Below are 111882 nucleotides of genomic sequence, written 5' to 3' on the forward strand. Positions count from 1 at the left end.
GTGGCTCACCAACAGCTACATCGCCCCCTACGAGCCGGCGAAGACCTGGGGCCACGAGCCGCGCCGCAAGCGCAAGCTGCTGGCCTCGCGGCGGGAAATCTCGCGGCTGTGGAACGGCACCGAGCGCGAGGGGATGACCGTCGTCCCCCTCGTCCTCTACTTCAACCACCGCGGCATCGTGAAGATGAAGGTGGCGCTGGCCAAGGGCAAGAAGACCGTCGACAAGCGCGAGACGCAGGCCAAGCGCGACTGGAACCGCCAGAAACAGCGGCTTCTGAAGGAGCACGGGTAGGCGCTCGCCGCGCCGTGTCCTCCCGTGTGCGGCGGCGGCCCCGGGCCCCGTTGCCAGCGGCGGGACGGCTCTGCTATCCGTCCGCCCCATGTGGGTGCTCCTTCTGTTCGAGGCGCTGGCAGGGTTGCTGGCGGGCCTGTTCATCGCGCTGATCGTGCTGCGCTTTCGCATGCTCCTGACAGCCGGCGCGCTCGGCGGCCTGCTGGCCGGACACATCTGGGAGGCGACGCGCCCCACCGGCCTCATCGACACCGCCGGCGTCAGCCCGACGCTCGACCTGTCGCTGCCCGGCCTGATGCCGCACCTGCTCGCCGGGGCGGCGGGCGGCTTCGCCCTCGCCGGCCTCATCGCCCTCGGCATGGGCCGCCGCCGCCGCCCCTCGCGAGAGAGCTGACGCCGCCCACCGGACGCCGATGTCCGCGCGGACATCGGATCGGACGTCGCGCGACCTCCGTCCAAGTCCGGCCCCTTGCGCCCCCGCCGCCACCTTGCCACCTCACCGGCCTCGGGCTAGGGGATGGGCGGAAGGAGCAGGCCATGGATGATCCGAAGGTTCTGGTCTCGACAGCCTGGCTGGACGAGGCGCTGGGCGACCCCGAGCTGCGGGTGCTCGACGCCTCCTGGTACCTGCCCGACATGGGCCGTGACGCCGCCGCCGAATATGCCGAGGCGCATATCCCCGGCGCCCGCTTCTTCGATATCGACGCCAACTCCGACCCGCGCTCCGACCTGCCGCACATGGCCCCGCCGGAGGAGGTCTTCTCCTCCCGCCTGCGCGCCATGGGGCTCGGCGACGGGCAGCGCATCGTCGTCTACGACGGCGCGGGGATCTTCTCCGCCCCGCGCGTCTGGTGGCTGCTCTCCCACATGGGCAACTTCCGCTCCGTCGCCGTGCTCGACGGCGGCCTGCCCAAGTGGCGCGCCGAGGGGCGGCCGCTGACGGCGGAGCTGCCGCAGCTGCGCGAGCGGCACGTCACCGCCACCCGCCGGGCGGAGATGGTGCGCGACGTCACCGAGGTCGCCCGCGCCGTGAAGCTCGGCGACGCCCAGATCGTCGATGCCCGTCCGCCGGCGCGCTTTCGCGGCGAGGCGGCGGAGCCGCGCCCCGGCCTGCGCGCCGGGCACATCCCCGGCAGCCGCAACCTCTTCTTCAGGGACCTGCTGGCCGAGGACGGCACCCTGAAGCCGGAGCCGGAGCTGCGCGCCCTCTTCGCCGGCGCGGGGGTCGACCTCGATCGCCCCGTCATCACCAGCTGCGGCTCGGGCGTGACGGCGGCGGTGCTCAGCCTCGCCCTCTCCCGGCTCGGCAAGCAAGATCACGCGCTCTACGACGGCTCATGGGCCGAGTGGGGCATGGAAAGCGACCTGGCGGTCGCCACCGGAGAGGCCTGATGCTGGAAACCCTGAGCGAACCCGCGCCCGACAAGATCCTGGCGCTGATGGCGGCCTACCGCGCCGACGAGCGCGCCGAGAAGATCGACCTCGGCGTCGGCGTCTACAAGAACGCCGAGGGCGCGACGCCCGTCATGCGCGCCGTGAAGGAAGCCGAAGCCCGCCTTCAGGAAAGCCAGCAGACGAAGAGCTACACCGGCCTCGCCGGCGATCCGGCCTATGCCGACGCCATGATTGGCCTGATCCTCGGCGAGGGCGCCCCCCGGGGCCGACTCGCCGCCGTCGCCACGCCCGGCGGCACCGGCGCCGTGCGGCAGGCGTTCGAGCTGATCCGCATGGCCTCCCCCAATGCCACCATCTGGTACAGCGAGCCGACGTGGCCCAACCACGTCTCCATCCTGAAGTACCTCCAGATCCCGGCGAAGCCCTACCGTTACTTCGACAGCGAGACGGGCGAGGTGGACGTGCCCGGCATGCTGGCGGCGCTGGAGGGCGTGGCCCCCGGCGATGTCGTCCTGCTGCACGGCTGCTGCCACAACCCGACGGGCGCCAACCTGACCGGGGAGGACTGGGACAAGGTCGTCGCGCTGCTGAACGACAAGGGCGCCCTCCCGATGGTCGACCTCGCCTACCAGGGCTTCGGCGACGGGCTGGAGGCGGACGCCACCGGCGTGCGCCGCATCGTCGCCGGCTGCCCGGAGGCGCTGATCGCTGCCTCCTGCTCGAAGAACTTCGGCATCTATCGCGAGCGGGCCGGCCTGCTCGTCGCGCTGGCGAAGACCGAGAGCGAGGCGAAGCTGGCGCAGGGCAACCTCGCCTTCCTCAACCGTCAGAACTACTCCTTCCCGCCCGATCACGGCGCCCGCGTGGTGACGGAGATCCTGACGGATGCCGAGCTGCGTGCCGACTGGCAGGAGGAGCTGGAGGAGATGCGCGAGGGGATGCTCGCCCTCCGCCAGCAGCTCGCCGACGAGCTGCGGCGGCTGACCAACTCCGACCGGTTCGATTTCGTCGCCCGCCACCGCGGCATGTTCTCCCGCCTTGGCCTGACGCCGGAGGAGGTGGAGCAGCTGCGCGCCGAGCACGCCGTCTACATGGTGGGCGACAGCCGCATCAACATCGCCGGGCTCAATGCGCGCACGGTGCCGGTGCTGGCGCAGGCCATCGCGCAGGTGATCTGAGCGGGGCGGGAGGCCGGCGGAGGGGCAGGTGGCCGGGGGCCGCATTGCCCTCCCCCCGGCCTTCGGCTAGCGCTGGCCCATGCTCGCCGTCTTCCTGCAGACCCTGCCGTTCTTCGCCATCATCGGCCTCGGCTACGGGGCGGGAAAGGTTGGCTTCTTCACGGCGGAGGCGACGGCCTACCTGACGAAGTTCGTCTTCTACTTCGCCCTCTCGGCGATGATCCTGCGCTTCACCGTCACGCTCGGCTTCGGGGAGATCTTCTCCTGGCCCTTCGTGCTCGCCTACCTCTCCGCCACGCTGGCCGGCTACCTGATCGTCACAGCAGTCGCCCTCGCCCGCGGGCGGGGCATGGCGGAGGCGGCGGTGGAGGCGCAGACGGGCGTGATCGGCAATACCGGCTTCCTCGGCCTGCCGATGCTGGGCCTGCTCATCGGTGAGGCGGCAATCGGCCCGGCCCTGCTGGTGCTGTCGGTCGACCTCATCGTCTTCTCCTCGCTCTTCACCGTTCTTATGACGCTCTCGCGTGGCGGGCGGTTTGGGCTGGCGCTGCTCTGGCGGGTGCTGCGCGGGCTGGTGGAGAACCCGATGATCGTCTCGCTCGCCGTCGGCCTCACCGTCGCGGCGCTCGACCTGCCGGTGCCGGAGCCGGTGATGTCCCTCCTCACCCTCCTTGGCGCCGCCGCCACGCCCGGCGCGCTCTTCGCCATCGGCGCCTCTCTGGCGACGAAGAGCGCCGAGCGGCTGGGGGTGGCGGCCTGGCTGACCTCCGTCAAGCTGGTGCTGCACCCGGCGCTGGTGGCGGGGGCGGCGCTCTTCCTCTTCAACGTCGATCCGTTCGCGGCCAGCGTCATGATCGCCGCCGCGGCGCTGCCGGTGGCCGGCAATGTCTACATGCTGGCGCAGGTCTACGGCGTGGCGCCGCAGCGGGTCTCTGCCGCCATCCTCTTGTCAACGACGGCCGCCATCGTCACGTTCCCGCTGGTAATTGCGCAGGTGACAGGAGGATGAGCATGGAGACGGTCAGCGAGAAGCGGTGCTTCGAGGGCACGCAAGGGGTCTACCGGCATGCCAGCCGCGCGACGGGAACGGAGATGACCTTCGGCCTCTACCTGCCCCCCGGCCCCGGCCCGCACCCGGTGCTGTGGTTCCTCGCCGGGCTCACCTGCACGCATGAGAACGCCATGGTGAAGGCCGCCGCGCAGCTCCACGCCGCCGAGGCCGGGCTGGCGCTCGTCTTCCCCGATACCTCGCCGCGGGGCGAGGGCGTGGCGGATGACGAGGCCTTCGACATGGGCCAGGGCGCCGGCTTCTACGTCGACGCGACGGAAGAGCCCTGGGCGCCCCACTTCAAGATGTGGAGCTACATCGCCGACGAGCTGCCGGAGTTGCTCTCCGCCGAATTCCCGCTGGAGATGGGCCGGCAGGGCATCACCGGGCATTCCATGGGCGGCCACGGCGCGCTGACGCTGGGGATGGGGCTGAAGGGGCGCTTCGCCTCCCTCTCCGCCTTCGCGCCGATCTGCCAGCCGACACAGAGCGACTGGGGCCGCAAGCAGTTCACCGGCTACCTCGGGGCAGACGAGAGCAAGTGGCTCGCCCACGACGCGACCCACCTGATGGAGACGGAGGGCTTCGAAGGCGAGGTGCTGGTGGATACCGGCGCGGCGGACGAATGGGGCGAAGGGCTGCTCCGCTCCAGCGCCCTCGGCGGGGCGATGGCGAAGCGCGGCCAGCCCGGCGCCTTCCGGATGCAGGCCGGCTACGACCATTCCTACTTCTTCGTGCAGAGCTTCATCGGCGAGCATATCGCCTTCCACGCCGAGCACCTGTGGTGATCGGGCGATGATCTATGTCGATGCCGATGCCTGCCCGGTGCGGGCGGAGGCGGAGCGGGTGGCGCTGCGCCACGGTCTGAAGATGTTCGTGGTCTCCAACGGCGGCATCCGCCCGTCGCGCGAGCCGCTGGTGGAGAATGTGATCGTCACCGAGGGGCCCGACGTCGCCGACATGTGGATCGCCGAGCGCGCCGGCGCGGGCGACGTGGTCGTGACCTCCGACATCCCTCTGGCGGCGCGGGCGGTGGAGGCGGGCGCGCTGGTGGTGAAGCCCGACGGCGAGCAGCTCACGGCGCGCAATGTCGGCCAGGCCCTCGCCGCGCGCGACCTGATGACGGACCTGCGCGCCGCCGACCCCTTCCGCCAGGGCGGCGGCCGCCCCTTCTCCAAGCGCGACCGCTCGCGCTTCCTCGACGCGCTGGAACGCGCGGTGCGGGCGGCGGCTCAGGGTTAGGCGGGCTTCTCTCCCGCGGCTCCTGCCGAGCCGTTCCCCCGCCCGGAGTCAAGCCGCAGGCGCCGGGCGAGCGCCTGCCCGTCCCGGCGGGCTGGCGCTCTGGGTGGGGCTTGGTGCTCAGCAGTGGGCGGGGAGGGGTGTCCCAGGCATAAATCAAGGAGCGACGCCGTGGCAGCGCCACCCCACGGGCAGGCGCTCGCCCGGCGCTCGAACCGGGATGCGAGGTGGAGAGGGGGCGGTGGGTTGGAAACCCACCCTACGGGGACGGCGCAGCGTGCGGGTCGGGTGACCTGAACCCCAGTCGCCCGCCCCACCTTTCATCTGGCCAGAAATACCTCGGGGGGCTCCGGGGGGCTGGCCCCCCGGCCTTCCCTCTCACTCCGCGCCGTCGGCTTTGGGCATCGTCCCGCCCAGCACCCGCACCTCGCGCTGCGGGAACGGGATGGAGATGCCGTTCTCCTGGAAGGCGTCCCAGAGCGCCAGGTAGACGTTGCCGCGGATGTTCGTCAGCCCGCCGGTCGGGTCGTTGATCCAGAACCTCAGGATGTAGTCGATCGAGGAATCGCCGAAGCCGGTGATGTGGCAGACGGGCGGGCGCTCAGAGAGGACCCGGGAGACGTTCTGCGCCGCGTCGATGGCGATGCGGCGGACCTTGTGGGGGTCGTCGCCGTAGGCGGTGCCGAAGTGGATGTCGAGGCGGACATACTGGTCGGAATGGCTCCAGTTGACGACCTGACCGGTGATCAGGTCCTCGTTGGGGATCAGGTATTCCTTGCCGTCCCGCGTGGTGATCGAGACGTAGCGGGCGCCGAGCATGTTGATCCAGCCGAAGGTCTCGCCGAGGGAGATGACGTCGCCGGGCTTGATCGACCGGTCGAGCAGCAGGATCACGCCGGAGACGAGGTTGGAGACGACCTTCTGCAGGCCGAAGCCGAGCCCCACGCCGATGGCCCCGGAGAGGACGGCGAGGCCGGTGAGATCCACGCCGACCGCGCGCAGGCCGATGAAGAAGGCGGCGGCGAAGAGCAGCACCTGCGCCAGCTTGACCATGAGCACGCGCAGGCTCGGGCTGAGATCCTCGTTGCGCTGGATCCGGTCCGACAGGATGCGGCTGACGAAGCGGGCGGCGGCGAAGAGCGCGCCGATGATGACGGCGGCCTGCAGGATCATCCAGAGCGACAGCCGCGCCTCGCCCAGCTCGAAGGAGAGCGAGGAGAGCAGCAGCCGCACCTCCTCCGTCAGGCCGAGGATGGAGAGCGTCACCCAGGCCCAGGCCCCCGCCCGCACCAGCCCGCGCAGGAAGCCGTTGGGGATCAGGCGGGAGAGGAGGGCGATCAGCAGCCAGGCCGTCGCCAGCTCCGCCATGATGGCGAGGAGGTAGGAGCGCGAGGGCCATGTGACGGCGCGCATCGCCCAGACGGTGAGCCAGATCAGCGGCACGAAGAGGATCAGGCGCAGCCGCTTGTGGAAGGTCAGCAGCCAGCGCATCTGCCACATCCGCAGCCCCTGCCGGCGCTTCAGCCAGTCGCGGTAGCGGGGGCCGAGGAGGCCGGCGAGCAGGTGGGCGGCGATGGCGAGAACCAGCGCGATGGCGATCTGGTAGACGTTCCACTCGCGCAGGAGCGACAGGGCGAACAGCCGGGCGTCGCCCCAGACGCCCTGGATGATGCCAAACATGTCTGCGAACGCGCCGCCTTCCATCCGCCGAGACTGCCGGGGAACGCGGGTGGAGGGAAGAGCCCGCGGGAGCGCCGCTGCCCTGGCCCGCTCCCCGCCCGCCCACCCCGCGTGCCAGGGCAGCGGCGGGCATCGGGGGCGACGGGCGGGAGGGATGGAGGGTGCGGGACCGGGGGGCCAGCCCCCCGGAGCCCCCCGAGGGTATTTCCGGCCAGATGAAACAGGCGGGTCAGTGGCGGGTGGGTGGAGCAAGGGTGGGCAAGGGAGGGGTGGGGCCGTGAGCGGTAACGCTGCAGCGGCTCTCTTGTGAGACTCGCGGGGCAGGTATATGTGCGCGCCATGACAGAGGTTTTCGACATGGACGATCGCGCGCGCCTGCCCTGGCGCTTCTTCGGCGCGACCCGGTCGATTCTTGCGCGCGCCTGAGCGGCCGCTCGCCCCCGTTTCCCGCGCCCCCGCCGGCGCGTCCCCATGACGCCTATCCGCAAGGGAGAGACCGCATGTCCCCCAAGACGCTCTACGACAAGATCTGGGATGCCCACCTCGTTCAGGAAGACGAGGACGGCACCAGCCTGATCTACATCGACCGTCACCTCGTCCACGAGGTCACCAGCCCGCAGGCCTTCGAGGGGCTGCGCCTGACCGGCCGCACCGTCCGCGCGCCCGACAAGACCATCGCCGTGCCGGACCACAACGTGCCCACCACCGAGGACCGGGTGAACGGCATCACCAACCCCGAGAGCCGCATTCAGGTGGAGGCGCTCGACAAGAACGCCAAGGACTTCGGCATCCATTACTACCCGGTCAGCGATGTCCGGCAGGGGATCGTGCACATCATCGGGCCGGAGAACGGCTGGACGCTGCCCGGCATGACCATTGTCTGCGGCGACAGCCACACCGCCACGCACGGCGCCTTCGGCTCGCTGGCGCACGGGATCGGCACGAGCGAGGTCGAGCATGTGCTCGCCACGCAGACGCTGATCCAGAAGAAGTCCAAGAACATGAAGGTGGAGATCACGGGGCAGCTCTCCCCCGGCGTCACCGCCAAGGACATCGTGCTGACGATCATCGGCCGCACCGGCACCGCCGGCGGCACCGGCTACGTGATCGAGTATTGCGGCGAGGCCATCCGCGCCCTGTCGATGGAAGGGCGGATGACGATCTGCAACATGGCCATCGAGGGCGGCGCCCGCGCCGGCCTGATCGCGCCCGACCAGACGACATTCGACTACATCAAGGGCCGCGAGCACGCGCCGAAGGCGGAGGACTGGGATGCCGCCGTCGCGTGGTGGCAGAGCCTGCGCTCCGACGACGACGCCCATTGGGACAAGGTGGTGACGATCAAGGGCGAGGAGATCGCCCCCGTCGTCACCTGGGGCACCAGCCCCGAGGATGTCCTGCCCATCACCGCCGAGGTGCCCTCCCCCGAGGCCTTCAAGGGCGGCAAGGTCGGCGCCGCGAAGCGGAGCCTCGAATACATGGGCCTGCAGCCCGGGCAGAAGCTGACGGATGTCGAGATCGACACGGTCTTCATCGGCTCCTGCACCAACGGGCGGATCGAGGATCTGCGCGCCGCGGCCGCCGTGCTGAAGGGCCACAAGGTCAAGCCCGGACTCCGGGCGATGGTCGTCCCCGGCTCCGGCCTCGTGCGCAAGCAGGCCGAGGAAGAGGGGTTGGCGGAGATCTTCACCGAGGCCGGCTTCGAATGGCGCATGGCCGGCTGCTCGATGTGCCTGGCGATGAACCCCGACCAACTGTCGGTGGGGGAGCGCTGCGCCTCCACCTCCAACCGCAACTTCGAGGGCCGTCAGGGCCGCGGCGGACGCACGCACCTGATGAGCCCGCAGATGGCGGCGGCGGCAGCGATCACCGGCCGGCTGACGGACGTGCGCGAGATGCTCTCGCCCGAGCCGGAGCCGGCGTGATGAAGAGCTGGCTGATCCTCGTCATCATCGGCGTGGTCTTTGCGCTGGGCGGCCTCGTCGCCCTCGCCAACCCCTTCGCCGCCTCGATCGCGGCGACGACCATCGTCGGTTTCGTCTTCCTCTTCGGGGGCGTGGTGGGGCTCTGGATGGCCTTCTCCGACAAGGAGGACAGGCACCGGGTGTGGCACGGGGTGGTCGCCATCGCGGCGATCATCGCCGGCGTCTTCCTCGTGGCGGACCCGCTGAGCGGGATGATCTCCCTCACGCTGATGCTGGGGCTGCTCTTCTTCGTTCTCGGCGTCGCGCGGATCATCGTCGCGCTGTCGATGCGGGGGAGCCCGTATCTCTGGGTGATGATCCTCTCGGGCGCGCTCTCCATCCTCATCGGCGTGCTCGTCTTCATCGATTTCGAGACGGCCGCGGGGACGCTCCTCGGCCTCCTGCTCGGCGTCGAGCTGCTCGTCGAGGCCGCCGCCTTCATCACGATGGGCTTCGCGGCCCGCCGCAACTGACAGTCAGGACCGATCCATGGAAAAGTTCACCCAACTGAGCGGCATCGCCGCGCCGCTGCCTCTGGTCAACGTCGACACCGACATGATCATCCCCAAGCAGTTCCTGAAGACCATCCATCGCACCGGGCTCGGCAAGAACCTGTTCGACGAGATGCGCTATGACGACAAGGGCAACGAGATCCCCGATTTCGTGCTCAACCAGCCGGCCTACCGGGAAGCGCAGATCCTCGTCACCGGGGACAACTTCGGCTGCGGCTCGAGCCGCGAGCATGCGCCCTGGGCGCTGGAGGATTTCGGCATCCGCTGCGTGATCGCCACCAGCTTCGCCGACATCTTCTTCAACAACTGCTTCAAGAACGGCATCCTGCCCATCGCCCTGCCCGAGGCGGAGCGGGACATGGTGATGACCGACGCCGAGAAGGGCGCCAATGCCCGCATCGAGGTGGATCTGGTGTCGCAGACGATCACGCTTTCCGACGGCACCACGATCAATTTCGACGTCGACCCGTTCCGCAAGCACTGCCTGCTCAACGGGCTCGACGATATCGGCCTGACGATGGAGAAGGTCGACGCCATCGCCGCCTTCGAGACGCAGGCGAGCAGCAGCCGCCCCTGGGTCTGACACCCCTCCCGCCGGCTGGCCCCGCGGGCTGGCCGACGGCACGCTGAGAGCGGCTGCTTGGGTGCAGCCGATGCGGCAGAAGAGAGGCAGGCGCAGGGCGCGTGCCACATTCTCGCCGCTATGTTTGGGCCGCCGACCGATTCTGGTTTCCAGACCGTAGATCATGACGCGGGCGGCTGCTTCGGCTAGCCGCCTTGTGGCCACCGGCCACGCCCCCACAATATGTCGATTTTCCTGAGAGTTCCGGCCTCAGAAGACCACCGAAGGTTGCAGGTGGGCACCAGTTTTGCCCCAAAAAAGCCCCGCCTGTCCGCAAGCTTTAACGCGGCATTGTTGCGCAGGCGGAATAACGGCAGAAACATGGCACAATTGAGGCAACCCGGAGTTCTCCGGCCTCCATGGCCGGTCGATGACCGCGGCGTGAATTCGCGGCGCTCCGGATCGAAGGCAGGTCACTCATGCTGACACGACTGGCGGGAGCCATTCTCCGGGCCGTGCTCGTCCTTCTCGTTACGGCGGCGCCGGCAATGTTGCTGCCGGGCGCAAGCGCCGACACTCGGATGACGATGATGCTCGTGGCGCTGTTCGTCGGCGCCTTCATCTTCGTCGAGTACAACATCGCCTACCCCTCTCTCGTCACCTTCCGCGATGCGGCGCCGTTCAACCGGATCCGCTTCGGCGGGCTGGCCATCATCCTCGTGCTGCTGCCGCTGATGCTGACGGGCTCCACCGGGTCGCTGCACGACCTGCTGATGGCGGTCGGGCGGCTCCTCGCCGGTGGGCTGGATTTCCCCTACTCGCCCGTGCGCCTGATGGTGCTGATGATGCCGCAGGATGCGCCGCCGGCGCTGCTGGAATCGGTGCGCGTCACCGCCGCCGTGGCCTACCTGGTCTCGCTGGCGATGCTGGTCGTCTTCGTCATCCATCAGCGGCTCTCGGGCTGGCCGCTCAACCGCGGCGGCTTCAACGTCTGGGTCAACCTGCCGACGTTCGACCCGACGGCGGGGGGCGACGTGGTGGACAGGCTGAGCCGCGACGCGGTGATCCACCTCGTCGCCGGCTTCCTGCTGCCCTTCGTGATCCCGGCGCTTGTCAAACTGGTCTCGACCCTGTTCGATCCCCTGAACCTGGCCGAGCCGCACACGCTGATCTGGATGACGACGCTATGGGCCATCGGACCTGCCTCGCTTCTGATGAAGGGCCTCGCCCTGAACCGGGTGGCGCAGATGATCCGCGTGCAGCGATTACGCGGCGCGGCCCGCGCCGCCGAGGCCGAGGGAGAGCTGGCCGCCGCCTGATCGCGGCGATGCTCGCGTCGCTGCTGGCCGGGCCGTCCCTGGCGGAGACCCTGCGGTTTGCCGTCTACGGGGCGGAGCTGAGCCGCGACGGCCCGGGCCTGCTGCTGATGGACCTGCTGGAGCCCGACGCCCAGGCCGCCGCCACGGCACAGGTGATCGCCGAGGCCGCGCCGGACGTGCTGCTGCTCACCGACATGGATTACGATCATGGCGGCGCGGCGCTCGGCGCCCTGCAGGCGCTGCTGGCCGCCGAGGGGCACGAGATGCGCCACCGCTTCGCCGCCCGCCCGAACAGCGGGATGGCGACGGGCCTCGACATGGATGGCGACGGCCGCACCGGCGCCCCGAGGGACGCGCAGGGCTACGGCACCTTCGCCGGGCAGGGCGGGCTGGCGCTGCTCTCGCGATACCCCCTCTCCCTGCGGCGGGACTTCACCCCCCTCCCCTGGCGAGACCTGCCGGGCGCGACTCCGCCCACGCTCCTCGACGGCGCCCCCTTCCCGAGCGAGGAGGCCGCCGCCGCGCAGCGCCTCTCCTCCAGCGCCCACTGGGTGGTGCAGCTCGACGCGCCGGGCGGGCCGGTGACGCTGATGGCCTGGGCCGCGACACCGCCGGTCTTCGACGGCCCGGAGGATCGCAACGGCCTGCGCGCCCGCGACGAGCTGCTCCTCTGGCGCCGCTACCTGGGCGGTGAGCTGGGGCCTGCGCCGGAGGCGCCGTTCCTGCTGATGGGACTGTCCAACCTCGACCCGGAGGAGGGCGACGGCGACACCACCGCCATGGCCGCCTTCCTCGCCGACCACCGCCTGCAGGACCCGCTCCCCCGCTCGGAAACCGGCGGTCTGGCCACCGCCGCCTGGGAAGAGGAGGAGAACGGCACCGGCCCCCTCCGCGTCACCTACATCCTGCCCTCGGCAGACTGGGACATCGCCGATGCCGGCGTGCTCTGGCCCGCCAACAGCGCGCCGCTGGCCGCCGCCGCCGAAGCGGCCGGTCCGCACCGGCTGGTCTGGGTGGAGGTGGCGCGGTGAGGGGCTGCCGCCGAGCGAAAGAGCGCTCCGCCAGACCCGCGGCCCGTTAGCCAGAGGCGCTGCCCTCTCACGCCGGGCCGTGGGGTGGCGCTCCGACGAAGCCTCCGGTGCGCTTTATGCCCGCCAAATCCCTCCTCGTTCCCCGCGAAGTACCCAGCCCAGCCAGAGCGCCAGCCCGCCGGGACGGGCCGGCGCTCGCGCGGCGCCTGCGGCTTGATTCCGCGCGGGGGAAGCAGCGGCACCGATAAGCAGGGCGCCCTCCCCCTCACCCGTTGGCAGCCACCGTCATCGGGGCACCGCCCGCGCGCTGCCAGCCCTCCGGCAGGCAGCGGCGGAGCACTGCGTCCAGCTCCGTCGCGCGGAACTCCGGCAGGAGCGCGGAGAGGCGGGTGGCGCCGAGGCGGTGGTCCGTCTCGTAGAGGTAGCGCATCTCCGTCATCTCGCGCGCCAGCTCCCAGAGGGGTCCCGTCACACGGAAGAGCCACCACGGGAAGTGGAAGATCTTCAGCGGCCGGCCGGAGAGCCCCTCCAGCCGCGCCGTCAGCTCGCGGACGGAGAAGCTGTGGCCCGGGAAGGGGATGTCGTTGTAGCGCGGCAGCGTCTCCCGGCGGGCCGCCAGAGCCTCCGCCGCGCGCGACCAGTCGGGCAGGTAGGCGTAGGCCTGGTGGACGTCCGTCCCGCCGAGCGCCGTCACCCGGCCGCGGCGCAGGGCGCGCAGGTGGCCGATGCCCATGATGTCATCGTCGCGCTCGGGATCGATGAAGTGGCCGGCGCGGAGCAGGATCACCTGCGCGGAGGAGGCGCGGAAGGCGTCCTCCATCTCCTCGCGGATTCGGCCTTTCCGCGCGACGGGCCGGTGCGGCGTCGTCTCGTCCCAGGTGCCGGGGCGGTCGCCGAGGTTGTAGACGGTGGCGGGGTGGATGATCGTCGCGCCCGAGGCCTCCGCCGCCGCGATCACCTGCGCGGTAATGGCGGGGATGATCCTGTCCCAGTCATGGTAGTTCGGCGGGTTGAGGCCGTTGACGATGACGTCGGCGCCGCGCGCGGCCTCCGTCATGTCCGTCCCGCGCTTGTAATGGCGCACATGCCAGCCGGCGGCCTCGAAGGCGCGGCTGGCGTTGGATCCGATCTTGCCCGAGGGGCCGAGGATGAGGGCGGTGCCGGTCATGGCTGTCTCCTTTGCTGGTGCTTGAGCCGGAAGATGGCGCTCGCGACGCGTTAAAGAAATTGCATATCTTCGTTCACCCGGTATTCATGGATGAATGGATATCGCCGATCTCGACTGGTCGCTCATGCGCGCCTTTCTCGCCGTGGCGGAGGAAGGCTCCCTCTCCGCCGCCGCGCGCCGGCTGGGGCAGAGCCAGCCGACGCTGGGGCGGCAGGTGAAGGCGCTGGAGCGGGCGCTGGGGGCGGAGCTCTTCTCCCGCGTGCCGAAGGGGCTGGAGCCGACGAGCACCGCTGCCGCCCTCCTCCCCCATGCGCAGGCGATGCGGGCGGCGATGGGGCAGGTGGCGCTCGCCGCAGCGGCGGGGGATGCCCGGCCAAGCGGCACCGTTCGCCTCACCGCGTCGGACGCCGTCTGCACCTGGCGCCTTCCGCCGGTGATCGCGGCGCTGCGGGAGGCGGAGCCGGGGATCGAGATCGAGCTCGTGCCCTCCGACAGCTCCTCCAACCTCCTCTACCGCGAGGCAGACATCGCGCTGCGCATGTACCGCCCCCGCCAGATGGACCTGATCGCCCGCCACATCGCCGACGTGCCCCTCGCCCTCTTTGCGGCGCAGAGCTACGTCGACCGAAAGGGCCTGCCCACGACGCTCGAGGAGCTGCGAGGCCATGACCTCGTGGGCTTCGACAGGAACACCGCGCTGCTGGAGGGCTTTCGCGCCCTCGGCCTGCCGGCGGAGGAGGGCTGGTTCCCCGTCCGCTGCGACGACAACATCGTCAACTGGGCGCTGACACGGGCCGGCTGCGGCATCGGGGTCGGCCAGCGCGCCATCGGCCGCGCCGACCCGGCGCTCGTCGAGATGCCGCTGCCGCTGGACCTGCCGCCCCTGCCCGTCTGGCTGACCTCGCACGAGGCGATGCGGCGCACGCCGCGCATCGCCCGCACGTGGGACCTGCTGGTGGAGCTCTTGCGCCCCGTCTTCCGGGACGGGTGAGGCGCCTCAGGCCCCCGCGTCGGCCTTCCCCGTGTCGGCATCCCGCTTGTCGGGCTCGATCTGGCCGTGGCGTCCGAGCCAGCGGGCGATGAGCCAGACCCCCAGCGCCCAAGCGGCGCCGAGCGACCAGCCGGCCAGCACGTCGGAGGGCCAGTGCACGCCGAGGTAGACGCGGCTGACGCCGACGCAGACCGTCAGCACCGCCGCCACGGCGAAGCAGAGCACCCGGATGCGCATCTGCGCCTCCGCCCGCGCCAGCATGACGGCGAGGGTCAGGTAGGTGACGGCGGCCATCATCGAGTGGCCGGAGGGGAAGGAGGCCGTGGCGGCGTCCACCGCATGCGGCACCAGATCGGGCCGGGGGCGGGAGAAGCCGAACTTGGCGAGGTAGGAGATCGCCTGCCCGCCCACGATCGCCGCCGCCAGCAGCAGCGCCGAGGCGCGCTGGCGCCGCAGCACGAGGAAGGCGAGGACGGAGAGGGTGACGATGGTCAGCACCACGATCCCGCCGAGCGCCGTGAGGTCGCGCATCGCCACCTCCAGCTGCGGCCCGCCGATGGGGTTGGCGAGGTCGCCCGGCATCCGCAGCGCCAGCAGCACCGCCTCGTCGAAGGCGTGCAGGTCGCCCTCCATCATCTCGGAGGCGAGCGCGCCGAAGGCCCAGAGCGCCCCGGTGACGAGAAGGATGGCGACGAGGGAGATCGGCTCCATCCGGCGGGTCAGTCTGGTCAGGCGGGGCAGGCTCGGCATGTAGACGTCTCCTTGGGGTTCCCGCCTCAAGTTGGCCCACCTCCGCGCCATGGCAAGGCGAGGGGCAAGGCGAGGGGCAAGGCGAGTGGCCGGCCGGCGCAGGATCACGGGGGCGGGTCAGGGTGTCGCCCCGCCGGGCCGGGAACACAAGCGGCGGAGCCGCCGGTGTTACCGGTTCCCTTTCACGTCAAAAGCCTGTATGGCGCGCCAATCTGAGACGTGACGCCACGGCCCCGGCGCATGGAAGGATGAGAGGGGGCCGGCGGCAATGGGGCCGCCATTTGAACGGGAGACGCGGGACCGCCCGCGAGTGCTCCCTTACAGGATACGCTGATGTTCAACACCGTACGTAAATCGATCCAGTGGGGCGATGAAACGCTCACGCTGGAAACCGGCAAGGTCGCCCGTCAGGCCGACGGCTCGGTCATCGCCACGCTGGGCGAGACCTCCGTCATGGCCAACGTGACCTTCGCCAAGCAGCCGAAGCCGGGCCAGGATTTCTTCCCCCTCACGGTTCATTACCAAGAAAAATACTACGCCGCCGGCAAGATCCCGGGCGGCTTCTTCAAGCGCGAGGCGCGCCCGACCGAGAAAGAGACGCTCACCGCGCGTCTGATCGACCGGCCGATCCGCCCGCTCTTCGTCGAGGGCTTCAAGCATGAAGTGCTCGTGATGTGCACCGTGCTCAGCCACGATCTGGAGAACGACCCCGACGTCGTCGCCATGATCGCCGCCTCCGCCGCGCTGACGATCTCCGGCGTGCCCTTCATGGGCCCGATCGCCGGCTGCCGCGTCGGCTTCGTCGATGGCGAGTATGTCCTCAACCCGACGGTCGACGACATGCAGGGCCTGCGCAACGATCCCGAGCAGCGGCTCGACCTGGTCGTCGCCGGCACCGCCGACGCCGTCATGATGGTGGAATCGGAAGCCTACGAGCTGACCGAAGCCGAAATGCTCGGCGCCGTCACCTTCGCGCATGAGCAGATCCAGCCGGTTATCGGCGCGATCATCGATCTCGCCGAAGATGCCGCCAAGGAGCCCTTCGACTTCCAGGCACCGGATTACTCCGAGCTGCTGGGCGTCGTGAAGGGCCTCGGCGAAGACGCCATGCGCGCCGCCTATGCCATCACCGACAAGCAGGAGCGGGTCGCCGCTGTCTCTGCCGCCAAGGAGAAGATCAAGGAGGGGCTCAGCGAAGAGCAGCTCGAAGATCCGAACCTCGGCACCGCGCTGAAGAAGCTGGAAAGCTCCGTCCTGCGCGGCGATGTCGTGAAGAACGGCCGCCGCATCGACGGCCGCGCGCTCGATCAGGTTCGCCCGATCGTCTGCGAGACGGGCCTGCTGCCCCGCACGCACGGCTCGGCGCTGTTCACCCGCGGCGAGACGCAGGGCCTCGTGGTCACCACGCTCGGCACGGGCGACGATGAGCAGTTCATCGACGCGCTGCACGGCAACTTCAAAAGCAACTTCCTGCTGCACTACAACTTCCCGCCCTACTCGGTCGGCGAAGTTGGCCGTGTCGGCTCCCCGGGCCGCCGCGAGATCGGCCACGGCAAGCTGGCCTGGCGCGCGCTGCAGGCGGTCCTCCCCGCCGCGACGGACTTTCCCTACACGATCCGTCTCGTCTCGGAGATCACCGAGTCCAACGGCTCCTCCTCGATGGCCTCCGTCTGCGGCGGCTCGCTGTCGATGATGGATGCCGGTGTGCCGCTGAAGGCCGCCGTGGCCGGCGTGGCCATGGGCCTGGTGCTGGAAGATGACGGCTCCTACGCCGTGCTGACCGACATCCTCGGCGACGAGGATCACCTCGGCGACATGGACTTCAAGGTTGCCGGCACCGAGAACGGCATCACCTCGCTGCAGATGGACATCAAGGTCGCCGGCATCACGCCCGCGATCATGGAGAAAGCCCTGGCGCAGGCCAAAGAGGGCCGGATGCACATCCTCGGCGAGATGAACAAGGCGCTGTCCGGCGTCGGCGAGTTCTCCGTCCACGCCCCGCGCATCGAGACGATGCAGATCCCGACCGACAAGATCCGTGAAGTGATCGGCTCGGGCGGCAAGGTCATCCGCGAGATCGTGGAGACCTCGGGCGCCAAGGTCGACGTCAACGACGACGGCGTGATCAAGATCGCCAGCTCCGATGGCGAGGCCATCCAGCGCGCCTACGACATGATCTACTCGATCGTGGCGGAGCCGGAAGAGGGCAAGGTCTACAAGGGCAAGGTCGTGAAGATCGTCGATTTCGGCGCCTTCGTGAACTTCTTCGGCAAGCGCGACGGGCTCGTCCACGTCAGCCAGATCGAGAACCGCCGCCTGAACCACCCCTCCGACGTGCTGAAGGAAGGCCAAGAGGTCTGGGTGAAGCTGCTGGGCTTCGACGATCGCGGCAAGGTGCGCCTCTCCATGAAGGTCGTCGACCAGGCGACGGGCGAGGAAGCCACCGCCGAGAAGGCCGAGGAATCGGCCGCGGAGTAACCTCCGCCCCATCGAGATCAGCGCGCCCGCCCCGACAACGGGGCGGGCGCGTCTCGTTTGCGGCCCCCGTTGCGTGAGCGGCTGGGCGGCCCTTTGCCGAAGGGCGGACGGCCTCACTCTTTGCTGACGTGCCGGGCACTTGAAGGGCCACCGCGAAGGGCCATCTGTGCCGCAAAGCAGACCTAAGAGGTTCAGCGATGCAGACCCGATACACCCTCTCCGCCGCCGCCGCGGCCCTCGCCGCCAGCCTTGCCGCCCCCGCCCTCGCGCAGGACGTGGGAGACGTGAACGTCGGCGCCGGCCTCTCCACGCTCGGCGGCGTCGTCGAGGGCAGCTACCAGATCACCCCGGAATTCGCCGTGCGCGGCATCGCCAACGGCACCTTCGGCCTCGGCGTCGAATCCTCGCTCGAGGAGTACGAGTTCGACGGCGAGGCGCAGCTCGGCGGTGTCGGCCTGCTGGCGGACTACTACCCGAACGGTGCCAACTTCCGTTTCTCCGGCGGTCTCTACGTGCCGACCGGCGGGCTGGAGGGCACCTTCACCAGCGACGACCGCACCTTCGAGGGCGAGGCGGGCTTCGCCGAAGAGGTGGCGCCGATGGCCACCGTCGGCTACCGCTACGCCTTCACCAGCGGGCTGACCCTCTCCGCCGAGGCGGGGGCGATCTTCTCCGACTACGAGGTGACGACGGACAGCGCCGACCCTGCTGACCAGGCCGAGGCGCAGCGCCTGTCGGACGACGCCAATGACTGGGCGGCCTACCCCTACGTGGCGCTGACGGCCGGCTTCAGCTTCTGATCGGCCACGATTCGGGCGGGGCCTTGGCGGCCCTGCCCCGTCGCCGATAAAGGCCGCAGTTCACAAACCCGGGAGCGCCCCGTTGCCGGAGGAATGGCCGCGGGCCTATACCGGGCCAAAGGCCAATGATGCCGCTCCCGCGGCCTGACGAAAGGGGTCCTTCAGACATGTTTACCCGTCGCACCTTCCTGGCCGGCAGCGCCGCCTCGATTGCCGCCGGCTCGGCCCTCGCGCAGACGGCGCCCGTGGCCCCTCTCCAGCTCGACGTCTCGCCCGAGGCGACGAACCCCTACGGGATCACCCTGCCCCCCGACATGGAGGGCGATTACGTGATTCCCGAGAAGTATCGCGCGCAGATCGTGCCGATCCAGGCCGGCATCCCGGCCGGGCAGATCCATATCGTGCCGCAGAACTACCACCTCTATTACACGCTGCCGGACAACGTCGCGATTCGCTACGGCGTCGCCGTGGGGCAGGAAGGGCTCGGCTGGTCCGGCTCCGCCAGCATCCAGCGCAAGGTGGAGTGGCCGTCGTGGCGCCCGACCGACGAGATGATCGAGCGCAACCCCGCCGCCTACGAGCAATATGCCGACGGCATGCCCGGCGGCCCGACCAATCCGCTCGGCGCGCGGGCGCTCTACTTCTTCCAGGGTGACCGGGACACGGCGATCCGCATTCACGGCACGACGCAGCCCAGCTCCATTGGCAGCTCGGCCTCGAACGGCTGTTTCCGCATGTACAACAGCCACGTGATCGACCTCTACCAGCGCGTCCCGCTCGGCACCGCCGCCTTCGCCTATTGAGCACAGGCCGCCAGAAAAACACCGGCGCCGCGAGAAACCGGTAGGAATCAGTTAACCTCGTCGTGCTATTCTGAGCTCAAGAAACTTGGGCAAAGAACAGGCACCCATCATGACGTCACGGAGAGGATTCCTCGCCGGGGCAGCGGCCGCCAGTCTTCTGGCGACGCCGGCTCTGGCGCAAACGGTCTGGCGTATGCCGCGCGAGTACCGGCCAACGCTGGTCCGGATCGGCCCCGGGCAGATCCCCGGCTCGATCCAGGTCGATTCCGAGGGGACATGGCTCTACCACATCCTCGATGAGGAGACGGCCCGCCGCTACAAGGTCGCCGTCGGCGAACAGGGTCGCCAGTTCCGCGGCACCGCCTATGTCGGCCGCAAGGCGGAGTGGCCCTCGTGGCGCCCTACCGCCAGCATGATCCAGCTGGAGCCGGAGGTGTATGGCCCCTTCCGCGGCGGCCTGCCCGGCGGGCATGAGATGAACCCTCTCGGCGCCCGGGCGCTCTACCTCTACCAGGACGGGCGCGACACGCTCTTCCGCATCCATGGCACCCCGCAGCCGTGGACGATGGGGCAGAGCTTCTCGTCCGGCTGCGTCCGGCTGATCAACTCCCACGTCGAAGAGCTCTACGATCAGGTGCCCGTGGGCACGCCGGTCATCGCCGCCTGAGGCGGAACGCTCCATGAAAAAAGGCGGCGGGTTTCCCCGCCGCCCCTCTCGTCGATCAGTCACCTGGCGCTCAGGCCGGCAGTTTCGCCGTCCGCAGGTAGGGCAGCACCTGCTTGAACTCGCCGAACTTCTCGCGCGCCGCCTCGTCGGAGACGGAGCCGGGGATGATGATATCCTGGCCCACAGTCCAGTCGGCGGGCATCGACACGCCCTGGCCGGCGGACGTCTGCAGCCCGTCGAGCGCGCGCAGCACTTCGGAGAAGTTGCGCCCCACCGTCATCGGGTAGGTCATCGTCAGCTTCAGCTTCTTGTCCGGCCCGATGATGAACACCGAGCGCACCGTGTGGCTGTCCGCCGGCGACGGGTTCTCGGGCAGGTAGTACTCCGCCTCGAGCATGTCGAAGGCCTTGGCGACCGTCAGGTCCTTGTCGGCGATGATCGGGAAGGTGGCATCGCGGCCGGCGACCTGGGCGATGTCCCCCTTCCACTTCTTGTGATCCTCGGCCGAATCGACGGAAACGCCGATGACCTTGGTGTTCCGCTTGGCCCACTCGTCCGCCAGCTTGGCGACGGCACCGAACTCGGTGGTGCAGACGGGGGTGAAATCCTTCGGGTGCGAGAAGAGGATGGCCCACTCGTCGCCGATCCACTCATGCAGCGACAGGGTGCCCTGATCGGTCTCAACCGTCAGGTCGGGGATGGTGTCGTTCAGTCTCAGTCCCATGTCGGTTCTCCTTGTCAGTCGGCAGGTCTCGCGCCTGCGTGGGGCGGGAGAGCCTCTCCCGCGCGTCCCACGACATATAGGCACCCGATCCGCTCACGCCAGCGGGTGGGGGCGAGAGACATGGCGGGCATGAGAAAAGCGGGGGGCACGGGGGGCCCGGCGGGGGCCAGCGGTTTTCTGCGCCGCCATGCAGCATACATGTGGGAGTGACCCCCATGAGCTGGGGACGACCCGGACGAGAGGATAATCCCATGTTTCCCACGATCCCCGGACTGCACCACATCACTTCCATCGCCTCCGGCGCGCGGGAGAACGATGCCTTCTACACCACCACGCTCGGCCTGCGCCGCGTCAAGAAGACGGTGAACTTCGACGCCCCCGACGTCTATCACCTCTATTTCGGTGACAAGGCCGGCGCCCCCGGCACGATCTGGACGAGCTTCCCCTTCCCCAACGCCCGGCGCGGCACCGCCGGCACCGGCACGACCGTGCGCACCGCCTTCGCGGTGCCGCAGGGCTCGCTCGATTACTGGGAGGCGGCGCTGGGCGGCCGGCGGGACACCACCTTCGGCGCCGAGCAGCTGGTCTTCGAGGGGCCGGATGGCGAGGGGCTGGCGCTCGTCGCCGAGGCGGAGGCCGATGGCTCCGAAATCCAGTCCCTCCATTCCGTGACGCTCAGCCTGCGCGACGGCGGGCCGGAGGCGGAGATCCTGTCGCTGATGGGCTTCGAGGAGGTGATGGAAGAGGGCCGGGAGCGGCTCTTCTCCGCCCCCGGCGACGCCCATGGCAAGAGCGTCATCCTCGCCACCCGGCCCGATGAGCCGGCGGCGAAGGAGGGGGCGGGATCCGTCCACCACGTCGCCTTCCGCGTCGCGGATGAGCCGGCTCAGCTGCGCGCGCGTGAGGCGCTGGAGGAGGCGGGCATCGCGGTGACGGAGGTGCGCGACCGGCAGTACTTCCGCTCGATCTACTTCCGCACCCCGGGCGGCGTGCTCTTCGAGATCGCCACTGACGGCCCCGGCTTCGACGCCGACGAACCGGCGGAGACGATGGGCACGGCGCTCAAGCTGCCCGGCCAGCACGAGCACCTTCGCGCCCGGCTGGAAGAAGAGCTGGTTCCGCTGGACTGAGAAAGCCTCGGCCCGGCGCCCTTCGCGGGCGCCGGCGCCTCAGACGCGCATCGGCATCACGACGTAGATGGCGCTCTCGTCGTTGCCCTCGCGCATCAGCGTCGGGTCTCCGGAGGAGTTGAAGAGGAAGACGGCGTTCTCGCGATCCACCTGGCTGGCGATCTCCAGCAGGTACTTGGCGTTGAAGCCGATCTCCAGCTTCTCGTCGCCGTAGGCCACTGCCAGCTCCTCCTCCGCCGCGCCCGAGTCGGGCGCGTTGACGGAAAGGATCAGGCGGTCCTCGTCGAGGCTCAGCTTCACGGCGCGGCTGCGCTCGGAGCTGACGGTCGCCACCCGGTCCACCGCCTTGGCGAACTCGGCCGCGTCGACCTCCAGCCGGCGGGTGTTGTTCGCCGGGATGACGCGCGAATAATCGGGGAAGGTGCCGTCGATGACCTTGGAGGTCAGCGTGATGTCAGGCGTCGCGAAGCGGACCTTCGTCTCGCTGACCGAGACCGCGATCTCCATGTCATCGTCCTCGAGCAGCTTGCGCAGCTCGCCCACCGTCTTGCGGGGCACGATGACGCCGGGCATCTCCTCCGCGCCCGCGGGCAGGTCGGCATCGATCCGGGCGAGGCGGTGGCCATCGGTGGCCACGCAGCGCAGGCGCCGGCCCTCGGCCGTCTCGGCGACATGCATGTAGACGCCGTTGAGGTAGTAGCGCGTCTCCTCGGTGGAGATGGCGAATTTGGACTTGTCGAAGAGCCGGCGCAGCGTCTTGGCCGGGGCGGCGAAGTTGGCGCTGTAGTCGGCGCTCGCCATCACCGGGAAGTCTTCCTTCGGCAGCGTGGAGAGCTGGAAGTTCGAGCGCCCCGCCTCGATCGTCAGCCGCCCGGCCTGGGCCTGGTCGCTGAGCGTCACCAGCGCGCCGTCGGGCAGCTTGCGGACAATCTCGTTGAGCAGAACCGCCGGCACCGTTGTCGCGCCGGCCCGCTCGACCTGCGCGGGGGCCTGGTCGACCACCTCGACATCGAGGTCGGTGGCGCGGAAGCGCACCCGCTCCCCCTCCGCCTCGATATGCACGTTGGCGAGGATGGGGATGGTGTTGCGCCGCTCGACGACCGATTGCGCCTGCGCGACGGCCTTCAGAAGCGCGCCGCGTTCGATGCTGAGTTTCATGACCCCTCGCTCCATCTCGTGCCCGGGGCGGTTCACGCACCCGGGAGGGGCAGACTAGCGTCTCGCCCCCACCGCACAAGGCTTTTGTGGCAGATTCAGGCAGCCGGCGGCGCCGGTCAAGCCTCCAGCATGCGGCGCAGCAGCTCCAGATCCTCGGCGATCTGCGCGTCCTTGCCTTTCAGCTCCTCGATGCGCTTCACGGCGTGGATGACCGTGGTGTGGTCACGCCCGCCGAAGCGGCGCCCGATCTCGGGCAGGGAGCGGTTCGTCATCGTCTTGGAGAGGTACATCGCCACCTGCCGCGGCCGGGCGTAGTGGCGCAGCCGCTTGGGGCCGATGAGGTCACTCAGGCGGATGTTGTAGTGATCCGACACCTTCCGCTGGATCTCGTCGATGGAGATCTTGCGGTCGGACGCGCGCAGGATGTCGGAGAGGCAGTCCTGCACGAGGTCGAGGGTGATCTCCCGACCGACGAGCGAGGCGAAGGCGAAGAGCCGGGTCAGCGCCCCTTCCAGCACGCGCACGTTGTTGGAGATGCGGTGGGCGAGGAACTCCAGCACGCCCTCGCGGATCTGCAGGCCCGGATACTGCTCGCGGTAATGCTCGACCTTCGACTGCAGGATGCCGACGCGCAGCTCGAAGTCCGTCGGGTGAAGATCCACCACGAGGCCGCACTGCAGGCGGGAGCGGATACGCTCCTCCATGTCCTTCATGTCGCCGGGCAGGCGGTCGCCGGAGATGACGATCTGCTTGCGGGAATCGACCAGCGCGTTGAACGTGTGGAAGAATTCCTCCTGCGTGGAATCCTTGCCGGCGATGAACTGCACATCGTCGACCATCAGCACGTCGACGGCGCGGAACATCTGCTTGAAGTCGAACATGCGCTTCTCGCGCAGGGCCGAAATGAAGCGGTACATGAACTGCTCGGCAGAGAGGTAGAGGACGACCTTCTCGGGGCTCCGCGCGCGCAGCTCATGGGCGATGGCGTGCATCAGGTGCGTCTTGCCGAGGCCGTTGCCGCCATAGAGGAACAGGGGGTTGAACGTGACCTCGCCGCCTTCGGCGACACGGCGCGCGGCGGCATGGGCCAGTTCGTTCGGCTTGCCGACGACGAAGCGCTCGAAGGTGTAGCGCGGGTCGAGCCCGGCGTTGGAGGCAGGGGCGGAAGACGGGGCGCCGGGCGCGGGGGCAGCAGGGGCAGCCTCGGGCGCGGCCGGGGCAGAGGCGGCGACGGGCTGGTTGCGCAAGTTGGCGGCGGCACCGAAGTTGAGCCGCTCGACGCTCTCGCCAGACCGGCGGAGCTGGTAGAGGATGTGCTCGCCGAAGTTCTGCGAGACGTAGTTTCCGAAGAACGTCGTCGGCACGGTGAAGCTCGCCACGCCGCCCTTCACCTCGCCGAACTTCAGCGGCTCGATCCACGTCTTCCAGGCGCCGGCGCCGATGGCCCCCTTGATGTCTTCACGTACGGTCTGCCATTTTTCGTTGGTCATTCTTTCGTCCTGCCCCTCGATCGTTTCGTTGCAGCGCACAGCACGCTGCCCCGCTTGCCGGCCCATGCCGGCGCCTCTGCGCACAAAACGTTCCCGGGGCCGCACGCCGGTGAGAGACGTGCGGGACAACAAGAGGCCCTTGGCGACGCGCCGTGTCAGGGCACCTCGCTGCAGGCAATCAGATCATGGGCGCTCCCCCGGCCCTGCCGCCGGTAGAACGGGATCAAACTCGGCCAATGAAGTGGCCGCCCACTCGAACTTTGTCTCGGCCCGAACCAGCGCCGGGTGAAACACCGTTACACGCCGGGCGGGCCTTGCTGTTCTTAGGATTCGGCCATGTCCCCCCAGGAACGATGTGAATCGCAGGCTCAAGTTATCCTGCCCCTCTCGGCTCCGACAACAGGACAACTCGCTTGACTCGGCTCTTTGCCAAACCCGAATCCGGCGGCTCTCGATATTCGGGATACTTAGCCGGCGCGGTGGCCGGAATGCCGCAGCGCCGCCGAGCCGGCGCGAGGGGCACTCACGGCGTGTCTTGACGGCCTAACCGTCCGAATCGGTTGAAAAAGGTGAAGCGCCGGGCGGAGCGCTGCCGGAGCGCCCAATGAGGCAGCGACGGCGCGAGACGGCACAAAAAAGGGCGCCCGGAGGCGCCCTGTTTCACAGCGGTGGAGGGCCTGACGTCAGGCCAGCGCCTTCACGCGGGAGGCGAGGCGGGAGACCTTCCGCGAGGCGGTGTTCTTGTGCATCACGCCCTTGGTGACGCCGCGCATCAGCTCGGGCTGGGCGCTCTTCAGCGCCGCGGCGGCGGCGTCCTGGTCACCGGAGGCGATGGCCTCCTCGACCTTGCGCAGGTAGGTGCGGATGCGGCTGCGGCGCGCCTTGTTGATGGCGTAGCGCGCCTCGTTCTGCTTGGCGCGTTTCTTGGACTGCGGCGAATTGGCCATGTGCGTTCTTCCTCGGGTCGTGCGTTCAAAACTCTTTGCGCGTCTGACGACCCGGGCCGGGTTCAGGACCGGCTGATTCCGGCCAAAGCGGGCCTCACGCGCATGTATCCGGCGCTCTTAGACGAGCTCGCCGCAAAAGGAAAGGCCCCTCCCCGCCCCCGCCGCATGGACAGCCCCCCTGCCGCCGGCTAGGCCTTTGCCCATGCGCCGCCTCGTCCCATTCCTGCTGCTCGCCGCCTGCGCCGCCCCGCCTCAGCTGCCCGGCCCGGCGCTCGACCCCGGCGCGCTGCCGGCGCCGCAGCTGGTGCCGCTCTCCCCGCTCCTCGCCGCCGCGGATTCGCCGGCCGCGGCCGATCCCACTGCCGGCCTCTCCGCCCGGGCGGCGGCGCTCGCGGCGCGGGCAGAGGCGCTGCGCGGCCCCGTCCTGCCGGCGGCGGACGCGGCGCGACTGCAACCCTTGCGTTGAACCCCCGCGCGTCTCGCGCTACGCCCTCGGCCGTATCTGCCTGGAGGATGTCATGACAGCGCCGCTCCGCATCGCCATCGCCGGTCTCGGGACCGTCGGCATCGGCCTGATCCGCATCCTGCAGACGCATCCGCAGATGATTGCCGCCCGCGCCGGCCGCCCGGTGGAGATCGTCGCCGTCTCCGCCCGCAGCAAGGGCAAGGATCGCGGCCTCGACCTCTCCGCCTATGCCTGGGAGGACGATCCCGTCGCCCTCGCCCGCCGCGACGACATCGATCTCTTCGTCGAGGTCATCGGCGGCCACGAGGGCCCGGCGAAAGAGGCGACCGAGGCGGCCATCGCCGCCGGCCACCATGTCGTCACCGCCAACAAGGCCCTCCTCGCCCACCACGGCAACGAGATCGCCCTCGCGGCGGAGGAGACGGGCGTCGCCCTGCGCTTCGAGGCGGCGGTGGCGGGAGGCATCCCCGTCATCAAGGCGCTGACGGAGGGGCTCGCCGGCAACGAGATCGCCCGCGTCCTCGGCGTGATGAACGGCACCTGCAACTACATCCTCACCCGGATGGAGGATGCCGGCCTCACCTACGAGGAGGCCTTCTCGGAGGCCGACGGCCTCGGCTACCTCGAGGCGGACCCGACGCTCGACGTCGGCGGCATCGACGCCGGCCACAAGCTCGCCCTCCTCGCCGCCATCGCCTACGGCACGCGCGTCGATTTCGACGCGGTGGAGCTGGAGGGGATCGGCTCCGTCACCATCGAGGATATCCGCCAAGCGGCGGACATGGGCTACAAGATCAAGCTGCTCGGCGTCGCCCAGATGACGGGACGGGGGCTGGAGCAGCGCATGTCGCCCTGCCTCGTCCCCGACACCTCGCCCCTCGGGCAGCTGGAGGGCGGCACCAACATGGTGGTGATCGAGGGCGATGCCGTCGGCCAGATCGTCCTGCGCGGCGCCGGAGCCGGCGCGGGGCCCACGGCCTCCGCCGTCATCGGCGACATCATCGACATCGCCCGCGGCCTGCGCCTGCCCGCCTTCGGCCAGCCCGCCGCCTCGCTCCGCAGGGCCCGCGCCGCCCGCGCCGCGGTGCCGGCGCCCTATTACCTGCGCATGGCGCTGGCAGACAAACCGGGCGCCCTGGCGAAGATCGCCGCCTGCCTCGGCGAGGCCGGCATCTCCATCGACCGGATGCGCCAGTACGGCCATGTCGACCAGTCGGCCCCGGTGCTGATCGTCACCCACAAGACGACCCGCTCGGCGCTCGACGAGGCCATCGACGCCTTCTCCGGCACCGGCGTCCTCGTCGGCACGCCCGTCGCCATCCGTATCGAGAACGTCTGACAGAGCGGCCTCTCGCTTTTCGCAAAACATCCGCGGGGGGAGCCGCAGGCGGGGGGCAGCGCCCCCTCCTCCCTCTCCACCCGCGCCCCCGCCTCCCCCGCAGCGCCGGGCGCGCCGGGGTGGGTGGGCGGGAGGCGTGCCCGGCGCTGCGGCATCGGCGGGCGGAAAATCTTCCTGTGCCGGGGGTTAACGCTACCAGCCTTGGCGCTGTGACGTTAACCGGCTACCCCCTTGGGCAACCCGAAGTTCCAAGGACGCCGCCCATGCCCGATACCGCACAGTTCCACGACCGTATGCTCTCGCTCGGCCTCGCCCGCGTGTCCGAGGCGGCGGCGATCGCCTGCGCCGATCACATCGGCCGCGGCGACGAGAAGGCCGCCGACCAGGCCGCCGTCAACGCCATGCGCAACCAGCTCAACATGCTGGACATCAAGGGCACGGTCGTCATCGGCGAGGGCGAGCGCGACGAGGCGCCGATGCTCTACATCGGCGAGGAGGTCGGCGCCGGACAGGGCCCCGAGGTGGACATCGCCCTCGACCCGCTGGAAGGGACGACCCTCACCGCGCTCGACATGCCGAACGCGCTGACGGTCATCGCCATGGGCCCGCGCGGCTCGATGCTGCACGCCCCCGACGTCTACATGGAGAAGCTCGCCATCGGCCCCGGCTACCGCCGTGGCGTCGTCACGCTCGACATGACGCCCTCCGAGCGCGTCTCCGCCCTCGCCACCGCGCGCGGCTGCTCGACGAAGGACATCACCGTCTGCGTGCTCGACCGGCCGCGCCACGAACAGATGATCGAGGAGATCCGCTCCACCGGCGCCGCGATCCGCCTGATCACCGATGGCGACGTCGCAGGCATCATGCATTGCGCCGACGCGCAGAAGACCGGCGTCGACATGTACATGGGCTCCGGCGGCGCGCCCGAGGGCGTTCTGGCCGCTGCGGCGCTGAAGTGCATGGGCGGGCAGATCTTCGCCAAGCTGCTCTTCCGCAACGACGACGAGAAGGGCCGCGCCAAGAAGGCCGGCATCACCAACTTCGACCGCGTCTACACCCGCGACGATCTCGTGACGAAGGACGTGATTTTCGCCGCCACCGGCGTCACCGACGGCTCGCTCCTGCCCGGCATCAAGCGCGAACCCGGCTACGTCACGGCGGAGACGGTGCTGATGCGCTCCAAGACCGGCTCGGTGCGCCACATGTCCTACCGCAACCCGACCTCGGCGATCTGAGGCCGGGGCCAGGGGCGCCCCAACGCAAAAGCGCCGCCCCGGGGGGCGGCGCTTTCCGTTTGCCTTCGAGGCGGCGTCAGATGCCGGTGCTGCCGAGCACAGACTTGGCCGTCTTGAGGATGATGCCGAGGTCGCCGAAGAAGCTCATCTTGCGGACATAGGCCCGGTCCATCGCGACACGCTCGGAATAGGTCGTGTCGTTGCGGCCGGAGACCTGCCAGAGACCGGTGATTCCCGGGCGCACGCTCTCGTAATAGGAGCGGGAGACGCCGTAGAGCTCGATCTCGCCGTCGATGACGGGCCGCGGGCCGACGAAGCTCATCTCGCCCTTCAGCACGTTCCACAGCTGCGGAAGCTCGTCGAGCGAGGTCTTGCGGAGGAAGCGGCCGATCTTGGTGATGCGCGGGTCATTGCGCAGCTTGAAGTCCGCCGCCCACTCGGCCGCAGCCTCCGGGTTCTCGGCGAGGTACTCCTTCAGCTTCTCCTGCGCGTTCGGCACCATGGTGCGGACCTTCCAGCACCGGAAGGTCTGGCCGTCCTTGCCGATCCGCTGGTGGCCGAAAAAGCTCGGGCCCCCGTCGCGGCGGGTCATCAGCGCCAGCACCAGGATGACCGGGCCGACGATGGGAAGGATCAGAAGGGCGAGGACAAGGTCCGTCAGCCGTTTCACATAGCGGGGATAGACACGTCCCTGCACGATGCTCCGGGTCGGCCGCTCTTGCGGATGTCCCAGCGTGTCCGTGATCGTATTATCTGTCAAAACAACCCCCAAGTCCGTTCGTCCCTCAATGCGGGACATAATGCTTTTTTCAATCATTCGGCCGCGACGTGGGCAGCTTCCGTTTGTCGGTACCCCAGCAATGCTGCGGTTTCACGACGGGCGTTAGATGTTTCTTCACCTACTTTCCCACGTCACGCGTTGCTGCATAACGAATAAGCAGGCTTAATCAAGTGTGTCGCGCCGGTAAGCGAAACCTCTATCGCCATCGACGCTGCAGTGCCGCATCAGAGCCTCCCAAAGAGTGGTGCGCCCACGGGAGCCGGCAAGCACTCAGGACTAAAATTTTCTACAAAGTAGTCAGATCAACTCCCCCGGCCCTGTTGCAGCGGCCTTTCGCGCTCATCACACAAGCCCGTGAGGTCGGCCGACGTTTACTTCTTGGTAGGATCATGCCCTCTAAAAATTTAGCAAACGTTAACAAAAAAGCGCCCCGACGTGGTTAACAAACGGCGGTGACTCGGGGCTGGAGGCCCGGCGCGCCCACCTTGGCCCCGGCACTTGGCGCGGCCCAAGCTTCGGCGGCGATGTCTCGCTGCACATGCAGTCGCGGCAATGCAGCAATTCCGGCGGGCCCACCGCCGCGAACTTCACCCGCTACCAGCCTTGCAATCGAGCAACGGCAGGGCCCGCCTTTCCCGGCGCAAGGGCCAATAGGCGCAATGCCGCAAAACCGGGCGGAACTATGGGAGGCGCTGGTGCCCGCGGCCGGACTCGAACCGGCACGGCCGAAGCCAAGGGATTTTAAGTCCCCGATGTCTACCAATTCCACCACGCGGGCGCCGGCCCTCGTGGTAGGCGAGCCGCAAGCCCGAGGCAAGAAAGCAGCCGCGCCGCCGGCTCAGATATCCTTGCCCGGCAGCTCCCGCAGCAGCCGCCGCTCCGCCAGCCACGGGTTCAGCGCCAGAGCCTGGCGCAGCACGATCTGCGCCTCCACCTGCCGGCCGAGCCCCATCAGAGTCAGCGCCTTGCCGCTGAGCGCGCCGATGTGCCTCGGCGCCAGCTCCAGCGCCCGGTCGAGATCCTGCAGGGCGGCGGCGAAATCCGCGCCGAGGTAGGCGGCGAAGGCGCGCTGGTTATAGCCCTCGGCATAGGCCGGGCAGTAGGCGACGAGCCGGTCGAAGATCTCACGCGCGGAGGGCACGTCAAAGGCGGCGCGCGCCTCCATCCCCTCGTCGAGCAGGGCCTGGGCGCGGGCATCCGGAGCCTCCATCCGCAGTGCCCAGAGCTCGGCGGCAATCGCCTGAGCCTCCGCCCCGCTGCGGGAGGCGGAGAGCGACTCCAGCAGACGGGCGATCTCCTCCCCATGGTCGGGCGCCGCGGGGCAACCCTGCGCGAGCAAAGGGCCGGCGAGGAGCGACAGGGCGAGGGGCATGGCAAGGCGGCGCATGGGCGAAAGGCTGCGCCCGCCCCTCCCCTTGCGTCAAGTCACCTCGGCGCGAGTCGCCCCGGCGCCAGCGCCGCTTGACCGCCCGTCGCGGGCGCGGGAATGCTGGGCGCCATGTTTCCCATCCGCGACCACAACCCCTCCGAGCGCACGCCCTACGTCACCTGGGTGCTGATGGCCGCCAATATCGGCGTCTGGCTGCTGCAGATGGCCATGGTGCAGAGCGACGAGGCGCTGGCGTTCCTCTACTACAACTACGCGATGATCCCGGCTCGCATCACGAATGGCGAGGCGTATCACACCCTCCTCACCTCGATCTTCCTGCACGCGGGGTTCATGCACCTCGCCGGCAACATGCTGTTCCTGTGGATCTTCGGCGACAACCTGGAAGACCAGATGGGTCACGGCCCCTTCCTGCTCTTCTACCTCGCCGCCGGGGTGGGCGCCGGGCTGGCGCAGTTCCTCGCTGCGCCGTGGAGCCCGATTCCCACCGTCGGCGCCTCCGGCGCCATCGCCGGGGTGATGGGCGGCTACCTCCTGCTCTTCCCGCGGGCGCGCGTGGACATGCTGCTGTTCCTCGTCTTCATCATCCGCATCTTCCGCTGGCCGGCCTGGGTGATGCTGATCGTCTGGTTCGGCATCCAGCTCGTCTCCGGCGTCGGCGCGCCGGCCGATCAGGGCGGCGTCGCCTACTGGGCGCATGCCGGCGGCTTCGCCCTCGGGCTGGTGCTGACGCTGCCGGTCTTCCTGCGCCGCGGCGGGCCGGCCTTCTGGAGCCGCACCCATGGCGAGCCGCCGCACCCCGAGGCGCGCTACAAGCTGGAGCGTACAAGCGTGCCGCGGGTCACGCGGCGCCGCTAGGCGTTGCGGACAAGCTTGGAGAAGCGTTCGAAGGTGCCGGCATTGGCGGCGATCAGGGCGCCGGTCTCCAGCACCTCCGTCCCCTCGCGGATCGGCTCGACGAAGCCGCCCGCCTCCGTCACCAGAAGCATGCCGGCGGCGATGTCCCACGCCTTCAGCTCCCGCTCCCAGTAGCCGTCGTAGCGGCCGGCGGCGACATAGGCGAGGTCCAGCGCGGCGGAGCCGAAGCGCCGCACGCCCGCCGTCTCGGGCAGGATGCGGGCGAGATCCTGCAGCGAGGCCGGAAGCGTCCGCTTGGCGGCGAAGGGCAGGCCCGTCGCGTAGATGCACTCGATCAGCCGCGTGCGGCCGGAGACGCGCAGGCGCGACTCGTTCATCCACGCCCCCTCGCCCCGCTCGGCCCAGAAGAGCTCGTCCTTGGCCGGGTCGTAGACCACGCCCGAGACGATGCGCCCCTTGTGCTCCAGCGCGATGGAGACGGCCCAGTGCGGCAGGCCGTGCAGGTAGTTCGTGGTGCCGTCGAGCGGGTCGACGATCCAGCGGCGCGTCGGGTCCTCGCCGTCCTCCTCCCCGCCTTCCTCGCCGAGGAAGCCGTAGGAGGGGCGCGCCTCGCGCAGCATCTTGCGGATCGTCTCCTCCGCCGCCCGGTCGGCGCGGGTGACGAAGTCCCCCGGCCCCTTGGCGGAGACCTGCAGCTGCTCGACCTCGCGGAAATCCTTGACCAGCTGGCGCCCCGCCGTGCGGGCGGCACGCTGCATCACGTTCATGTTGGCACTGGCCGCCATGGCGAGGCTCCGTCTTGCTGGGTGGATCGATCAGCCCCGGCCTATAGGGGCAGGGGCGCGCGTGGGCAAGCAGGCAGGGCTGGGTGCGCGGCGGGCCTGCGCCGGGGGCGATACGTCATGGAACATGGCACAAACCCGGCAAATTGTAGGTATACCCTTGGCTGATCGCGACTTCCCCGCAACAGATGCCGGACCGCGCGGGGGTGCGTCCGTCGGCGGGGCGTTTGTTGTTGCGAGGTGGGCGCGCCGGCGCGAAGACGTAGATGTAAATTGAAATGGTGGCGGTCAGACGCTGCCGCCTTCCGCGGCCGACCGGTAAATGCTTCGCAGACTGTACGAGAATCTTCGGCACGAAACGCGCTTTGTCATTCACATCGCGGCGAGGGATGTCCTGAAGCGCCTCGCCTCCATGGCGCTGATCCTCGCCGTCTGCATCTTCGGCGGTGTCCACTGGATCGCCGTGGCCATCATCGCCTCGATCACCATCGGGGGAGAGATCATCGCCCTGATCCTGCACAAGCGGCGGCCCGAGCGCGAGCAGGACATGTCCTTCGGCTTCGTCATCTCGATGTGGTGGACGAACATCGCCACCACCATCGCCTTCCTCTGGCCGGCGGTGCTGCTCGCGAGTGAGCCCTCCATCGCGCTGCTGCTCGGCGGCTTCATGTGGATGTTCGGCGTCTACGTGCACATCTCCAACAGCTACGTCGCGCTGCCGCTCTACAACTGGTCGATGATGATCCCCTCCTTCGGCGCCGCGGCGGCGGTGCTCGCGGCGGCGATCGAGACGACCTACCAGCCCGGCGGCAGCGCCGAATGGTGGGTCGCCGGGGCGCTGATGATCGTCTACGCGGCGAACACCTTCGAGACGATGACGATGCAGAAGGACACCCAGCGCGCCCTCGCGGCGGCGCGGGCGGAGGCCAATGCACGGCTGCGGGCGCTGGAGCACATGACGCGGCACGACGGCCTCACCGGCTTGCTCACCCGCCGCGCCTTTGACGAGGCGCTGGCCCGCCGGCTCAGCCCGGCGCGCGGCAAGCCGCAGGGCGCCGTCTACCTGATCGATCTCGACGGGTTCAAACCGATCAATGACAGCTTCTCCCACGAGGCCGGCGACCGGGTGCTCATCGCCATCTCCGCCCGGATGCGCGAGCTGGCGGGGCCCGACGGGCTGTCGGCCCGCTTCGGCGGCGACGAGTTCGCGCTCGCCCTGCCCGGCATCACCGATGCCGAGGAGGCGGAGGCCTTCGCCCTCTCCCTCGCCCGCCGGCTGGAGGCGCCGATCGAGTTCCGCGGCAAGTTCCTGCGGGTGACGGCCTCCATCGGCATCGCCATAGCCGGCGAGGGGCTCTCCACCGTCTCCGCCGTCTGCGCCGCCGCCGATCAGGCGATGTACCGCGCCAAGTCGGATACCGAGGCGCGCTCGGTGCTCTACGACCCCTCGCATTTTCGCCCCCGCCCCTCCCTACAGGAGCGTCAGGCCGTCATCGAGGCGCTGCAGGCCGGCGACATCCGCCCGTGGTACCAGCCGAAGGTGCGGCTCGACAGCGGCGAGATCGTCGGCTTCGAGGCGCTGGCCCGCTGGGAGGATGGCGAGCGCGGCGTCCTCCTGCCCGGGCGCTTCCTGCCCCTGATCAACGAGTTCGGCCTGCAGGGCGACTTCCTGCACTGCATCGCCAGCCACGTGCTGGCCGATGTCGCCTCGCTGTTGAAAGAGGGGCTGGACCCAGGGCGCGTCTCGCTCAACGTGCCGGAGGTAGCGCTGGCCACCCTCTCCGGCCGGCAGGAGCTGCAGCGCCTGCTCGATGACGCACCGGAGGCGGCGCGCCATATCACCTTCGAGATCACCGAGGACGTGTTCATCGCCCGCGCCGGATCGATGATCCAGAAGAGCGTGGCGGAGTTCCGGCGGGCCGGCGTGCGCATCAGCCTCGACGATTTCGGCACCGGCTTCGCCAGCTTCCAGCACCTGCGGCAGCTGGAGTTCGATGAGCTGAAGATCGACATGAGCTTCGTGCAGGGGCTGGGGGTGGACCCGTCGGTGGAGGTTCTCCTCGCCGGCTTCCTGCAGATCGCCGGCGGCCTCGGCGTCTCCGTCATCGCCGAAGGGGTGGAGACGGACGACCAGCGCGCCCAGCTCCTGCGCCTCGGCTGCGTCTTCGGCCAGGGATGGCGCTTCGGCCGCGCCGCGCCGCTGGAAGAGGCCCGCATCCGCCTCTTCGCCGAAATGAGCCGCCCCTACGGCACCACCGCCTGAGGGCCGGGGCCATTCGCGCCCTCGCCCCGTAGGGTGGGTTTCCAACCCACCTCCCCGCCCATCACCCCGCCCTCAACTCTCGGGCGCAGGGCGAGCGCCTGCCCGTGGGGTGGCGCCCCGACATTGCCGCTGTGCGCTTTATGCCTGCCAAACCCCTCCCCGATCCGGGCGGGGCACCAAGCCCCACCAGAGCGCCAGCCCGCCGGGACGGGCAGGCGCTCGCCCTGCGCCTTTGGCGCGTACCGGGCGGGGGAAAAGCTCGAGCGTTGTGAGGCGCGCGCAAGATGGGGTCTCTCCCACCACCAGCGACACGCCCCAAGGCAGGCCCTGGCGCGCGGGGTGGGTGGGCGGGACCGCGGCAGGGCCTGCCGACGTCGCCCACCGGGCCGAAACGCAAGACGGGAGGGAGGATGGTAGCGGTGCAGGGACTCGAACCCCGGACACACGGATTATGATTCCGTTGCTCTAACCAACTGAGCTACACCGCCGAACCGCGCGCGTCTTACGGCAGCGGCCGGCGCCGCGCAACCCTCTTTCGCCGCCGCCCGCTTCGGGCCATGACGGTCCGCGGGAGGGACAAGACATGACATATCTCGACGCGGCGGCCGCGATCGTCGGCCCCACGCAGATCCTCACCGGCGAGGCCCTCGCGCCCTGGCGGCGGGACTGGACGGGGCAGTATCTCTCCGACCCCGCCGGCCTCGTCCGTCCCGGCTCGACGGCGGAGGTCTCCGCCCTCCTCGCCCTCGCCAGCCGCCACGGTCAGGCCATCGTCCCCGTCTCCGGCGCCACGGGCCTCACCGGCGGCGCCGTGGCGGGGCCGGAGGCGGTGCTGCTCTCCACCGAACGGCTCTCCACCATCCGCTCCATCTCCGCCGCCGAGCGGACGGCGGAGGTCGAGGCGGGCGTCGTCCTCTCCACCCTCCACGCCGCGGCGGAGGAGGAGGGTCTCCTCTACCCCGTCACCTTCGGCGCGCGGGGGTCGGCACGGATCGGCGGCCTCCTCGCCACCAATGCCGGCGGCTCCAACGTGCTCGCCTATGGCAACACGCGCGACACCTGCCTCGGGATCGAGGCGGTGCTGCCGGACGGGCGGGTGCTGAGCCTGATGTCGGCGCTCCACAAGGACAACTCGGGCCTCAACCTCCGCCACCTGATGATCGGCTCCGAGGGGCAGCTCGGCATCATCACCGCCGCCGTGCTCAAGCTCGTCCCCGCCCCGCGCATCCGTGCCACGGCGATGCTCGCCCCGCGGGATCTCGCTGCCGCGCTGACGCTCCTCAACCGCCTGCAGGACGAGACCGGGGGCAAGGTCGTCGCATGCGAATACATGCCGGACATCTATATCGCCGGCCACCTGCGCTACGTCGCCGGCGCACGTGAGCCCTTCGGGCAGCGCCACGCCCACAACGTCATGATCGAGCTCGCCTCCCCCTCCGCCGCCGATGCCGCGCCGGGGGAGGACGGCCAGCCCCGCCTCTCCGCCCAGCTGGAGGCGCTGCTCGCCGGCGCGCTGGAGGAGGGGCTGATCCTCGATGCCACCATCGCCCAGTCGGAGGCGCAACGGGCCGAGATGTGGGCGCGGCGCGAGTCGGCGGCGGAGTTGACCTTCGCCCGCCGCCCCTTTGTCGATTGCGACATCGCCGTGCCACTGGCGCAGGTCGCGGCCTTCCTGCAGCTGATCCGCCAGCGGGTCAGGGCGCTGGTGCCGGGGGCGGAGGACATGGTCGTCGCCCATCTCGGCGACGGCAACATCCACTACACCATCTACCCCGGCGAGGCCGGCCTGGCGCAGGCGGCGGAGCTGCGGGCGCTGGTGGATGGCACGGCCGTGGAGCTTGGCGGCTCCTTCTCCGCCGAGCACGGAATCGGCCTCTCCAAGCTGCCGGCGATGCGGGCGGTGAAGGACCCGGTGGCGGTGGAGACGATGCGCGCCATCAAGGCCGCGCTCGACCCGGCGGGCTTACTGAACGCCGGCAAGACAATTCCCTGACGCAGGGGCAACTAAATGCTAGGCGGAGGGCCATTGCTCCGCTAGCGTGGTGGGAGTTGATCCAAAGTGTATTGATTACCAGTTCCCATGACCCCGGAGATCCTTCGCGTCTTTCGCCCGCGTCTCCCACCGGCCACCGAGGTCGCCGCCTATCTCGCGCGCGCTGACGAAGACAGGCACTACACCAACCGCGGTACCCTCGTGCTGGAGCTGGAGGCCCGGCTCGCCCGGCTCTTCGGCGTCAATCGCCACGGCGTGCGCACCGCCTCTTCCGGCACCGCGGCGCTTGAGGTCGCCATCCTCGCCCATGCCGGCCGGGCGGAGGAGCGCCGGCTGGCGCTGATGCCCTCCTTCACCTTCGCCGCCACCGCCATCGCGGCGGAGCGCTGCGGCTACATCCCCCATTTCGTCGACATCTCGCCCGAGACATGGGCGCTGGACCCCGACGCGCTCCTCCACCACCCGCGCATCGAGGAGGCGGGGCTCATCCTCTCCGTCGCGCCCTTCGGGCGCCTGCCCGACGTCGCGGCGCTGGAGCGTCTGCAGGCGGCGGCGCGTGTGCCCGTGGTGCTGGATGCCGCCGCGGGGTTCGGGGCGCTGGCCGACGGGCGGGCGCAGGTGAGCGGGGCGGTGCCGATCTGCCTGAGCTGCCACGCCACCAAGGGTTTCTCCACCGGCGAGGGCGGCGCCGTGCTCTGGGACAACGCCCCCGGGCAGGCGCGGGTGGAGCAGGCAGCCAATTTCGGCTTCCTCGGCTCCCGGCAGGCGCAGATGGCCGGCACCAATGCCAAGCTCAGCAAGTATCATGCCGCCGTGGGCCTCGCGATGCTCGATGGGCGGACGGAGCGGCAGCGCGCCAATGCCGCCGTCACCGCCGCCTACCGCGAGGCGGCGGGGGCGGCGGAGCTGCCCGGCTGCCTGCACCTCGCCCCCGACATCTCGCCCGCCTATGCCCTCTTCGAGGCGCCCAGCCCCGCCGTCGCCGCGCGCCTTCAGGCCCGGCTGACCGGCGCGCTGGTGGAAACCCGCGCCTGGTACGAGGCCGGGCTCGCCGTGCAGCCGTGGTTCCAGCGCTACGGGGCGGACAGGCTGCCGGTGACAGACTCGCTCGCCCCCCGGCTCTTCGGCCTGCCCATCGCGCATGACCTGCCGGAGGAGAAGATCGGCCTCGTGCTCGATCTCATCGCCGAACGCGGCGCGGAAAGGGGCTACGCGTGAGCGACATCGTCATGTTCGGCGCCGGCGCGATGGCTGAGGTGCTGGAGGTCTACCTGCAACGCCACTCCGACCACCGCATCGTCGGCTACACGCTCGACGCCGCCTACCGGACAACTACCTCTCCTCGATGACCGTCGCCGCCTTCGAGGACATGGGCTACGACACCATCTGGGATGCGTCGGATCCGCTCGCCCCCATCCCGCAGCTGGACGACCTGCTCGTCGCCTGATCCGGGCTTGCCTGTCGCAACGCCGCTCCCCCGGGGGGCGGCGTTCATCTTTTCTTCACCGCGGCACGGTGGGGTCAGAGCCGGGTCACCCCCGCCGCCTATGCCTCGGTCCGACCTCCCATCGGACCGAAGGTGAAGCCCCATGACCCAGACGTCGCCCCGGCTCTCGCTGCCCTACCTGCAGGCGGCTCAGGCGCAAAAGCATGTCACCCACAACGAGGCGCTGCAGATCCTCGACGCGCTCGTCGGCCTCGGCGTGGCGAGCTTCGACGCCGCCTCGCCCCCCGCCAGCCCCGAGGAGGGCGAGGTCCACGCCCTCGGGTCCGCCCCCACCGGCGCCTGGGAGGGCCGCGCCGGGCAGCTCGCGCTCTTTGCCAATGGCGGCTGGCTCTTCGTCGCGCCGCAGGAGGGCTGGCTGGCCTGGGATATTTCCGCCGCCGCTTTCCGCCTCTTCTCCGCCGGTGCCTGGGCGCCCTGGGTCGCCGAAAGCCAGAACCTCGCCGGCCTCGGCATCGGCACCACGTGGAACGCGGGCAACCGCCTCTCCGTCGCCTCCGACGCGGCGCTCTTCAGCCATGCCGGCGGCGGGCACCAGCGGAAGGTCAACAAGGCGGCCGCCGGCGAGACGGCGAGCCTGCTCTTCCAGTCCGACTGGATGGGGCGGGCGGAGATGGGGCTCGCCGGCTCCAACGCCTTTTCCATCAAGGTCAGCCCCGATGGCAGCGCCTGGCACACGGGGCTCACCTTCACCGGCACCGGCATCGCCGCCCTGCTGGCCGGCACCACGATCGACGGCGCCGAGGCCTATCACCGCGCCAATATCCTCGCCCCCGTCGGCCTCGCCGCCGGATCCCCGACCGGCGGCGTCATCGAGCGCGGCTCCGGTGCCGGCGGCGAGTGGGCCCGCTTCGCCGACGGCACCCAGCTCTGCTGGACGACCGACCTCTCCGCGCCCGACATCGCCACCACCGACGGCGCCCTCCACCGCTCCGCCGATATCTCATGGACCTTCCCCTCCGCCTTCTCCGCCCCTCCCGCCGTCACCGCCGGCCAGACCTCCCACCCCGGCGCCTGGTCCACGACCAGCGCCGTCACCGCCACCGGCGCCACCGCCCGCCTCCACGCCGCCACCAGCACCGCCGGCCCCGTCACCTTCGCCCTCACGGCCCTCGGCCGCTGGGACTGATCCGCCCCTTTCATCTGGCCTCAAATACCTCGGGGGGTCCGGGGGGCCGCGCCCCCCGGCTGCCCTCTTCCCCGCTGCCCACCGCCACCCATCCGGGCGCAAAGGCAGGCCCCGGCACGCGGGGTGGACGGGCGGGAGCGCGCCGGGGCCTGCCGGCCCGCCAAGCATCTGGACGCCTCCGCTCCCCTGCCCTACCCCTGTTCCCGGACCATCAGGCGGAGTGGACAATGGCACCAAAGTTCGGAACGAGCGGCCTGCGCGGGCTGGTCACGGAACTCACGGACGATCTCGTCGGCGCACACGTGGCCGCTTTCGTGCGCGCCTGTGAGACGGGCACCGGCCTTTACGTCGGGCGCGACTACCGCTCCTCCTCGCCCGCAATTTCGGATTCCGTCACCCGCGCCGCCCGCGCCATGGGCCTTCGCGTCACCGACTGCGGCGCCGTCCCCACCCCCGCCCTCGCCCTCGCGGCGATGGAGGCGGGGGCCTGCGCGGTGATGGTCACCGGCTCCCACATTCCGGCGGATCGCAACGGGTTGAAGTTCTACACCCCCACCGGCGAGATCACGAAGGAGGACGAGGCCGCCATCCTCTCCGAGCTCTCCGAGGCGCCCTCCGGCGAGGGCCCCGAGCCGATCGCCGCGCCCGGCGCCGGGCGCGCCTATCTCGCCCGCTACACCCGCGCCTATGGCCCGGCGGCGCTGGAGGGTCTGCGCATCGGCCTCTACGCCCATTCCGCCGTCGGGCGGGACCTGCTGCACTCCTGCCTCACCGCCCTCGGCGCCGAGGTGACGGAGCTGGCGCGCGCCGAGCACTTCATCCCCGTCGACACCGAGGCCGTCTCGGCCGAGCTCCGCCACAACCTGCGGGACTGGGCCTCCGCCGGCAGTCTCGACGCCATCGTCTCCACCGACGGCGACGGCGACCGCCCGCTGCTGGCCGACGCCACCGGCCGCGTCATCCCCGGCGACATCCTCGGCCAGATCACGGCGCAGAGCCTCGGGGCGGAGATCGTCGTCACCCCCGTCTCCTCCAACACCGGCGCCGAGGCCTCCGGCGCCTTCACCGAGGTCATCCGCACCCGTATCGGCTCGCCTTACGTGATTGCCGGCATGGCGCGGGCGGGCGGCCGGGTCGTCGGCTACGAGGCCAACGGCGGTTTTCTCCTCGGATTCGACGCCGAGGGCCCCGCCGGCGCCCTCCCCCGCCTGATGACGCGCGACGCCCTCCTGCCCCTGATCGCCCCGCTCGCGGCGGCGAAGGCTGCCGGCCAGTCGGTCGCAGAGCGCGCCGCGGCCGAGCCGGCCCGCTTCACCGCCGCCGACCGCCTGCAGGAGATGCCCTCGGGCCGCTCGCAAGCCTTCCTGCGCCAGCTGCGCACCGATCCCGCAGCCCGCAGCGACCTCTTGGCGGACCTCAACGAGACCGAGAAGGCCCTCGACGAAACCGACGGCCTCCGCCTCACCCTCGCCTCCGGCCGCATCCTCCACCTGCGCCCCTCCGGCAACGCCCCGGAGTTCCGCGTCTACGCAGAAGCGGACACGCCGGAGGCGGCGGAGCAGCTCATGCACCGGGCCTTCGATCTGCTGAAACAGCGCGTCTAGGGGGCCAGCCCCCTCGGCCTTCGGCCTCACCCCCGGAGTACTTGAAAAAGGGCGAGCACAAGACGCGTCCCTGCTCTCGCCCTTTTCGAAATACTCCGGGGGTTTGGGGGCAGCGCCCCCAACACCCTCAATGGAATGCGCCGCAGGCGCTCCGCTTACCCGCCGTAGAAGCCGCGCACCGCCGCGATCACCGCCTCCGTCTGCGCCTCGCTCTGGTGCGGCCCGATGGGCAGCGACAGGATCTCGCCGCAGAGCCGGTCGGCGGGGGAGCCGGCGGCGGGGCCGGCCCCGGCGAAGGGGGGGAAGCGGTAGACGGGCCGCGGGTAGTGGATCTGCGTCTGCACCCCCTCCCCCTCGAGATGCGCGGCCAGCCGGTCCCGCTCCGCCGCGCGGACGACGTAGAGATGCCAGACCGGCGCCCCCGCCCCCTCCGGCAGCGCCAGCCCGTCGATCCCCGCCAGCCCCTCGCGGTAGCGGGCCGCGATGGCGCGGCGGGCGCTGTTGGCGGCGTCCAGGCGGGCGAGGCGCATGGAGAGGATCATCGCCTGCAGCGGATCGAGGCGGGAGTTCCGTCCCGCCTCGTCATGCTCGTACTTCCGCTCCGAGCCGTAGTTGCGCAGCCGCCGCGCCTGTGCCGCGAGGCCCGCATCGGAGGTCACCAGCGCCCCGCCATCGCCCAGCGCGCCGAGGTTCTTGGCCGGGTAGAAGGAGAAGGCGGCGGCGCGCCCGAAGCTGCCGGCCCGGCCGCCGTCCCGCTCCGCCCCGTGGGCCTGCGCGGCATCCTCGATCACCGTCAGCCCGTGCGCCTCCGCCAGCTGCAGGATCCCCGCCATGGGCGCCACCTCTCCGTAAAGGTGCACCGGCACGATCGCCCGCGTCCGCTCCGTCAGCGCCGCGGCGAAGTCCTCCGCGCCGGCGTTGTAGCCGCCCGCCTCCGGCTCGGCGGGCACCGGGGTCGCCCCCACCATGCGCACCGCCAGCCATGTGGCGATGAAGGTATGTGCCGGCACCAGCACCTCGTCCCCCGGCCCCACACCCGCCGCCTCCAGCGCGATGGCCAGCGCGTCGAGCCCGTTGCCGGTGCCGACGCCCTCGGCTGCGCCGCAGTAGCGGGCGAAGGCGGCCTCGAAGGCCTCCACCTCGGGGCCGAGGATGTAGCGGCCGCTCTCGAGGAACCGCGCCCAGATCGCATCGAGCTCGGCGCGCTCCTCGGCCGCGGCGGCGGCGAGGTCGAGGAATGGGATGGTCATGCGAGCTCCTCCAGAGCGGCGGCGAGACGATCCGGCGCGAAGTGGAGCGGCCGGTTGTAGGGCAGGCCCGGCGCGGCCGGATCAGGCGTGCCGGGGAGCACCAGCACCCGCTGGCCCAGCGCCTCCTGCACGGCGGTCAGAGCCGGGGTCTCCTCCAGCTCGGGGTTGTGGAGGATCAGGCTCCGCTGCCCCGCCCGCCCGAAGAGCTGCGCCTGCAACAGCTGCGAGCCCGCGGCCCCGGCGACGACCTCCGCCGCCCGCAGCCGCTGCCCCAGCACCTCCCAGAAGCCCGCCCAGTCGGTCGAGGGGCCGATCGCCAGCCCCTCCTGCCGTCCCGCCTTGCGCAGGTCCTTCGCTCTCGCGCGGGCGGGAGGCGGCCCGTCAGGGCCGACGACGGCCAGCGCGTCGCGGCGGATCAGCCGGGCGCCAAGCCGGTGCAGCGCCCAGAGGTCCTCCTCCGCCGGCGCGCGGTGATAGATGGCGGGCACGCATTTGTAGACGAGACGGGAGAGCCCCGCCTCCCGCCCCGCCAGCGCCACCGCCTCCAGCGCCGCCAGCACATCCGTCAGCCCCGCCTCGGGCGCCGTCACGAGGCCGCCATAGGTCAGCCCGCCATGGCTGACGAGCGCCTCGCCGTCGCGGTTGGCGGGCAAGAGCGCCAGCGTCCGCCCGTCCTTCTCGATGACGAGGGAGGCGTCGGTGAAGCGATCCGCATGGTAATCCATGTAGCCGCGGTCGAAGAGGAAGGTGCCGTTGCGGCTGGCGGCGACGAAGGCGTTCCACCCCGCCGTATCCTCCGGACGGTAGGGGCGGGCCGTCACGCTCATGGGCGCAGGATCAGAAGGTCCTCGCGCCGGTTCGAGACCGGCAATGCCGCCGGCTGCGGCATCAGGTAGGCGTCGAAGCCGGCCCCGCGCGCCCGCGCCATCATCCCCATCAGCACCCCGTCATCCAGCCGCGTCGGATCGCCCGCGAAGGGCGGCACCACCGGCGCGTCGTCGGTGCGCATGTAGGCGCGGTGGAAGGCGGCGCCGGCCTCGGAGGCGAGGAAGCGGCGCAGCTTGGAATGGTTCGCCACGTCGCCGATCAGCAGCGCCCCGCCGGGGGCGAGCAGCGACATCGCGTCATCCATGAAGCGGAATGGGTTCGCCTCGAAATAGACCGATTGCAGCACCCCGTAGGTGACGATGCCGTCCGCCCCGCCCGGCAGCGCCTCGCGCAGCGCCGCGAGGCTTTCGTCGGGGAAGCGCCCGGCGATGCGGGTGACGTGCTCCGCCTCGGGCAACAGCGCCAGCATCTCGGGGCTGTCGACGCTGATCAGCCGCTGCCCCCGCTCGCCCGTGCGCCTGATCATCTGCCGCGCCAGCTCTCCGCAGCCAGCGCCGATATCGACGATCGTCGTGCCCTCCCGCGTCAGCGCCGGGATCTTCGCCTCGAAATCGGCGAGGATCGCCGGCTCGAACCCGTCGCGGAAGCTGTCGGGGGAGCCGAGCTTCTCCGTCTCGCTGAGGCTGTCGTCCTGCGCCCGGGCGCGGAAGTTGGCGTAGGTCAGCTCGGCGAAGCGCGCCGCTGCATCCTTGCTGTCGTCCCGGCCGGGATCATGCGCCATCTGTCAGTCCCTGTCCCAGACGGGGCGCTGGTAGCCCAGGTGGCCGGCCGTCTCGTCGTCCCACCGGTTCTTGCGGAACATCATCTCGAAGCTGGAGCCACCGCTCGCCTTCGATGTCCGCAGCTCGCCCGTCGCCGCCTGCACCTTGTGGATCGCCGAGGCGGCGGGGACGTACCAGATCTTCTTGCCCAGCACCCGGCGGACAAGGTCGCAATAGAGCCAGTCGGAGCGGTAGTGACGCCCCAGCTCGGCATCGAGCGGCCCCGCCTCGTGCCAGACATCGCGGCGGACATAGACAGCGAAGAACGGCGCATAGACCAGCTCCACCGGCCCGCCATCATGGAGGAGCGGCACGTCGCCGAGGTTGTCGTGGTGGTGAGAGATGGTGACGTCGCAGCCGATGGTGCGGTCGCTCTCGGGCATGTGGGCCCGCATCGTCTCCTGCCCCGGGGGCAGCACCTGCCGGGGCACGGTGATGGCGGCCTTCGGCAGCTCGTCCGCCCCCCGCTGCAGCTCGTGCAGGGCGTTGCGGGCGAGGATGGCATCGTTGTTGAGGATCATCAGGTCGCGGTCCGCCTTCGCGATCTCCGCCCCCTGGTTGACGGCGTAGGAAAAGCCGAAGTTCGCCTCGTTCTCCACCAGCCTGATGCGCCGCTCGCTGGCCCTCTGGCGCAGGAACTCGACGCTCTCGCCGCCAGACTCGTTGTCGACGATGACGATCTCGAGGTCGCCGCGCACCCGCAGCTCCTCCATCGCCGCGAGGCATTCCTTGAGGTCCGGCAGCGCCCGCCAGTTGGGGATGACGGCGCTGACGGGCCTGTCGAGCGCGAAGGGCGCCTTCACCAGCGCGTCGGCCTTCCGGCTCATCAGCCGGTGGTTCACCTTGCGGGCATGGGGAGAGAGGGTGTGGTTGTCGGAGACGGCGTTCTCCGTCCGCCCGACGGAGTAGTGGCAGAGCGCCAGCGGGGCGGAGATCATCCGCCCCTCCTCCGACGCGCGCAGGACGAGATCATGATCGACGAAGCGGCGCAGCCCGGTATCGAAGCCGCCGACCTGTTGCAGCAGGTCGCGGCGCAGCATGAAGCAGTTGAGATCGGCGAAGTTGCGGTTCTCCAGCGCGCCGCGGTGGAAGTGGCCGTAGCGCAGGGCGGAGGGGGCGTTGTCGTCGCCCCGCCAGATCCAGAAGCCGGAATAGACGGCATCGGCATTGCCGGCGCGCATCGCGCCGAGCATCGCGGCGAGGTAGCGGCTGTCCCAGCTGTTGTCGCTGTCGAGATAAGCGACGACATCGCCGGTGGCGGCGCGGCCGCCGGCATTGCGGGCGGCGCTGTGCCCCTGGTTCTGCCCCAGCTCGATCAGGCGCAGCCGCGGGTCATCGAAGGCCCGCACGGCATCGGCGGAGCCGTCGTGGCTGCCATCGTCGACGACGATCAGCTCCAGCTCCGGCCACGTCTGCCCGAGGACGGAGCGGATGGCCTCGCCCACGATCTTCTCGCGGTTGTAGACGGGCATGACGACGGAGACGCGGGGCCGCTCCGCCGCGCCCAAAGCCTCGGCCGCGAAGCGGTCGGCCAGCCTGTCCATCTGCGCGAAGACGCGCTTCTGCGGCTCCTCGAACGGGGCGTGGATCATCGACTGCGTCATCGATGTGCGCAGGAAGTCGTCGAAGGAGCGGTAGCGGTTGCTCTGCACGTCCCAGGCGAACTCGCGCCGGGCGACGCGCACGCCGGTCTCGTCGTCGTAGAGCTCGACGACATGGGTCTTGCCGCGCAGGTGCCCGGTGGCGACGGTATGGCGGAAGGCGTGGTTGCCCTCGCCGATGCCGGCGCGCTGCAGGTCGAGGCGGAACATCGAGGCGAGGTAGCGCCAGCTCACCCCGTCGATCACCAGCCGCACCATGCGCGGTGCGGGGTCGCCCTTCATCGCCACCCAGCCGTTGACGATGGGCGTGCGCTTGTTGAGATCGAGCGCGCCGACCAGCCGCGGGGTGGTCTTGGGCGCGGCGGCGCTCTTCGGGCGGTTCTCCTCGGGCGGGAGCGGCTTGCGCCCCTCGGCCTTGCCGTGGCGGATGTAGTGGAGCAGCGCATTGGCGCGCGCGCGGCGCACGTCGGGATACTTGCGCAGGTACCATTCGCCCGAGAAGGCGGGCCCCGGATCCCGGCCGACCCGGCCGCCGATCAGCAGGTAGTGCCGCGCCGGCGAGATGTTCATGCGGTCCACGTCGGGGTAGCGGGCCCGGTACCACTCGGCATCGAAGAGGCCGGAGCGCTCCAGCTCCTCCTCGTCGCTCAGGGGCAGTGCCTCCGGCACCACCTCCGACAGCTCGATCTCGCCCTCGGCCATCAGGCGTTGTCCGCCACGGCCGGGTTCGGCGCCCGCCCCTCGGCGAGCCCGTAGTGGATGAAGTGCTCCAGCGGCGCGATGTCGGCTTTCGCGACGTCGGGATTGGTGGCGAGGTAATAGGCCTCGTCGAAGATCCCGGTCTGACGGACGGCATCGAGCAGGGCGTTCATCCGCCCGCCGCGCGAAACGCGCCGCCGCGTGCCGCCCGTGACGAGCGCCCCGACCAGCCTCAGCAGGGTCTGCCGCTCTGTCGCGGCTGACCGCTGCAGCCGCGCAAGTTGCTCCCGGACGTCGGCAAGCTCGGCGTCCGTCCGCGCAGATTGCTCCTCCCGGGCCCGCATCGCCTCGGAGGTCTCGGCCAGCCGCCGTTCCGCATCTTCGGCCTGCGCGGAGGCTTCGTCGGCCCGGCGGACGGCGTTGCCGCGGCTCTCTTCCATCTCCAGCAGCACGGCGGAGAAGTTGACAATCTCGTCGTAGCGACCCTTCAGATCCGCCTTCAGCTGGGCCTCGCGCTCCAGCCCTTCCTCCAGCCGCGGGCGCAGGTCCAGCAGCTCCTGCGCGGCGCGGGCGGCCTCGGGGGCGATGGCATCCATCTCCGCCTGCAGGGCCTTGTGCGCCTCGATCTGCTCGGCCAGCTCCTTGCGGGTGGTGTGGGTCTCCCACTCCGCTGCGCGCACCCGGTCGCCGTAGAGCAGCGCCTCGCGGGCCCGCAGCGTCATCGGGCCGAGGAAGGGTTCGGCAGCGCGCATTCCGGCGCGCGCCTCGTCCAGCACGCGGGTCCCCTCCTCGTCCAGCTCGCCGCTCTGCGCCCAGCGCTTGACGACGTCCCAGACGGGACCGAGCCATTCCGGCAGGTCGGGCCGGCCGGTGAGCGTGGCGTCCTCGGCGCGGTGATGGTGCAGCCGGCTGTCGACGGCGCGGGCGAGCTGGCCCGGATCGCCCTCCGACGGCCAGTCGAGGCCGAAGGTCTCGGCGATGCCGGTCAGCGCCGCCTCCGCCTCGCCGCCGATGACGGCGGCGTAGTCGACGATGCAGCGCCGCATGCCGCGCGTCGCCGCCTCGGCATCCAGCACGTGCGAGAGCCAGAGCAGGTGCCCGACCGGCGCCGGCAGGCGGTTGCGCTCCTCCAGCGACGTGGCGACCTCCAGCGGGTGGCGGACGACGATGATCGGCGCCACCTCCACCCCCTGCTCCTTCAGGATGGACAGCCAGAAGGGCGCGAGCCGGCAGATGCGCGGGTCCTTCAGCGTGAAGAGCGCCGAGTCGCCGAATTCCGAGCCGAGGTCGGCGGTGGCCTCCTCGCGGAAGCCCTCCGTCACCTCCGACGTCTCCCACCCCTCCGGGAGGCTGCGCCAGTCGTGCCAGTGGCCGCCCAGCGCCGCGAGGATCTCGTCGTTCAGGCTCTGGATCTTGCGGGATTCCCAGTGGCCGGCGGGGTTCGTCGGGCTGGCGCCGATGAGCGTCGCCGGCATGTCGGCCCCGAGCCCGCTGAGCAGCCGGGTGAACATCGACGTGCCCGACCGGTGCATCCCCAGCACGACGAGCACGCGCCGCGTCTCGGCGGCCTCAGCCCGCGTTTCGTTTTCGCTCTCGGCAGTCGACTGACGCATAAGTTATCCCGTTCCCCGAAAGGCGCGCGCGCCCTGCCCAGCACCCCGCTTCCCTAGTAGTGGCGCCCGTCCAGCCTCGCAAGCATTGCGCAAAAAAGCACCGCCCGCCGAGGAGGGGTGTTTCTTCCCGCTGGCAGGTTGAGTAATGCTGGCCTCCGGGGGCTGCCGCGCCCGGACAGGGAAAGTACGAGGGTCAGGGATGGTGACGGCCGCAACGCGCCGGGGGCGTGTGTTGAGAACGGGCCTGCCGCGCGCCGCGCTGCTCCTCGCCTGCCTCGCCGGATGCGCATTGCCCCGCGGCGCCGGCCTCACCAGCGAAGTCCTCGCAGCCGGCGCCTACACGACCGACGGCGAGGCGGTGCGCGATTTCTCCGTCGAGCCGGTGACGCGCGAGACGCTGCCCGTCTACGCCACTTGGCCCGCCCTCGGCGAGCCGGCGCTGAACTGGATCACCCGGCAGGCCGAGCCGGCAAACCGCATCATCGACACCGGCGACAGCATCGACATCACGATCTGGACGTCGGAGGAGAACTCGCTGATCACCGCGCCGGGCCAGCGCTACATGTCGATGGACGACCTCACCGTCTCCGCCTCCGGCGAGATCTTCCTGCCCTACGTGGGCGAAATCCGCATCTCCGGCATGAGCCCCGACCATGCGCGCGAGCGGGTGCAGGAGGCCTTCGCCTCCGTCACCCCCAACGCGCAGGTGCAGCTGGAGATGACGGAGGGGCCGCAGAGCACCGTCGCCCTCATCGGCGGCGTCTCCAGCCCCGGCGCCTACCCGATCCCCAACCAGGATTTCTCCATCCTCGAGCTTCTGGCCGAGGGCGGCGGGGTCTCCAACGCGCTGCGCAACCCGCAGGTGCGCCTGATGCGGGGCGAAAGCATCTACGGCACCTCGGCGGAGCGGCTCTTCGCCAACCCCGGGCTCGACACGACTCTCCGCCGCGGCGACCGTGTCGTGGTGCAGGAGGATGACCGCTACTTCCTCTCCCTCGGTGCCGCAGGGTCGGAATCCGTGCACGAGTTCACCAAGCAGGACCTGACCGCGCTGGAGGCGATGTCGATCATCGGTGGCGTCACCGACAGCCGCGCCAACCCGCAGGGCATCCTGATCCTGCGGGAATACCCCACCAGCGCTGTCGGGCCGGGCGCCGGGAGCCCGCCGATGACGCGGGTGGTCTTCACCATCGACCTGACGTCGGCGGACGGCCTCTTTTCCGCCGGGCGGTTCCGCATCTATTCCGGCGATCTCGTCTACGCGACGGAGAGCCCGCTCTCCTCGGCGCAGGCCATCATCTCCATCTTCGGCAGCGCCGTGACCCTGGCGGGCCGGCTCTGAGCCCTTGACTTGCGCGCGCCCACCGGCGACTCCCCGGCCCGCAGAAGGACTGTTCCCGGGCCCATGAATGCTTAGACGTATCGCTTCGCTCTACCGCCGCTACGCGCAGGCGCACTTCCAGGCGGAGTTGAAGGGCTTCGACATCCGCGACGAGGCCGGGCGCGTCATCGGGCGCATCGACAGGGCCGTCTTCACCGGCCGGTCCCTCCGCGTCGCGGGCTGGGCGCTGACCGGCAAGGTCACCCTGCACTTCGGGGCGGAGCGGGCGAGCATGCTGCCGACGCTGCCGCGGCGCGACGTCGCCGAGGCGCGCGGCATCCCCGAAGACGTGGGCTTCGATCTGTCGACGCCGCGGGGCTTCCTCCAGCCGGGGCACCTGCCGGTGCTGCAGGTGGATCAGTCAAGCGGCGCCGGCCCCATCATGATCGGCCTGCCGATGCCGGCCAGCCCCGCCAGCCACGCGCGCCTCGCCGGCGCCTTCGCGGTGGCGGCCGCCGTCTCCATCCCGCCCACGATCCGCTGGTTCCGCACGAAGGACCCGGCGGCCCGCGCGAAGGTGCAGTCGAACCTCGGGCTGGAGTTCATCGCGACCGCCCCGACCTTCGACCCCAGCGTCTTCCCGCAAGGCAACATCGGTCGCCCGGCGCAGACTGGCGCGGCGGCACAGATCGCCATCATCCTGCCGGTCTACAACGCCTTCGACCTGCTGCCCGAGGTGATCGACCGCGTCATCGCTCATACCGACCTGCCCTACCGCCTCATCGTCATCGACGACTGCTCTCCGGACGAGCGGGTGCGCCCGTGGCTGCGCGAGCGTCTCGCGGCCCATGATGCCGCCCACCCGGAGGAGGCGGGGCGCATCGAGCTGATCGAGAACGAGGAGAACCTCGGCTTCATCGGCGCCGTCAATCGCGGCCTCTCCCGCGCGGCGGAGCTGGGGCGCCATGCGGTGCTCCTCAACTCCGACGCTTTCGTGCCGCCGGGCTGGGCCTCCCGCCTGTTCGCCCCGATCGTGCAGAACGACGACGTCGCCACCGTCACGCCCTTCTCCAACGACGCGGAGATCTTCTCCGCCCCCGCCCTCTGCAAGCAGACGCCGATCCTGCCCGGCATGGCCGACCGGATCGACGAAACAGCGCAGCAGCTCTCGTGGCAGCGGGTGCAGGCGCCGGTGCCGACCGGCATGGGCTTCTGCATGGCGATGAACCGCCGCTACCTCGCCGACATCCCGGCGCTCGATACCGCCTTCGGCAAGGGCTACGGCGAAGAGGTCGACTGGTGCCGCAAGGCGCTCGCCAAGGGCGGCGAGCACGTCGCCCTCGCCGGGCTCTTCGTGGAGCATCGGGGCGGGGAGAGCTTCGGCTCCGCCACCAAGCTGGCCCTCGTGGCGAAGAACAACGCCCTGATCGAGAAGCGCTATCCCGGCTACGATCTGGAGGTGCAGCGCTGGCTCGCGGCCGATCCGCTCCGCTCCGCCCGCATGGCCCTCGCCGTCGCCTGGGCCGGCGCGTGGAGCGATCAGCGCGCCGAGGACGCCGGGGAGGACGACGCCTTCATCCCCATCTACCTCGCCCACGTCATCGGCGGCGGGGCGGAGAACTGGCTGACCGCGAAGATCGAGGCGGAGCTGGAAGAGACCGGCCGCCCCGCCATCGTCCTGCGCGTCGGCGGCGGCCGGCGCTGGATGATCGACGTGATGAGCCCCAAGGGCAAGCTCTCCACCTCGCTCGACGACATGGAGGTGCTGCTGCGCCTCCTGCAGCCGCTGCGCCGCCGCGAGGTCATCTATTCCTGCGGCGTGGGGGACATGCACGCCCCCCAGCTGCCCGGCGACCTGCTCGCCATTGCGCGGGCGGGGGAGGCGCACCGGATCGAGGTGCTCTTCCACGATTTCTACCCGCTCTCGCCCTCCTACACCCTGCTCGACGGCAACGGCCGCTTCACCGGCGCGGTGCCGGCGGGGCACGAGGCGGAGGCCGACAAGGCGCACAGCTTCCGCGGCCTCAGCGGCCAGCCGGTGAGCCTCGCCGAGTGGCGCGCCGCCTGGACGCCCTTCATCGACGCCGCTGACCGGCTCACCTGCTTCTCGGAGGACAGCGCGACCCACGTCGCCGCCGCCTACCCGCAGGCGAAGGACAAGATCGGCGTCGTCCCCCACGTCCTCCTCACCGACGTGCCGCGCGTCGAAGCGCCGGCACCGGGGGCGCCGCGCGTCATCGGCGTGCTGGGGAACATCGGCTACCACAAGGGCGCCAAGGTCATCTCCAGCCTCGGCGATGCCCTCCGCGGGCCGGGGGCGCCGAAGCTGGTGGTGATCGGCAATGTCGATCCGGCCTATGCGCCGCCCGTGCAGGTGCATGTCCACGGCGACTACCGGATCGAGCAGCTGCCGGCGCTGGTGGAGCGCTACGGGATCACCGAATGGTTCATCCCCTCGATCTGGCCGGAGACCTTCTCCTACACCACGCATGAGGCGCTCGCGACGGGCCTGCCCGTCTGGGCCTTCTCGCTCGGCGCGCAGGGCGCGGCGGTCGGCAAGGCGCCCAATGGCCGGCTGATCCCCTTCCCGGCCGACGAGCCGCCGGAGCGGGCCGCCATCGCCGCTTTCGCCGACCCGGCGGAAGCCGCCGCCTGACCTCTCCGCCCGGGCGCCGATGTCCGCGCGGACATCGTGACGGAATTCGCGCGAATTGGGTCCCCCGCCCGGGGCGCTAGAGCCGGCCCGTGAGCGCCAGTCCCGCCAGCACCAGATCGCCCCGCCAGCTCTGCCGCTTCAGGCCGAGCCGGCGCAGCTCCGCCAGCCGAGCCGCGCCGCCCTTCACCTGCCGCATGGCGCCGAAGGCCTCCGCCAGCGTGCGGTTCGGCGGCGTCATGTACATCGAGGCGGCGGAGAGCGCGGCGAGGTTCGTCGCCAGCCAGCCGGCGTAGTGGCGATCCTTCAGCAGCGTCGCCCGTGCCGTGCCGGCCCGCAGGCCCCGGTGGGCGCCCAGCGAGTTTGTCGCGTGCTGGCGGTAGAGCAGGCCGGGACGCATGTCGTTGACGATCGGCAGCCCGGCGCCGCTCATCGCGAGGTAGATCCACCAATCGTGATGCGGCGGGTCGATCCCCTCCTGCAGCGCCGCCGCCGTCATCGCGCGCAGCCGCGCGAAGGCGTCGGGATCGAGGATCAGCGTGTTCCCGGCGAGGATGTTCTGCACCAGCGCGTTGGAGAAGCTCGGCCCCCGCCGGTGCACCACCGAGGGGCCGATGCGGGTGAGGTGCGCATCGGTGAGGATCGTCCGGCTCGCATAGACCTGCGCGCCCCGCGCCCCCATCTCCGCCAGCCCGTGCTTCAGCTTGTGGGGCAGCCAGACGTCGTCCTGATCGGAGAAGGCGACCCAGCCGTCCGGGATCTCGGGGCGCAGCAGCAGCGACAGGTAGTTCGCCGCCGGCCCCAGCGCCGGCCCGTCGAAGAGCCGCACCTGCCGGCCGGGATGCCGATCGGCGAAGCGGGCGATGGTGGCGCGGGTGTCGTCCGTCGAGGCATCGTCGGAGACCCAGAGCGACCAGTCGCCATGCGCCTGCGCGCCGTAGCTCTCCAGCTGGTCGGCCAGATGCGGGCCGCCGTTATGCGTGCAGAGCAGGATGTGGATGTGCGGCGCTGCCATTCGAACTCGATTCCGGGCCTTATCGTGCCGACCGCCCGCGTGCGGCGCTCTGGTCAGTGCGCGCGTTTCTATGTAGGAAGGTGGCAAGAGATTCAACCGGCGAGCAGAGGCCAGTTTGTCCCACAACCCCAATGAGGGCGGGCCCGGCGCCAAGAGCGACGGCCACGATTCGCCTGCCGAGACGCCCCGTGAGGACAAGTCGGTCCTCTCTCTTGCCGAGCGCAAAGCCGCCATAGCCAAGGCCCAGGCCGAAAAGGCCGAGCGGATGCATGGCGGCGGCAGCGATCACGCGGCGCAGGGTGCCCCCGGCAAATCGACGCCCCGCCCGGCCGGTCAGGCCGGCCAGCAGCTCGGCCCGAACGGCCGCCCGCAGCCCAGCCCCGAAGAGGTGGAGCGCCGCCGGCAGATGCGCCAGCGCGAGCGTGAGCGGATTGCCGCTCAGGTCGCCGCGCAGGCCAAGGCCGCTCAACCCCAGGGCCAGCAACCGGCCGCCAAGCCGGCCGCGCAGCCGCAGGGCCAGCCTCCCAAGCCACAGCCCGCCAAGCCACAGCCGGCCAAGCCCCAGGCGCAGCCGGCCAAGCCGCAGGGCCAGGCCAAGGGCGAGGCGCCTTCCGTCAAGTCCGCCCCCGCGCGCAGCCAGCTGCGCAAGCGGCACTGGGCGCTTGTCTTCGCCTTCCTCTACATCGTCGCCATCCCGACGCTGGCCACCGCCTGGTACATGTGGGAGCGGGCGACCGATCGCTACGCCTCCGAGGCCGGCCTCTCCATCCGCACGCAGGAGATCAAGTCGGCCATAGAGCTCCTCGGCGGCGTGGCGGAGCTGGGGGGCGGCTCGTCGAGCGACGTCGACATCCTCCACCAGTACCTGCAGAGCCAGGAGATGGTCGCCCATATCGACGACCTGATCGACCTGCGCGGCATCTGGTCGAAGGCCGATGCCCAGCAGGACCCGATCTTCGTCTACCACGCCCCCGGCTCCATCGAGGATCTGGTGAGCTACTGGGAGCGGATGGTGCACGTCTACAAGGACAGCGGCACCGGCATCCTCAACATCGAGGCGCAGGCCTTCACGCCCGAGGACGCCCAGCTCATATCGCAGACGATCGTCTCCGAGAGCTCGATCATGATCAACCGCCTCTCGCAGGACGCGCAGGAGGACGCCACGCGCTACGCCCGCGAGGAGCTGGAAGTGACGCTGGAGCGGGTGAAGGAAGCGCGCGAGGCGCTCACCCGCTTCCGCAACGAGCACCAGCTCGTCGATCCCGAGGCCTCCATCCAGAGCCAGATGGGCATCCTCTCCCAGTTGCAGTCGCAGCTGGCCAACACGCTGATCGAGCTCGACCTGCTGCGCCAGACGGCCGGTGAGACGGACCCGCGCGTCGAACAGGCGGAGCGGCGGATCGAGGTGATCCAGCTGCGCATCGCGGAGGAGCGGGCGAAGCTCGGCCTCGGCGGCGGCGTCTCGGCCGAGAACCCCGAACTCTTCGCCGACCTGATCGGCGAGTACGAGGGGCTGGCGGTGGAGCGTGAGTTCGCCGAGCAATCCTACACTGCCGCCCGGGCCGCCTACGATTCCGCGGTGGCGGAATCGCAGCGCCAGAGCCGCTACCTCGCCATCCACGTCCGCCCGACGCTGGCGGAGACGGCGGAATTCCCGCAGCGGATGACGATCCTTGCGCTCGTCGCCTTCTTCGCCTTCCTCGCCTGGGCGGTCATCGCGCTCGCCTACTACGCCTTCAAGGACCGGCGCTGAGGCGCCGGGGCTGCGGCCGATGATCCACTTCCGCAACCTGACGAAGGTCTACCGCATGAACGGCACCACCAAGCGGGTGGTGAACGACGTGACGATGACCCTGCCGTCGAAGACCGGCATCGCCCTCCTCGGCCGCAACGGCGCCGGCAAGTCGACGCTGCTGCGCATGATTGCCGGCACCACGGATCCGACGTCGGGGGACATCCTGTCGGACGGCACCATCTCCTTCCCCGTCGGCTACTCCGGCTCCTTCCACCCGGACATGACGGGCTCGCAGAACGTGCGCTTCGTGGCGCGGATCTACGGCATCGATACCGATGCGCTGATCGACTATGTCCGCGACTTCGCCGAGCTGGGGAAGCACTTCAACCTGCCCATCCGCTCCTATTCCTCGGGGATGAAGGCGCGCCTGTCCTTCGGCGTCTCGATGGGCCTGAAGTTCGACACCTACCTGCTCGACGAGATCACGGCCGTGGGCGACGCCGCCTTCAAGCGCAAGTCCGAGGCCGTCTTCCAGGACAGGCTGAAGGACAGCGGCGCCATCTACGTCAGCCACTCCATGGGCGGCGTGAAGCAGCTCTGCACCGCCGGCATGGTGCTGGAGGGCGGCAAGCTGACCTATTACGACGACCTCGACGAGGCCATCGACCGGCACATGTTCAACTCCCGCCACTGATGGGGACGGGCGCGTCCCCGCGCCCTCACATCAGCCCCAGCGCCCCCTGCAGCGCCGCCCAGTCGGTCATGTCCTCGATGGTGAGCACGTGGCCGTTGCCGAAATCGAGCACCGTGTCGCCGCCCTCCCGGTGGCCGTAAGTGCTCAGGATCGCCTGCCCGCCGAGCGTCCGGCCGCCCATCAGCCGCGGGTCGATGTCGATGGTGTCGGTGCCGGCGGTGAAATCGGTGATCACGTCGTGGCCGCGCTCGAAGACGAAGACATCCGCCTTCTCCCCGCCCGTCAGCCGGTCGTTGCCCTCGCCGCCGGCGAGACGGTCCCGGCCCTTGCCGCCATCCAGCACGTCGTGGCCCGCCCCGCCGAAGAGCCGGTCATCCGCCTGCCCGCCCATCAGCGTGTCGGCGCCGGCCTCACCCCAGAGGACATCGTTGTTCTCGCCCGCCTGGATCAGGTCATTCCCGTCGCCGCCGAAGAGGCGGTCGTCGCCGCGGTTGCCGATCAGGTGGTCATGGCCGGCGCCGCCATAGGCGAGGTCGGGGCTGTCTCCCGCCTCGATCACGTCGTTGCCCGCCTCGCCCCAGAGCGTGTCGTTGCCGTAGCCGCCGAGCAGCCGGTCGTCGTGCTTGCCGCCCCAGATGCGGTCGTTGCCCTCGTGGCCGGCGACGGTGTCCTTGCCGTCGTCGCCGTAGAGCAGGTCATGCCCCTGCAGGCCCGTGAGCGAATCGTCTCCCGCCCCGCCGTAGAGCGAGTCGTTCTGGCCGCCGCCGTTGAGCCGGTCGCGGCCGCCGCCGCCATAGAGCCGGTCGAAGCCGTTGCCGCCCTCCAGCAGGTCGTTGCCCTGCCCGCCCTTCAGCGTGTCATGGTCATGCCCGCCATAGAGCTTGTCGTTGCCGTCCTCGCCGAAGAGCTGGTCGCGGTGCTGGCCGCCGTCGAGCCAGTCGTGGTGGGCGCCGCCATAGAGCGTGTCCATCCCCGCGTCGCCATACAGGCTGTCGCGGCCGCCGCCGCCCTTGAGCATGTCGTGATGGGCGCCGCCGTAGAGAATGTCATGGTGGTTGCCGCCGTAGAGCTGGTCGTTCTGGTCGCCGCCCGCCAGCCAGTCGTTGCCGTCCTGCCCGTGCAGCAGGTCGTGCCCGCTGCCGCCGTCCAGCCGGTCGTCGCCGTTCTGCCCGTGAAGCTCGTCATGCCCCCCGTCGCCGAAGAGCGTGTCGTGCCCGTCCTCCCCCTGCAGGAGGTCGTGCCCCTCCTTGCCGGCCAGCACGTCATGCCCGCCTCCGCCCTGCAAGGTGTCGTTGCCGCCGCCGCCGTTCAGCGCGTCCTGCCCGGCATCGCCCTTGAGGAGGTCGTCGCCGCTGCCGCCGAAGAGCACATCGTCATGCGCCCCGCCGATCAGCGTGTCTTCCCCCGCCCCGCCATTGAGGGAATCGTGGCCATCTGCCCCCTGGAGCCGGTCGTCGCCGTCATCGCCGGAGAGGATGTCATGGCCGGCGCCGCCATAGAGCAGGTCGTCCCCGTCACCGCCGGAGAGCTGGTCGTTGCCCGCGTCGCCCTGCAGCGTGTCGGTGCCGGCCCCGCCGCGGAGGATGTCGTGCCCCTCGGCTCCGTAAAGCCGGTCGTTCTGGTTCTCACCCGTCAGCTCGTCATTGCCGCTGCCGCCCTGCAGCACGTCCTCTCCGTCGCCGCCGCGCAGATAATCGTCCCCCGACTCGCCCTGCAGCGTATCGGCGCCCGAACCGCCGGAGAGGCGGTCGTCGCCGCTGCCGCCGAGGAGCTGATCCGCCCCGCTGCCGCCATCGAGCGAATCGTCGCCGCCGCCGCCGCTCAGAACGTCCGGCCCCGCGTCGCCGCTAAGCTGGTCGTTGCCGGCGCCGCCGAAGGCGCTGTCGTTGCCGCTTCCGCCGAGCGCCACGTCGTGCCCCTCGCCGCCGTCGAAGACATCGTCGCCGTCGCCGCCCTCCATCCAGTCGCTGCCCTCGCCGCCATAGAGCCGGTCATCCCCGGCGCCGCCGAACATGCTGTCGCCGCCCTCCAGCCCGTGCAGCCGGTCGTTGCCGGCGCCGCCATCGACGGTATCGCCGGCCTCGTCGCCATAGAGCTCGTCATCCCCGGCGGTACCGAGGATGGTCTTCGGCGGCACCAGCTCCGGCACCCATGAGGGCATGAGCCGCTCCAGCGGCACCAGATCCATCGCCTCGATCTCCGCCGCCGTCAGCGGCCGGCCATCGGCGGTGTAGATGCGCAGGATCTCGTTGCCGAAGCGGATCTCCGCCCCCCAGCTGCGCTCCTGGATGGTCAGCTGGCCGGCCGTGCGCAGGAAGGTCCATGCGGAGAGGTCGATCATGTCGCGCCCGCGCTCGAAGCCGCGGATGGTGTCGATGCTGTCGTCCGCCTCGAGGAAGAACACATCCATGCCGCTGCCGCCGTCGAGCGTGTCGGCCCCGGCCCCGTCGATGAGGATGTCGTTGCCGGCGCCGCCGCGGCCTCGCTGCGCCCGGCACTCGGCAGATCGGCATGCAGCCATGTCAGCCCCGGCTCCAGCCCCGAGGAGACGAAGATGTCGATGCCGCCATCCGCCGCCTCGCTCAGCGCGACGTCGGAGATGCAGAAGAGGCCCGTGTCGAGCTGGTCCTCCAGCACCGCCAGCGTCAGCAGCCGCCCGCCGGGCAGCAGCTCCATCAGCGTGATCCCGTCATCCCCGCCGGCGGCGACGATGTAGACGCGCCCGCCGATCTCGATCGCCTCCAGCGTCGAGACCCACTGGAAGCGCGTGTCGCGGCTGTCGAGCACATGGTCCGTCACCCGCAGCGCGCCGTCGGGCATGATCTCCGCCACCGTCAGCGTGGACGTCACGCAGGAGCCCATGACGGCATAGCCATGCCCGCCGATCTCGGCAGTCACGATGGTCGAGGGGCTCTCCAGCCCGACGCCGGTGAGGTTCCACACCCGCCCCGTCTCCTCCGGCACGCCGTCGGCGCCGATGCGGAAGAGCACCATCGCATCGAGGTTGCTGCTCGCCCCCACCAGCCAGTCGGCGCCGTGCATGTGCAGGGCGGCGACATCGGCGAGGCCCGGCCCGGTGGCGGCGTTGCGTTCCGGCGCCGGCAGCGAGACGGCGGAGAGGGCGCCCGAGGGCGTCACCTCCCATGTCGAGATGGCGTCGCAGCCGGGGCGCAGCCCGTAGACGTAAAGCCGCCCGCCCACCTCCAGCAGCGTCGCGTGGGAGACATCGTCCGGCAGGGCCGCGAAGGGGTTGGCGCCGGGGAAGGAATAGATCTCGCCCGCCGCATCGGTGCGGTAGAGCCGCGCCCCCTCGTCCTGCAGCCCGGTGATGCAGACGAGCTCCATCCCCGCCACCTCCACCACCGTCACCGAGGCATCGACGCCAGGCGTGTAGCTGGCCGGCAGGCTGGCCTTGTCGACCGCTGTGAAGGCCCCATCCTTCGCCAGCCATGTGCTGACAGCGCGGCCCTGCTCGCTCACCGTGTAGAGGATCGGCCCCTCCGGCCCCGTCTCCACCCAGAGATCGGTCACGCCCGCCAGCTCCGGCTGAGCCGCCCCGCCGGGCAGCCACGCGACCCGGTCCACCGCCACAATTGCCACTGCCCGCCCCCACCAAACTCACGTTCACCCGGGGCGGGTATCGGGCAGGAGCTTCGAAAGGAGACCTAATGAAATATGGCCAGCCAGCGACCATTCATTCGACTTTTCACAGGCTTTTAGGAAAAGCCGGGACGCCGCTTTAACGTCACCGAAAGGTCATCGAGTTGGCCATATCTTCGCCAACTCTCAGACACAATTCAGCAGGATTCATTATTTTGAAGCCAATTTGGGAGAGACGGGATGGGCTCGGCCGGCAGAATGCGGCGGTTCGATAGAGGGTCTCTTGCTGCCGCGGTCTTGGCCGCCGTGGCTGCAGCGGTTTTCAGTGCGGCTCTTCTGGCCGGGGGCGGTTCGCCCCCCGGCTCACTCGCAGTCTGGCTGCTTTTGCTCGCCGCGGCCGCCGTGCCCGTCGCGCTCTGGCACCGGCACGAGATGCAGCGCCGCTACTGGCGTGGCACGGGCGTGGATGCCCGCCGGGGCCGCCGCCCGGGCGAGGGCAGCACCCCGCCGCGCTGCGCCATCGTCGCCGAACTGGTGGAGCGGGTGCGCCTGCCCGATTACGGCGATTTCAGCGAGGGGCCCGTGCCCGTCGAGCTTTTCGTCGCCAACATCGTCCGCGGCGGCATCCGCAAGCACCTCGGCCGCAATGGCCCGCCCGACATCGAGGCTCTGGGCGATCCGGCCATCGTGTCGCTCTGGCTGGTGCTGCAGGGCGTGACCGCCCCGGCGGACGAGGCGGAGGCGGCGCTGGCACAGCTCCGCGAGCCCGCCCCCATCCGCCAGCTGCGCCGCACGGCGGAGGAGATCGCCTCCGCCCGCGCCCGCTACGTGCACGAGCGGCACGCCTATGACCTCGCCCTGCAGCACTGGGAGGAGGCCGGGCACGTCAATCCCGGCTCTCACGGGCTGCTCGGCTTCGTCCTCGACCAGGCAGAGGCGGACCCGGCGCTCTGGCATGCCATCGCCACGGAGATCGACCTCGACGACGGCGACCAGCTGAAGACCGTGCTCTGGGCGATCAGCCAGCCGGAGTGCAACCCCGGCACGCTCGCCGCCTTCCTCTCGGCCATCGTCTCCTCCCGCAAGCTGCCGGAGCTGGTGAAGAAGGACAGGGCCTCGCCCGGTATGGCCCTGAGCAAGCGCATCTGCCTGGCGCTGAAGCGCTGGGATGCCGGCTGGCCGGGCGCCCCGTGGGCCGCCCCCTCGCAGCGCCACGCCGCGGCGACCGCCACCAGCTGGGCCGCCGCCGTGCGGGCCACCGAGGCGGAGGTCGGCCCGCTGGACTGGCCGGAGCCGAAGGGCCTCTTCCGCGCCTGGCGCAACCCGGTGGACGTGGAGGGCCGGCACCACTGGGATCCCGAGCTCGGCCTGATGCACCCGCGCCCGCGCGAGACGGACTTCGTCACCTACAAGGACGACGCCTGACAAAAGGCATGGGCTCGTGGCAGGCGCCCGGCGCGCCCGCCCGGGCCAACCTCTCGGGATTTCAGGAATTGCGGCCCTTGCAGGCGGGGGAGCTGGTGCCGGTGAAGGGACTCGAACCCCCGACCCCATCATTACGAATGACGTGCTCTACCAACTGAGCTACACCGGCGTCCCGGCGCCTGAGGTGGCACCGGATTTTCAGCTCCCGCCCGGTTCCCTCCCCGTCTCGCCGGCCCTGTTGGGCGGCTTGCGGCGGGGTGGCGCCGGTCGTGCGGGCGGCTCATAACATCGCCGCCCGCAGGGGGAAAGCGCAATTTGCGCCGCCTCCCCGGGAAGTGGAGGGGCCGGGCGGGCAGCGCCGCCCGGCCGCTTGCCCTTAGACGAACACCATGTCGTCGCGCAGACTGTCCGGGTCGAACACCCCGACGAGGCCGAGGCTGCCGTTCTCCAGCGCGATATACGTCCCGCTATCGAGCACCACGGCCTGATCCAGCAGATCGTCGACGGAGGAGACACCGTCCGGCAGGCTGCCGGTGGCGATGTAGATCGTGTCGATATCGTCCTGGAAGTCGTAGATCACGTCCGTGCCGTTGTCGGCGTAGATGAACGAATCCGCCCCGTTGCCGCCGTAGAGGATATCGTCTCCCGCGCCACCGTTGAGGATGTCGTTGCCGTTCTTGCCTTCGAGCGTGTCCTGACCGTTCTGGCCGTAGATCTCGTCGTCACCCGACTGGCCGTCCATCCTGTCGTCGTCGTTGCCGCCGCGCATGATGTCGTTGTCGAGCCCGCCGAGCATGTAATCGTCGCCGTCGGCACCCACGAGGATGTCGTTCCCGTCGGAGCCGTAGAGCGAGTCGTCGCCCCGCCCGCCGTAGAGCGAGTCGTCATGGGCGCCGCCGCCGATCTCGTCGTTGCCGGAACCGCCGTTGAGGTAGTCGGTGCCGTCATTGCCGAGCAGCGAGTCGTTGCCCGAGTCGCCGTAGAGGGAGTCGATGCCGCCACCGCCATCGAGCAGGTCGTCGTCGGCCCCGCCCTTGAGGTAGTCGTGCCCCGGCCCGCCGCGCAGCGTGTCGTCGCCGCTGATGCCGTTGGCCCGGTCGTCCCCGGCGCCGCCGAGCACGTTGTCGTTGCCGTGGCCGCCGAAGAGGAAGTCGTCGCCGCCATCCCCGAAGAGGCTGTCATCGCCGCCGTCACCGTTGACGGAGTCGACACCGTCGCCCCCCTCGAGCCGGTCATTGGCCGTGCCGCCGCTCAGGATGTCGGAATCGGCACCCCCGAAGAGGAAGTCGTTGCCGCCATCGCCGAAGAGCTTGTCGTCCCCGGTGCCGCCGACCAGCGTGTCGAAGTCGTTCTGGCCCTTCAGCTCGTCGGCCCCGTCGCCGCCTTCCATCTGGTCGCGGCCATCCGCGCCGACGAGCGTATCGGCGCCGTTGCCGCCATAGATGCGGTCATGGTCGTCGCCGCCGAACAGCTTGTCGTCGCCGTTTTCGCCAAAGATCAGCCCGCGATCGGTGCCGCCGTCGATCATGTCATTGCCGGCGCCGCCGAAGAGGCTGTCGATCCCGGCACCGCCGAAGAGCGAATCGTCGCCACCCTCGCCGCGCAGGATGTCCGACCCGCCGTCACCGAAGAGCTGGTCCATGCCGGTGCCGCCATAGAGCATGTCGACAAGCGCCCCGCCGCGGAGCACATCACTGCCGTCACCGCCGTAGAGGAAGTCCTCTCCCTCGCCGCCATCGAGGTAGTCGTTGCCCCAATCGCCGTTCAGCGTGTCGTCGCCCTGCTCGCCGTAGAGGGCGTCAGCGCCGGTGCCGCCGTAGATCTCGTCGGCAGCATCGCCGCCAAAGACCCGGTCATCGCCGGAGCCGGCATCGATCCAGTCGGCGGCGCCGAGGCCACGGATGGTGTCGTTGCCCGCGCCGCCGGTGAGAGAGTTGGCGACGTTGTTGGCGGTGATGTCGTCATGGCCGGAGCCGCCGGTGTAATCCTCGATGACCGTGCCGGGGACGATCCCCATGTTGCCGGTGAGGCCGTAGACGTCGGAGTAGGCGCCCGGCGTCAGGTCGACCCGCTGATCCCGCGTGTCGTCGGCGAAGTTGATGTGATCGTGCCCGCTCTCGTCGTAGATGGCGAAGGCGTTGTACGTCGGCGAACCGGCGACATGGGCGAAGAAGTCATCGAGGTAGGTGCCCGTGTTGGCGCCCACGCCATAGGTCGTATTCCCAGCCGTGGGGCCGCCGACCGTCTCGCCGTAGATCGCCTGCATCGCGAGGATGTCGGCGATCATCGGGGTGACCGTTGCAGCGTGGCTGGCGTCGGTGTTCGGGTTCTCCGACTGCGGGAAGTAGGACATCAGCGTCGTCTGCCAGGAGTCGAAGCGGAACTTCGCATCCTGCCCGTAGCTCGCCGAGGCGTCGTAATTGCCCGGGTGGCCGAGTCCGAGGGCGTGGCCGATCTCGTGCATGTAGGTCTGGAAGCTGTACTTCCCGATCGCGGGGCCGTTGTTCTGGGTGAAGCTGCTGGAGATGTTGACGACGGCACTCTGGATGGCGCCACCGGTGGTGAAGGTGGCGTTGGTCACCGCACCGGAGCTGGCGTTGGAGAAGACGAGCTCACCGTTGCCGGAGGCGCGGAAGGTCAGATCCGCGTAGATCGACCAGGCCTCGAGCGCCGCGACTGCCAGCTCCCGCCCGTCGCTGCTGATCCCCGACGCATCATAGGTGATGACGTTGCCGGGGTTCTGGAACTCGTGGGGGATGGTGCCCACGTCCGTCCAGTAGCCGTTCACCAGGTAGTCCGCGATTTCATCGTGGTCAATTTGCGCCACGGCCTTCTCCCTTTGTCATCTCGACGATGTGCAATTGTGCACGCCGCACGGGGCGGCAGAACGACACCACCTTCTTGCGGTCCGTCGGTCAACAAAAGGTTTACGAAGGTGGCCACTTTGCGGCAGCCACCTCAGTCTCGGCGAGACTCACGAGAGTTTGTCTTGGCGCGCCTCGTCGCCCCTGTCCTGCGGCCGGGTACTCTCCCCCGGTTCGGAGCCCGGCGGCACGGCGGCCGGGTCGAGGTCGCCATGCTCGTCGCGGATGACCAGCGCGCTCTCGGGGCCGGACTTGTGCGCCTCGCGCTCCTCGGGGCTCTCGGTCATCAGCGGCAGCATGTCGGCATTGCCGGGCAGGGTGATCTCCTCCCGCGGCGGCGTCGTCCACGAAAGGGTGTCGAAGCCCCCGCAATTGTCGCAGATCGGCGCCCATTGCGCGTGGATGGCATGGCACTTGTCGCAGACCCATTGTGGCCCGCGCGGCGCCGAGAGCGCCTTCGTCAGCCAGCCGCGCACCACCCGGTCATCCGCCCCGGCGCCCCGCTCGATGGAGGCCATGAGCGCGAGGTTGCGCGCCGTCGGCGCCGTCTCCGGCAGGTCGCCCAGCGCCCGGCGGGCGGCGGGGAAATCCTCGGCGGCGATGTAGAGCTCGGCGAGCAGCATCTTCGTCTCGGGGTGCTGCGTCTGGTGCTTGGTGAGCGCCGTGAAGCGCTTGAGCCGCTTGGCCGGCGTCTCCTCCGGCTCGATCTCGGCGAAGGCGGCGGCGAGGTCGGGATGCGGATGCACCTCCCACGCCTTGCGCAGCACGCGGGTGGCGTAGCGCTTGTTGTCGGCCTTGATATAGGCCCGCGCGGCCATGACGGCGGCGGGGATCAGATCCGGCGACTGGCGGTTCGCCTCGATCGAGGCCTCGCGCGCCTCGATGGAGCTTTCGTCGGAGAAGACGTCCTTCGCCTCCGAGAGCGCCAGCACTGCGTCGCGCCGCTTGTAGACATCGCGGGGCAGCGAGCCGCTCTTGAGCTTGGCACCGAGCGTCGTGCGGGCGCCGGCCCAGTCGTGGCTTTCCGCCTGCAGGCGCAGCAGCGTGTCCTGCACCTCCTCGTGGCGGGGCTTCAGCTCGAAGGCCTTCTGCGCCAGCTTCAGCGCGGTCTCGGAATCCCCGGCCGCGAGGCGCTGCTTCATGATGCCCCGGATGCCGACGAAGCGCGTGCGCTCATCGGCGAGGAGGCGCTTGTAGCTCTCCTCCGCCCGCTTGTGATCGCCCGCCATCTCCGCCGCCTGCGCGGCGAGGATGCTCGTCAGCTCCGGCCGCTCCAGCAGCCGCTCGGCGCGCTGCGCCTTGGTCAGCGCCAGCTGCCCCTCGCCGGAGGCGAGCGCGACCATGCCGTCGGCCAGCGCGGCAAAGCCGCGCCGCTCGCGGTTGCGGTTGAAGTAGCGGGAGATCGCCGTCTCGTCCCCGTTGAGGAAGTGCAGGAAGGCGATGAGCAGCCCGATGATCTTGAAGAGCAGCCAGACGAGCAGCGCGAAGACCAGCAGCGCCAGCACCATCTGCAGCGGCGTCAGCGTGAACTCGATGCCCGGCAGCATGATCACCGCCTGCCCCGAGACCTCCATCAGCTGGACGGCCGCCCAGGTGAGGACGAGGACGACACCGACGAAGAGGAGGATTTTGACGAGGGACCAGAGCATCATTCACCTTCTCCGGCGGTCTCGCCGGCGTTGATCTCGGCGGCCAGCGCCTCGGCGCCGGCCAGGGCGCGGGTGCGCAGCTCCGCGGCGGCCAGCCAGTCTGTCATCTCGGCGCGCGCCACCTCGGGCAGCGCCTCCAGCTCGGCCAGCGCGTCGTTCAGCCGCCCCTGCGCCAGCGCCGCCTCGGCGCGGGAGAGGATGGCATCGGGCATGTCGCCCTCGCGCGGCGCGGTGGAGCGCACGGAGAGCTGGGTGCGGAAGAAGGCGCTCAGGCGCCCGCCCTCCTCACCCGCCAGCCCCTCGGCGCGGGCCGTGGCCAGCGCGGCGCGGGCCGCTTCGGGATAGGTTTCGCGCAGGGCGGCGAGCGTCGGCACGCCCTCGGGCGCCCCCTGCTGCACCGCGGCGGGGATCTCGCCGTCATAGGCGCCGGAGAACTCGGCCAGCGCCTGCTCGTAGGGCGCGCCGGATTCCAGCGCCGCCTGGATACGGGCAAGCCCGGCAAGGGCGGTGGCCCGGAAGGCGGCCTCCTGACTGGCGGCCTCGGCGGCGGCCTGCACGTCCGCGGCCTGCTGCTCCGCCGCCTGCATGCGCGCGGCGGCCTCGTCGGCGAGGGAGCCGATGCGCTCCTGCTGGGCGGCCATCTCCTCGCGCACCGCGTCCAGCTCCTGTTGCCAGGCGTCGAGGGCCGTCTGCGTCAGCGTGCCGTCGGCGGAGGGCGCGCGCTCGATCTGCGTCAGCTGCTCCTCCAGCCCCGTCACCTGATCGGAGAGATCGCTGCGAAGGCTCTCCAGCTCGCTCTCCAGCGTGCCGACGCTCTCCTGCAAGGGCGCCAGCTCGGCCGACACATCGGGGGCGGCGGCGGGCTCGGGCAGCTCGTCGAGGCGGGTCTCGAGGGCCGCGATCTCGGCCTGGAGGGCGGCAATCTCGTCGCCGCCGTCATCTTCCAGCGCCTGCTGTTCGGTGAGGTACCAATGCGCGCCGTAGCCCAGCCCGGCCGCGATCACGCCGCCGAGGAGCGCCGGCACGAAGCCACCGCGACGCCGCGGCGGCTCATCCGGCCGATCACTGCGGGCAGGAGGCACGGCCGCACCCGGCGGCGGGTCGCCGGCGGGGGGAGGCGTGGTGGCGGCAGCGGGGCCGGAGGCTTCGGGCGCGCTCGCCTCGTCCTTCGGCGCGTCGGCCGGGTCATCTTCGGGGGCCGCAGCGGCGACGGGAGCGGGAGCCACCGGATCAGCTTCGTCGGCCTCGGGCTCCTGCTCCGCCTCGGCGATCATCTCGTCGGGCAGCGGGCGGCCCCAGTCGGCCAGCGCGGCGCGCTCGGCGATGGCGCGGGCGTCATCCTCCTGCGGGGGCATCTCGTCGGGCGTCGTGCCCGGCACCTCGCCCTCGCCGGCCGGGGTCTCGCCCGGCGGCAGCTCGGAGGGTTCGGGCGGCAGTTCGCTGGGCGTCCTCGTCGTCTCCTCCGGCACGCTGCCCGGCGTGGCGGGGTCTTCGGGGATCTCCAGCGGGGTCTCCTCGGCCGGCACTTCCTCCGGCGGGGTGTCCGGCAGGCTGTCCGGGTCGAGGTCCGGCGCTTCGGACGGCGGTGCGTCCGGCACCTCCTCCGGCGACGTCTCAGGCTCGCCCTCGGCGGTCTGCCCGGAGACGATCTCCGCGTCTTCGATCTCGTCGGTTCTGGTGCCGGAGCGCGGCGTCCCCGTCTTCGATGATCGGCTCTTCGTCGATCTTGCCACGCGTCGCCCCTTCCCGCTGCGCGCCCTTTGTGGGCGCTCTACCGGGAAAACCTAGTCCGCATGCCCGCCCTCCTCAAGCGCCGCGCTGCCGCAATCTCCCCCGGGGGCGTCAAAGCCTGCGGATCAGGCGGTGAACGGCGGCCCGCATCTCCCGCCCGGTGGGGCTTTCCGCCAGCTCGACCCTCCGCGCGGGGAGCGGGCGTGCCGCCGCCGCCACCTCGGCGCTCATGGCGACGATGGAGAGGGGGGCGCGCACCTCCGCCACCTCCTTTGCCAGCAGCGCCGCCGAGCGGGGCGAGAAGAGCGGCAGGATGACGGGGCGCTCGCCCGCCAGCGCCGCCCGCGCCTCGGCGGTCAGCGGCCGCGGCTCCTGCACGTAGACGATCCGCTCCTCCGCCCCCACCCGCTTGGCCACGTCACCCCGGGCGTGGGCGCCGCGCAGGTGCAGCAGGCGCACGTCTCGCGGATGGTCGGCCATCACCGCCACGAGCCTCTCCGCCGTCTCGGCCACGAAGACGGGCTTGGCCCCCGCCGCCCGCGCCGCCTCCGCCGAGCGGTGGCCGACGCACCAGACGGGCAGGCCCGGCGGGAGGCAGGCGATGGCGAAGGCGGCGTTCTCGGAGGTGAGGATCAGCCCCTCGGGCGGCGGTTCCGGCAGCGCGAAGGGCCGGCGCAGGATGGCGAGGATCGGCGAGACCAGCGAATCGGCGGCCACCTCCCCCAGCTCCTCGAGGAAGCGCTCCGCCGAGGGCGTCGGCCGGGTGACGATCAGCCACGGCCGGCCCGTCGCCCCGCTCATGGCCGGGCTCATTGCACCACTCACCTCACAACCTCCGCGCAGCGCGTCTCGCGCCTTTCGGCGCGTGGCACGGCTCTTGTCACCGGGTCTCCTCCCTCGGATGGCGCCATTGTTCGCAACCGGCCCCGATGTTACCTCCCACAGGCAAAGCTGCAACGGGGGCGGAACGCACGCGCATGGCCAAGGTCCTCACCCTCCTGGGCATCGAATCGAGCTGCGATGACAGCGCCGCGGCCCTGGTGTGCCTCGATGGCGAGCGGGGAGAGGTCCTCTCCTCCATCGTCATGGGGCAGGAGGAGCTGCATGCCGCCTTCGGGGGCGTCGTGCCAGAGATCGCCGCCCGTGCCCATGCCGAAAAGCTGGACCTCGCCGTCGAGGCGGCGCTGGCGGAGGCGGGCCTGCGCCTCGCGGAGGTGGACGGCATCGCCGTCACCGCCGGGCCGGGGCTGATCGGCGGCGTGCTCTCCGGCGTCATGCTCGCCAAGGGGCTGGCGGCGGCGACGGGCAAGCCGCTCGTCGGCGTCAACCACCTCGCCGGCCATGCGCTGACGCCGCGGCTGACGGACGGGCTGGCCTTCCCCTACCTGATGCTCCTCGTCTCCGGCGGGCATTGCCAGTTCCTCGTCGTGCGCTCGGCGACGGAGTTCTCTCGCCTTGGCGGCACCATCGACGACGCGCCCGGCGAGGCCTTCGACAAGGCCGCCCGCCTCCTCGGCCTGCCCCAGCCCGGCGGCCCGGCGGTGGAGGCGGCGGCCGCCACCGGCGACGCCGCCCGCTTCTCCCTGCCCCGCCCGCTGCTCGACAGGCCCGGCTGCGACATGAGCTTCTCCGGCCTCAAGACCGCCCTCCTCCGCGCCCGCGACCGACTGGTGGAGGCGCAGGGCGGGCTGACGGCGCAGGATGTGGCCGACCTCTCCGCCGGCTTCCAGACCGCGGTGGCGGAGATCCTCTCCGCCAAGGCCACCCGTGCCCTGCGCCTCTACATGGAGGAGGCGCCGGCCGCCCCGGCCCTCGCCGTCGCCGGCGGCGTCGCCGCCAACGGCGCCATCCGCTCGGCGCTGGAAGAGGCGGCCGCCCAGGCCGGCGCCCGCTTCGCCGCGCCGCCGCTGAAGCTCTGCACCGACAATGCCGCGATGATCGCCTATGCCGGCGCCCTGCGCCTGTCGCTGGGCCTCACCGACGATCTAACCCTCTCCGCCCGGCCGCGCTGGCCGCTGGACGAAGGCGCCGCGCCGATGATCGGCTCGGGCAAGAAAGGAGCCAAGGCATGACCATTGCTGTCGCCGGCGCCGGGGCCTTCGGGACCGCGCTCGCCATCGCCGAGGCGCTCGCCGGGCGCGAGGTGATCCTCTGGGGCCGCGATCCCGCCGCCATCGAGGAGGCCTCCCGCACCCGCCGCACCGCCCGCCTGCCTCAGGCCGAGCTGCCCGAGGGCGTGCGCCTCACCTCCTCGCTGGACGATCTGGCGGGGGCGGAGGCGGTGCTCCTCGCCGTGCCCGCTCAGGCCCTCCGCCCCTTCCTCGCCGAGGCGCCGATGCTCGCCGGCAGCCCCCTCGTCGCCTGCGCCAAGGGGATCGACCTCGCCACCGTCACCGGCCCCACGGCGCTGATCGAGGATGCCTTCCCCGGCACGCCCGCCGCCGTGCTCACCGGCCCCTCCTTCGCCGCCGACATCGCCAAGGGGCTGCCGACGGCCCTCACGCTCGCCTGCGCCGACGAGACCTGCTCGGAGCATCTGCAGCACAGCCTGTCGACGCCGAACCTGCGCCTCTACCGCTCCACCGACGTCACGGGGGCGGAGCTCGGCGGGGCGCTCAAGAACGTCATGGCCATCGCCTGCGGCGCCGCCATGGGCGCCGAGCTGGGGGAGAGCGCCCGCGCCGCCCTGCTCACCCGCGGCTTCGCCGAGATGCAGCGCCTCGCCCTCGCCCTCGGCGCCCGGGCGGAGACGCTGGCGGGCCTCTCCGGCTTCGGCGACCTCGTGCTCACCGCCACCTCGCCAGGCTCGCGCAACTACCGCTACGGGCTCGCCATCGGCGCCCGTGAGACCTTCGACCCGAGCGTCACGGTGGAGGGCGCCGCCACCGCCGGCGCCGCTCTGGCGCTCTCCCGCCGCATCGGGGTGGATCTGCCGATCACCGCCGCCGTCGCCGCGCTCGTCGCCGGCGAGGCGGAGGTGTCTGACGTGCTGGCGGGGCTGCTCTCCCGACCGCTGAAAGAGGAATGACGACACACATGGCCAAGTGGCTCTTCAAATCCGAACCCGACGTCTTCTCGTGGGACGATCTCGTCTCCCGCGGCAAGGATGGCGAGGAATGGGACGGCGTGCGCAACTACCAGGCGCGCAACAACATGCGCGAGATGAAGGAGGGTGAGCTCGGCTTCTTCTACCACTCCCGCTCGGGGCTGGAGATCGTAGGCATCGTCGAGATCTGCAACGAGGCGCACCCGGACTCGACCACCGAGGACGAGCGCTGGGAATGCGTCGACGTGCGCGCCGTCAAGCCGCTCCCCCGCGCCATCACGATGAAGGAGATCAAGGCCGAGCCGCGCCTGAAGGACATGGTGCTCGCCAACAACTCCCGCCTCTCCGTCCAGCCGGTGAGCGAGGCGGAATGGGACGTGATCCTGGAAATTTCGGGCGCATAGCAGGTTTGCGGGAACCTTCCGGGGACTTCCGTGTTCACCTTTTCGGGTGAGGAGAAGAACCATGGAACATCACGATCAGTCTGACTCCACCACGACGGAGCTGCTGGAAGCGCTCGGACGCGGCTGGTGGATCGCACCGGCCGGCATCTTCGGCGCGCTCGCATGGCTGGCGCCGGTCGCCGCCATCGCCGACAAGTTCTGACCCGGCGGCGGGCCCGAGGGCCCGCCCCGCGCTTTTCTGCACAGGCCCTGCACGAGGCAGGCGCCTTCGGCTGCACGGACGGCGCCGTATCCTCCTCCCGACACGATAGTTCGGGAGACCCTCATGAACATGTTCCGCCCCGGCTGGTGGCTCGGCCCCGCCGCAATCGCCGGCACCCTCGTCTGGGCCGGCCTTCTCGCCGCGATCTGACGAATTGTCTTTGCCGATCCCCCCGGGCCTGCCTTCATCATGTTGGCATCAACCTATGATGGGAGCGCGGGATGGGGATCCTCGGTATTCTGGTGGCCGCTGCGGCGGCGTTTCTCTTCGGCGCCGGCTGGTACATGGCGCTGTCGAAGCCATGGATGCGGGCAGCGGGCATCCGGAGGGAGGGTGGCCGGTCGGCCCCCAATAGCGCGCTGCCCTTCATCCTCTCGGCGCTGACGATGCTGATCGTGGCCGTCATCATGCGGCACATCTTCGCCACCTCCGGCATCACCACGTGGCACGGCGGGCTGACCTCCGGCCTCGGCATCGGGCTGTTCTTCATCTCCCCGTGGACGATGATCAACAACGCCTACGCCGGCCGGCCCTTCCTGCTGACGGTGATCGACGGCGGCTATGCCACCTTCGGCTGCGGCATCATCGGGACGATTCTGGCGCTGATGGCCTGACACTGATGGATGGCGGCGCGGTGGCGATGGCCTGAAACGCGAAAGGACCCGGGCATTCTGCCTCGGGCCCTCCACTCACCCCGTGTCTCCCACAACACTGGATAGCCATGGGGAGGTTATGCCGCAGACCGACGAAGGAAGCGTAAACAGCGCGTATCTTTCGCGCCCAAGCCGTTAGGATTTGCCTCAAATCCCTCCGGCGGCAAAAGGGGCGCCGTGGCGCCCCTTCCCCTCAGTAGCGGTAATGCTCGGGCTTGAAGGGCCCTTCGACCGTCACGCCGATATAGGCGGCCTGCTCGGGTTTCAGCTCCGTCAGGCGCACGCCGATGCGGTCGAGGTGCAGGCGGGCGACCTTCTCGTCGAGATGCTTGGGCAGGATGTAGACGCCGGGCTGATACTCCTCCCCCTTCGTCCAGAGCTCGATCTGCGCAAGCACCTGGTTGGTGAAGGAGGCGCTCATCACGAAGCTGGGGTGCCCCGTCGCGTTGCCGAGGTTCAGAAGGCGCCCCTCGGAGAGGAGGATGATCCGGTTGCCCGAGGGCATCTCGATCATGTCCACCTGGTCCTTCACGTTGGTCCACTTGTGGTTCTTGAGGGAGGCGACCTGGATCTCGTTGTCGAAGTGGCCGATGTTGCCGACGATAGCCATGTCCTTCATCTCGCGCATGTGCTCGATGCGGATGACGTCGCGGTTGCCGGTGGTGGTGATGAAGATGTCGGCGGTATCGACCACATCCTCCAGCCGCACCACCTCGAACCCGTCCATCGCCGCCTGCAGCGCGCAGATCGGGTCGACCTCCGTCACCTTCACGCGGGCGCCGGCCCCGGCGAGCGAGGCGGCGGAGCCCTTGCCGACGTCGCCATAGCCGCAGACGACGGCGACCTTGCCGGCCATCATCACGTCGGTGGCACGGCGGATCCCGTCGACGAGGCTCTCGCGGCAGCCGTACTTGTTGTCGAACTTCGACTTGGTGACGCTGTCGTTCACGTTGATCGCCGGGAAAGGCAGCTGGCCCTTCTTGTGCAGATCATAGAGCCGGTGCACGCCCGTCGTCGTCTCCTCCGAGACGCCCTTGATCGCGTCGCGCTGCTTGGCGAACCAGCCGGGGGAGGAGGCCATCCGCTTGCGGATCTGCGCGAAGAGGCACTCCTCCTCCTCGCTCTGCGGGGCGGCGATGAGATCCGTCTCACCGGCTTCGACGCGGGCGCCGAGCAGGATGTAGAGCGTGGCGTCCCCGCCGTCGTCGAGGATCATGTTCGCCGGGCCATCCTCGAAGTCGAAGATCTTGTCGGCGTAGTCCCAGTATTCCTCCAGCGTCTCGCCCTTGATGGCGAAGACGGGGGTGCCGCCGGCGGCGATGGCGGCAGCGGCGTGATCCTGGGTGGAGAAGATGTTGCAGGAGGCCCAGCGCACCTCGGCGCCCAGCGCCTTCAGCGTCTCGATCAGCACGGCGGTCTGGATCGTCATGTGCAGCGAGCCGGCAATGCGGGCGCCCTTGAGGGGCTGCGCCTCGCCGTATTCCGCCCGTGTCGCCATCAGGCCCGGCATCTCCGTTTCGGCGATATCGAGTTCCTTGCGCCCGTAATCGGCGAGGGAGATGTCACGGATGATGAAATCGTCAGCCATTCTTGTGCGCTCCTGAGAGGGAAGTCGGTCGGCTCTTATCAAGCCGGGCAAGGGTTAGGAAGGCGTGACCACCGCCCCATGCACGGCGCCAAGGCCAGTTCCGCCCCGCCGCGAAGCGCGCTAGCCTGACGCGCCATGCCCCAGACCGCGCCCCCTCCCCCCGCCACCGACCGCCAAGCGGTGGTGATCTGCTGCGATTCCGGCCACCTGCCCTTCGCCGCCGCCACCTTCCACAGCCTCGCGCGGATGACCCCTCACCGCGGCTTCGACCTGATCCTCTGCACGACGGACGGGATCACCCTGCCTCCCGTGCTCGACCGCCTCGGCGTGCGCCTCCTCCACATCGAGGCGCCTCCGGGCCTGGCGGAGCTCAAGAGCACCCGCCTGCCGGCCAATGCCTATCTGCGCCTCTGGCTGCCCGACCGGCTGCTGGGGCAATACGACCGCCTCCTCTACCTCGACACGGACATCTTCGTGCAGGGCGGCGACCTCTCGGCGCTGCTGGCCGCCGATCTCGGCCCCCACCCCGTCGGGGCGGTGCTTGAGCGGCCGCTCTGGGGCAAGCCGCGCTACCATGCCAAGGACTTCAAGGCGCTGAACCTGCCCCGCGCGCCCTACTTCAACTCCGGCGTCCTGCTGATCGACGTCGCCCGCTGGGTGGAGGGGGATGTCCTCTCCCGCTGCCTCGCGGTGGCGGAGCGGCATCAGGACAAGCTGCATTACCATGACCAGTCGCTCCTCAACATTGCGCTCTACGAGGATTGGGCGGAGCTGAGCCCGCTCTGGAACTGGCAATGGGTGGGCCACCGCGTGCTCTTCGAGCCGCTGGCCGATCCCTACATCCTGCACCTCTACGGGCCGAACAAGCCGTGGCACGATCCCGGGGGGGCCATCCCCGCCCGCATCAAGGCGGAGTACCGGCTCTTCCTCTCCGAGCACTTCCCCGATGCCCCGGCCGACTACGGGCCCGAGCGTGCTCGCCTCGCCCCCGAGGCCGGGCTCGCCCGGCTCCTCTGGCGCCATGTCCGCACCGCGCGGGGGCTGCGCCGCTATCTTGCCCGTTTTCCGGGCAACCTGACGGCAGGATGAGCGGCTTGCCCGGCCCGGCTGTTCAACCTGCCGTGCAATGCCTCTAGTCTCGGCCCATGAGCCCCAGACAGACGACCCTCGCCATCTTCACCGATCTCGACGGCACGCTGCTCGATCATGAAACCTATGACTGGTCGCCCGCCGCCCCCGTGCTGGCGCGGCTGAGGGATGCCGGCATCCCCGTCGTCCTCGCCTCCTCCAAGACAGCGGCGGAGATCGCGCCGCTGCGCGCCGAGATGGGCCTCTCCGCCTGCCCCGCCATCGTCGAGAACGGCGCCGGCATCCTCCCTGCGGGGGCGGAGACGGTGCCGGGCGAGGATTACGCCGCGCTCATGCAGCTCCTCTCCGGGCGCCCCGTCGCCCACCGCTTCCGCGGCTTCAACGAGATGAGCACCGAAGAGGTCGCCGCCACCACCGGCCTGTCGCCCGAGGCGGCCGCGAAGGCGAAGGCGCGGCAATTCTCCGAGCCCGGCCTCTTCGAGGGCAGCGATGACGAGCGCGAGGCCTTCGTGCAGGAGCTGGCGGGAGAGGGCGTGCAGGCCCGCGCCGGCGGGCGCTTCCTCACCCTCTCCTTCGGGCGGACGAAGGCGCAGGCGATGGCGGAGATCGCCCCCTCCCTCGGCGCCACGCTCACCGTCGCACTCGGCGACGCCCCCAATGACGTTGAGATGCTGGAGGCCGCCGATCTCGGCATCATCATCGCCAACCCGGCCCATGACCCGCTGCCCCTCCTGCCCGGCGAGGCGGAGGGGCGGATCACCCGCGCCTCCCTCACCGGGCCGGGCGGCTGGGCGGATGAGGTGGGCCGCATCCTCGACGAGAACGACATCCCCTGAGTCAGGAGCTCCCTTGGCCGACTTCCACCAGAACGGCAACGTCGCGACGCTGCACAACCTCTCCACCCGCCGGGTGGAGGAGATGAGCCACGAGATCAACTCGATGGCGCGTGACAGGCCGATCACCCTGATCCTCCCCTGCCTCTATTCAGAGCTGGAGGGGGAGGCGATCGGCAAGATCGTCGATGAGCTCAACGAGCTGCCCTGGCTGCACCGCGTCATCATCGGGCTCGACCGGGCAGATACGGCCCAATACCGCGACGCCGCCGCCTTCTTTAGCCGCCTGCGGCACGACCACGTCGTCATCTGGAACGACAGCCCCGCCCAGCTCGCCATCGGCGACCGCCTGAAGGAGCTGGGGCTCTACCCCTCCGAGCCCGGCAAGGGGAAGAACGTGTGGACCTGCCTCGGCTACAACATGGCCTTCCGCGACAGCGCGGTGGTGGCGATCCACGATTGCGACATCACGACCTACCACCGGGACATGCTGACACGCCTCGTCTACCCGGTGCTGAACCCGAACCTGCCCTACCAGATGTCCAAAGGCTTCTACCCCCGCATCGGCGGCGGCAAGATGAATGGGCGCGTTACGCGCCTGCTCGTCTCCCCCATGCTCATCGCGTTGAAGAAGGTGATCGGCGACCGCGACTACATCGATTTCCTGCGCGGCTTCCGCTACCCGCTGTCGGGCGAGATGGCGATGCGCTCGGTCATGCTGCCCGACCTGCGCATTCCGTCGGACTGGGGGCTGGAGATCGGCATTCTGTCGGAGGCGTGGCGCAACCTTGCGCCGAAGTCCGTCTGCCAGGTCGAGATCGCCGACAATTACGACCACAAGCATCAGGAGCTGTCGGAGGCCGACGCCAACACCGGCCTCTCCCGCATGAGCACCGACATCTGCAAGGCGCTCTTCCGCAAGCTGGCGGCGGACGGGACGGTCTTCACGCCCAACATCTTCCGCTCCCTCAAGGCGACCTACTACCGGACGGCGCTGGACCTTCTGGAGCATTACGACGCCGACGCCACGATGAACGGCCTTCAGCTTGACCGGCACAAGGAGGAGCGGGCCATCGAGCTCTTCGCCGAGAACCTGATGCGCGCCGGGCAGATCTTCCTCGAGAACCCCTTCGAATCGCCCTTCATCCCGGCGTGGAACCGCGTCCACTCCGCCGATCCCGGCCTGATGGACGACATGCTCAAGGCGCTCGAAGAGGACAAGGCGGTCCTGTGAGGGCGGCGGAAACCATATGGTTTCCGCGCGCGAATTCCATATGGAATTCGCCGCCCGGCCGGCCCCTGCCCGCGGCATGCGCGCGGTGCACGCCCTGTGCACGCGCGGTGCACGCCTGGTGCCGTCCGCATCTGAAAGCCCAGCTGACAGGTCCCACGCCATGACCCCGCCCCGCGCCTGGCAACGCATGCTCTCCGGCCGCCGGCTCGACCTGCTCGATCCGGCGCCGCTCGACATCGAGATCGAGGACATCGCCCACGGCCTCTCCTTCGTCGCCCGCTGGAACGGGCAGACCTCCGGCGACTGGCCCTATTCCGTCGCCGAGCATTCGCTGCTGGTGGAGGAGCTCTTCGCCCGCCTCTACCCGGCGGAGCCGGTGCGCTGGCGGCTGGCGGCGCTGCTGCACGATGCGCCGGAATACGTCATCGGCGACATGATCTCGCCGGTGAAGGCCGCCGTCGGCGCCGCCTATGGCGAGCTCGACGAGCGGCTGACGGCGGCGGTGCACCTGCGTTTCGGCCTGCCGGCGGTGCTGCCCAAGGAGCTGAAACGAAAGATCAAACGGGCCGACAAGGTCTCCGCCTGGCTGGAGGCGACGGCCATCGCCGGCTTCACGGAAAGGGAGGCGACCCGATTGTTCGGCCGCCTCCCGGAGGCCCAGTGCCAGGGCCTGTCGATCGTTCTGCGCCCGCCTCTCGAGGCGCGGGCCGATTACATCGCCCGCCACGCGGCGCTGCTGGCGGCGCTCTAGCGCACGGCCATTCCCCAGCGCAGCGCGATGGCAAGGCCGACGGCCCAGAGCGCCAGAACCATCGCCAGCCCCCAGCGGCTGACAGGGCGCCTCGCCAGCGCCCCCGCGGCCGCGCGGAAGCCACGCATCAGCGGGGCCGGGATGAGGCGAATGGCGATGAAGATGCCGGCGGGCACGAGGATCAGATCGTCGAGATAGCCGAGCACCGGGATGACATCGGGGATGAGGTCGATCGGCGACAGCGCATAGGCCGCCACGAGCGCCGCGACGGCGCGCGCCTGCCATGGCGTCCGCCGGTCGCGGGCAGCGAGCCAGAGCGCCAGCACATCGCGCTTCAGCCGGCGGGCCCAGCCCTGCAGGCGCCCGAACACCCCCATCGGCTCTCCCCTTTCGGCCAGACGCTAGCCCTGCGGGCGCTGCGGCGGAAGGGCGTCTCGCCAAAAGCAAAAGAGGCGGCCCCGGGGAAGGTGGCCGCCTCTCAGTCGTTCGTCTGTGCGCCCTTACCGATGGGCGCCGCCCGGCGACATCGCCCGGGCCCGTTACATCGCGCTGTCACGTGGCGCGATTACCAGCGACGCTCCCAGTAGCGTTCGTCGCGCCGGCGCCGCTCGATGTCACGGCGCTGGATCTCGTCGAGCCCGTAGTCGCGGCGGCGGCCGAGGGCGGTGAGAAGGCTGTCTCCAAGGATTGTAAGCATTGCTGTCTCCATTGCTGTGGTGTGAGACAGGTCTACCCGCTCTTGCATGGTCATCGCGAATCAATAGGATTTCCCTGATGTAAGCGGAGCTAACAGATGGACTGGCGCACCCTTCCCCCTCTCGCCTCCCTCCGCGCCTTCGAGGCCGCGGCGCGCACGCGCGGTTTCACCCGCGCGGCGGAGGAGCTGAACGTCACCCATGCCGCCATCGTCCAGCAGGTGCGCAGCCTGGAAAGCGCGCTCGGGCTGCCGCTGGCGCGGCGCGAGGGCCGCGGCATCGCGCTGACGGAGGAGGGCGCGGCCCTGAGCGCCGCGCTGACCAAGGGCTTTGAGGAAATCGAGCTGGCCGTGGCCGAGCTGAAGGGGCGGGACGAGGGCGGGCCGCTTCGCGTCTCGATGACCCCGCGGTTCGCCACCCACTGGCTGGTGCCGCGCCTCGGCGCCTTCTGGAAGCTGCATCCCGACATCCCCATTTCGATGTCGCCAAGCCGCGAGCTGGTCGACCTCACGCGAGACCACTTCGACCTTGCCATCCGTTTCGGCGACGGCAACTGGCCGGGGCTGGAGACGGAACGCCTGTTCTCGGCCCATTTCACCATCGTCGCCTCGCCGCGGCTCGGCCTCAAGGGCCCCCTGACCGTCGAGGAGCTGGCCGAGCAGCACTGGATCATCGAGGACGACTGGCCCGAGCAATTCGCCTATCTCAGCCGCCAGGGGCTGGATATCTCCTCCATCCGCCGCACCCACATGCCGACGGAAGACATGGCCGCGAGCGCCGTCGACGCCGGTATCGGCATCGGCGCCGCGATCACCGCCATGGCGCAGGACGATCTCGATGCCGGCCGGCTCGTGGCGTTGCACGCGACGGAGGAGACGCGGCTGGGCTACTGGATCTGCCGCCGGCCCGGCCCGGTGAGGGAAGACTTGCGCACGTTCCTGCGGTGGCTAAGGTCCGAGGTCTGATCAACAATCCACGCCCCATGCCCGTCACCACACGCCCTGCCCGCCCCGAAGATGCCGCGCCGCTGGCCGCGCTGCTCAATCGCATCATTGCGAAAGGCGGCACCACCGCGCATCAGACGCCGTTCGATCCGGCCCGGATGACGCGCCACTACATCGCCCCGCCGCTCGGCATCTCCTGCACCGTGGCGGAGGAGGAGGGCGAGCTGATCGGCTTCCAGTCCCTCGTCTGGCCGGAGGACGAGGGCGACCCCTTCCCCGAGGGCTGGGCGATCATCGCCAGCTTCGTGGCCGAGGGCCATGCCGGCAAGGGGATCGGCCGGGCGCTCTTCGCGGCGACGCTGGAGGCGGCCCGCGCCGCCCATGTCTCGGTGATCGACGCCACCATCCGCGCCGACAACACCGGCGGGCTGGCCTATTACGGCGCCATGGGCTTCGAGGATTACGACAGGTTGCCCAACGTGCCCCTGCGCGACGGCAGCCACGTGGACAGGATCCGCAAGCGTTTCGACCTCTGAGGCCGCGCCTCGGCGCGCAGCCGCTCCGCCTCGACGGCGTGGGCAAGGTAGCGGCGCTGGTGCCGCGCCTCCTCCTCCTGCCGTTGCCGCATGAGCATCTCGACCTGTATCGGGTGAAAGAGCATCTTGGGCCTCCTTTCTGGTGTTACAGCCGGAATAGCGCCACCATGGCGCCAGACGCGATTTAGCAATTCTGCTCAAACATAAGCCTGGCTTTGGTATGCTCGCCCCCGACTGGCACCGCCTTCCCTCCCTCTCCTCGCTCCGCGCCTTCGAGGCGACGGTGCGGCTGGGCAGCTTCACCGCGGCCGCGCAGGCGCTGAACGTCACGCAGCCAGCAGTGGCGCAGCAGGTGCGGGGGCTGGAGGCGGAGCTGGGCGTGGCGCTCGTTCACCGGGCCGGGCGCGGGCTGGCGGTGACGGAAGCCGGGGCGGCGCTGGCCCGCGATCTGGCGGAGGGCTTCTCCGCCATCGCGCGGGGAGTGGACGCGCTGCAGCGGAGCGAGGCGCGGCGGGGCCTGCGCATCTCGGCGGCGCCCGCCTTCTCGCAGACCGTGCTGATGCCGCTGCTCGGCGCCTTCTGGCAGGCGCATCCCGACATCCCCGTCTCGCTGGAGCCGGGGACCGCCATCGTCGACATGGCGCGCACGGGGATCGACTTGACCATCCGCTCCGGCTCCGGCGAGTGGCCGGACGTGCTGCCCCACCACCTCGCGCACAGCCGCTTCATCGTGGCGGCCACGCCGGAGCTTCTGGCGCAGGAGGATGACCTCGCAAACCTGCCGTGGCTGCTGACCGATCGCGACCCCTTCGAGCTCGCCTGGCTACGCGACGCGGGCTACGACCTTGATACGCTCGACACCCGACACATCGACAACCCCATGCTCGCCGTCTCCGCCGCGCGGGCCAGCTACGGGCTGATCTTCGCCACGGAGATCGTGCTGGTGGAGGATCTGGCGGCCGGCAGGATGCGCGAGGTGCCCTTTCCGGGCCTGCCCCAGACGGATTACTGGGCCTGCCTGCCGCACGGGCCGGCGCGCCCGGCGGCGATGGCCTTCGTCAGATGGCTGCGCGCCCACTTCGCGCCGCTGGCGCAAGGGCGCGTCGCCGGCTAGCCGCGCCCTCAGCGCGGGCTGCGCTTGGCGAGGATGCGCTGCAGCGTCCGCCGGTGCATCCCCAGCCTGCGCGCCGTCTCGGAGACGTTGCGGTCGCAGAGCTCGTAGACGCGCTGGATATGCTCCCAGCGCACCCGGTCGGCGCTCATCGGGTTCTCCGGCGGGCCGGGCAGCTCGTCGGTCGTCGACAAGAGGGCACGGGTGACATCGTCGGCATCGGCGGGCTTGGAGAGGTAGTCCGTCGCGCCGATCTTCACCGCCGCGACGGCGGTGGCGATGGCGCCGTAACCGGTGAGGACGACGATGCGGCTGTCGGGGCGGGTCTCGCGCAGCGTCTCCACGACTTCCAACCCGTTGCCATCCTCCAGCCGCAAGTCGACCACGGCATAGGCGGGCGGGCGCTCGGCGGCGACGGCCTTGCCGGCGGCCACGCTCTCCGCCAGTTCCACCGTGAAGCCCCGCTTTTCCATCGCGCGGCCGAGGCGCTTCAGAAAGGGCTCATCGTCGTCGACGATCAGCAGCGTCGGGTCTTCGCCGAGCGAAAATTCAATGTCTGCCATAGGGAATGTCCTTCCGCCGAACGCTTTAGCCCCCCCATTCGGCAGGGTCAATTTGCCGCGTCGGCGAAGCAGGCCAGCCGCTCCGCCAGCGACTCCGGCGTCTCCTCGCGCCGCACGACATCTCCGAAGGTGCCGCCGGGCAGCACGATGTAGGAGAAGGCGGAGTGGCTCATCAGGTAATTGTCCCCCTCCCCCTCGCCGCGGGAGTAGAAGACGCGCCACGCCTCCGCCGCGCCACGCACCTGCGTCTCGCTGCCGGTGAGCCCGAGCATCCGGTCGTGGAAGTTCTCGGTGTAGCGCGCCAGCACCTCGGGCGTGTCGCGCGCCGGGTCGACGGTGATCAAGAGCGGCTGCACCTGGACGCCCGTCTCCTCCTCCACCTGCGAGACCGCCAGCGCGTTGCGCTGCGCGTCGATGGGGCAGACATCGGGGCAGTAGGTGTAGCCGAAGTAGACGAGCGACAGCTCGTCATCGAAGAGCTGCGCGTCCGTCACCTCCTCCCCCGTCTCGCTGACGAGGGTGAAGGGCCCGCCGAGATCGCCGCCCGCGACGGACCCGGCGCGGCAGGTGGAAAAGCGATCCTCCGGCGCGAAGAGCCCGGTGGTGGCGAGGAAGGAGCCGGCGAGCCCCGCGAGGACGATGACCGCCCCGGCGAGTGCGATGGTGGAAGTGCGGGTCATGAAGAAGCCCTCCCTCGGCACGGGGCCGGCCGGCGGCGCCCCGCCGCTGGCCCCTCCCGCGCGGATTGATCCGTCGGCCCGCGCCACATAACAATGCCGGCGCCCGGTTGAAAAGGCGCGCGCCCATGTCCTCCATCGTCGATCCCTTCCGCCTCTCGGCGCCCGACCTCTTCGCGTCGGAGCGGGAGCGCCCCGTCCGCCTCAAGACGATGCTGCTGCTGCGCTGGTTCGCGGCGGCGGGTCAGGTCGCGGCGGCGCTGGCGGCCTGGTACATCTGGGATCTGCGCTTCAACGTGACGCTCGTCGGCGTCGCCATCGGCGCCTCCGTGCTGCTCAACCTCGTCTGCATGGCGCTCTTCGATGCCACCCGCATGCTGTCGGAGCGGGAGGCGGCGGGGATGATCACCTTCGACATGCTGCAGCTCGGCATCGTGCTCTTTCTCACCGGGGGGCTGCACAACCCCTTCGCGCTGCTGCTGCTGCCGCCGGTAACGATCTCCGCCACCGTCATGCGGCTGAAGATCACGCTGCCGCTCGGCGGGCTGACGCTGGCGGTGATCACGGCGCTGCTGCTGTGGTACCAGCCGATCCTCTCGGAGGAGGGGCGGCCGATGATGCTGCCGCAGACCTGGATCGTCGGCTTCTGGATGGCGCTCATGATCGGCACCATCTTTCTGACGCTCTACGCCTACCGGGTGACGGCGGAGATGGCGGAGCTCTCCGAGGCGCTCTCGGCCACGCAGCTCGCCCTCGCGCGGGAGCAGAAGCTGACGGACCTCGGAGGCGTCGTCGCGGCGACGGCGCATGAGCTGGGCACGCCGCTCGCCACCATCAAGCTGACAGCGGCGGAGCTGGCGAGCGAGCTGCGCGATACGCCGTCCCTGCCGCCCGAGCTGGTGGAGGATGCGCGGCTCATCGCGCAGAGCGCCGACCGCTGCCGCGACATCCTGCGCGGCATGGGCCGGGCCGGCAACGAGGACATGCAGGTGCGCGCCGCCCCCGTCATGGCCGTGCTGAGGGAGGCGGCCGAGCCGCACCTGGCGCGCGGCAAGCAGGTGAAGTTCATCGCCCCCCCGGGCCGCGACCGCCGGCAGCCGCAGATCTGGCGGCGGCCGGAGGTCATCCACGGGCTGCGCAACCTCATCCAGAACGCCGTTGATTTCGCCGAGCGCGAGGTACGGGTGGAGGCGGACTGGACCGAGACGGACATCTGGCTGCGTATCTCCGACGACGGCCGCGGCTTCCCGCCCGCGGTGCTGGCGCGGATCGGCGAGCCCATGCAGCGCCGTCGCCGCCCGCCCGGAGAGGTGCAGCGGCGGCCGGGCTACGAGGGGATGGGCCTCGGCCTCTTCATCGCCAAGACGCTGCTGGAGCGCAGCGGCGGCCGGCTCGGCTTCGCCAACGGCGCGCTGGCCGGCGGGCCGCAGATGCACGGCGCCGCCGTCACCGTCCGCTGGTCGCGGCTGGTGCTGGAGGCGCCGTCGACCGGGCCGCTCGGGCCGAATCTCCCCCTCGTGGGGTAGGGCGGGCGGGCGATTCTCCCCCTGGAGGATGCGCCCTCGCGGAAAAGATCAGCCAATCGGAGGCTATTTTATCCAATTTTGAGACAACGCGACCGCCGGGGCGGCCAATTAACTCTCTGTTAACTCCGGTGACCTGATCCTTACCGTCAGGTTCCTCCACGACCTCACCTAACCCGGTGGTACCAGTGACTGAGACGTTGATGCCGCTCGTGGCAGCCGCCTTGTTGGGCGGAGCCATGGCGTTCCTGTTGCCGAGGCTCTTCAACCGCCCGGCCGGACTCCGCGGGCCGGCGCGAGGGCGGGTCAGCGCGGAGCGGGCCGTCCTCCTCTTCGAGAGCGAGACGCTGATCGACGCCTCCACCGGCGCTGCCGAGTACCTGCCGCCCGCGCCCCTGCCGGGCATGGCGGAGGCGGCGAGCGATCTGCAGCGGCTCGTCGGCGCACTGGACGAGAGCTTCCCCGGCATCGGCGAGATGATCGACGACGTCGCCCCCGGGGAGCGGCGGCGACTGGAGGGCGCTTTCGGCGAGAGCCGGGCGGAGCTGTCGCGCTGGTGCAACCGCCTGCGCATCGCCATCATCCATGACCGGGGCGAGACGATGCCGCCGCCCCCCGCCATGGCCGCGGCAATGGAGGAGCTGGAGGTGCTGCGCAGCATCGGCGACGCCGCTCCGCTGCCGATCTGGAAGGTCGATTCCGCCGGCCGCATCTGCTGGGCCAACAGCGCCTACCTCTCCCTCTGCGAGACAATGCGCCCCGTCGAGGAGGAGGGCGGGCGAGACTGGCCGCCGCCGCTCCTCTTCGAGTCGCTGGGCGCCCCGCCGCAGGAGGATGACCCGGTGACACATCGCCGGGAGCTGATGCTCCCCGGCACCGCCCGGCCGCAATGCTTTGACATCACGCTCGTCCGCCGGGGCGGCGAGGTGCTGGCCTATGCCATCGACGTGACAGAGACGGAGGTCGCCACGCAGGCGCGGGCGGAGTTCGTGCAGACGCTCTCGAAGACCTTCGCGCAGATCTCCATCGGGCTCGCCATTTTCGACCGGCAGCGCCGGCTGGTGATGTTCAACCCCGCTTTCACGGATCTCTGCGATCTCTCCGTCTCCTACCTCTCCGCCAAGCCGACGCTGCCGGCCCTGCTCGACCGGCTGCGCGACAAGCGCCTGTTGCCGGAGCCGAAGAACTACCGGACCTGGCGCAAGCGGCTGATGGATGTGGAGAGCGCGGCGAAGGAGGGGACCTTCGGCGAGACATGGGTGCTGCCCTCGGGCCAGACGATCCGCGTCACCGGCCGCCCGCATCCCGACGGCGCGCTGGCCTTCCTCTTCGAGGACATCACCGGCGAAGTCGCTCTGACCCGGCATTTCCGCGAGGAGATGGACCTCGCCCAGGCCGTGCTCGACCGCAGCGAGGAGGCAATCGCCGTCTTCACCACCGGCGGCCGCCTCAGCATGGCGAACGAGGCCTATGAGGACATGTGGGGCGCCACCGAGTCGCGCCTGAGCGATCTCGTCCTCTCCGGCGAGATGGAGCGCTGGCGGCAGGCGGCGCCGAGCCGCGTCTGGGACAGGCTGCGCCGCACGGCGGAGAGCCGCGGCAGCCGCATCTCCTGGGGCGGGCTCGTCAAGCGGCGAGACGGCGCCCGCCTGCACCTGCGGGTGGAGCCTCTGCCGGCCGGCGCGCTGATGGTCGGCTTTCAGCCCACGCAGGCCATCGCCGCCGCCCCGCCGCGGGCGAAGGTTGCCGCCCCGCCGCGCCAGCCCGCGCTCCTGTCGCTGGAGCCGCCGACGCGTGACCGCGCCTGAGCCGGGCTCAGAGCCGCCGGCGCGCCGTGACCGGCCCGCCGCCCTTGGCCGCGATGCGCGCCTCCGCCTCGGCGATCGGCTCCACGGCGACCTCCATGTGGTGGCCATTGGCGTGGATCATCCGGCTCTCGTCCAGCGCGATGGCGACGTGGCCGCGCCAGAAGATCAGGTCACCCCGCTCGTGGGGGCCGGTGGCCGGGGCGCCCAGCGCCTCCTGCAGGTCGCTGTCGCCGGGGCAGGGGATGCCGCAGGCCAGCAGCGCCGCCTGCACGAGGCCGGAGCAATCGATCCCGAAGGTCGAGTTGCCGCCCCAGAGGTACGGCGTGCCGCTCAGCCGCTCGGCGACCTCCACCGGGTCCGCCTCCGGCGCGTCCAGCGGGGCGAGATGCGGCAGCGGGAGGTGAAGGGGGACGGGGCCCGCGATCTCCGCCCATGTGGTGGTGCTGTCCTCGGCCGTGCCCAGCACCGTCACCTGCGCGCCGAAGGGCAGCACGAGGGGGGCATCGGGCGCTTTCAGGGCCGGCACGGGCAGCGCGTAGGTGCGGGCGGCGCGGACGCGGTGGGTCGGGGGCGGGCCGTCGCCCAGCGCCTCGCTGCGCAGGTAGCCGACATAGCCGTCGCGCGCCGCCATGCCGAAGGACCAGCCGTCCCGCCGCTCCAGCTCCACGAAGCCCTCGCCGAAGACCAGCTCGCGCAGCCGCGCCCGCCCGCCCTCGCTCATCAGCCCGGTGACGGGGCGCAGGACGCGCAGCAGCGTCCCCTCCACCTCTCCGCCGACGGAGACATGGGCGACGCGGCCATTGGCCGGGTGCAGGCGTGGATCGCTCACCCCAGCAGCTCCGGCAGGGCCGCGAAAATGGCGCGGAAGCCCTGCCCCGCCCCGCCGACCGGGCGGCCGGGGGCGGCGGTCTGGTTCCAGCCGTAGATGTCGAAATGGACGTAGGGCGCGGGCGCGAAGCGGCGCAGGAACAGCGCCGCTGTGATCGAGCCGGCCATGCCGCCCTTCGGCGCGTTGTCGAGATCGGCGATGGCGGGCTCGATCAGCGCCTCGTAGGGCTCGTGGAAGGGCAGGCGCCAGACCGGGTCCGCCACCTGCGCGCCGGCGGTGGAGAGGGCGGCGGCAAGGCTGTCCTCCGTCGCGAAGAAGGGCGCGATGTCCGGCCCGACGGCGACGCGGGCGGCGCCGGTGAGGGTCGCCATGGAGAGGGTCAGCGCCGCCGGATCCTCCGCCGCCAGCGCCAGCGCATCGGCGAGGACGAGGCGGCCCTCGGCGTCGGTGTTGTTGATCTCCACCGTCAGCCCGTTGCGGGCGGTCAGCACGTCCTGCGGGCGGAAGCTCTCCGCCGAGACGGCGTTCTCGACCGCCGGGATCAGCACGCGCAGGCGGCAGGCAGTGCCGCGCGCCATGATGAGCGAGGCGAGGCCGAGGACATTTGCGGCGCCGCCCATGTCCTTCTTCATCAGGCCCATGGAGGCGGCGGGCTTGAGGTCCAGCCCGCCGGTGTCAAAGCAGACGCCCTTGCCGACGAGCGTCAGCGCCGGGCCCTCGTTGCCCCATGTCATCTCGATCAGGCGGGGTGCCCGTGCGGCGGTGGCGGCGCGGCCGACAGCGTGGATCATGGGGAAGTTCGCGGCGAGGAGGTCATCGCCGGTGGTGACCTTGATCTCTGCCCCGTGCCGCTCGGCCAGCTCGCGCGCCGCCGCCTCCAGCTCCGCCGGGCCCATGTCGGCCGCGGGGGTGTTGATGAGATCGCGCACCAGCGCCTCGGCCTCGGCCGTCGCCTCGATGAGCGCGGCGTCGATACCCTCCGGTGCGACGAGGCGAGCCTTCGGCGGCGCCCCCTCCTTGTAGCGGGTGAAGCGGTAACCCTCGAGCAGCCAGCCGAGGGCGATCTCGGCGAGGTCCGCCCCGTCCGGCGCGCCGACGATGCGCCACGGCCCTTCCGGCAGCGCCTTGCGCGCCTTGGCGGCGAGGAAGCGCCCGCGGGCACGGGCCTTTGCATCGCCGAGGCCGACGAGCGCGCCGGCGGGGGCGCCGTCCTCCCCCGGCAGCAGCACCACCTCGCCCGCCTTGGCCGCGAAGCCGGTGGCGCGGGCCCAGGCGGCCTGCGGGGCATGAAGGGCGGCGAGGCCCTCCTCCAGCCCCTCGGGGGTGAGGAGCGTCAGCGGCAGGGCATTGTCGGTGGCGGGGGCGAAGGTGAGGGGCATGGGCACTCCGGCGGCTCGAATTTGCCGCCAGCCTATCCCCCGGGAGGGCGCCCGCAAGGGCAGCGCCGCGTCAGCCGGTCAGGGCGCAGTGGTCAGGACCCCGTGCTCAGGCCCCCGTGATGCGCAGCGCGCCGAGCGAGGCGACTGCGCCCTGCCCCAGCCTGTCCAGCCGGGCGGCGGTGGCGGCCAGCGCGGGAGGGCTGCCGCCCTCGGCCGAGGCGGCCATGTTGGCGGCGGCGCGGCGCAGCGTCGGCATGCCGACCTGCAGGGCGAGCACCTCGATCCGCCGGCCGAAGCGCGCCAGCGTGCCGGTGTCGCTGCGGTCGTAGGCCTGCTGGGCGGAGGCGAGCAGGAAGGCCAGATCCTCCCGGGTGCGGCGCAGCAGATCCGCCGCCAGCTGGGGGCCGAGCCCGGCCTGCAGGCGCTGCAGGGGCTCCGGATCGAGCCGGGCGATTTCCCGCATGTCTAGCCAGCTCACCGCGGCGGGGCGGGAGGCGGGCGTGGGCATCTGTCTCATCGTCTCGCTCATGAGCCTTCTATGGCGGCGAAATGTGTCGAAGTTATTGAGCTGATGGGGCAGGATCGGCACCGATGTGGTTGCAATTGAAGCGGCCCCGACGACAGGCTAAATTGGGGATCATGATCGCCACAGAACCCCTCCCCGAGTATCTCGTCCGCCGCTACCACGGCTGGAAGGCCACCACCTATGCCGAGAACCGCGCCTGGTATCGCCGGCTGTCGGCCGAGGGGCAGCGCCCCCGGGCCATGGTGATCTCCTGCTGCGACAGCCGCGTGCATGTCACCTCGATCTTCGGGGCCGACCAGGGCGAGTTCTTCATCCACCGCAACATCGCCAATCTCGTGCCGGCCTTCACGCCGGACGGGGACCATCACGGCACCTCCGCCGCGGTGGAATACGCGGTGTCGCACTTGGGCGTGACGCAGATCGTGGTGCTCGGGCACTCCAACTGCGGCGGCGTCGAGGGCGGGCACGCCATGTGCTCCGGCCAGGCGCCGGACCTCGACGAAAAGACCAGCTTCATCGGCCGCTGGCTCGATATCCTCCGCCCCGGCTACGAGCGGGTGAAGGATCGCGTCGGCGGAGAGGCGGGGATGACCCCGCTGGAGCATGAGGCGGTGCTGGTGAGCCTCGAGAACCTGATGACCTTCCCCTTCGTGCGCGAGGCGGTGGAGGCGGACAGGCTGTCGCTGCACGGGCTGTGGACGCATATCGGCGAAGGCGGCCTGATGCAGTACGACCGCGAGTCGGGGACGTTCCAGCCCGTCTGAAGCGGTAACCTTTCCCTAACCATGGGCGGCGATGCTCGTCCCATGGGACAGGTGTCGATGATCTTGCCGGATGAGCTGCAGCGCGTGGCGGAGGCCATGGCGCGGGCAGAGGACGAGACGCTGGGGGCGCTGGTGCGGCGGCTTCTGGCCAAGGAGATTTCCCGCCGGCAGAATGCGAGGCCGCCCGACAGGGCGGATGAGCTGCTCGTCGCTCCCTTGCGGGCGCGCCTCACCGGCGATCTTGCCGACGCGCGCAACTGGGAGGATTTGCGCCGCCGCCTTGCCGGGAAGGGCTTCGCCCTGCGCGAAGCCGGCGGCGGGCTGGCCCTGCACCGCCACCCGACGGGCGAGCGGCTCTGCAAGGCCTCTGACCTCGGCTTCTCCTACTCCCGGCTCATGCGCCGCTTTCGGGCGCCCTTCCCGGGCCACCGCCACACCCATCTGGAGCAGCGCTACCTGGCCGCCGCCGCCCCCGCCACGATGGGCGGGGACGACGACGACCCGGTGCTCATCGAGCCGTTCTAGCCCTTCTTCAGGCACTCCCGCCCGAGCAGCTCGGCGATCTGCACGGCGTTGAGGGCGGCGCCCTTGCGCAGGTTGTCGGAGACGACCCACATGTTCAGGCCGTTGTCGATCGTCGAATCCTGCCGGATGCGGCTGACGAAGGTGGCGAAATCGCCGACGCAATCGATGGGCGTGATGTAGCCGCCGTCCTCGCGCTTATCGATCACCATGACGCCCGGGCTCTCGCGCAGGATGTCGCGGGCCTCGTCCTCGTCGAGGAACTCCTCCGTCTCGATGTTCACCGCCTCGGAATGGCCGACGAAGACCGGCACGCGCACGCAGGTGGCGGTGACCTTGATGGACGGGTCGATGATCTTCTTCGTCTCCGCCACCATCTTCCATTCTTCCTTCGTCTCGCCGGAGTCGAGGAAGACGTCGATATGCGGGATCACGTTGAAGGCGATCTGCTTGGTGAACTTCTTCGGCGGCTTGTCGTCGGTCGGATTGTAGATGCTCTTGGTCTGATCCCAGAGCTCGTCCATCCCCTCCTTCCCGGCGCCGGAGACGGACTGGTAGGTCGAGACGACCACCCGCTTGATCTTCGCCCGGTCATGCAGCGGCTTCAGCGCCACCACCATCTGCGCGGTCGAGCAGTTGGGGTTGGCGATGATGTTCTTCCTGGCATAGCCGTGGATCGCCTGAGGGTTCACCTCCGGCACGATCAGCGGAATCTCGGAATCGTAGCGGTAGAGCGAGGAGTTATCGATCACCACGCAGCCGGCGGCGGCCGCCTTGGGGGCGTATTGCTTCGTCGCCTCCGAGCCGATGGCGAAGAGGGCGATGTCGAAGCCGGTGAAGTCGAACGTGTCGAGGTCCTTCGTCTTCAGCGTCTTGTCGCCATAGCTCATTTCCGTGTTCAGCGACTTGCGGCTGGCAAGCGCGACGACCTCGTCGGCGGGGAATTCCCGCTCGGCGAGGATGTTGAGCATTTCGCGGCCCACGTTGCCCGTGGCGCCCGCGACGGCGATCCTGTAGCCCATGATCCTCTCCAAAGGTTTGGCAAACGAAGGCGCTCTTACGACGCGGCGCCCTTGATTGAAAGGGCGGTTGTCGTGAGGCGGGGCATCGCGATCGGTGATGGGGGGGGCGCGGGGTGGAGAGCGCGGAGCGGGGGCGCTTCGCCCCCCGCACCCCCAGAGGATACTTCGGGAAAAGCGAGAATCAGCGGGAGGCGAGGGCCTTCACGAGCTGCGTCTTGGACATGTCTGAGCGGCCCTTGATGTCGGCCTTCTTGGCCTTCTTCTTTAGCTTGTCCTTCTTCATCGCGTCGAAATGGGCCCGGCTGTCCTTGGCGCGGCCGTTCTTGTCGGTCGCATCCTCGATGGCGCCGAGGAGCTTCTTCTTGCCCATGTCGCTGCGCCCCTCGATGCCGAGGTCCTTCGCGCGCTCCAGCAGCATCTCCTTTGTCGGGCCGTCCTTGCGGATCCGGGCGGCCTTCTTGGCGACGTCCTTCGGCTGCTTGACGAACTGCTGCTTGCCGCTCTTCTTCTTGACGGTCGAGCGGTCGTACTCGTCCTCCGTCAGGATCATGCGGACCTTCTTCGGCAGGTAGCGTTCACCCGTCTCGCCGGATTTCCCGCCGGACTTGGTGCCCCATTCCTCCTCGGTCCATTCGTGAAGATGGGTCTCGTCCTGCGCGGGGCCGCTGTCATTGTAGGTGCCGCCGCGGCGCTTGTATTCCTGCACCGCCATCTGCGCCTTCCGGGCAGACCATTGGCCCTTCCTGCCGCCCTTGCTGCCTTGGGTGATCTCGTCCTTCACCTCTTCCCAGAGGCGGGGATTGTCTCGCTCGGCCTTGGCCATGGGGGGACTCCTTCACTCGAACCGAAGGGGAAAGGCCCCGGCGCGCCGCCCGGTTCCCCCCGGCGGGCTCAGCTCTGGAAGCTGTCCTTGTAGCGCGCGCGCAGCTCGGCCTTCTGCACCTTGCCCATGGTGTTGCGCGGCAGCGCCTCCACCACCGCCCAGCCGCGCGGTTGCTTGAAGCGGGCGAGGCGGCCTTCCAGCGAAGCGGCGAGGGCGTCCGTCTCCACCTCCCCCGGGGCGGCGAGCACGGCGAAGGGAACCTCGCCGAGATCGGGGTGGGGGATGCCGATGACGGCGCTTTCGGTCACGCCGGGGGCCTCGTCGAGCATCTCCTCCACCTCGCGCGGGTAGATGTTGTAGCCGCCGGAGATGATGAGGTCTTTCCCGCGGCCGACGATGGTGAGGTAGCCATCCTCGCTCATCTGGCCGAGGTCGCCGGTGATGAAGAAGCCGTTCTCCCGCTTCTCCTCCGCCGTCTTGTCCGGCATCCCCCAATAGCCGGCGAAGACGTTGGGCCCGCGCACCTCGACCATGCCGATCTCGCCGCGGGGCAGCTCCTCGCCGGCCTCATTGCACACCTTCGCCTCCACCCCCGGCAAGGGCGGGCCGACGGTGCCGGGGCGGCGCTCGCCCTCGTAGGGGTTGGAGGTGGCCATGTTGAGCTCGGTCATCCCGTAGCGCTCGAGGATCTCGTGGCCCGTCCGCTCCGTGAAGGCGCGGTGCGTTTCGGCCAGGAGCGGGGCGGAGCCGGAGATGAAGAGCCGCATGTGGGCGACAAGATCGCGGGTGAGGCGCTCCTCCGCCAGGAGGCGGGTGTAGAAGGTGGGCACGCCCATCATGGCGGTGGCCATGGGCAGGCCGGCCAGCACCTCCTCGACGTCGAACTTCGGCAGCAGGATCATGGAGCCGCCGGCCACCAGAGTCGTGTTCGTCGCCACGAAGAGCCCGTGGGTGTGGAAGATCGGCAGCGCGTGGAGGAGCACGTCGTCGGCCGTGAAGCGCCACGCCTCCATCAGCGTCTCGGCGTTGGAGGTGAGGTTGGCTCCGGTGAGCATCGCCCCCTTGGAGCGGCCCGTCGTGCCGGAGGTGTAGAGGATCGCGGCGAGGTCACCCGGCCCGCGCGCCACCGTCTCGAAATGCTCGGGCGCCAGCGCGGCGAGGGGCGGCAGGGTGCCCGTCGCCTCCGGCCCCAGCGTCTCGAACATGGCGCGGGCCTCGCCGGCCACCTCCGCCAGCTCGGCCCTGTCCGGGTCCGCCACGAAGAGCGCCGCGCCGGAATCGGCGAGGAAGTAGCCGATCTCCGGCGCCGTGTAGGCGGTGTTCAGCGGCAGGAAGACCAGCCCCGCCTGAAGAGTCGCGGCGTAGAGCGCCAGCGCGTCGGCGCATTTGGGCACCTGCACGGCCACCCTGTCCCCCGGCTGGAGGCCGAGGCCGCTGAGCACATGGGCGAAGCGCTCCGCCCGGTGCAGGAAGGCCTGGTGGGTGATGTGCGAGCCGTCCGGCAGGTGCAGGAAGGGCGTCGCGGCATCGGCGTGGCGGCCGAAGAGGCGGTCGAAGGCGTGGTTCTCCATGCCCATCAGGTGCGCCGAAGGCCGCCCCTGGTCAAGCGGCGGCCGGCAGCGGCGCGCGTTTCTCGCGGATCGGCAGGTGGATGATCGCCGAGAAGGCGCCCACGGCGACACCGACCCACCAGACAAGATCGTAATTGCCGTAGATGTCGTACATCCGCCCGCCTAGCCAGACGCCGAGGAAGCCGCCCAGCTGATGGGAGAAGAAGACGATCCCGTAGAGCGTGCCCATGTAGCGCAGCCCCCAGAGGTGCGCGACGAGGCCGGAGGTGAGCGGCACCGTGGCCAGCCAGAGCGCCCCCATGACGGCGGAGAAGACGAGCACGCTCGTCGGCGTGATGGGCGCCAGGATGAACCACGCCGCGGCGATGGTGCGGCCGGTGTAGATGCCGGCGAGCAGGTACTTTCGCGTGAAGCGCTTGCCGAGATAGCCGGCGAGCAGCGTGCCGGCGATGTTGAAGAGCCCGATGAGCGAGATGGCGACGGCGCCCAGGGCGGAGGTCGTCTCGATCCCGAGGCCCGCCAGCACGCCGCCGGTGCGGATCGGCCCGCAATATTCCGTCACCAGCGCCGGGAAGTGCGCGGTGATGAAGGCCAGCTGGTAGCCGCAGGAGAAGAAGCCGAGGAAGATCATGCCGTAGGACGGGTCCCGCCCCGCCCGGCGGAGGATCTGGCCAAGGCTCTCCTCCAGCTCTGTCCGGCTGGCCATGGGCTGCGTCCGCATCATCGGCAGCACGAAGAGGACGGAGAGGATGAGCCCGGCAAAGCAGACGAAGACCATCTGCCAGGACATCAGCGTCAGCAGGAATTCGGCGATGGGCGCGCCCACCACCTGTCCGGCGGAGCCGGCGGCGGTGGCGATGGCCAGCGCCATCGAGCGGTTCTCGTCGCTCGCCGCCCGGCCGACGACGGCGAGGATGACGCCGAAGCCGGTGCCGGCGATGCCAAAGCCCACAAGCACCTCGTAGGCCTGCATGGCGAGCGGGCTCGTCGTACCGGCGGAGAGCAGGAGCCCCGCCGCGTAGAGCACGGCGCCCGCGATGATCGCCTTCCGGTCGCCGATCTTCTCCGCCATGGCGCCGAAGATGGGCTGGCCGATGCCCCAGAAGAGGTTCTGGATGGCGATGGCGAGGCTGAACTCCGCCCGCGGCCAGCCGAACTCCTCCCCGATGGGAATCTGGAAGACACCGAAGGCCGCGCGGATCGCGAACCCCGCCATGATGACGAGGCAACCGCCGATCAGGACGGGGGTGACTAGGGGGGCGCGGGCAGTCTCGGTGCTCATGGGGCGACGAAGCCGCGAGGCGCACCGGCTGTCAATCGCCATTCCGTGATGAGGCACATCAGCGGGGCGGGGTGGTCCAGCCGTAGACCGCCTCGCGGATCTCCGCCCGCCCGATATGCTCGGCGCGCACCTCGAGGCACCGGGCGCCGGTGCGGGCGTAGAAGACGCAGGCAGGGTGGTTCTCCTCCAGCACCAGCGCCGTCATCGGCCCCTCCGCGGCGACGGCGTGCAGGAGCCGCCGCCCGAGGCCACGCCCCTGCCCGGCCTTCAGGAGGTAGAGGCCATAGAGCTCCTCGGGCCATCCGGTCGCCGCGAGCGCCCCGTCCCGCTGCGGGCCGGCCTGCGCGAAGCCGAGGCCGGGGGCATAGGCGATGCGGCTCGTGCCGGCGGCCGCCTCGCGGCGCCATTGCTCCAGCCGCCGGCCGAAGGGGCGGGCGAGGATCTCCTCCTCCGGCAGGAGGCCGCGATACGTCTCCCCCCACGCCAGCACGTGGAGGCGGGCGAGAGCGGGCGCGTCGGCAGGGGTCGCGGGCCGGATCATGTGGGGATTGGTGCCGCTTGTGCGCGCGGCGGACAAGGCCCGGGCAAGCCCGGGGTGCTTCACATTGACGCCCGCGCCGACTATCCGGCGCACATGACGATCCAGGAGGCATACCGCGCCCGGGCCGAGTCGGGCCGGCTGACGCCCGATCCGGCGCAGGAGGCGATCCTGCCGCAGCTGGAGCGGGTGCGTGCCGCGCTCGCGGAGGCGCAGCCGAAGAGGGGGCTCTTCCGCCGCAGCGCGCCCGAGCCGGTGCGGGGGCTATACCTCTGGGGCGGCGTCGGGCGCGGCAAGTCGATGCTGATGGACCTGATGGCCGAGGCGGTGCGCGAGGACGGACAGGCGACGGTCGAGCGCCAGCACTTCCACGCCTTCATGCAATGGGTCCACGCGCAGATGAACGTCGCCCGAAAACAGGGCGTCGACGATGCCATCAAGCCGGTGGCGGATGATCTGGCGGGGCGCGTGCGCCTTCTCGCCTTCGACGAGATGCAGATCACCGACATCGCCGACGCGATGATCGTCGGCCGGCTCTTCCAGCGGCTCTTCGAGCAGGGGATGACGGTGGTCACCACCTCCAACCGGCCGCCGGGGGATCTCTACAAGGACGGCCTGCAGCGCCGGCGCTTCGTGCCCTTCATCGAGCTCCTGAAGGAGCGGCTGGAGGTGGTCGAGCTGGCCTCCCCCAACGATCACCGGCAGGGCCGGCTCGCCGGATCGGAGCGCTACTTCTGCCCGGCGGATGCCGAGGCCCGCGCGGCGATCGAGAAAATCTGGCAGGAGTTGACGGGCGGCGAGGCGCGGCCGGAGGTGCTGCGCGTCCATGGCCGCGACGTGGAGATCCCCGCCTTCCACAACGGCGTGGCGCGCGCCGGCTTCCATGACCTGTGCTCCAAGGCGCTGGGCGCCGCCGATTACCTCGCCCTCGCCGCCGCCGCGCGTATCCTCGTGCTGGAGAACATCCCCCGCCTGTCGTCGGAGAACTTCAACCAGGCGCGGCGCTTCGTGACGTTGGTCGACGCGCTCTACGAGGGGCACGTGCAGCTCATCTGCTCGGCCGCCGCGCCGCCCGACATGCTCTATATCGAGGGAGAGGGCGCCTTCGAGTTCGAGCGGACGGCGAGCCGGCTGGTGGAGATGCAGAGCGAGGGCTGGGGCGCCGGAAGCGCGGATCGGACATGATGAGGGGAGCCGTTCGGCGGCTCCTCCCCTATCACCTGCCTGGTAACTCGTCCCCGAAGAAGGGGTCTGCCCGAGCTTAGGCGAATCGCGATTCGCCTGTCAAAGCCCGCGATGCCCGCGTTAACGAAAAACCTCTGTTCCCGGCGACTCGGGCTCCCGCTTGCTGAGCAGCTCCGCCCCGCCGCAGGCAGGCGTGACGGGGACGGTGGAGGCGAAGAAGGGCGTCGCCGGCGGGATGGAGCTGTCGGAGATCCACGTGCCGTCGATGCACAGATCCTGCGCCCAGTTGCCGGAGTTGAAGCCGAAGCCGCCCTTGCCGCAATCGCTCACCTCGCCATTGGCGTTCCACCCCTGGCTCTGCGGGCCAGGGAAGCTGCCGCCGGTGAGGAAGCGCAGCTCGGCGGGGTCGAAGCTGAGGTGCCACGTCGTCTCGTCGGTCAGCTCGTCCATCGACCAGCGGCCGACGGGAGTGCCGTCGAGGTAGCCGGTGATCTCGAAGCCCGTGACGTCGTCCTCCGTCACCAGCCCCTGCCCCATCAGCTTGTCGGGGAAGGCGATGGCGCCGGTCATCGTGTAGCCGTTTGCGCCGCGCCAGCAGAAGGGGAACTCGGCGGCGGCGGCAGGCGTGGCGGCAAGGGCGAGGAGCGCGAGGGCGGCCAGCGGGGGCCGATTTCCATATGGAAATCGAAGGCGGAAACCATATGGTTTCCGCCCGCTCACCCGTTCTCCCGCAGCACGTTGCCGGCGAGGTAGAGCGAGCCGCAGATCAGCAGCCGGGCGTTCGGCGCGGCGCGGGCCATGCGGGTGACGGCATCGAGCGGCGTCTCCGCCGTCGAGGACGGCAGGCCGACGGAGGCGGCCATCGCCGCCGTCTCCTCCGCTGGCAGCGTGTTCGGCTCGCCGGGGATGGTCACCGCCGTCAGGCTCTCAGCCACGCTGGCGAGGGGGCGCAGGTAGCCGGCGATGTCCTTGGTGTTGAGCATGCCGCAGATCAGGTGGACGGGCTTGTCGCTCATGGCGCGCAGGCTCGCCGCCACCGCCTCGCCGCCGGCGGGGTTGTGCCCGCCGTCGAGCCAGAGCTCCGCCTGACCGGCGGCCTCCACCAGCGGGCCATGGCGCAGGCGCTGCATCCGCGCCGGCCACTCGGCCTGGGTCACCGCCGCCTCCGCGTCGCCCTCGCCCAGCGCCCGCAGCGCCGCCAGCGCGGCGCCGGCGTTCTGGATCTGGTGCGCACCGGCAAGGTTCGGCAGCGGCAGGTCGAGGAGGCCGCGCTCGTCCTGGAAGACGAGCCGGCCACGTTCCTCGTAGGCATGCCAGTGCTGGCCATGGGCGATGAGCGGGGCGCCGAGGCGCGCCGCCTCCGCCTCGATCACCTCCATCGCCGCCTCCTCCTGCGGGCCGACGACGCAAGGCACGCCGCGCTTGATGATGCCGGCCTTGGCCGAGGCGATCTCCGGCAACGTGTCGCCGAGGTACTGCTGGTGGTCGATGGAGACGGGGGTGATGATCGTCAGCCGCGGCTGCGCGAAGATGTTCGTGGCATCCCAGCGCCCGCCGAGGCCCACCTCGATGAGCGCGTAATCCGCCGGCACCCGGCTCATGGCGAGGTAGGCGGCGGCCGTCGTGATCTCGAAATAGGTGATGTTGGCGCCGTCGTTCTTCGCCTCCGCCTCCGCCAGCACCTCGGCCAACTCGGCCTCGGAGATGATCTCCCCGGCCAGCCGGATGCGCTCATGAAAGCGGGCGAGGTGCGGCGAGGTATAGGCGTGGACGCGGCGGCCCGCCGCCTCCAGCCCGGCCCGGATCATCGCCTGGGTGGAGCCCTTGCCGTTGGTGCCGGCGATATGGACGATGGGTGGCAGCGCCTGCTCGGGGGAGCCGAGGGCGGGCATCAGCCGCTTGATCCGCTCCAGCGTCAGGTCAATGACCTTGGGGTGGAGGCGCATCATGCGCTCCAGCAGCGCGTCGGAGGCCTCCTGGCTTGCCGCGGCGCTGCCGCCGGGGCGGGCCGTGTCGAGCGACGTCATTTCTTCGGCTTGGCCGGGGTGGCTGTGGGCGCCTCCGCTGCCGCCGGCATCGGCGGCTCGGGCGGCGGGGCCGGCACGGGCGCGTCGGGCGCGGCCTCGGGTGGCGGCTCGGCGGGGGCCGTCAGCTCCTGCCCGGTGAGCATCGAGAGGATGTTCGCGATCTCCTCCTTCAGCTTGCCGCGCTCCGTCACCCGGTCGAGCATGCCGTGGTCGAGCAGGTACTCGGCGCGCTGGAAGCCGTCGGGCAGCTTCTCGCGGATCGTCTGCTCGATGACTCGGGGGCCGGCGAAGCAGATGAGCGCACCCGGCTCGGCGATCTGCACGTCGCCCAGCATGGCGTAGGAGGCGGTGACGCCGCCGGTGGTGGGGTGCGTGAGCACCACGATGTAGGGCAGGCCGGCCTCGAGCAGCATGTCGACGGCGACCGTCGTGCGCGGCATCTGCATGAGCGAGAGGATCCCCTCCTGCATCCGAGCCCCGCCAGCGGCGGAGAAGAGCACCAGCGGCCGCTTCAGCGCCACGGCGCGCTCGGCGGCGGCGATGATGGCGTTGCCGACATACATGCCCATCGAGCCGCCCATGAAGGAGAAATCCTGCGCCGCCGCCACGATGGGCAGGCCGCAGATCTCCCCCTCCGCCACCAGCATCGCCTCGTGCTCGCCCGTCTTCTTCTGGGCAGCCTTCATGCGGTCGGGGTAGCGCTTCTGATCGCGGAAGTGCAGCGGGTCGGTGATCGGCTCGGGGACGTCAACCTCCTCGAAGCTGCCGCCGTCGAAGAACTTCTCGAACCGGGCGCGCGGGGTGATCGTCATGTGGTGGCCGCAGTTGGTGCAGACCCGCTGCGCGGCGTCGAGCTCCCGGTGGAAGAGCATCGTTCCGCAGTTGTCGCACTTCGTCCACAGGTTCTCCGGCACCTCGCGGCGCGAGAAGAGCGAGCCGATGGTCGGGCGGACGTAGTTGGTGATCCAGTTCATGCGGGTCTCCAAGGGCCTCTGGGCCAGCAAATATTGTGCGGGCGCCCGATTTGCAATCGCGCCGCCCCGCTCACCGCCCGACGGCGACGCGGGCGGCGAGCCAGTAGAGCACGATCGGCAGCGCGCCGAAGGCGATAACGAGGATGCCGAAGACGCTGAAGAGGTCCGTCAGCGCAATGCCGTTCAGCGCCGGGTCCTGCGCCGGCAGCACCGCCAGCGATGCCCGCTCCAGCCCGATCCCCTGCTCCCCGAAGAGGAGGAGCGATTGGCAGTTGACCGCGAAGTGCAGCCCGATGGAGGCGCCGAGCGCCCCCGTCCGCGCCGTGAGGTCGGTGGAGAGGAGGGCGAAGACGGTGATGACGCCGGCATAGAGGAAGCTGTCGGCGGGGCTGGAGCCGTTGCCCCAGTGCAGCGCGCCGAAGACGAGCGAGGGCAGCACCATCCAGACGATGCGGCTCTCGAACCGCGACGCCAGCTCCTGCTGGATATAGCCGCGGAAGATGATCTCCTCCGTCGCCGTCTGGATGAAGATCGCCGGCAGCATCAGCGGCAGCAGCGCCAGCCACGGCAGCACCGGGTTGAGCTGCAGGATCTCCACCTCCCACGGCGGCAGGGCGAGGATCGCCACCATCACGAGGCCGACCCAGAGCGCGGTGCGCAGGAAGTGCTGCCACGTGCGCACGCCCGGGCCCGCCAGCGTCGTCGCCGGCCGCCGGTGCACCCGCCGGACCCAGAAGATGATGGCCGCCAGAGGCGCGAGGTAGGTCAGCAGGAAGAGGAGCACCGCCCCCCGGCTCAGCGCCACCGGCGCCGCATCGCCCGGCTGCGGCGGCAGGACGACGCCCAGGACGGCGGTCTGGGCGGCAAAGTAGGCGAAGGCAACGAGGAGGACCCCGCCGAATACGGCAATGGCGGAGCTGCCGCGCGCCGGTGCGGCGAAACTCTTCAGGGGGGAATATGCAACTGGTAACGACATCCTGCCCGTTTGGCAGAAAGCCGACCGCCGATCCAGCGCGAGACGGGCGCCGGGGCGCCCGCGCCGCTCTCAATGCGGTGAACGGCGCCCTGTCCTCAGAAGACCTGCCCTCAGAAGAGGAGGGAGCCGGAGTCGATAAGCGTATCGGCATCGACGCCCGCCACCAGCAGCGAGAGGCCGTCGCCGATGATCAGCGTATCCTCCCCTTCCTGGAAGAAGGAGACCTCCTGCACGCTGTCGATCCCGCCGGTGAAGAGGATGAGGTCCTCCCCGGCGACGAAATCCCCGATCATGTCGTTGCCGTCGCCGGCGGCGAAGAGGAAGCGGTCGGCACCGGCGCCGCCGAAGAGGATGTCGTCGCTGTGGCCGCCCTCGAGCCGGTCGTCGCCGGAGCCGCCCTCCAGCCGGTCGGCGCCGTTGCCGCCGACAAGCGTGTCGTCATGGTTGCCGCCGAAGAGCGTGTCGTTGCCGCTGCCGCCGAAGGCCTTGTCGTCGCCGTCGTCGAGATGGAGCAGGTCGTTGCCGTCGCTGCCGTAGATCTCGTCGTTGTCGGCGCCGCCGTAGGCCTCGTCGTCCCCGGCGCCGAGCTTGATGGTGTCGCGGCCGAGCTCGCCGTGCACCTCATCCCTGCCGGCATCGCCGAAGGCGGTGTCCTGCCCGCTGCCGAGCTTGATCAGGTCATCGCCGTTGGCGCCGTGCACGCGGTCATGGCCGGCACCGCCGTAGAGCGTGTCATGGCCATTGCCGCCCTGCAGCAGGTCCTCGTGGTCGCCGCCGAAGATCTTGTCATCCCCGTTGCCGCCATGGCCGAAGTCGTTGCCGCTATCGAGGTAGATCAGGTCGTCGCCTTCGCTGCCGTAGATCTCATCCTGGCCCATGCCGCCGCTGACGGTGTCGTTGCCGCCGCCGAGCTTGGCGATGTCGTCGCCGCCGCCGCAATTGACGATATCGTCGCCGGCATCGCCGAAGGCGGTGTCCCAGCCCTCGCCGAGGTCGAGGAGGTCATTGTCGGCACCGCCGCGGACGAAATCGTCGCCGCTGCCGCCCTCGATGTAGTCAGTGCCGTTGCCGCCAGCGAGCAGGTCGTTGCCCGATCCCCCGAAGATCTTGTCGTCACCGTCGCCGCCGAAGCCCTTGTCTTCTCCGTTGCCGAGATCGAGCCGGTCGTTGCCGCCGGCGCCGTTGATGCTGTCGCGCCCCGCGCCGCCGGTGGCGATGTCGTTGCCCGCGCCCAGCTCCATCCGGTCATCGCCCTCCGCGCCGTCGAGGATGTCGTTGCCGGAGCCGCCGAGCAGGGTGTCATGCCCCTCCCCGCCGTAGAGGGTGTCGTCGCCGCCATTGCCGAAGATGTGGTCGCTCAGGTGCGTGCCGCCGAAGACGTTGCGCCCATCGTTGCCCATCTGGAAGAGCTTGCCCTCGGCCCAGTAGGCCTCGAAGCTGCCGGAAGCCGAGCCGTAGAGATAGTTGACGGCGGCGACGTCGAGCGGCCCCGGCCCGTAGTGCCCGGTCGGCCGGACGTAGGACATGATGGTGTTGTCGCCATTGTCCTGGGACGGGTCGATCGTGGGATCGCCCTCGAACGGGTGCTTCAACCCGATGGCGTGGCCGATCTCGTGAACGAACACCTCGTAGCCGTGATAGCCCGGGAAGGGCTCGGTGCCATTGTTGAAATAATCGGCGTTAAGGAAGACGTCACCGCCGACGTCGGCATGCCCGTTGGAGAGCACCCAGTCGCCGTTCTCCCACTCGTACTGGAGGGACGGGAAATAGGCGAAGCCGGCGGCATCGGAATAGGCGAAGTCGAAATCGCCCTTGTGGAAGCGCAGATCGCCGATCTGCGCATCCGGAACCTCGACGAAGGTGATGCCGCAGACCTCTGCCCAGGCCTCGAGAGCGAGGCGGATGTTGGCCTTCTCCTCGGCCGTGAGCGCCTCGTAGGTCAGCATGTCGTCGTAGCCGTAATCGGCCTCGGTCGCCCCGAAGCTGTAGGTGATGACCACCGGGCTCCCCAGCCCTCCGGCGTGGTTCCAGCGGTCCTCCGCCTCGTACCCGGTCAAGGTGAAGATATCCGCCTGCGTCGCCATCCGCTCGGTCCCCTACGCGCCTGAAGTGGAGGCGATATAGGTGAAAAAGCCGGTCAAAAGGTAGGAAATATTGTGTCGTCCGAGCTAAAATTTTCGTCGGGGCAGCTCAGGGACACAGCGTCGATCCGAGGCCGGGGAGTGGCAGGTCGGGACGCCCCCTCCAGCCCCGCAGGCGGAATAGCCGCCCAATGGGCCTTTGCACACGGCAAGTTCAGAGGTCATCGGGCTTTACCTGTCTGGCGGACACCCCAAATAGAGAGGGCAACATCAGGAGGGCCAACCCATGAGCACCTGGACCCGTGACGAAGACGCCATCTCCCGGCTGACGCCGGAGCAGTATCGCGTCACCCAGCAGAACGGCACCGAGCGGCCGGGCACCGGAGAGTACCTCTCCAACAAGGAGGCGGGGATCTATGTCGATCTCGTCTCCGGCGAGCCTCTCTTCGCCTCGGCCGACAAGTACGAGAGCGGCTGCGGCTGGCCGAGCTTCACCAAGCCGATCGAACCGGCGCACGTGACCGAGATCGACGATCTGTCGCTCGGCATGGTCCGCACCGAGGTGCGCTCCGCCAGCGGCAACTCGCATCTCGGCCACGTCTTCCCCGACGGTCCGCGGGACCGGGGCGGGCTGCGCTATTGCATCAACTCCGCCTCGCTGCGCTTCGTCCCGAAGGAGCGGATGGAGGAAGAGGGCTATGGCGCCTATCTGGATCAGGTCGAGGAGGTGAGCTGATGGCCACGGAACGCGCAGTTCTCGCCGGCGGGTGCTTCTGGGGGATGGAGGATCTCATCCGCCACCTGCCCGGCGTCACCGACACCCGCGTCGGCTACACCGGCGGCGACGTGGCGAATGCCACCTACCGCAACCACGGCACCCACGCCGAGGGGATCGAGATCATGTTCGACCCCGAGGTGACGTCCTACCGGCGGATCCTGGAATACTTCTTCCAGATCCACGACCCGACGACGAAGAACCGGCAGGGCAACGACATCGGCATGTCCTACCGCTCGGCCATCTACTACGTCGATGAAGGACAGCGGCAGACCGCGCTCGACACCATCGCCGACGTCGAGGCCTCCGGCCTCTGGCCCGGCAAGGTGGTGACCGAGGTGGAGCCGGTGGGCGACTTCTGGGAGGCCGAGCCGGAGCACCAGGATTACCTGCAGCGCTACCCCAAGGGCTACACCTGCCACTTCCCCCGCAAGGACTGGGTTCTGCCCGGGCGGACGGCAGCGGAATGAGCGAGGCGGCCCTCCTGCCGAAGCTGGAGAACAGCTTCGCCGCCGAGCTGGAGGGCGCCTACCTCGCCTGGGAGGGCGCGGAGGTTCCGCGCCCGGAGGTGCTGCTGCTCAACGAGGGGCTTGCGCGGGAGCTGGGCTTCGAGCCCGCCGCCCTGCGCAGCCCCGAGGGCGCCGCATGGCTGACAGGCGTCGAGAGCCCGCCCGGCGCGAGCCTCCTCGCCATGGCCTATGCCGGACACCAGTTCGGCCAGTTCAACCCGCAGCTCGGCGATGGCCGGGCGCTGCTTCTCGGCGAAGTGGTGACGTCGGAGGGCCGGCGGGACCTGCACCTTAAGGGCTCCGGCCGCACCCCCTTCGCCCGGGGCGGAGACGGCAAGGCCGTGCTCGGCCCGGTGCTGCGCGAATACGTCATGGGCGAGGCGATGGCGGCGCTGGGCGTGCCGACCACGCGTGCGCTCGCGGTCACGACGACCGGGGAGGACGTGCAACGCGAAGGGCCGAAGCCCGGCGCCGTGCTCGCCCGCGTCGCCGCCAGCCACATCCGCGTCGGCACCTTCCAGTTCTTCGCCGCCCGCGAGCAGGAGGACATGCTGGCGAAGATCGCCAACTATGCCATCGCCCGGCATGACCCCGACCTGACCGGCGCGGAGAACCGCCACATGCGCTTCCTGCGCCGGGTCGTCGAGCGACAGGCGGAGCTGATCGCGCAATGGATGAGCCTCGGCTTCATCCACGGGGTGATGAACACCGACAACATGGCCATCTCCGGCGAGACCATCGATTACGGGCCGTGTGCCTTCATGGAGGCCTACGATCCCGCCACCGTCTTCTCCTCCATCGACCACATGGGCCGCTATGCCTACGGCAACCAGCCGGGCATCGCTCAGTGGAACCTCGCGAGGCTGGCCGAAGCACTGCTGCCGCTCCTCGGCGGCGAGGCCGCGATCCCGCAGGTGACGGAGGAGGTGAACCGTTTCGCCCCGCTCTACGAGGCCGCATGGCTCTCCCGCTTCCGCGGCAAGCTGGGGCTCGAGACGGCGGAGGAGGGCGACATGGACCTGATCACCGGCCTCCTTGCGGCGGCGCGAGGGCAGGCCGATTTTACCAACCTCTTCCGCGCACTGGGCGAGGCGGCGCGGGGAGACTCGGCGCCCGTCCGGGCTCTCTTCGCCGAGCCCGGCATGATCGACGCCTGGCTGCCCGCCTGGATGGCGCGGCTGGAGCGCGAGGCGCCCGGCGCGGCGGAGCGGATGGAGCGGGTCAACCCGCTCTACATCCCGCGCAACCGAACGCTCGACGCGGCGCTGACGGCGGCGGAAGCGGGGGATCTCGGCCCGGTGGAGCGCCTGCTCGCCCACGTGACGAAACCCTTCACCCCGGTCGCAGGGGCGGAAGACATGACGACCCCGGCCCCCGCGGGGGACCGCTTCGTCACCTATTGCGGGACCTGACCCACCCGCCCAGCGCAACGCTGCGTTGCAGCATTGGCCATGGTATGTCAGCCATATTGCCGTATCTCTATCCTCGACGGGAGGACGATGGAGATATGAACATGCAAGACGATACCAGCACCCTGACCCTCGCCGAGATCGAAGCCCGCGCCCACCGCCTGCGCGCCGAGGCGCTGCGCGAGATGGTCCGCCGCTTCACCGGCCGCCGTGGCCGCCGCAACGCCGCTGCCCACGCCGCCTGAGGCGTCTCCTCCGCCTGATCTTTCCCCCTAGGCGCATGGCCGGGGGCCGGGCTATCCCGGTGACATGGCGGACGCCGCAAAATTCTGGGACAGGATCAGCGCGCGATACGCGCGCTCGCCCGTGTCCGACCCCGAGGCCTGGCATCGCAAGCTCGATGCCATCGCCGGGCGGGCCGGGTCTGAGGGCCGGCTCCTCGAGTTCGGCGCCGGCACCGGCTCCTCGGCGCTGAAGCTGGCGCCTCGGGTCGGAGAGATCCTCGCCACCGACATATCCCCCAAGATGATCGAGATCGCGCGCAACAAGGCCGCCGAGGCCGGGGCGACGAACGTCACCTTTCAGCAGGGCACGATCTTCGACGTCACCAAGGGGCCGTTCGACGGCATCGTCGGGCTCAACGTGCTGCACCTGATGCCCGACTGGCGCGAGGCGCTCGCCCATGCCCGCGGCCTTCTGACGGAGGGCGGGTTTCTCGCCATCTCCACCGCCGGAATCGGCGACCATCCATCGGTCGCACGGCTCGGGATCCGCGCCGGCAGCGCGCTGGGCCTGTTCCCGCCCATCGCCGTCTTCACCATCGCCGATCTGCGCGCGGGGCTGGCGACGGCCGGCTTCCGCCTCATCGAGGAATGGCAGCCGAAGACGGGCGCCGCCTGGTTCCAGCTCGCCGAGGTCGCTTGACCGGCGCCCCTGCCCGGGCTTGATGGCAAGCCGAAGAGGGGACGGGCGAAGGGCACGGGCATGAAACGTATTCTCTGCTACGGCGACAGCAACACCTGGGGCGCGGACCCGGAGGGCGGCGGCCGCTTCGACCATCTCACCCGCTGGACGGGCGTGCTGCAGGCGCGGCTGGGCGAGGGCTACACGGTGATCGAGGAGGGCCTCGGCGGCCGCACCACGGTGCGCGACGATCCCTACGAGCCCTGGCGTAACGGGCGGACCTACCTCGTCCCCTGCCTCCTCAGCCACCATCCGCTGGACCTCGTCGTCCTCATGCTCGGCACCAACGACATGAAGACCCGCTTCAACGTCCCGGCGAGCGACATCGCGCGGGGCGTCAAGCTGCTGGTGCAGGACATCCGCGCCACGCTTGGCGCCGGGATGCGGGTGCTGATCGTCGCACCCGCCCCCGTCGGCGCCCACCAGAAAGACCATCCGAGCTTCGGCGACATGCTGGCCGGCAGCTACGAGAAGAGCCGCCAGCTCGCGCCGCTTTACCTTGCGGCGGCGGAGGAGCTGGGGACGGGCTTCTTCGACGCCGGCACGGTCTGCTCGCTGGACCACGGCGATTCGGTTCACCTGGGGCGGCGCGACCACGCGGCCTTGGGCGAGGCGCTGGCGGAGGTAGTGCCGGGGCTGCTCTAGACGGACGGCACGGGAGGAGAGTGCGGGACCGGGGGCCAGCCCCCGGACCCCCGCGGATACTTGGAGAAAAGCGAGAGGCTGTGGGGAGGTTGCGCGCCGGGGGTGAGCGGAGCTTGGGCTGAGAGCTGGAAGGCCTCCGCACGACCTGGGGCCCGCCCCGGAACCGTCAGAAATCGACGGCGATGCCCTTCTTCTCGTAATCGCCGTAGCGCACCGGCTCGGGGCCTTCGCGGCCGCCGTATTCCTTCGGGCGCGCCGGATCGCCGGCGGCCTTGCGGCGGGCCTCCGCCTCGGCGAGGGCGCGGGCGGCGGCGGGGGGGAGGTCTCTCTCCGGCTGGTCGGCCATGGGCTTCGGCTCCGGGCGATGCTAGGGGGCGCGCGCAGGAGAAAAGCATGGGCAAAGAGGCGAGGCAAGGCAGGGCGCGGCGCGGGGCGGAACACCTCCCCGAGAGCCAGCGCCCCCGGCAGGCGGCACTGGCGCTGCTCTCCGCCGTGCTCGGCGAGGGGCGGCCCCTCTCCGACGTCGAGGAGCGGCTGCTCGAGGGCCTGCCGCCCGAGGCACGGGCCCGCGCCGGGCGGCTGGCGGATGCCGTGCTGCGCAACCTCCCCCGCGCCGACCGCCTTCTCGCCCCGCACCTGACCAAGCGCCCGCCGATGGCGACGCTCAACCTCCTCCGCCTCGGCACCACCGAGCTGGCGGAGGGGGCGGCGGCGCACGGGGTGGTGAGCGATATCGTGGGTCTCGCCGGGCACGGCAAGAAGACGGCGCAGCACAAGGGCCTCGTCAACGCCGTCCTGCGCAAGGTGGCCGAGGAGGCGCCGGAGGCGTGGGAGGGCCTGCCCGTGCCCCGCCTGCCCGGCTGGCTGCGCAAGCCGCTGAACGCCGCCTACGGCCCCGCGAGGACCGCCGCGATGGAGCGAGCGCACCACGCCGGGGCGCCGCTGGACCTGACGGCGAAGGGTGACCCGCAAGCGCTGGCGGAGGCGACGGGGGGCGAGCTGCTGCCCACCGGCTCCGTCCGGATTGCCGGGTCGGTGCAGGTCTCCGCCCTGCCGGGCTTCGCCGAGGGCGCCTTCTGGGTGCAGGACGCCGCCGCAGCGCTGCCGGCGAAGCTGCTGGGGGCAAAGGCGGGGGCGAAAGTGCTGGACCTCTGCGCCGCGCCCGGGGGCAAGACGCTGCAGATGGCGGCGACGGGCGCCGAGGTGACGGCGCTGGACATCTCCGGCCCGCGCCTCGCGCGGTTGCGGGAGAACCTCGCCCGCACGGGCCTCGCCACGCGCACGGTCACCGCCGACGCGCTGCATTGGGAGGGCGGGCCGTTCGACGCCATCCTGCTCGACGCACCCTGCTCCGCCACCGGCACGGTGCGCCGGCACCCGGACCTGCCCTTCGCCCGCACCGCCGCGTCGCTGGCCCCACTGGCGGAGCTGCAGGCGGCGCTGATCGACCGGGCGGTGGCGCTGCTCGCGCCCGGAGGGACGCTTGTCTACTGCACCTGCTCGCTGCTGCCGGAGGAGGGGGCGGCGCAGGTGGAGGCGGCTCTGGGCCGGCACGCGTCGCTGGCGCTGGAGCGGCCCGACGCGGAGTGGATCGAGGAGGCGTGGCGGTCGCCGGAGGGCGGGCTAAGGCTGACGCCGGACCTCTGGGCGGAGCGCGGCGGGATGGACGGGTTCTACATCGCGCGGATGGTGAGGGCGGGGTGAGGGGTGGTGCGTGCGAGCACGCACCCTACGCGCCACCTCGCCGCTATGTCCCCCGCCCGGCACGCGCCAAAGGCGCAGGGCGAGCGCCTGCCCGTCCCGGCGGGCTGGCGCTCTGGCTGGGCTTGGTGCTTCGCTCGGCGGGGAGCGGGGAGGGACTTGGCGGGCATAAAGTGCACCGGCGGGGCCGTTGCAGCGCCACACCACGGGCAGGCGCTCGCCCTGCTCCTGCGGGTGTCTCGCTAAAGGCAGCCGGGGGAGGGGGGTCCTCTTTGCCGCAGCTGATGCCCCGGCAACGGCGGGCGACCACTCCCCTACCCTACCCGACCCCGCGTGACTTGGCCGCAGGCCCGGCCTAGTCTATGGCCAGCGGAGGGCGGGGGCCGGTTGCGCCCCGCGCCGATGCAGGTGGGTTGAGGACGTGGCGAAGGGTGAGTCACTGGCGGCGCGGGGCACGCGCCTCGTCAACCGGGCACATGCCTGGCGGGCCGGGCAGGGCGTGCCTGCCCCCGGCTTCGTCGCCGCCCCCGAGCCGCGCACCATCGGACGCCTCGGCAAGGGGCGGCAGCTCATCGAGGGCACCTTCCTCTTCGCCGGGCAGATCTCCAAGGCGCCCGGCTCCTCCATCTGGGAGGTCGCCGAGGCCGGCGACGGCGCCTTCGCCAGCGAAATCCACGGCGGCGCCTGGCTGGACGACCTCGCGGCCGTCGGCGACCGGACGGCGCGGGCCACTGCGCAGGCCTGGGTCTGGGACTGGATCGCCCGCTACGGCCACGGCATCGGCCCCGGCTGGCGGCCGGAGCTGGCCGGGCGGCGGCTGATCCGCTGGATCAACCACGCCGTCTTCCTGCTGCGCGGGCGGGACGAGGCGGCGGCCGAGGCCTTCTACGCCTCGCTCTCGCGGCAGACGCGCTTCCTCTCCCGCCGGTGGAAGAGCGCGCCGGCGGGCCTCGCCCGGATCGAGGCGCTGACGGGCCTCATCCACGCCGCCCTGTCGCTGGAGGGGATGACGGATCTGGCGCGCCCGGCCCTCGCCGCCCTCGCGAAGGAATGCCGAAGCGAGATCGGGCCGGAGGGGGAGATCCCCTCCCGCTGCCCCGAGGAGCTGCTCGGCGTCTTCACCCTGCTCGTCTGGGCCTCGCAGGCGCTGGCGGAGGCGGAGGCCGCCGCGCCCGCGGAGATCGACGAGGCCATCGCCCGCATCGCACCGACGCTCCGGGCCCTCCGCCATGCCGATGGCGGGCTCGCCCGCTTCCATGGCGGTGGCCGGGGGATGGACGGGCGGCTGGACCACGGGCTCGCCATCGCCGGGGTGCGCGGGAGGCGCAGCGGCCCGGCCATGGGCTTCGCCCGCCTCGCCGCCGGGCGCACGACGCTGATCGCCGATGCCTCGCCGCCGCCCACCGGCGCGGCTGGGGCGGAGGCGCATGCCTCCACCCTCGCCATCGAGCTGACATCGGGGCGCCGCCCCGTGATCGTCAATTGCGGGCCGGGCACCAACTTCGGCCCCGACTGGCGGCGCGCCGGCCGCGCCACGCCCAGCCATTCCACGCTGGCCATCGAGGGCTGGTCCTCCGCCCGCCTCGTCGGCGGTACCGGCGCGCAGACGGGGCGCGAGGTGCTGGAGGACGGCCCCGACAAGGTCCCGGTGGAGCTGGAGGATCTGGGCGACCGCTACCGGCTCAACACCGGCCACAACGCCTGGCAGAAGACGCACGGGCTGACCCATGCCCGCATCCTCGACCTCTCCTACGACGGCCGCTCGCTCCTCGGGGAGGATCTGCTGACCACCCTGTCGGATGCCGATCGCCGCCGCTTCGACCGCGCGATGGCGGAGCAGGACGGGCGCGGCATCCCCGTGGCGATCCGCTTCCACCTGCACCCGGACGTTTCGGCGGAGCCCGACATGGGCGGCACGGCGGTGGCGCTGACGCTCAAGAGCGGCGAGGTCTGGCTCTTCCGCCATTCGGGCGATGCCGAGATGCACCTCGAGCCGTCGGTCTACCTCGATTCCTCCCGCCTGCGGCCGCGTGCGACGAGCCAGGTGGTTTTATCCGGGCGGGCGATGACGTATTCGACCCGCATTCGCTGGTCGCTCGCCAAGGCGCAGGAAACGCCGGACTCGCTCCGCGACCTTGCCCCGGGCGATCTGGCCCATGACGACGACTGACATCGAGGCCCCATTGAGCGACATACGCCCCGTCACCCGCGCCCTCCTCTCCGTTTCCGACAAGACCGGCCTCTTGGATCTCGGCCGTGCCCTCGCCGCGAAGGGGGTGGAGCTGCTCTCCACCGGCGGCACCGCCGCCGCCCTCCGCGAGACGGGGCTCGACGTGCGCGACGTCGCCGAGGTGACAGCCTTCCCCGAGATGATGGACGGCCGGGTCAAGACGCTGCACCCGCGCGTGCATGGCGGGCTGCTGGCGATGCGCTCCGACGAGGGCCACATGGCCGCGGCGGCGGAGCATGGCATCCCTATGATCGACCTGCTGGTCGTGAACCTCTACCCCTTCGAGGAGACGGTCGCCCGCGGTGCCGGCTACGACGAGGTGATCGAGAACATCGACATCGGCGGCCCCGCGATGATCCGCGCCGCCGCCAAGAACCACGCCGACGTCGCCGTGGTGACGGATGCGGCGGACTACGACGCCCTGCTGGCTGAGCTGGAGCAGGGCGGCACCTCCCTGCCCTTCCGCAAGCGGCTCGCCCAGACGGCCTATGCCCGCACGGCGCAATACGACGCCGCCGTCTCCACCTGGATGGCCGGCGCCATCGGGGAGGAGACGCCGCGCCGCCGCGCCCTCGCCGGCACGCTCGCCCAGCCGCTGCGCTACGGCGAGAACCCGCACCAAGAGGCGGCCTTCTACCGTGACGGCAGCGCCCGCCCCGGCGTCGCCAGCGCCCGCCAGTGGCAGGGCAAGGAGCTGAGCTACAACAACATCAACGACACCGATGCGGCCTTCGAGGCGGTGGCTGAGTTCGGCGGAAACGCGCCCGCCTGCGTCATCGTCAAGCACGCCAACCCCTGCGGCGTCGCCCGCGGCGCAACCCTCGCCGAAGCCTATGCCCGCGCCTTCGACTGCGACCGCACCTCCGCCTTCGGCGGGATCGTGGCGCTGAACGGCGAGCTGGACGAGGCGACGGCCACGGCGATCACGCAGATCTTCACAGAGGTCGTCATCGCGCCCTCCGCCACCGAAGGTGCCCGGGAGGTCTTCGCGCAGAAGAAGAAACTGCGCCTGCTCACCACCGGCGGCCTGCCGGACCCGACAGCGCCCGGCCTCACCTACCGGCAGGTGGCCGGCGGCTTCCTCGTGCAGGGGCGCGACAACGGCGCCGTCGGCTTCGAGGACCTCAAGGTCGTGACCAAGGTGAGCCCGAGCGAGGAGCAGATGATGGACATGCTCTTCGCCTGGCGCGTCGCCAAACACGTGAAGTCCAACGCCATCGTCTATGCCAAGGGGCAGGCGACGGTGGGCATCGGCGCCGGTCAGATGAGCCGGGTGGATTCCTCCCGCATCGCTGCCCGCAAGGCCGCCGACATGGCCGAGGCGCTGGGGCTGACGGCGCTGCCGACGCATGGCGCCGCCGTCGCCTCCGACGCCTTCTTCCCTTTCCCCGACGGGCTGCTGGCGGCGGCGGAGGCGGGCGCCTCCTGCGTCATCCAGCCGGGCGGCGCCATGCGCGACGACGAGGTGATCGCGGCCGCCGACGAGGCGGGGCTGGCGATGGTCTTCACCGGCATGCGGCACTTCCGGCACTGAAGAGATGCGCCTGACCCTCATCATCGCGGCCGTCGTCATCCTGCTCGATCAGGCAAGCAAGCTCTACATCGTCGAGGGGCTAGCGCTGAAGGACCGGCTGGTGATCGACGTCTGGCCGCCCTACCTCTCCTTCCACATGGCGTGGAACCGGGGGGTGAACTTCGGCCTTTTCTCCGGGCTCGACATGCGGTGGATCCTCATCGCCGTCGCGCTCGTCATCTCCGCCCTCGTCCTGTCTTGGGTCTGGCGTGATCCGTCGCGCCGCTGGGCCAACGTCGCCGCCGGGCTGCTCGTCGGCGGGGCGCTGGGGAACGTGATCGACCGGCTGCGCTACGGGGCGGTGGCCGACTTTCTCAACGTCTCCTGCTGCGGGATCGAGAACCCCTTCGCCTTCAACATCGCCGACATCGCCGTCTTCGCCGGCGCCGTGGGGCTGGTACTCTTCACCGGAGAGACGGGGCGTGCCAAGGCGGACGGGCGAAAGAAACGTGACGCCAGCCGCCGCCCCCGCTAGAACCCCCGTCAGAACCAAGGGACTACACGTATGCGACTGGTTGCACTGGCGATCCTTCTCACCGGCCTGGCCGGCTGCGCCGATCGTGGGCTGCACCGGCTGGATCACGGGCTGAACGGGCCCGACGAGTTCTCCGTCCTGCCCACGCAGCCGCTGGTGATCCCCGAGGTGGCGACGCTGCCGCCGCCGACGCCCGGCGCCGCCAACAGGACGGATCCGCGGCCCCTCTCCGACGCCGTCATCGCCCTCGGCGGCAACCCCGCCGCCGCCGTGGCCGGCGGTGTTCCGGCCGGGGATTCGGCGCTCGTCGCCGCCGCCTCGGCGGAGGGTCGCTCGGGCGACATCCGGCAGGTGCTGGCGGCGGAGGATGCCGCCTACCGCTCCCGCGCCACCACCTTCCTCAGCTTCGGGCAGGATCGCTACTTCCGCGCCTATCGCGGCATGGCGCTCGATGCCTATGCCGAGCTGGAGCGTCTGCGCGCCGCCGGCGCCGCCGTCCCCTCCGCCCCGCCAAACGATTGAATTGTAGGCAACTGCTTGACCGATCGGCCCTCCTGCAGCTTCCTGCGCGTCATCCGCGAGAATGCATCTCTTTTGGAGATTGATCTAACGGAATTCGTTGAGCATGGCGCCCCGCTTCTGCCTCTGGAGCGGGGCGTTTTTCGCTGATGCCGACGCTTCTCACCTTCGGCCATGGCTATTCCGCCGCCGCCCTCACCCGCCGGCTCGTCCCGGAAGGCTGGCGCGTCATCGGCACCACGCGGGAGGAGGCCGGCTGCTCCCGCGTCGCCGAGGCCGGGGCGGAGCCGCTCGTCTGGCCGGGGGGCGATATCGCCCCCGCCCTCGCCGAGGCCACCCACCTGCTCATCTCCGCCGGGCCGGACGAGGCCGGCGACCCGGTGCTGAACCCCCTCGGCCCGCAGATCGCCGAGAAGGCGCCCGAGCTGGCCTGGGCCGGCTACCTCTCCACCACCGGCGTCTACGGGGACCATGGCGGCGACTGGGTGACGGAGGAGACGCCGCTGCGCCCCGCCACGCGCCGGGGCGAGATGCGCGTCGCGGCGGAGGAGGCCTGGGCCACGGTGCCGGGCCTCTCCCCCCATATCTTCCGCCTCGCCGGCATCTACGGGCCGGGGCGCGGGCCCTTCGCCAAGCTCCGCTCCGGCAAGGCGCGGCGGATCGTGAAGCCGGGGCAGGTATTCAGCCGCATCCACGTGGAG

At 70.4% G+C, this 111882-nt stretch carries 103 protein-coding genes and 3 tRNA genes (2 of these 106 cut by a window edge); 62 read left to right on the forward strand and 44 right to left on the reverse strand.

Annotated elements, in window-relative coordinates; all coding sequences use genetic code 11:
* From smpB to GY170_RS16635, 7 genes are all read left to right on the forward strand, one after another.
* Positions 1–292, forward strand: the 3' portion of a protein-coding gene (gene smpB / locus GY170_RS16605; RefSeq protein ID WP_163895693.1) for an SsrA-binding protein SmpB. 179 nt of this gene lie to the left of the window's left edge; only the last 292 of its 471 coding nucleotides appear in the window; its start codon lies off the left edge, out of view; the stop codon is at positions 290–292.
* Positions 293–380: 88 nt separating this feature from the next.
* Positions 381–686 (forward strand): hypothetical protein, encoded by a 306-nt coding sequence (locus GY170_RS16610; RefSeq protein WP_163895695.1) that lies wholly within the window; start codon positions 381–383, stop codon positions 684–686.
* A 143-nt stretch (positions 687–829) separates the two neighbouring features.
* A complete protein-coding gene (gene sseA, locus GY170_RS16615) occupies positions 830–1684 on the forward strand; it encodes a 3-mercaptopyruvate sulfurtransferase (protein WP_163895697.1) in 855 nt (284 codons plus the stop codon).
* Positions 1684–2865, forward strand: coding sequence for an amino acid aminotransferase (locus GY170_RS16620; RefSeq protein WP_163895699.1), 1182 nt, complete (start codon positions 1684–1686; stop codon positions 2863–2865). The genes sseA and GY170_RS16620 overlap by 1 nt, the downstream gene beginning before the upstream one ends.
* Before the next feature lie 79 nt (positions 2866–2944).
* A complete protein-coding gene (locus GY170_RS16625; protein WP_163895701.1) occupies positions 2945–3874 on the forward strand; it encodes an AEC family transporter in 930 nt (309 codons plus the stop codon).
* A 2-nt stretch (positions 3875–3876) separates the two neighbouring features.
* A complete protein-coding gene (fghA, locus tag GY170_RS16630) occupies positions 3877–4701 on the forward strand; it encodes an S-formylglutathione hydrolase (RefSeq protein WP_163895703.1) in 825 nt (274 codons plus the stop codon).
* A gap of 7 nt (positions 4702–4708) precedes the next feature.
* Positions 4709–5155 carry a YaiI/YqxD family protein gene (locus tag GY170_RS16635; protein ID WP_163895705.1) on the forward strand — a complete coding sequence of 149 codons (447 nt, stop codon included), beginning with the start codon at positions 4709–4711 and terminating at the stop codon, positions 5153–5155.
* A gap of 375 nt (positions 5156–5530) precedes the next feature.
* On the opposite strand, the gene GY170_RS16640 is transcribed toward GY170_RS16635, so the two are convergent.
* Positions 5531–6832: a mechanosensitive ion channel family protein gene (locus GY170_RS16640; protein ID WP_235924234.1), complete on the reverse strand. Its 1302-nt coding sequence runs from the start codon at positions 6830–6832 to the stop codon at positions 5531–5533.
* Positions 6833–7332: 500 nt separating this feature from the next.
* Here GY170_RS16640 and leuC point away from each other — a divergent pair, with 500 nt between their 5' ends.
* The 5 genes from leuC to GY170_RS16665 all read left to right on the forward strand — a co-directional run bounded on the left by leuC (position 7333) and on the right by GY170_RS16665 (position 12220).
* A complete protein-coding gene (gene leuC, locus GY170_RS16645) occupies positions 7333–8757 on the forward strand; it encodes a 3-isopropylmalate dehydratase large subunit (protein WP_163895709.1) in 1425 nt (474 codons plus the stop codon).
* Positions 8757–9269 carry an HdeD family acid-resistance protein gene (locus GY170_RS16650; RefSeq protein ID WP_163895710.1) on the forward strand — a complete coding sequence of 171 codons (513 nt, stop codon included), beginning with the start codon at positions 8757–8759 and terminating at the stop codon, positions 9267–9269. Before leuC ends, GY170_RS16650 begins: the two co-directional genes overlap by 1 nt.
* Before the next feature lie 16 nt (positions 9270–9285).
* The gene (gene leuD, locus GY170_RS16655; RefSeq protein ID WP_163895712.1) at positions 9286–9891 is read left to right on the forward strand and encodes a 3-isopropylmalate dehydratase small subunit; all 606 of its coding nucleotides are present in this window, start codon (positions 9286–9288) and stop codon (positions 9889–9891) included.
* 560 nt (positions 9892–10451) lie between these two features.
* On the forward strand, positions 10452–11189 hold the full coding sequence (locus GY170_RS18570) for a hypothetical protein (protein ID WP_235937858.1): 738 nt from the start codon (positions 10452–10454) through the stop codon (positions 11187–11189).
* Between the two features lie 8 nt (positions 11190–11197).
* Positions 11198–12220 (forward strand): endonuclease/exonuclease/phosphatase family protein, encoded by a 1023-nt coding sequence (locus GY170_RS16665; RefSeq protein WP_235924236.1) that lies wholly within the window; start codon positions 11198–11200, stop codon positions 12218–12220.
* Positions 12221–12485: 265 nt separating this feature from the next.
* Here the strand turns inward: GY170_RS16665 and GY170_RS16670 are convergent, their stop codons facing one another.
* The gene (locus tag GY170_RS16670; protein WP_163895715.1) at positions 12486–13388 is read right to left on the reverse strand and encodes a Rossmann-fold NAD(P)-binding domain-containing protein; all 903 of its coding nucleotides are present in this window, start codon (positions 13386–13388) and stop codon (positions 12486–12488) included.
* Positions 13389–13482: 94 nt separating this feature from the next.
* On the opposite strand from GY170_RS16670, the gene GY170_RS16675 reads away from it, so the two are divergent.
* Positions 13483–14379, forward strand: a complete 897-nt coding sequence (locus tag GY170_RS16675; RefSeq protein ID WP_163895716.1) for a LysR family transcriptional regulator — start codon at positions 13483–13485, stop codon at positions 14377–14379.
* A 6-nt stretch (positions 14380–14385) separates the two neighbouring features.
* Here the strand turns inward: GY170_RS16675 and GY170_RS16680 are convergent, their stop codons facing one another.
* Positions 14386–15129 (reverse strand): phosphatase PAP2 family protein, encoded by a 744-nt coding sequence (locus tag GY170_RS16680; protein WP_163895717.1) that lies wholly within the window; start codon positions 15127–15129, stop codon positions 14386–14388.
* 333 nt (positions 15130–15462) lie between these two features.
* On the opposite strand from GY170_RS16680, the gene pnp reads away from it, so the two are divergent.
* The 4 genes from pnp (at position 15463) to GY170_RS16700 (ending at position 19877) form a co-directional block, all read left to right on the forward strand.
* Positions 15463–17607, forward strand: coding sequence for a polyribonucleotide nucleotidyltransferase (pnp, locus tag GY170_RS16685; protein ID WP_163895719.1), 2145 nt, complete (start codon positions 15463–15465; stop codon positions 17605–17607).
* A 197-nt stretch (positions 17608–17804) separates the two neighbouring features.
* Complete coding sequence (locus GY170_RS16690; protein ID WP_163895720.1) at positions 17805–18407, forward strand: hypothetical protein; 603 nt, start codon at positions 17805–17807, stop codon at positions 18405–18407.
* Between the two features lie 167 nt (positions 18408–18574).
* Entirely contained in the window at positions 18575–19210 is a 636-nt protein-coding gene (locus GY170_RS16695) for a L,D-transpeptidase (protein WP_163895722.1), read from the forward strand.
* A 109-nt stretch (positions 19211–19319) separates the two neighbouring features.
* Positions 19320–19877 (forward strand): L,D-transpeptidase, encoded by a 558-nt coding sequence (locus tag GY170_RS16700; protein WP_163895724.1) that lies wholly within the window; start codon positions 19320–19322, stop codon positions 19875–19877.
* 70 nt (positions 19878–19947) lie between these two features.
* On the opposite strand, the gene GY170_RS16705 is transcribed toward GY170_RS16700, so the two are convergent.
* The gene (locus tag GY170_RS16705) at positions 19948–20601 is read right to left on the reverse strand and encodes a peroxiredoxin (RefSeq protein ID WP_163895726.1); all 654 of its coding nucleotides are present in this window, start codon (positions 20599–20601) and stop codon (positions 19948–19950) included.
* Positions 20602–20852: 251 nt separating this feature from the next.
* Here GY170_RS16705 and GY170_RS16710 point away from each other — a divergent pair, with 251 nt between their 5' ends.
* Positions 20853–21731 carry a ring-cleaving dioxygenase gene (locus GY170_RS16710; protein ID WP_163895728.1) on the forward strand — a complete coding sequence of 293 codons (879 nt, stop codon included), beginning with the start codon at positions 20853–20855 and terminating at the stop codon, positions 21729–21731.
* 39 nt (positions 21732–21770) lie between these two features.
* Here GY170_RS16710 and dnaN read toward each other — a convergent pair whose 3' ends face one another.
* The 3 genes from dnaN to rpsT form a co-directional block, all read right to left on the reverse strand.
* Positions 21771–22889 carry a DNA polymerase III subunit beta gene (gene dnaN / locus GY170_RS16715; RefSeq protein WP_163895730.1) on the reverse strand — a complete coding sequence of 373 codons (1119 nt, stop codon included), beginning with the start codon at positions 22887–22889 and terminating at the stop codon, positions 21771–21773.
* Between the two features lie 116 nt (positions 22890–23005).
* Positions 23006–24379: a chromosomal replication initiator protein DnaA gene (gene dnaA / locus GY170_RS16720; protein WP_235924237.1), complete on the reverse strand. Its 1374-nt coding sequence runs from the start codon at positions 24377–24379 to the stop codon at positions 23006–23008.
* Between the two features lie 683 nt (positions 24380–25062).
* Positions 25063–25326 (reverse strand): 30S ribosomal protein S20, encoded by a 264-nt coding sequence (gene rpsT, locus GY170_RS16725; protein WP_163895734.1) that lies wholly within the window; start codon positions 25324–25326, stop codon positions 25063–25065.
* Between the two features lie 202 nt (positions 25327–25528).
* Between rpsT and GY170_RS16730 the strand changes: the two genes are divergently transcribed.
* From GY170_RS16730 to glpX, 3 genes are all read left to right on the forward strand, one after another.
* Positions 25529–25792, forward strand: a complete 264-nt coding sequence (locus GY170_RS16730; RefSeq protein WP_163895736.1) for a hypothetical protein — start codon at positions 25529–25531, stop codon at positions 25790–25792.
* 52 nt (positions 25793–25844) lie between these two features.
* Positions 25845–27131, forward strand: a complete 1287-nt coding sequence (locus tag GY170_RS16735) for a homoserine dehydrogenase (RefSeq protein ID WP_163895738.1) — start codon at positions 25845–25847, stop codon at positions 27129–27131.
* Positions 27132–27394: 263 nt separating this feature from the next.
* On the forward strand, positions 27395–28366 hold the full coding sequence (gene glpX, locus GY170_RS16740) for a class II fructose-bisphosphatase (protein WP_163895739.1): 972 nt from the start codon (positions 27395–27397) through the stop codon (positions 28364–28366).
* A 76-nt stretch (positions 28367–28442) separates the two neighbouring features.
* On the opposite strand, the gene GY170_RS16745 is transcribed toward glpX, so the two are convergent.
* From GY170_RS16745 to GY170_RS16755, 3 genes are all read right to left on the reverse strand, one after another.
* A complete protein-coding gene (locus tag GY170_RS16745; protein WP_235937859.1) occupies positions 28443–29036 on the reverse strand; it encodes a sugar transferase in 594 nt (197 codons plus the stop codon).
* A gap of 804 nt (positions 29037–29840) precedes the next feature.
* Positions 29841–29925, reverse strand: a tRNA-Leu gene (locus GY170_RS16750).
* Positions 29926–29985: 60 nt separating this feature from the next.
* The gene (locus GY170_RS16755; RefSeq protein ID WP_235924238.1) at positions 29986–30534 is read right to left on the reverse strand and encodes a tetratricopeptide repeat protein; all 549 of its coding nucleotides are present in this window, start codon (positions 30532–30534) and stop codon (positions 29986–29988) included.
* 111 nt (positions 30535–30645) lie between these two features.
* Here GY170_RS16755 and GY170_RS16760 point away from each other — a divergent pair, with 111 nt between their 5' ends.
* Entirely contained in the window at positions 30646–31392 is a 747-nt protein-coding gene (locus tag GY170_RS16760; RefSeq protein ID WP_163895743.1) for a rhomboid family intramembrane serine protease, read from the forward strand.
* Here the strand turns inward: GY170_RS16760 and GY170_RS16765 are convergent.
* The gene (locus GY170_RS16765; protein ID WP_163895745.1) at positions 31389–32177 is read right to left on the reverse strand and encodes an inositol monophosphatase family protein; all 789 of its coding nucleotides are present in this window, start codon (positions 32175–32177) and stop codon (positions 31389–31391) included. The genes GY170_RS16760 and GY170_RS16765 overlap by 4 nt on opposite strands.
* Before the next feature lie 319 nt (positions 32178–32496).
* On the opposite strand from GY170_RS16765, the gene GY170_RS16770 reads away from it, so the two are divergent.
* Complete coding sequence (locus GY170_RS16770; RefSeq protein WP_163895747.1) at positions 32497–34437, forward strand: putative bifunctional diguanylate cyclase/phosphodiesterase; 1941 nt, start codon at positions 32497–32499, stop codon at positions 34435–34437.
* A gap of 411 nt (positions 34438–34848) precedes the next feature.
* Here the strand turns inward: GY170_RS16770 and GY170_RS16775 are convergent.
* Positions 34849–34925 (reverse strand) — tRNA-Met (locus GY170_RS16775).
* 95 nt (positions 34926–35020) lie between these two features.
* Between GY170_RS16775 and GY170_RS16780 the strand changes: the two genes are divergently transcribed.
* The 5 genes from GY170_RS16780 to GY170_RS16795 all read left to right on the forward strand — a co-directional run bounded on the left by GY170_RS16780 (position 35021) and on the right by GY170_RS16795 (position 40667).
* Complete coding sequence (locus GY170_RS16780) at positions 35021–36430, forward strand: FAD-binding oxidoreductase (RefSeq protein ID WP_163895749.1); 1410 nt, start codon at positions 35021–35023, stop codon at positions 36428–36430.
* 87 nt (positions 36431–36517) lie between these two features.
* Positions 36518–37648 (forward strand): DegT/DnrJ/EryC1/StrS family aminotransferase, encoded by a 1131-nt coding sequence (locus tag GY170_RS16785; protein ID WP_163895751.1) that lies wholly within the window; start codon positions 36518–36520, stop codon positions 37646–37648.
* Positions 37645–37779, forward strand: coding sequence for a hypothetical protein (locus tag GY170_RS18620; protein ID WP_268895100.1), 135 nt, complete (start codon positions 37645–37647; stop codon positions 37777–37779). Before GY170_RS16785 ends, GY170_RS18620 begins: the two co-directional genes overlap by 4 nt.
* A 240-nt stretch (positions 37780–38019) precedes the next feature.
* Positions 38020–39063, forward strand: coding sequence for a DUF2793 domain-containing protein (locus tag GY170_RS16790; protein WP_163895753.1), 1044 nt, complete (start codon positions 38020–38022; stop codon positions 39061–39063).
* 227 nt (positions 39064–39290) lie between these two features.
* On the forward strand, positions 39291–40667 hold the full coding sequence (locus GY170_RS16795; RefSeq protein ID WP_163895755.1) for a phosphomannomutase: 1377 nt from the start codon (positions 39291–39293) through the stop codon (positions 40665–40667).
* Between the two features lie 155 nt (positions 40668–40822).
* On the opposite strand, the gene GY170_RS16800 is transcribed toward GY170_RS16795, so the two are convergent.
* From GY170_RS16800 to GY170_RS16820, 5 genes are read right to left on the reverse strand one after another with little or no spacing between them, the layout of a single operon-like run.
* Positions 40823–41917, reverse strand: coding sequence for a DegT/DnrJ/EryC1/StrS family aminotransferase (locus tag GY170_RS16800; RefSeq protein ID WP_163895756.1), 1095 nt, complete (start codon positions 41915–41917; stop codon positions 40823–40825).
* Entirely contained in the window at positions 41914–42744 is an 831-nt protein-coding gene (locus GY170_RS16805) for a GNAT family N-acetyltransferase (RefSeq protein WP_163895758.1), read from the reverse strand. The genes GY170_RS16800 and GY170_RS16805 overlap by 4 nt, the downstream gene beginning before the upstream one ends.
* Positions 42741–43526 (reverse strand): class I SAM-dependent methyltransferase, encoded by a 786-nt coding sequence (locus tag GY170_RS16810; protein WP_163895760.1) that lies wholly within the window; start codon positions 43524–43526, stop codon positions 42741–42743. The genes GY170_RS16805 and GY170_RS16810 overlap by 4 nt, the downstream gene beginning before the upstream one ends.
* A gap of 3 nt (positions 43527–43529) precedes the next feature.
* Positions 43530–45869 carry a glycosyltransferase gene (locus GY170_RS16815; RefSeq protein ID WP_163895763.1) on the reverse strand — a complete coding sequence of 780 codons (2340 nt, stop codon included), beginning with the start codon at positions 45867–45869 and terminating at the stop codon, positions 43530–43532.
* Positions 45869–47479, reverse strand: a complete 1611-nt coding sequence (locus GY170_RS16820; protein WP_163895765.1) for a sulfotransferase family protein — start codon at positions 47477–47479, stop codon at positions 45869–45871. The genes GY170_RS16815 and GY170_RS16820 overlap by 1 nt, the downstream gene beginning before the upstream one ends.
* Positions 47480–47708: 229 nt before the next feature.
* Here GY170_RS16820 and GY170_RS16825 point away from each other — a divergent pair, with 229 nt between their 5' ends.
* Both GY170_RS16825 and GY170_RS16830 read left to right on the forward strand, forming a co-directional pair.
* Positions 47709–48821 carry a polysaccharide biosynthesis/export family protein gene (locus GY170_RS16825; protein ID WP_394351498.1) on the forward strand — a complete coding sequence of 371 codons (1113 nt, stop codon included), beginning with the start codon at positions 47709–47711 and terminating at the stop codon, positions 48819–48821.
* A gap of 67 nt (positions 48822–48888) precedes the next feature.
* Positions 48889–51456 (forward strand): glycosyltransferase, encoded by a 2568-nt coding sequence (locus tag GY170_RS16830; RefSeq protein ID WP_163895769.1) that lies wholly within the window; start codon positions 48889–48891, stop codon positions 51454–51456.
* Between the two features lie 76 nt (positions 51457–51532).
* On the opposite strand, the gene GY170_RS16835 is transcribed toward GY170_RS16830, so the two are convergent.
* On the reverse strand, positions 51533–52468 hold the full coding sequence (locus tag GY170_RS16835) for a glycosyltransferase (RefSeq protein WP_163895771.1): 936 nt from the start codon (positions 52466–52468) through the stop codon (positions 51533–51535).
* Positions 52469–52583: 115 nt separating this feature from the next.
* Between GY170_RS16835 and GY170_RS16840 the strand changes: the two genes are divergently transcribed.
* Both GY170_RS16840 and GY170_RS16845 read left to right on the forward strand, forming a co-directional pair.
* Positions 52584–54221 carry a KpsE/RkpR family capsule polysaccharide export protein gene (locus GY170_RS16840; protein WP_203531363.1) on the forward strand — a complete coding sequence of 546 codons (1638 nt, stop codon included), beginning with the start codon at positions 52584–52586 and terminating at the stop codon, positions 54219–54221.
* 19 nt (positions 54222–54240) lie between these two features.
* Positions 54241–54897: an ABC transporter ATP-binding protein gene (locus GY170_RS16845; RefSeq protein WP_163895773.1), complete on the forward strand. Its 657-nt coding sequence runs from the start codon at positions 54241–54243 to the stop codon at positions 54895–54897.
* A gap of 25 nt (positions 54898–54922) precedes the next feature.
* Here the strand turns inward: GY170_RS16845 and GY170_RS16850 are convergent, their stop codons facing one another.
* Positions 54923–57349 (reverse strand): calcium-binding protein, encoded by a 2427-nt coding sequence (locus tag GY170_RS16850; RefSeq protein WP_328801326.1) that lies wholly within the window; start codon positions 57347–57349, stop codon positions 54923–54925.
* Positions 57235–58497, reverse strand: a complete 1263-nt coding sequence (locus GY170_RS18575) for a hypothetical protein (RefSeq protein WP_235937860.1) — start codon at positions 58495–58497, stop codon at positions 57235–57237. The genes GY170_RS16850 and GY170_RS18575 overlap by 115 nt, the downstream gene beginning before the upstream one ends.
* Before the next feature lie 402 nt (positions 58498–58899).
* Between GY170_RS18575 and GY170_RS16855 the strand changes: the two genes are divergently transcribed.
* The gene (locus GY170_RS16855) at positions 58900–59922 is read left to right on the forward strand and encodes a hypothetical protein (protein ID WP_167803332.1); all 1023 of its coding nucleotides are present in this window, start codon (positions 58900–58902) and stop codon (positions 59920–59922) included.
* 93 nt (positions 59923–60015) lie between these two features.
* Here the strand turns inward: GY170_RS16855 and GY170_RS16860 are convergent.
* The 5 genes from GY170_RS16860 to GY170_RS16880 form a co-directional block, all read right to left on the reverse strand.
* Positions 60016–60091 (reverse strand) — tRNA-Thr (locus GY170_RS16860).
* Between the two features lie 207 nt (positions 60092–60298).
* On the reverse strand, positions 60299–62749 hold the full coding sequence (locus GY170_RS16865; protein WP_163895779.1) for a M10 family metallopeptidase C-terminal domain-containing protein: 2451 nt from the start codon (positions 62747–62749) through the stop codon (positions 60299–60301).
* Between the two features lie 147 nt (positions 62750–62896).
* On the reverse strand, positions 62897–64435 hold the full coding sequence (locus tag GY170_RS16870; RefSeq protein ID WP_163896303.1) for a heme biosynthesis protein HemY: 1539 nt from the start codon (positions 64433–64435) through the stop codon (positions 62897–62899).
* Entirely contained in the window at positions 64435–66168 is a 1734-nt protein-coding gene (locus GY170_RS16875) for a hypothetical protein (protein ID WP_163895781.1), read from the reverse strand. Before GY170_RS16875 ends, GY170_RS16870 begins: the two co-directional genes overlap by 1 nt.
* Positions 66169–66277: 109 nt before the next feature.
* On the reverse strand, positions 66278–66967 hold the full coding sequence (locus GY170_RS16880) for a uroporphyrinogen-III synthase (RefSeq protein WP_163895783.1): 690 nt from the start codon (positions 66965–66967) through the stop codon (positions 66278–66280).
* Between the two features lie 176 nt (positions 66968–67143).
* On the opposite strand from GY170_RS16880, the gene tsaD reads away from it, so the two are divergent.
* The 5 genes from tsaD to GY170_RS16905 all read left to right on the forward strand — a co-directional run bounded on the left by tsaD (position 67144) and on the right by GY170_RS16905 (position 70492).
* Positions 67144–68238 (forward strand): tRNA (adenosine(37)-N6)-threonylcarbamoyltransferase complex transferase subunit TsaD, encoded by a 1095-nt coding sequence (gene tsaD, locus GY170_RS16885; protein WP_163895785.1) that lies wholly within the window; start codon positions 67144–67146, stop codon positions 68236–68238.
* Positions 68235–69194 carry an NAD(P)H-dependent glycerol-3-phosphate dehydrogenase gene (locus GY170_RS16890; RefSeq protein WP_163895787.1) on the forward strand — a complete coding sequence of 320 codons (960 nt, stop codon included), beginning with the start codon at positions 68235–68237 and terminating at the stop codon, positions 69192–69194. Before tsaD ends, GY170_RS16890 begins: the two co-directional genes overlap by 4 nt.
* Positions 69195–69202: 8 nt before the next feature.
* The gene (locus GY170_RS16895) at positions 69203–69616 is read left to right on the forward strand and encodes an EVE domain-containing protein (protein WP_163896304.1); all 414 of its coding nucleotides are present in this window, start codon (positions 69203–69205) and stop codon (positions 69614–69616) included.
* A gap of 61 nt (positions 69617–69677) precedes the next feature.
* Positions 69678–69818 (forward strand): hypothetical protein, encoded by a 141-nt coding sequence (locus GY170_RS16900; RefSeq protein ID WP_163895789.1) that lies wholly within the window; start codon positions 69678–69680, stop codon positions 69816–69818.
* A gap of 281 nt (positions 69819–70099) precedes the next feature.
* A complete protein-coding gene (locus GY170_RS16905) occupies positions 70100–70492 on the forward strand; it encodes a DUF1761 domain-containing protein (protein ID WP_163895791.1) in 393 nt (130 codons plus the stop codon).
* 232 nt (positions 70493–70724) lie between these two features.
* Here the strand turns inward: GY170_RS16905 and ahcY are convergent, their stop codons facing one another.
* Positions 70725–72119: an adenosylhomocysteinase gene (gene ahcY / locus GY170_RS16910; protein WP_163895793.1), complete on the reverse strand. Its 1395-nt coding sequence runs from the start codon at positions 72117–72119 to the stop codon at positions 70725–70727.
* 135 nt (positions 72120–72254) lie between these two features.
* On the opposite strand from ahcY, the gene GY170_RS16915 reads away from it, so the two are divergent.
* The 4 genes from GY170_RS16915 (at position 72255) to GY170_RS16930 (ending at position 76026) form a co-directional block, all read left to right on the forward strand.
* The gene (locus GY170_RS16915; protein WP_163895796.1) at positions 72255–73208 is read left to right on the forward strand and encodes a glycosyltransferase family 8 protein; all 954 of its coding nucleotides are present in this window, start codon (positions 72255–72257) and stop codon (positions 73206–73208) included.
* Positions 73209–73264: 56 nt separating this feature from the next.
* A complete protein-coding gene (locus GY170_RS16920) occupies positions 73265–74044 on the forward strand; it encodes an HAD-IIB family hydrolase (RefSeq protein ID WP_163895798.1) in 780 nt (259 codons plus the stop codon).
* A gap of 13 nt (positions 74045–74057) precedes the next feature.
* Complete coding sequence (locus GY170_RS16925; protein WP_163895800.1) at positions 74058–75275, forward strand: glycosyltransferase family protein; 1218 nt, start codon at positions 74058–74060, stop codon at positions 75273–75275.
* A 160-nt stretch (positions 75276–75435) separates the two neighbouring features.
* A complete protein-coding gene (locus GY170_RS16930) occupies positions 75436–76026 on the forward strand; it encodes an HD domain-containing protein (protein ID WP_163895802.1) in 591 nt (196 codons plus the stop codon).
* Here GY170_RS16930 and GY170_RS16935 read toward each other — a convergent pair.
* Together GY170_RS16935 and GY170_RS18625 are read right to left on the reverse strand one after the other, a co-directional pair.
* Entirely contained in the window at positions 76023–76403 is a 381-nt protein-coding gene (locus GY170_RS16935) for a YkvA family protein (protein ID WP_163895803.1), read from the reverse strand. The two genes, GY170_RS16930 and GY170_RS16935, sit on opposite strands and share 4 nt — an antisense overlap.
* Positions 76404–76591: 188 nt before the next feature.
* Entirely contained in the window at positions 76592–76723 is a 132-nt protein-coding gene (locus GY170_RS18625) for a hypothetical protein (RefSeq protein WP_268895101.1), read from the reverse strand.
* Between the two features lie 96 nt (positions 76724–76819).
* On the opposite strand from GY170_RS18625, the gene GY170_RS16940 reads away from it, so the two are divergent.
* The 3 genes from GY170_RS16940 (at position 76820) to GY170_RS16950 (ending at position 79315) form a co-directional block, all read left to right on the forward strand.
* Positions 76820–77686 (forward strand): LysR substrate-binding domain-containing protein, encoded by an 867-nt coding sequence (locus GY170_RS16940; protein WP_163895805.1) that lies wholly within the window; start codon positions 76820–76822, stop codon positions 77684–77686.
* A gap of 17 nt (positions 77687–77703) precedes the next feature.
* Positions 77704–78201, forward strand: coding sequence for a GNAT family N-acetyltransferase (locus tag GY170_RS16945; RefSeq protein ID WP_163895807.1), 498 nt, complete (start codon positions 77704–77706; stop codon positions 78199–78201).
* 220 nt (positions 78202–78421) lie between these two features.
* Complete coding sequence (locus GY170_RS16950) at positions 78422–79315, forward strand: LysR substrate-binding domain-containing protein (RefSeq protein ID WP_163895809.1); 894 nt, start codon at positions 78422–78424, stop codon at positions 79313–79315.
* An 8-nt stretch (positions 79316–79323) separates the two neighbouring features.
* On the opposite strand, the gene GY170_RS16955 is transcribed toward GY170_RS16950, so the two are convergent.
* Positions 79324–79875, reverse strand: coding sequence for an ActR/PrrA/RegA family redox response regulator transcription factor (locus GY170_RS16955; protein ID WP_163895811.1), 552 nt, complete (start codon positions 79873–79875; stop codon positions 79324–79326).
* Between the two features lie 47 nt (positions 79876–79922).
* The gene (locus GY170_RS16960) at positions 79923–80555 is read right to left on the reverse strand and encodes an SCO family protein (RefSeq protein WP_163895812.1); all 633 of its coding nucleotides are present in this window, start codon (positions 80553–80555) and stop codon (positions 79923–79925) included.
* A gap of 125 nt (positions 80556–80680) precedes the next feature.
* On the opposite strand from GY170_RS16960, the gene regB reads away from it, so the two are divergent.
* Together regB and GY170_RS16970 are read left to right on the forward strand one after the other, a co-directional pair.
* Positions 80681–82078, forward strand: coding sequence for a sensor histidine kinase RegB (gene regB, locus GY170_RS16965; RefSeq protein ID WP_163895814.1), 1398 nt, complete (start codon positions 80681–80683; stop codon positions 82076–82078).
* 236 nt (positions 82079–82314) lie between these two features.
* The gene (locus GY170_RS16970) at positions 82315–83883 is read left to right on the forward strand and encodes a PAS-domain containing protein (RefSeq protein WP_163895816.1); all 1569 of its coding nucleotides are present in this window, start codon (positions 82315–82317) and stop codon (positions 83881–83883) included.
* 7 nt (positions 83884–83890) lie between these two features.
* Here the strand turns inward: GY170_RS16970 and GY170_RS16975 are convergent, their stop codons facing one another.
* From GY170_RS16975 to GY170_RS16985, 3 genes are all read right to left on the reverse strand, one after another.
* The gene (locus GY170_RS16975; RefSeq protein ID WP_163895818.1) at positions 83891–84712 is read right to left on the reverse strand and encodes a C40 family peptidase; all 822 of its coding nucleotides are present in this window, start codon (positions 84710–84712) and stop codon (positions 83891–83893) included.
* A complete protein-coding gene (locus tag GY170_RS16980; protein WP_163895820.1) occupies positions 84709–86091 on the reverse strand; it encodes a leucyl aminopeptidase family protein in 1383 nt (460 codons plus the stop codon). The genes GY170_RS16975 and GY170_RS16980 overlap by 4 nt, the downstream gene beginning before the upstream one ends.
* 106 nt (positions 86092–86197) lie before the next feature.
* Positions 86198–86608 carry a hypothetical protein gene (locus tag GY170_RS16985; protein ID WP_163895822.1) on the reverse strand — a complete coding sequence of 137 codons (411 nt, stop codon included), beginning with the start codon at positions 86606–86608 and terminating at the stop codon, positions 86198–86200.
* Positions 86609–86730: 122 nt separating this feature from the next.
* Here GY170_RS16985 and GY170_RS16990 point away from each other — a divergent pair, with 122 nt between their 5' ends.
* Positions 86731–87381: a carbonic anhydrase gene (locus GY170_RS16990; protein ID WP_163895824.1), complete on the forward strand. Its 651-nt coding sequence runs from the start codon at positions 86731–86733 to the stop codon at positions 87379–87381.
* Positions 87382–87438: 57 nt separating this feature from the next.
* Positions 87439–87906 carry a relaxase family protein gene (locus GY170_RS16995; RefSeq protein ID WP_203531364.1) on the forward strand — a complete coding sequence of 156 codons (468 nt, stop codon included), beginning with the start codon at positions 87439–87441 and terminating at the stop codon, positions 87904–87906.
* Here the strand turns inward: GY170_RS16995 and GY170_RS17000 are convergent.
* The 5 genes from GY170_RS17000 to GY170_RS17020 all read right to left on the reverse strand — a co-directional run bounded on the left by GY170_RS17000 (position 87903) and on the right by GY170_RS17020 (position 93142).
* Complete coding sequence (locus tag GY170_RS17000; protein ID WP_163895826.1) at positions 87903–88925, reverse strand: aspartate-semialdehyde dehydrogenase; 1023 nt, start codon at positions 88923–88925, stop codon at positions 87903–87905. The two genes, GY170_RS16995 and GY170_RS17000, sit on opposite strands and share 4 nt — an antisense overlap.
* A gap of 181 nt (positions 88926–89106) precedes the next feature.
* Positions 89107–89748, reverse strand: coding sequence for an aspartate-semialdehyde dehydrogenase (locus GY170_RS17005; RefSeq protein ID WP_163895828.1), 642 nt, complete (start codon positions 89746–89748; stop codon positions 89107–89109).
* Between the two features lie 68 nt (positions 89749–89816).
* Positions 89817–91319 (reverse strand): malonate--CoA ligase, encoded by a 1503-nt coding sequence (locus GY170_RS17010; protein ID WP_163895830.1) that lies wholly within the window; start codon positions 91317–91319, stop codon positions 89817–89819.
* Positions 91320–91350: 31 nt separating this feature from the next.
* Positions 91351–92601, reverse strand: coding sequence for an MFS transporter (locus GY170_RS17015; RefSeq protein WP_163895832.1), 1251 nt, complete (start codon positions 92599–92601; stop codon positions 91351–91353).
* A 58-nt stretch (positions 92602–92659) separates the two neighbouring features.
* On the reverse strand, positions 92660–93142 hold the full coding sequence (locus GY170_RS17020) for a GNAT family N-acetyltransferase (protein WP_163895834.1): 483 nt from the start codon (positions 93140–93142) through the stop codon (positions 92660–92662).
* Between the two features lie 93 nt (positions 93143–93235).
* Here GY170_RS17020 and zapE point away from each other — a divergent pair, with 93 nt between their 5' ends.
* Positions 93236–94324, forward strand: coding sequence for a cell division protein ZapE (gene zapE, locus GY170_RS17025; RefSeq protein WP_163896306.1), 1089 nt, complete (start codon positions 93236–93238; stop codon positions 94322–94324).
* Positions 94325–94444: 120 nt separating this feature from the next.
* On the opposite strand, the gene GY170_RS17030 is transcribed toward zapE, so the two are convergent.
* From GY170_RS17030 to GY170_RS17050, 5 genes are all read right to left on the reverse strand, one after another.
* Positions 94445–95044 (reverse strand): hypothetical protein, encoded by a 600-nt coding sequence (locus GY170_RS17030; RefSeq protein WP_235937861.1) that lies wholly within the window; start codon positions 95042–95044, stop codon positions 94445–94447.
* Positions 95041–96351, reverse strand: a complete 1311-nt coding sequence (locus tag GY170_RS17035) for a bifunctional folylpolyglutamate synthase/dihydrofolate synthase (protein ID WP_163895836.1) — start codon at positions 96349–96351, stop codon at positions 95041–95043. Before GY170_RS17035 ends, GY170_RS17030 begins: the two co-directional genes overlap by 4 nt.
* On the reverse strand, positions 96348–97325 hold the full coding sequence (accD, locus tag GY170_RS17040) for an acetyl-CoA carboxylase, carboxyltransferase subunit beta (RefSeq protein WP_163895838.1): 978 nt from the start codon (positions 97323–97325) through the stop codon (positions 96348–96350). Before accD ends, GY170_RS17035 begins: the two co-directional genes overlap by 4 nt.
* 70 nt (positions 97326–97395) lie before the next feature.
* Positions 97396–98301 carry a CPBP family intramembrane glutamic endopeptidase gene (locus GY170_RS17045; RefSeq protein WP_163895840.1) on the reverse strand — a complete coding sequence of 302 codons (906 nt, stop codon included), beginning with the start codon at positions 98299–98301 and terminating at the stop codon, positions 97396–97398.
* 110 nt (positions 98302–98411) lie between these two features.
* Positions 98412–100385: a M10 family metallopeptidase gene (locus GY170_RS17050; protein WP_163895842.1), complete on the reverse strand. Its 1974-nt coding sequence runs from the start codon at positions 100383–100385 to the stop codon at positions 98412–98414.
* 283 nt (positions 100386–100668) lie between these two features.
* Here GY170_RS17050 and msrB point away from each other — a divergent pair, with 283 nt between their 5' ends.
* The 6 genes from msrB to GY170_RS17080 all read left to right on the forward strand — a co-directional run bounded on the left by msrB (position 100669) and on the right by GY170_RS17080 (position 104683).
* Entirely contained in the window at positions 100669–101118 is a 450-nt protein-coding gene (gene msrB, locus GY170_RS17055; RefSeq protein ID WP_163895845.1) for a peptide-methionine (R)-S-oxide reductase MsrB, read from the forward strand.
* The gene (gene msrA / locus GY170_RS17060; protein ID WP_163895847.1) at positions 101118–101627 is read left to right on the forward strand and encodes a peptide-methionine (S)-S-oxide reductase MsrA; all 510 of its coding nucleotides are present in this window, start codon (positions 101118–101120) and stop codon (positions 101625–101627) included. The genes msrB and msrA overlap by 1 nt, the downstream gene beginning before the upstream one ends.
* Positions 101624–103078: a protein adenylyltransferase SelO gene (locus GY170_RS17065; RefSeq protein WP_163895849.1), complete on the forward strand. Its 1455-nt coding sequence runs from the start codon at positions 101624–101626 to the stop codon at positions 103076–103078. The genes msrA and GY170_RS17065 overlap by 4 nt, the downstream gene beginning before the upstream one ends.
* A 101-nt stretch (positions 103079–103179) precedes the next feature.
* Positions 103180–103320, forward strand: a complete 141-nt coding sequence (locus tag GY170_RS17070) for a hypothetical protein (RefSeq protein WP_163895851.1) — start codon at positions 103180–103182, stop codon at positions 103318–103320.
* A 64-nt stretch (positions 103321–103384) separates the two neighbouring features.
* Positions 103385–103999, forward strand: a complete 615-nt coding sequence (locus GY170_RS17075; protein ID WP_167803333.1) for a class I SAM-dependent methyltransferase — start codon at positions 103385–103387, stop codon at positions 103997–103999.
* A gap of 60 nt (positions 104000–104059) precedes the next feature.
* Entirely contained in the window at positions 104060–104683 is a 624-nt protein-coding gene (locus tag GY170_RS17080) for an SGNH/GDSL hydrolase family protein (RefSeq protein WP_163895855.1), read from the forward strand.
* 166 nt (positions 104684–104849) lie between these two features.
* Here GY170_RS17080 and GY170_RS17085 read toward each other — a convergent pair whose 3' ends face one another.
* On the reverse strand, positions 104850–105029 hold the full coding sequence (locus GY170_RS17085; RefSeq protein WP_163895857.1) for a DUF1674 domain-containing protein: 180 nt from the start codon (positions 105027–105029) through the stop codon (positions 104850–104852).
* 47 nt (positions 105030–105076) lie between these two features.
* Between GY170_RS17085 and GY170_RS17090 the strand changes: the two genes are divergently transcribed.
* The 6 genes from GY170_RS17090 to GY170_RS17115 form a co-directional block, all read left to right on the forward strand.
* On the forward strand, positions 105077–106387 hold the full coding sequence (locus GY170_RS17090) for an RsmB/NOP family class I SAM-dependent RNA methyltransferase (protein WP_163895859.1): 1311 nt from the start codon (positions 105077–105079) through the stop codon (positions 106385–106387).
* A 418-nt stretch (positions 106388–106805) separates the two neighbouring features.
* Positions 106806–108554: a heparinase II/III family protein gene (locus tag GY170_RS17095; RefSeq protein ID WP_163895860.1), complete on the forward strand. Its 1749-nt coding sequence runs from the start codon at positions 106806–106808 to the stop codon at positions 108552–108554.
* On the forward strand, positions 108541–110148 hold the full coding sequence (gene purH / locus GY170_RS17100) for a bifunctional phosphoribosylaminoimidazolecarboxamide formyltransferase/IMP cyclohydrolase (protein ID WP_394351499.1): 1608 nt from the start codon (positions 108541–108543) through the stop codon (positions 110146–110148). The genes GY170_RS17095 and purH overlap by 14 nt, the downstream gene beginning before the upstream one ends.
* A 4-nt stretch (positions 110149–110152) precedes the next feature.
* The gene (gene lspA / locus GY170_RS17105; RefSeq protein WP_163895862.1) at positions 110153–110662 is read left to right on the forward strand and encodes a signal peptidase II; all 510 of its coding nucleotides are present in this window, start codon (positions 110153–110155) and stop codon (positions 110660–110662) included.
* 30 nt (positions 110663–110692) lie between these two features.
* Positions 110693–111184, forward strand: coding sequence for a DUF3035 domain-containing protein (locus tag GY170_RS17110; protein ID WP_163895865.1), 492 nt, complete (start codon positions 110693–110695; stop codon positions 111182–111184).
* Positions 111185–111327: 143 nt separating this feature from the next.
* Positions 111328–111882: the 5' portion of an SDR family oxidoreductase gene (locus GY170_RS17115; RefSeq protein ID WP_163896312.1), read on the forward strand. It continues 312 nt past the right edge of the window; the window shows 555 of its 867 coding nt (coding positions 1–555); it begins with the start codon at positions 111328–111330; its stop codon lies beyond the right edge, outside the window.

The organism is Pseudoroseicyclus tamaricis (assembly GCF_012070395.1).
GTDB classification, from domain to species: domain Bacteria; phylum Pseudomonadota; class Alphaproteobacteria; order Rhodobacterales; family Rhodobacteraceae; genus Pseudoroseicyclus_A; species Pseudoroseicyclus_A tamaricis.

Bases quoted from the DNA above. Each gene is read 5' to 3' on its own strand.
- GY170_RS16610 (WP_163895695.1), top strand. From the start codon at position 381: ATGTGGGTGCTCCTTCTGTTCGAGGCGCTGGCAGGGTTGCTGGCGGGC.
- sseA (WP_163895697.1), top strand. From the start codon at position 830: ATGGATGATCCGAAGGTTCTGGTCTCGACAGCCTGGCTGGACGAGGCG.
- GY170_RS16620 (WP_163895699.1), top strand. From the start codon at position 1,684: ATGCTGGAAACCCTGAGCGAACCCGCGCCCGACAAGATCCTGGCGCTG.
- GY170_RS16625 (WP_163895701.1), top strand. From the start codon at position 2,945: ATGCTCGCCGTCTTCCTGCAGACCCTGCCGTTCTTCGCCATCATCGGC.
- fghA (WP_163895703.1), top strand. From the start codon at position 3,877: ATGGAGACGGTCAGCGAGAAGCGGTGCTTCGAGGGCACGCAAGGGGTC.
- GY170_RS16635 (WP_163895705.1), top strand. From the start codon at position 4,709: ATGATCTATGTCGATGCCGATGCCTGCCCGGTGCGGGCGGAGGCGGAG.
- GY170_RS16640 (WP_235924234.1), bottom strand. From the start codon at position 6,832: ATGTTTGGCATCATCCAGGGCGTCTGGGGCGACGCCCGGCTGTTCGCC.
- leuC (WP_163895709.1), top strand. From the start codon at position 7,333: ATGTCCCCCAAGACGCTCTACGACAAGATCTGGGATGCCCACCTCGTT.
- GY170_RS16650 (WP_163895710.1), top strand. From the start codon at position 8,757: ATGAAGAGCTGGCTGATCCTCGTCATCATCGGCGTGGTCTTTGCGCTG.
- leuD (WP_163895712.1), top strand. From the start codon at position 9,286: ATGGAAAAGTTCACCCAACTGAGCGGCATCGCCGCGCCGCTGCCTCTG.
- GY170_RS18570 (WP_235937858.1), top strand. From the start codon at position 10,452: ATGACGATGATGCTCGTGGCGCTGTTCGTCGGCGCCTTCATCTTCGTC.
- GY170_RS16665 (WP_235924236.1), top strand. From the start codon at position 11,198: ATGCTCGCGTCGCTGCTGGCCGGGCCGTCCCTGGCGGAGACCCTGCGG.
- GY170_RS16670 (WP_163895715.1), bottom strand. From the start codon at position 13,388: ATGACCGGCACCGCCCTCATCCTCGGCCCCTCGGGCAAGATCGGATCC.
- GY170_RS16675 (WP_163895716.1), top strand. From the start codon at position 13,483: ATGGATATCGCCGATCTCGACTGGTCGCTCATGCGCGCCTTTCTCGCC.
- GY170_RS16680 (WP_163895717.1), bottom strand. From the start codon at position 15,129: ATGCCGAGCCTGCCCCGCCTGACCAGACTGACCCGCCGGATGGAGCCG.
- pnp (WP_163895719.1), top strand. From the start codon at position 15,463: ATGTTCAACACCGTACGTAAATCGATCCAGTGGGGCGATGAAACGCTC.
- GY170_RS16690 (WP_163895720.1), top strand. From the start codon at position 17,805: ATGCAGACCCGATACACCCTCTCCGCCGCCGCCGCGGCCCTCGCCGCC.
- GY170_RS16695 (WP_163895722.1), top strand. From the start codon at position 18,575: ATGTTTACCCGTCGCACCTTCCTGGCCGGCAGCGCCGCCTCGATTGCC.
- GY170_RS16700 (WP_163895724.1), top strand. From the start codon at position 19,320: ATGACGTCACGGAGAGGATTCCTCGCCGGGGCAGCGGCCGCCAGTCTT.
- GY170_RS16705 (WP_163895726.1), bottom strand. From the start codon at position 20,601: ATGGGACTGAGACTGAACGACACCATCCCCGACCTGACGGTTGAGACC.
- GY170_RS16710 (WP_163895728.1), top strand. From the start codon at position 20,853: ATGTTTCCCACGATCCCCGGACTGCACCACATCACTTCCATCGCCTCC.
- dnaN (WP_163895730.1), bottom strand. From the start codon at position 22,889: ATGAAACTCAGCATCGAACGCGGCGCGCTTCTGAAGGCCGTCGCGCAG.
- dnaA (WP_235924237.1), bottom strand. From the start codon at position 24,379: ATGACCAACGAAAAATGGCAGACCGTACGTGAAGACATCAAGGGGGCC.
- rpsT (WP_163895734.1), bottom strand. From the start codon at position 25,326: ATGGCCAATTCGCCGCAGTCCAAGAAACGCGCCAAGCAGAACGAGGCG.
- GY170_RS16730 (WP_163895736.1), top strand. From the start codon at position 25,529: ATGCGCCGCCTCGTCCCATTCCTGCTGCTCGCCGCCTGCGCCGCCCCG.
- GY170_RS16735 (WP_163895738.1), top strand. From the start codon at position 25,845: ATGACAGCGCCGCTCCGCATCGCCATCGCCGGTCTCGGGACCGTCGGC.
- glpX (WP_163895739.1), top strand. From the start codon at position 27,395: ATGCCCGATACCGCACAGTTCCACGACCGTATGCTCTCGCTCGGCCTC.
- GY170_RS16755 (WP_235924238.1), bottom strand. From the start codon at position 30,534: ATGCGCCGCCTTGCCATGCCCCTCGCCCTGTCGCTCCTCGCCGGCCCT.
- GY170_RS16760 (WP_163895743.1), top strand. From the start codon at position 30,646: ATGTTTCCCATCCGCGACCACAACCCCTCCGAGCGCACGCCCTACGTC.
- GY170_RS16765 (WP_163895745.1), bottom strand. From the start codon at position 32,177: ATGGCGGCCAGTGCCAACATGAACGTGATGCAGCGTGCCGCCCGCACG.
- GY170_RS16770 (WP_163895747.1), top strand. From the start codon at position 32,497: ATGCTTCGCAGACTGTACGAGAATCTTCGGCACGAAACGCGCTTTGTC.
- GY170_RS16780 (WP_163895749.1), top strand. From the start codon at position 35,021: ATGACATATCTCGACGCGGCGGCCGCGATCGTCGGCCCCACGCAGATC.
- GY170_RS16785 (WP_163895751.1), top strand. From the start codon at position 36,518: ATGACCCCGGAGATCCTTCGCGTCTTTCGCCCGCGTCTCCCACCGGCC.
- GY170_RS16790 (WP_163895753.1), top strand. From the start codon at position 38,020: ATGACCCAGACGTCGCCCCGGCTCTCGCTGCCCTACCTGCAGGCGGCT.
- GY170_RS16795 (WP_163895755.1), top strand. From the start codon at position 39,291: ATGGCACCAAAGTTCGGAACGAGCGGCCTGCGCGGGCTGGTCACGGAA.
- GY170_RS16800 (WP_163895756.1), bottom strand. From the start codon at position 41,917: ATGACCATCCCATTCCTCGACCTCGCCGCCGCCGCGGCCGAGGAGCGC.
- GY170_RS16805 (WP_163895758.1), bottom strand. From the start codon at position 42,744: ATGAGCGTGACGGCCCGCCCCTACCGTCCGGAGGATACGGCGGGGTGG.
- GY170_RS16810 (WP_163895760.1), bottom strand. From the start codon at position 43,526: ATGGCGCATGATCCCGGCCGGGACGACAGCAAGGATGCAGCGGCGCGC.
- GY170_RS16815 (WP_163895763.1), bottom strand. From the start codon at position 45,869: ATGGCCGAGGGCGAGATCGAGCTGTCGGAGGTGGTGCCGGAGGCACTG.
- GY170_RS16820 (WP_163895765.1), bottom strand. From the start codon at position 47,479: ATGCGTCAGTCGACTGCCGAGAGCGAAAACGAAACGCGGGCTGAGGCC.
- GY170_RS16830 (WP_163895769.1), top strand. From the start codon at position 48,889: ATGCTTAGACGTATCGCTTCGCTCTACCGCCGCTACGCGCAGGCGCAC.
- GY170_RS16835 (WP_163895771.1), bottom strand. From the start codon at position 52,468: ATGGCAGCGCCGCACATCCACATCCTGCTCTGCACGCATAACGGCGGC.
- GY170_RS16845 (WP_163895773.1), top strand. From the start codon at position 54,241: ATGATCCACTTCCGCAACCTGACGAAGGTCTACCGCATGAACGGCACC.
- GY170_RS16870 (WP_163896303.1), bottom strand. From the start codon at position 64,435: ATGCTCTGGTCCCTCGTCAAAATCCTCCTCTTCGTCGGTGTCGTCCTC.
- GY170_RS16880 (WP_163895783.1), bottom strand. From the start codon at position 66,967: ATGAGCGGGGCGACGGGCCGGCCGTGGCTGATCGTCACCCGGCCGACG.
- tsaD (WP_163895785.1), top strand. From the start codon at position 67,144: ATGGCCAAGGTCCTCACCCTCCTGGGCATCGAATCGAGCTGCGATGAC.
- GY170_RS16890 (WP_163895787.1), top strand. From the start codon at position 68,235: ATGACCATTGCTGTCGCCGGCGCCGGGGCCTTCGGGACCGCGCTCGCC.
- GY170_RS16895 (WP_163896304.1), top strand. From the start codon at position 69,203: ATGGCCAAGTGGCTCTTCAAATCCGAACCCGACGTCTTCTCGTGGGAC.
- GY170_RS16900 (WP_163895789.1), top strand. From the start codon at position 69,678: ATGGAACATCACGATCAGTCTGACTCCACCACGACGGAGCTGCTGGAA.
- GY170_RS16905 (WP_163895791.1), top strand. From the start codon at position 70,100: ATGGGGATCCTCGGTATTCTGGTGGCCGCTGCGGCGGCGTTTCTCTTC.
- ahcY (WP_163895793.1), bottom strand. From the start codon at position 72,119: ATGGCTGACGATTTCATCATCCGTGACATCTCCCTCGCCGATTACGGG.
- GY170_RS16915 (WP_163895796.1), top strand. From the start codon at position 72,255: ATGCCCCAGACCGCGCCCCCTCCCCCCGCCACCGACCGCCAAGCGGTG.
- GY170_RS16920 (WP_163895798.1), top strand. From the start codon at position 73,265: ATGAGCCCCAGACAGACGACCCTCGCCATCTTCACCGATCTCGACGGC.
- GY170_RS16930 (WP_163895802.1), top strand. From the start codon at position 75,436: ATGACCCCGCCCCGCGCCTGGCAACGCATGCTCTCCGGCCGCCGGCTC.
- GY170_RS16935 (WP_163895803.1), bottom strand. From the start codon at position 76,403: ATGGGGGTGTTCGGGCGCCTGCAGGGCTGGGCCCGCCGGCTGAAGCGC.
- GY170_RS18625 (WP_268895101.1), bottom strand. From the start codon at position 76,723: ATGCTTACAATCCTTGGAGACAGCCTTCTCACCGCCCTCGGCCGCCGC.
- GY170_RS16940 (WP_163895805.1), top strand. From the start codon at position 76,820: ATGGACTGGCGCACCCTTCCCCCTCTCGCCTCCCTCCGCGCCTTCGAG.
- GY170_RS16945 (WP_163895807.1), top strand. From the start codon at position 77,704: ATGCCCGTCACCACACGCCCTGCCCGCCCCGAAGATGCCGCGCCGCTG.
- GY170_RS16950 (WP_163895809.1), top strand. From the start codon at position 78,422: ATGCTCGCCCCCGACTGGCACCGCCTTCCCTCCCTCTCCTCGCTCCGC.
- GY170_RS16955 (WP_163895811.1), bottom strand. From the start codon at position 79,875: ATGGCAGACATTGAATTTTCGCTCGGCGAAGACCCGACGCTGCTGATC.
- GY170_RS16960 (WP_163895812.1), bottom strand. From the start codon at position 80,555: ATGACCCGCACTTCCACCATCGCACTCGCCGGGGCGGTCATCGTCCTC.
- regB (WP_163895814.1), top strand. From the start codon at position 80,681: ATGTCCTCCATCGTCGATCCCTTCCGCCTCTCGGCGCCCGACCTCTTC.
- GY170_RS16970 (WP_163895816.1), top strand. From the start codon at position 82,315: ATGGCGTTCCTGTTGCCGAGGCTCTTCAACCGCCCGGCCGGACTCCGC.
- GY170_RS16980 (WP_163895820.1), bottom strand. From the start codon at position 86,091: ATGCCCCTCACCTTCGCCCCCGCCACCGACAATGCCCTGCCGCTGACG.
- GY170_RS16985 (WP_163895822.1), bottom strand. From the start codon at position 86,608: ATGAGACAGATGCCCACGCCCGCCTCCCGCCCCGCCGCGGTGAGCTGG.
- GY170_RS16990 (WP_163895824.1), top strand. From the start codon at position 86,731: ATGATCGCCACAGAACCCCTCCCCGAGTATCTCGTCCGCCGCTACCAC.
- GY170_RS16995 (WP_203531364.1), top strand. From the start codon at position 87,439: ATGATCTTGCCGGATGAGCTGCAGCGCGTGGCGGAGGCCATGGCGCGG.
- GY170_RS17000 (WP_163895826.1), bottom strand. From the start codon at position 88,925: ATGGGCTACAGGATCGCCGTCGCGGGCGCCACGGGCAACGTGGGCCGC.
- GY170_RS17005 (WP_163895828.1), bottom strand. From the start codon at position 89,748: ATGGCCAAGGCCGAGCGAGACAATCCCCGCCTCTGGGAAGAGGTGAAG.
- GY170_RS17010 (WP_163895830.1), bottom strand. From the start codon at position 91,319: ATGGAGAACCACGCCTTCGACCGCCTCTTCGGCCGCCACGCCGATGCC.
- GY170_RS17015 (WP_163895832.1), bottom strand. From the start codon at position 92,601: ATGAGCACCGAGACTGCCCGCGCCCCCCTAGTCACCCCCGTCCTGATC.
- GY170_RS17020 (WP_163895834.1), bottom strand. From the start codon at position 93,142: ATGATCCGGCCCGCGACCCCTGCCGACGCGCCCGCTCTCGCCCGCCTC.
- zapE (WP_163896306.1), top strand. From the start codon at position 93,236: ATGACGATCCAGGAGGCATACCGCGCCCGGGCCGAGTCGGGCCGGCTG.
- GY170_RS17035 (WP_163895836.1), bottom strand. From the start codon at position 96,351: ATGACGTCGCTCGACACGGCCCGCCCCGGCGGCAGCGCCGCGGCAAGC.
- accD (WP_163895838.1), bottom strand. From the start codon at position 97,325: ATGAACTGGATCACCAACTACGTCCGCCCGACCATCGGCTCGCTCTTC.
- GY170_RS17045 (WP_163895840.1), bottom strand. From the start codon at position 98,301: ATGTCGTTACCAGTTGCATATTCCCCCCTGAAGAGTTTCGCCGCACCG.
- GY170_RS17050 (WP_163895842.1), bottom strand. From the start codon at position 100,385: ATGGCGACGCAGGCGGATATCTTCACCTTGACCGGGTACGAGGCGGAG.
- msrB (WP_163895845.1), top strand. From the start codon at position 100,669: ATGAGCACCTGGACCCGTGACGAAGACGCCATCTCCCGGCTGACGCCG.
- msrA (WP_163895847.1), top strand. From the start codon at position 101,118: ATGGCCACGGAACGCGCAGTTCTCGCCGGCGGGTGCTTCTGGGGGATG.
- GY170_RS17065 (WP_163895849.1), top strand. From the start codon at position 101,624: ATGAGCGAGGCGGCCCTCCTGCCGAAGCTGGAGAACAGCTTCGCCGCC.
- GY170_RS17070 (WP_163895851.1), top strand. From the start codon at position 103,180: ATGCAAGACGATACCAGCACCCTGACCCTCGCCGAGATCGAAGCCCGC.
- GY170_RS17075 (WP_167803333.1), top strand. From the start codon at position 103,385: ATGGCGGACGCCGCAAAATTCTGGGACAGGATCAGCGCGCGATACGCG.
- GY170_RS17080 (WP_163895855.1), top strand. From the start codon at position 104,060: ATGAAACGTATTCTCTGCTACGGCGACAGCAACACCTGGGGCGCGGAC.
- GY170_RS17085 (WP_163895857.1), bottom strand. From the start codon at position 105,029: ATGGCCGACCAGCCGGAGAGAGACCTCCCCCCCGCCGCCGCCCGCGCC.
- GY170_RS17090 (WP_163895859.1), top strand. From the start codon at position 105,077: ATGGGCAAAGAGGCGAGGCAAGGCAGGGCGCGGCGCGGGGCGGAACAC.
- purH (WP_394351499.1), top strand. From the start codon at position 108,541: ATGACGACGACTGACATCGAGGCCCCATTGAGCGACATACGCCCCGTC.
- lspA (WP_163895862.1), top strand. From the start codon at position 110,153: ATGCGCCTGACCCTCATCATCGCGGCCGTCGTCATCCTGCTCGATCAG.
- GY170_RS17110 (WP_163895865.1), top strand. From the start codon at position 110,693: ATGCGACTGGTTGCACTGGCGATCCTTCTCACCGGCCTGGCCGGCTGC.